Annotated in this window: 89 protein-coding genes, 1 tRNA gene and 1 riboswitch (1 of these 91 running past the window's edge); of the genes, 61 read left to right on the forward strand and 29 right to left on the reverse strand. The window is 71.6% G+C overall.

Annotation, left to right across the window (positions count from 1 at the left end; translation table 11 throughout):
- Positions 1-178 precede the first annotated feature (178 nt).
- Together C6N31_RS22850 and C6N31_RS22855 are read left to right on the forward strand one after the other, a co-directional pair.
- Positions 179-850 (forward strand): DegT/DnrJ/EryC1/StrS family aminotransferase, encoded by a 672-nt coding sequence (locus C6N31_RS22850; protein WP_138358952.1) that lies wholly within the window; start codon positions 179-181, stop codon positions 848-850.
- 76 nt (positions 851-926) lie between these two features.
- A tRNA-Thr gene (locus C6N31_RS22855) sits at positions 927-1002 on the forward strand.
- Positions 1003-1091: 89 nt separating this feature from the next.
- Here C6N31_RS22855 and C6N31_RS22860 read toward each other — a convergent pair.
- Positions 1092-3713, reverse strand: coding sequence for a SpoIIE family protein phosphatase (locus C6N31_RS22860; RefSeq protein ID WP_198358095.1), 2622 nt, complete (start codon positions 3711-3713; stop codon positions 1092-1094).
- Between the two features lie 293 nt (positions 3714-4006).
- On the opposite strand from C6N31_RS22860, the gene C6N31_RS22865 reads away from it, so the two are divergent.
- The 9 genes from C6N31_RS22865 (at position 4007) to C6N31_RS22905 (ending at position 18242) form a co-directional block, all read left to right on the forward strand.
- Positions 4007-9439: a HAMP domain-containing protein gene (locus C6N31_RS22865; protein WP_198358072.1), complete on the forward strand. Its 5433-nt coding sequence runs from the start codon at positions 4007-4009 to the stop codon at positions 9437-9439.
- Between the two features lie 225 nt (positions 9440-9664).
- Positions 9665-10345, forward strand: coding sequence for a response regulator (locus C6N31_RS22870; protein ID WP_138358936.1), 681 nt, complete (start codon positions 9665-9667; stop codon positions 10343-10345).
- 114 nt (positions 10346-10459) lie between these two features.
- Complete coding sequence (locus tag C6N31_RS22875) at positions 10460-13213, forward strand: FtsK/SpoIIIE family DNA translocase (RefSeq protein ID WP_138358938.1); 2754 nt, start codon at positions 10460-10462, stop codon at positions 13211-13213.
- A gap of 232 nt (positions 13214-13445) precedes the next feature.
- Positions 13446-14237 carry a helix-turn-helix domain-containing protein gene (locus C6N31_RS22880; protein ID WP_138358940.1) on the forward strand — a complete coding sequence of 264 codons (792 nt, stop codon included), beginning with the start codon at positions 13446-13448 and terminating at the stop codon, positions 14235-14237.
- A gap of 48 nt (positions 14238-14285) precedes the next feature.
- Positions 14286-15776, forward strand: coding sequence for a 30S ribosomal protein S12 methylthiotransferase RimO (rimO, locus tag C6N31_RS22885; protein ID WP_138358942.1), 1491 nt, complete (start codon positions 14286-14288; stop codon positions 15774-15776).
- Positions 15773-16570, forward strand: a complete 798-nt coding sequence (pgsA, locus tag C6N31_RS22890) for a CDP-diacylglycerol--glycerol-3-phosphate 3-phosphatidyltransferase (protein ID WP_138358944.1) — start codon at positions 15773-15775, stop codon at positions 16568-16570. The genes rimO and pgsA overlap by 4 nt, the downstream gene beginning before the upstream one ends.
- Entirely contained in the window at positions 16567-17127 is a 561-nt protein-coding gene (locus tag C6N31_RS22895; RefSeq protein WP_138358946.1) for a CinA family protein, read from the forward strand. The genes pgsA and C6N31_RS22895 overlap by 4 nt, the downstream gene beginning before the upstream one ends.
- Positions 17128-17221: 94 nt before the next feature.
- Complete coding sequence (locus C6N31_RS22900; protein ID WP_138358948.1) at positions 17222-17605, forward strand: helix-turn-helix domain-containing protein; 384 nt, start codon at positions 17222-17224, stop codon at positions 17603-17605.
- Positions 17606-17771: 166 nt separating this feature from the next.
- The gene (locus C6N31_RS22905; protein WP_138358950.1) at positions 17772-18242 is read left to right on the forward strand and encodes a Dps family protein; all 471 of its coding nucleotides are present in this window, start codon (positions 17772-17774) and stop codon (positions 18240-18242) included.
- 601 nt (positions 18243-18843) lie between these two features.
- On the opposite strand, the gene C6N31_RS22910 is transcribed toward C6N31_RS22905, so the two are convergent.
- Genes C6N31_RS22910 through C6N31_RS22920 form a run of 3 tightly spaced genes read right to left on the reverse strand, consistent with a single transcriptional unit; the run spans position 18844 to position 25197 of the window.
- Positions 18844-19641 carry an SDR family NAD(P)-dependent oxidoreductase gene (locus C6N31_RS22910; protein WP_138358587.1) on the reverse strand — a complete coding sequence of 266 codons (798 nt, stop codon included), beginning with the start codon at positions 19639-19641 and terminating at the stop codon, positions 18844-18846.
- A gap of 32 nt (positions 19642-19673) precedes the next feature.
- Positions 19674-20474 carry a DNA-formamidopyrimidine glycosylase family protein gene (locus tag C6N31_RS22915; protein ID WP_198358073.1) on the reverse strand — a complete coding sequence of 267 codons (801 nt, stop codon included), beginning with the start codon at positions 20472-20474 and terminating at the stop codon, positions 19674-19676.
- Between the two features lie 7 nt (positions 20475-20481).
- A complete protein-coding gene (locus C6N31_RS22920) occupies positions 20482-25197 on the reverse strand; it encodes an Lhr family ATP-dependent helicase (RefSeq protein WP_198358074.1) in 4716 nt (1571 codons plus the stop codon).
- A gap of 152 nt (positions 25198-25349) precedes the next feature.
- Here C6N31_RS22920 and C6N31_RS22925 point away from each other — a divergent pair, with 152 nt between their 5' ends.
- From C6N31_RS22925 to C6N31_RS22935, 3 genes are all read left to right on the forward strand, one after another.
- Positions 25350-26216 (forward strand): AraC family transcriptional regulator, encoded by an 867-nt coding sequence (locus C6N31_RS22925; protein ID WP_198358075.1) that lies wholly within the window; start codon positions 25350-25352, stop codon positions 26214-26216.
- A 97-nt stretch (positions 26217-26313) separates the two neighbouring features.
- On the forward strand, positions 26314-27066 hold the full coding sequence (locus tag C6N31_RS22930) for an AzlC family ABC transporter permease (protein ID WP_198358076.1): 753 nt from the start codon (positions 26314-26316) through the stop codon (positions 27064-27066).
- Positions 27063-27374 carry an AzlD domain-containing protein gene (locus tag C6N31_RS22935; RefSeq protein ID WP_138358577.1) on the forward strand — a complete coding sequence of 104 codons (312 nt, stop codon included), beginning with the start codon at positions 27063-27065 and terminating at the stop codon, positions 27372-27374. The genes C6N31_RS22930 and C6N31_RS22935 overlap by 4 nt, the downstream gene beginning before the upstream one ends.
- A 36-nt stretch (positions 27375-27410) precedes the next feature.
- On the opposite strand, the gene C6N31_RS22940 is transcribed toward C6N31_RS22935, so the two are convergent.
- From C6N31_RS22940 to C6N31_RS22950, 3 genes are all read right to left on the reverse strand, one after another.
- On the reverse strand, positions 27411-28325 hold the full coding sequence (locus C6N31_RS22940) for a hypothetical protein (RefSeq protein ID WP_198358077.1): 915 nt from the start codon (positions 28323-28325) through the stop codon (positions 27411-27413).
- Positions 28326-28451: 126 nt separating this feature from the next.
- Positions 28452-29831, reverse strand: a complete 1380-nt coding sequence (locus tag C6N31_RS22945; protein WP_198358078.1) for a chloride channel protein — start codon at positions 29829-29831, stop codon at positions 28452-28454.
- Entirely contained in the window at positions 29828-30391 is a 564-nt protein-coding gene (locus C6N31_RS22950) for a potassium channel family protein (RefSeq protein ID WP_138358571.1), read from the reverse strand. The genes C6N31_RS22945 and C6N31_RS22950 overlap by 4 nt, the downstream gene beginning before the upstream one ends.
- A gap of 138 nt (positions 30392-30529) precedes the next feature.
- Between C6N31_RS22950 and C6N31_RS22955 the strand changes: the two genes are divergently transcribed.
- The 4 genes from C6N31_RS22955 to recX all read left to right on the forward strand — a co-directional run bounded on the left by C6N31_RS22955 (position 30530) and on the right by recX (position 33832).
- Positions 30530-30724, forward strand: coding sequence for a DUF3046 domain-containing protein (locus C6N31_RS22955; RefSeq protein ID WP_138358569.1), 195 nt, complete (start codon positions 30530-30532; stop codon positions 30722-30724).
- Positions 30725-30838: 114 nt separating this feature from the next.
- Complete coding sequence (locus C6N31_RS22960; RefSeq protein WP_138358589.1) at positions 30839-31924, forward strand: AI-2E family transporter; 1086 nt, start codon at positions 30839-30841, stop codon at positions 31922-31924.
- 215 nt (positions 31925-32139) lie between these two features.
- Positions 32140-33258, forward strand: a complete 1119-nt coding sequence (gene recA, locus C6N31_RS22965; RefSeq protein WP_138358567.1) for a recombinase RecA — start codon at positions 32140-32142, stop codon at positions 33256-33258.
- 4 nt (positions 33259-33262) lie between these two features.
- Positions 33263-33832 (forward strand): recombination regulator RecX, encoded by a 570-nt coding sequence (gene recX, locus C6N31_RS22970; protein WP_138358565.1) that lies wholly within the window; start codon positions 33263-33265, stop codon positions 33830-33832.
- Positions 33833-33938: 106 nt separating this feature from the next.
- On the opposite strand, the gene C6N31_RS22975 is transcribed toward recX, so the two are convergent.
- The 5 genes from C6N31_RS22975 to C6N31_RS22995 all read right to left on the reverse strand — a co-directional run bounded on the left by C6N31_RS22975 (position 33939) and on the right by C6N31_RS22995 (position 39492).
- Entirely contained in the window at positions 33939-35624 is a 1686-nt protein-coding gene (locus tag C6N31_RS22975; RefSeq protein WP_198358079.1) for an FAD-dependent monooxygenase, read from the reverse strand.
- A gap of 310 nt (positions 35625-35934) precedes the next feature.
- Entirely contained in the window at positions 35935-36786 is an 852-nt protein-coding gene (locus C6N31_RS22980; RefSeq protein ID WP_138358561.1) for an amino acid ABC transporter permease, read from the reverse strand.
- On the reverse strand, positions 36783-37430 hold the full coding sequence (locus C6N31_RS22985) for an amino acid ABC transporter permease (protein WP_138358559.1): 648 nt from the start codon (positions 37428-37430) through the stop codon (positions 36783-36785). Before C6N31_RS22985 ends, C6N31_RS22980 begins: the two co-directional genes overlap by 4 nt.
- A gap of 207 nt (positions 37431-37637) precedes the next feature.
- Positions 37638-38561 carry a glutamate ABC transporter substrate-binding protein gene (locus tag C6N31_RS22990; RefSeq protein ID WP_138358557.1) on the reverse strand — a complete coding sequence of 308 codons (924 nt, stop codon included), beginning with the start codon at positions 38559-38561 and terminating at the stop codon, positions 37638-37640.
- Positions 38562-38715: 154 nt separating this feature from the next.
- A complete protein-coding gene (locus C6N31_RS22995; protein WP_138358555.1) occupies positions 38716-39492 on the reverse strand; it encodes an amino acid ABC transporter ATP-binding protein in 777 nt (258 codons plus the stop codon).
- A gap of 293 nt (positions 39493-39785) precedes the next feature.
- Between C6N31_RS22995 and C6N31_RS23000 the strand changes: the two genes are divergently transcribed.
- Positions 39786-40520: a response regulator transcription factor gene (locus C6N31_RS23000; protein WP_138358553.1), complete on the forward strand. Its 735-nt coding sequence runs from the start codon at positions 39786-39788 to the stop codon at positions 40518-40520.
- A gap of 17 nt (positions 40521-40537) precedes the next feature.
- A complete protein-coding gene (locus C6N31_RS23005; RefSeq protein WP_138358551.1) occupies positions 40538-41944 on the forward strand; it encodes a sensor histidine kinase in 1407 nt (468 codons plus the stop codon).
- A 92-nt stretch (positions 41945-42036) separates the two neighbouring features.
- On the opposite strand, the gene C6N31_RS23010 is transcribed toward C6N31_RS23005, so the two are convergent.
- Together C6N31_RS23010 and C6N31_RS23015 are read right to left on the reverse strand one after the other, a co-directional pair.
- Positions 42037-44043 (reverse strand): bifunctional serine/threonine-protein kinase/glutamate ABC transporter substrate-binding protein, encoded by a 2007-nt coding sequence (locus C6N31_RS23010; RefSeq protein ID WP_198358080.1) that lies wholly within the window; start codon positions 44041-44043, stop codon positions 42037-42039.
- A gap of 45 nt (positions 44044-44088) precedes the next feature.
- A complete protein-coding gene (locus C6N31_RS23015; protein ID WP_138358549.1) occupies positions 44089-45072 on the reverse strand; it encodes a TAXI family TRAP transporter solute-binding subunit in 984 nt (327 codons plus the stop codon).
- 151 nt (positions 45073-45223) lie between these two features.
- On the opposite strand from C6N31_RS23015, the gene miaB reads away from it, so the two are divergent.
- Entirely contained in the window at positions 45224-46711 is a 1488-nt protein-coding gene (gene miaB / locus C6N31_RS23020; protein ID WP_164293692.1) for a tRNA (N6-isopentenyl adenosine(37)-C2)-methylthiotransferase MiaB, read from the forward strand.
- 211 nt (positions 46712-46922) lie between these two features.
- Positions 46923-47645 carry a class III extradiol dioxygenase subunit B-like domain-containing protein gene (locus C6N31_RS23025; RefSeq protein WP_164293578.1) on the forward strand — a complete coding sequence of 241 codons (723 nt, stop codon included), beginning with the start codon at positions 46923-46925 and terminating at the stop codon, positions 47643-47645.
- A gap of 122 nt (positions 47646-47767) precedes the next feature.
- On the opposite strand, the gene C6N31_RS23030 is transcribed toward C6N31_RS23025, so the two are convergent.
- Positions 47768-47998, reverse strand: coding sequence for an antitoxin (locus C6N31_RS23030; protein ID WP_381585951.1), 231 nt, complete (start codon positions 47996-47998; stop codon positions 47768-47770).
- A 31-nt stretch (positions 47999-48029) separates the two neighbouring features.
- Positions 48030-48266 carry a hypothetical protein gene (locus C6N31_RS23035; protein ID WP_138357315.1) on the reverse strand — a complete coding sequence of 79 codons (237 nt, stop codon included), beginning with the start codon at positions 48264-48266 and terminating at the stop codon, positions 48030-48032.
- 195 nt (positions 48267-48461) lie between these two features.
- On the opposite strand from C6N31_RS23035, the gene miaA reads away from it, so the two are divergent.
- The 6 genes from miaA (at position 48462) to hflX (ending at position 56562) form a co-directional block, all read left to right on the forward strand.
- On the forward strand, positions 48462-49412 hold the full coding sequence (gene miaA, locus C6N31_RS23040) for a tRNA (adenosine(37)-N6)-dimethylallyltransferase MiaA (RefSeq protein ID WP_138357322.1): 951 nt from the start codon (positions 48462-48464) through the stop codon (positions 49410-49412).
- A 105-nt stretch (positions 49413-49517) separates the two neighbouring features.
- The gene (locus C6N31_RS23045; protein WP_138357321.1) at positions 49518-49976 is read left to right on the forward strand and encodes a hypothetical protein; all 459 of its coding nucleotides are present in this window, start codon (positions 49518-49520) and stop codon (positions 49974-49976) included.
- A 60-nt stretch (positions 49977-50036) separates the two neighbouring features.
- Complete coding sequence (gene dapF / locus C6N31_RS23050; RefSeq protein WP_138357314.1) at positions 50037-50945, forward strand: diaminopimelate epimerase; 909 nt, start codon at positions 50037-50039, stop codon at positions 50943-50945.
- 230 nt (positions 50946-51175) lie between these two features.
- Positions 51176-53353, forward strand: coding sequence for a RelA/SpoT family protein (locus C6N31_RS23055; protein ID WP_138357313.1), 2178 nt, complete (start codon positions 51176-51178; stop codon positions 53351-53353).
- 150 nt (positions 53354-53503) lie between these two features.
- Positions 53504-54976, forward strand: a complete 1473-nt coding sequence (locus tag C6N31_RS23060) for a M1 family metallopeptidase (protein WP_138357312.1) — start codon at positions 53504-53506, stop codon at positions 54974-54976.
- 80 nt (positions 54977-55056) lie between these two features.
- Positions 55057-56562 carry a GTPase HflX gene (hflX, locus tag C6N31_RS23065; RefSeq protein WP_138357311.1) on the forward strand — a complete coding sequence of 502 codons (1506 nt, stop codon included), beginning with the start codon at positions 55057-55059 and terminating at the stop codon, positions 56560-56562.
- Between the two features lie 86 nt (positions 56563-56648).
- Here hflX and C6N31_RS23070 read toward each other — a convergent pair whose 3' ends face one another.
- Positions 56649-57812 carry a trypsin-like serine peptidase gene (locus C6N31_RS23070; RefSeq protein WP_138357310.1) on the reverse strand — a complete coding sequence of 388 codons (1164 nt, stop codon included), beginning with the start codon at positions 57810-57812 and terminating at the stop codon, positions 56649-56651.
- Between the two features lie 163 nt (positions 57813-57975).
- On the opposite strand from C6N31_RS23070, the gene C6N31_RS23075 reads away from it, so the two are divergent.
- The 5 genes from C6N31_RS23075 to C6N31_RS23095 all read left to right on the forward strand — a co-directional run bounded on the left by C6N31_RS23075 (position 57976) and on the right by C6N31_RS23095 (position 64774).
- Positions 57976-59526, forward strand: a complete 1551-nt coding sequence (locus C6N31_RS23075) for a diaminobutyrate--2-oxoglutarate transaminase family protein (RefSeq protein ID WP_138357309.1) — start codon at positions 57976-57978, stop codon at positions 59524-59526.
- A 74-nt stretch (positions 59527-59600) separates the two neighbouring features.
- Entirely contained in the window at positions 59601-61520 is a 1920-nt protein-coding gene (locus C6N31_RS23080; protein ID WP_198358096.1) for an IucA/IucC family protein, read from the forward strand.
- Positions 61517-62242 (forward strand): GNAT family N-acetyltransferase, encoded by a 726-nt coding sequence (locus C6N31_RS23085; protein ID WP_138357308.1) that lies wholly within the window; start codon positions 61517-61519, stop codon positions 62240-62242. Before C6N31_RS23080 ends, C6N31_RS23085 begins: the two co-directional genes overlap by 4 nt.
- A 191-nt stretch (positions 62243-62433) precedes the next feature.
- Complete coding sequence (locus tag C6N31_RS23090) at positions 62434-64212, forward strand: IucA/IucC family protein (protein ID WP_198358097.1); 1779 nt, start codon at positions 62434-62436, stop codon at positions 64210-64212.
- 64 nt (positions 64213-64276) lie between these two features.
- Positions 64277-64774: an FHA domain-containing protein gene (locus tag C6N31_RS23095; protein ID WP_138357307.1), complete on the forward strand. Its 498-nt coding sequence runs from the start codon at positions 64277-64279 to the stop codon at positions 64772-64774.
- On the opposite strand, the gene C6N31_RS23100 is transcribed toward C6N31_RS23095, so the two are convergent.
- Positions 64752-66026, reverse strand: coding sequence for a serine/threonine-protein kinase (locus C6N31_RS23100; RefSeq protein ID WP_198358082.1), 1275 nt, complete (start codon positions 66024-66026; stop codon positions 64752-64754). The genes C6N31_RS23095 and C6N31_RS23100 overlap by 23 nt on opposite strands.
- Before the next feature lie 103 nt (positions 66027-66129).
- On the opposite strand from C6N31_RS23100, the gene C6N31_RS23105 reads away from it, so the two are divergent.
- The gene (locus C6N31_RS23105; protein ID WP_138357305.1) at positions 66130-68205 is read left to right on the forward strand and encodes an ATP-dependent DNA helicase; all 2076 of its coding nucleotides are present in this window, start codon (positions 66130-66132) and stop codon (positions 68203-68205) included.
- A 92-nt stretch (positions 68206-68297) separates the two neighbouring features.
- On the opposite strand, the gene lexA is transcribed toward C6N31_RS23105, so the two are convergent.
- Positions 68298-69068, reverse strand: a complete 771-nt coding sequence (gene lexA / locus C6N31_RS23110) for a transcriptional repressor LexA (protein WP_138357304.1) — start codon at positions 69066-69068, stop codon at positions 68298-68300.
- A 561-nt stretch (positions 69069-69629) separates the two neighbouring features.
- On the opposite strand from lexA, the gene nrdR reads away from it, so the two are divergent.
- From nrdR to C6N31_RS23130, 4 genes are all read left to right on the forward strand, one after another.
- Entirely contained in the window at positions 69630-70142 is a 513-nt protein-coding gene (gene nrdR, locus C6N31_RS23115) for a transcriptional regulator NrdR (RefSeq protein ID WP_138357303.1), read from the forward strand.
- A 133-nt stretch (positions 70143-70275) separates the two neighbouring features.
- A complete protein-coding gene (locus tag C6N31_RS23120) occupies positions 70276-73173 on the forward strand; it encodes a vitamin B12-dependent ribonucleotide reductase (protein WP_198358083.1) in 2898 nt (965 codons plus the stop codon).
- A gap of 206 nt (positions 73174-73379) precedes the next feature.
- Positions 73380-74162, forward strand: coding sequence for an MBL fold metallo-hydrolase (locus C6N31_RS23125; RefSeq protein WP_138357301.1), 783 nt, complete (start codon positions 73380-73382; stop codon positions 74160-74162).
- Positions 74159-75052: an arylamine N-acetyltransferase family protein gene (locus C6N31_RS23130; protein ID WP_138357300.1), complete on the forward strand. Its 894-nt coding sequence runs from the start codon at positions 74159-74161 to the stop codon at positions 75050-75052. The genes C6N31_RS23125 and C6N31_RS23130 overlap by 4 nt, the downstream gene beginning before the upstream one ends.
- Before the next feature lie 33 nt (positions 75053-75085).
- On the opposite strand, the gene C6N31_RS23135 is transcribed toward C6N31_RS23130, so the two are convergent.
- Positions 75086-75490 carry a VOC family protein gene (locus tag C6N31_RS23135; protein WP_138357299.1) on the reverse strand — a complete coding sequence of 135 codons (405 nt, stop codon included), beginning with the start codon at positions 75488-75490 and terminating at the stop codon, positions 75086-75088.
- Between the two features lie 86 nt (positions 75491-75576).
- On the opposite strand from C6N31_RS23135, the gene C6N31_RS23140 reads away from it, so the two are divergent.
- From C6N31_RS23140 to C6N31_RS23150, 3 genes are all read left to right on the forward strand, one after another.
- Positions 75577-76182 (forward strand): YdbC family protein, encoded by a 606-nt coding sequence (locus tag C6N31_RS23140; protein ID WP_138357298.1) that lies wholly within the window; start codon positions 75577-75579, stop codon positions 76180-76182.
- Between the two features lie 136 nt (positions 76183-76318).
- Positions 76319-76987, forward strand: a complete 669-nt coding sequence (locus C6N31_RS23145) for a histidine phosphatase family protein (RefSeq protein WP_138357297.1) — start codon at positions 76319-76321, stop codon at positions 76985-76987.
- A gap of 56 nt (positions 76988-77043) precedes the next feature.
- Positions 77044-77958 (forward strand): ADP-ribosylglycohydrolase family protein, encoded by a 915-nt coding sequence (locus C6N31_RS23150; RefSeq protein ID WP_164293594.1) that lies wholly within the window; start codon positions 77044-77046, stop codon positions 77956-77958.
- Between the two features lie 87 nt (positions 77959-78045).
- Here the strand turns inward: C6N31_RS23150 and C6N31_RS23155 are convergent, their stop codons facing one another.
- A complete protein-coding gene (locus C6N31_RS23155) occupies positions 78046-79593 on the reverse strand; it encodes an MFS transporter (protein WP_138357295.1) in 1548 nt (515 codons plus the stop codon).
- Positions 79594-79660: 67 nt separating this feature from the next.
- Here C6N31_RS23155 and C6N31_RS23160 point away from each other — a divergent pair, with 67 nt between their 5' ends.
- The 3 genes from C6N31_RS23160 to C6N31_RS23170 are packed head-to-tail and all read left to right on the forward strand — an operon-like array spanning position 79661 to position 81689.
- Entirely contained in the window at positions 79661-80272 is a 612-nt protein-coding gene (locus C6N31_RS23160) for a TetR/AcrR family transcriptional regulator (RefSeq protein ID WP_138357294.1), read from the forward strand.
- A 24-nt stretch (positions 80273-80296) separates the two neighbouring features.
- On the forward strand, positions 80297-80983 hold the full coding sequence (gene rnhB, locus C6N31_RS23165; RefSeq protein WP_138357293.1) for a ribonuclease HII: 687 nt from the start codon (positions 80297-80299) through the stop codon (positions 80981-80983).
- Between the two features lie 46 nt (positions 80984-81029).
- Positions 81030-81689, forward strand: coding sequence for a hypothetical protein (locus tag C6N31_RS23170; protein ID WP_138357292.1), 660 nt, complete (start codon positions 81030-81032; stop codon positions 81687-81689).
- Between the two features lie 116 nt (positions 81690-81805).
- Here the strand turns inward: C6N31_RS23170 and C6N31_RS23175 are convergent, their stop codons facing one another.
- Together C6N31_RS23175 and C6N31_RS23180 are read right to left on the reverse strand one after the other, a co-directional pair.
- Positions 81806-82396, reverse strand: coding sequence for a hypothetical protein (locus C6N31_RS23175; RefSeq protein ID WP_138357291.1), 591 nt, complete (start codon positions 82394-82396; stop codon positions 81806-81808).
- 197 nt (positions 82397-82593) lie between these two features.
- Positions 82594-84774 carry a RecQ family ATP-dependent DNA helicase gene (locus C6N31_RS23180; protein WP_198358084.1) on the reverse strand — a complete coding sequence of 727 codons (2181 nt, stop codon included), beginning with the start codon at positions 84772-84774 and terminating at the stop codon, positions 82594-82596.
- Positions 84775-84907: 133 nt separating this feature from the next.
- Between C6N31_RS23180 and C6N31_RS23185 the strand changes: the two genes are divergently transcribed.
- A complete protein-coding gene (locus C6N31_RS23185) occupies positions 84908-86137 on the forward strand; it encodes a DUF4192 domain-containing protein (protein WP_138357289.1) in 1230 nt (409 codons plus the stop codon).
- Here C6N31_RS23185 and C6N31_RS23190 read toward each other — a convergent pair.
- Entirely contained in the window at positions 86049-87359 is a 1311-nt protein-coding gene (locus C6N31_RS23190) for an alpha/beta fold hydrolase (RefSeq protein ID WP_198358085.1), read from the reverse strand. The genes C6N31_RS23185 and C6N31_RS23190 overlap by 89 nt on opposite strands.
- A 104-nt stretch (positions 87360-87463) precedes the next feature.
- Between C6N31_RS23190 and C6N31_RS23195 the strand changes: the two genes are divergently transcribed.
- The 6 genes from C6N31_RS23195 (at position 87464) to C6N31_RS23220 (ending at position 96029) form a co-directional block, all read left to right on the forward strand.
- Complete coding sequence (locus tag C6N31_RS23195) at positions 87464-89473, forward strand: glycogen debranching N-terminal domain-containing protein (RefSeq protein ID WP_381585968.1); 2010 nt, start codon at positions 87464-87466, stop codon at positions 89471-89473.
- Positions 89474-89699: 226 nt separating this feature from the next.
- Positions 89700-90434: an NUDIX hydrolase gene (locus C6N31_RS23200; RefSeq protein ID WP_138357287.1), complete on the forward strand. Its 735-nt coding sequence runs from the start codon at positions 89700-89702 to the stop codon at positions 90432-90434.
- A 22-nt stretch (positions 90435-90456) separates the two neighbouring features.
- Positions 90457-92220: an ATP-binding cassette domain-containing protein gene (locus C6N31_RS23205; RefSeq protein ID WP_198358086.1), complete on the forward strand. Its 1764-nt coding sequence runs from the start codon at positions 90457-90459 to the stop codon at positions 92218-92220.
- 111 nt (positions 92221-92331) lie between these two features.
- Entirely contained in the window at positions 92332-93282 is a 951-nt protein-coding gene (locus tag C6N31_RS23210) for a FadR/GntR family transcriptional regulator (protein WP_269283889.1), read from the forward strand.
- Between the two features lie 258 nt (positions 93283-93540).
- Positions 93541-95097 (forward strand): RNA polymerase sigma factor, encoded by a 1557-nt coding sequence (locus tag C6N31_RS23215; protein ID WP_138357476.1) that lies wholly within the window; start codon positions 93541-93543, stop codon positions 95095-95097.
- An 83-nt stretch (positions 95098-95180) separates the two neighbouring features.
- Positions 95181-96029 (forward strand): S1 family serine peptidase, encoded by an 849-nt coding sequence (locus C6N31_RS23220; RefSeq protein WP_198358087.1) that lies wholly within the window; start codon positions 95181-95183, stop codon positions 96027-96029.
- Positions 96030-96113: 84 nt separating this feature from the next.
- Here C6N31_RS23220 and C6N31_RS23225 read toward each other — a convergent pair whose 3' ends face one another.
- Positions 96114-96344: a DUF7455 domain-containing protein gene (locus C6N31_RS23225; RefSeq protein ID WP_138357478.1), complete on the reverse strand. Its 231-nt coding sequence runs from the start codon at positions 96342-96344 to the stop codon at positions 96114-96116.
- Positions 96345-96750: 406 nt separating this feature from the next.
- On the opposite strand from C6N31_RS23225, the gene C6N31_RS23230 reads away from it, so the two are divergent.
- The 3 genes from C6N31_RS23230 to C6N31_RS23240 all read left to right on the forward strand — a co-directional run bounded on the left by C6N31_RS23230 (position 96751) and on the right by C6N31_RS23240 (position 101166).
- Positions 96751-98874, forward strand: coding sequence for a DNA gyrase/topoisomerase IV subunit B (locus tag C6N31_RS23230; protein WP_164293658.1), 2124 nt, complete (start codon positions 96751-96753; stop codon positions 98872-98874).
- 196 nt (positions 98875-99070) lie between these two features.
- On the forward strand, positions 99071-99541 hold the full coding sequence (locus C6N31_RS23235) for a DUF485 domain-containing protein (protein WP_138357480.1): 471 nt from the start codon (positions 99071-99073) through the stop codon (positions 99539-99541).
- The gene (locus C6N31_RS23240) at positions 99541-101166 is read left to right on the forward strand and encodes a monocarboxylic acid transporter (RefSeq protein WP_138357481.1); all 1626 of its coding nucleotides are present in this window, start codon (positions 99541-99543) and stop codon (positions 101164-101166) included. The genes C6N31_RS23235 and C6N31_RS23240 overlap by 1 nt, the downstream gene beginning before the upstream one ends.
- Positions 101167-101195: 29 nt before the next feature.
- Here C6N31_RS23240 and C6N31_RS23245 read toward each other — a convergent pair whose 3' ends face one another.
- Entirely contained in the window at positions 101196-101888 is a 693-nt protein-coding gene (locus C6N31_RS23245) for a response regulator (protein WP_164293659.1), read from the reverse strand.
- Positions 101885-103567, reverse strand: coding sequence for a sensor histidine kinase (locus tag C6N31_RS23250; RefSeq protein ID WP_138357483.1), 1683 nt, complete (start codon positions 103565-103567; stop codon positions 101885-101887). The genes C6N31_RS23245 and C6N31_RS23250 overlap by 4 nt, the downstream gene beginning before the upstream one ends.
- A 247-nt stretch (positions 103568-103814) precedes the next feature.
- Between C6N31_RS23250 and C6N31_RS23255 the strand changes: the two genes are divergently transcribed.
- The 3 genes from C6N31_RS23255 to C6N31_RS23265 all read left to right on the forward strand — a co-directional run bounded on the left by C6N31_RS23255 (position 103815) and on the right by C6N31_RS23265 (position 106655).
- The gene (locus C6N31_RS23255) at positions 103815-104630 is read left to right on the forward strand and encodes an ABC transporter ATP-binding protein (protein WP_138357484.1); all 816 of its coding nucleotides are present in this window, start codon (positions 103815-103817) and stop codon (positions 104628-104630) included.
- Complete coding sequence (locus C6N31_RS23260; protein ID WP_164293661.1) at positions 104620-105504, forward strand: ABC transporter permease; 885 nt, start codon at positions 104620-104622, stop codon at positions 105502-105504. Before C6N31_RS23255 ends, C6N31_RS23260 begins: the two co-directional genes overlap by 11 nt.
- Positions 105505-105626: 122 nt before the next feature.
- The gene (locus tag C6N31_RS23265) at positions 105627-106655 is read left to right on the forward strand and encodes an ABC transporter substrate-binding protein (protein WP_198358088.1); all 1029 of its coding nucleotides are present in this window, start codon (positions 105627-105629) and stop codon (positions 106653-106655) included.
- A 33-nt stretch (positions 106656-106688) separates the two neighbouring features.
- Here C6N31_RS23265 and C6N31_RS23270 read toward each other — a convergent pair whose 3' ends face one another.
- Together C6N31_RS23270 and C6N31_RS23275 are read right to left on the reverse strand one after the other, a co-directional pair.
- Positions 106689-107600 (reverse strand): ferredoxin family protein, encoded by a 912-nt coding sequence (locus C6N31_RS23270; RefSeq protein ID WP_138357487.1) that lies wholly within the window; start codon positions 107598-107600, stop codon positions 106689-106691.
- A 260-nt stretch (positions 107601-107860) separates the two neighbouring features.
- Positions 107861-110311, reverse strand: coding sequence for a DNA gyrase/topoisomerase IV subunit A (locus C6N31_RS23275; RefSeq protein WP_198358089.1), 2451 nt, complete (start codon positions 110309-110311; stop codon positions 107861-107863).
- A gap of 193 nt (positions 110312-110504) precedes the next feature.
- On the opposite strand from C6N31_RS23275, the gene C6N31_RS23280 reads away from it, so the two are divergent.
- The 4 genes from C6N31_RS23280 to C6N31_RS23295 all read left to right on the forward strand — a co-directional run.
- Positions 110505-111863 (forward strand): M16 family metallopeptidase, encoded by a 1359-nt coding sequence (locus C6N31_RS23280; RefSeq protein WP_138357489.1) that lies wholly within the window; start codon positions 110505-110507, stop codon positions 111861-111863.
- Positions 111860-113251 carry a M16 family metallopeptidase gene (locus C6N31_RS23285; protein WP_138357490.1) on the forward strand — a complete coding sequence of 464 codons (1392 nt, stop codon included), beginning with the start codon at positions 111860-111862 and terminating at the stop codon, positions 113249-113251. The genes C6N31_RS23280 and C6N31_RS23285 overlap by 4 nt, the downstream gene beginning before the upstream one ends.
- 255 nt (positions 113252-113506) lie before the next feature.
- Positions 113507-113664, forward strand: a riboswitch (cyclic di-AMP (ydaO/yuaA leader).
- A gap of 15 nt (positions 113665-113679) precedes the next feature.
- On the forward strand, positions 113680-114522 hold the full coding sequence (locus C6N31_RS23290) for a M23 family metallopeptidase (protein ID WP_138357491.1): 843 nt from the start codon (positions 113680-113682) through the stop codon (positions 114520-114522).
- Positions 114523-114672: 150 nt separating this feature from the next.
- Positions 114673-115343, forward strand: partial view of a GntR family transcriptional regulator gene (locus C6N31_RS23295; protein ID WP_164293664.1) — the 5' portion only. 31 nt of this gene lie beyond the right edge of the window; the window shows 671 of its 702 coding nt (coding positions 1-671); its start codon is at positions 114673-114675; its stop codon lies off the right edge, out of view.

Below are 115343 nucleotides of genomic sequence, written 5' to 3' on the forward strand. Positions count from 1 at the left end.
GATGGTACTGCAGGGGGGACCCTGTGGGAGAGTAGGACGCCGCCGAACAATCATTCAGCCCCAACCCCCGAGCTTCGGCTCGGGGGTTGGGGCTTTTTTGTTGTCCGTCACCCCATGTTCATGTGCCGGCGGGAACCTTGGCACCTCGACATGTGGAGGTAGGGACGTGCGTCAGCTGATGATGGACAGACAGCCCCTGCAAGCTCTCGGTATCGGTGTGGGCGACGAGGTGATCGTGCCGTCCTTCGCGCCCGAGTCGTCCGCGGCGGCCGTGGTGATGGTGGGCGCGACACCGGTGTTCGCCGATATCGACCCGCGCACGTACTGCCTCGACCCCGCCTCCGTGGAGGCCGCACTGACCCCCAGGACGTCGGCCGTCATAGCGGTGCACCTCTTCGGCCACCCGGCCCCGATGCGGGAGCTGGGGGAACTGGCGGCGCGGCAGGGGATCGCGCTGGTCGAGGAGGAGGAGCCGGCGGGGGACGTGGGGGAGATCGCCCGCCGCCGCGCGCACGCCCGCTTCCTGGACTCGGCGCTGACCGGCGTCATCGTGCCGTACGTCGAGCCGGGCGCACACCACGTCTACCACCACTACACAGTGCGGATCCCGGGCAACGGCCGGCCCGACCGGGACGCCTTCGCCAGGGCGCTGTCGAGGCGCGGCGTACGGGCGACCGTGAGCGTCCCGACGCCCGTGCACCGGCTCGCGGCGCACCGGTCCCGTGAGGTGCTGCCGGAGACCGAGCGGGCCGCGGCGCAGGCGCTGTCGCTGCCGGTGCACTCGGGTCTCACCCAGCGGGAGTTGACGCATATCGCCGACGCCTGCAACGCCCTCGGTGGCCTGCTCTGATCCGGTCCGGCGGCGGTTCGGGGCGGGTTACCGAGCACGGCACTTCATGGGTTAAGATTTTCCATGTCGACACCGAGCCCCTATAGCTCAGTCGGTAGAGCGTCTCCATGGTAAGGAGAAGGTCTGCGGTTCGATTCCGCATGGGGGCCCCAGTACAGAAGGACCCCCCGCCTGACGGCGGGGGGTCTTTTCGTTGTCCGGGCCCCCGGCGCCCGGGGCACCGCGGGTTCCTGCCGTGCCGTCAGTTGTCGGGCAGGGCGGGGACGCGCATCGCGAGGATGGCCATGTCGTCGGAGGGCGCGTCGGAGGCGAAGCGTTCCACCGCGCGCTGGATACGGGCGGCGACGGCGCCGGCGGTGAGGCCGGTGCAGGTGGCGAGAACGTCGGCGAGGCCGTCGTCACCGAGCATGCGGGTGCCCTCGCGGCGTTCGGTCACGCCGTCGGTGACGCAGAGCATGACGTCGCCCGGGTCCAGGGTGATGGTCTGTTCGACGAGCTCCAGGTCCTCCAGGACGCCGAGGAGCGGCTGCGGGTCGGCGGCGGACTCCACGGTGCCGTCCGGACGCAGCCGCAGCGGCAGCGGGTGGCCGGCGCAGACGACCTTGAGGATGGCGCTTCCGTCGGGCTGCGGCCACAACTCCCCGTAGAGCAGGGTCAGGAAGCGGCTGCGGGCGCCCTCGTCCAGGATGGCGGCGTTGAGGCGCTCCAGGACGGCCGGCCCGCCGAAGCCCTCGCGGGCGAGGAGCCGGATCGCGTGCCGGGCCAGGCCGGTGACGGCCGCGGCCTCGGGGCCGGTGCCGCAGACGTCGCCGATGGCGAAGCCCCAGCAGCCGTCGCGGATCGGGAACAGGTCGTAGAAGTCGCCGCCGACCTCGTTGCCTTCGCCGGCCGCCCGGTAGATGACCTCGACCTCGACGCCGGGAATGGGCGGCAGGCCCGGCGGCAGCAGACTGCGCTGGAGAGCCTGGCTGATGGCCGTGCGCTCGCTGTACAGCCGGGCGTTGTCCAGGGCGAGGGCGGCGCGGCGGGAGAGGTCCTCGGCGAGTTCGAGGATCTCCTGGCGGAAGCGTTCGTCGGCGGGCTTGCCGAGGGTGAGCATGCCGATGACGCGGTTACGGGCGACGAGCGGCAGGACGACGGTCTCGCCGCCGACCGCGGCGGCGGTCGCCAGCGCGGTGCCGGGTCCGGTCGCCGGGCGGCCGGCCTCGCCGAGGCCGAGGCTGCGCAAGGAGGCGCGCAGTGCGGTGGAGTGGGCGGCGTCGGAGGGCGCGGTCCAGATGCGCGCGCCGGGCGTGGGCTCCGGCGCGGGCGGGTTGAGCTTCGACAGCAGGGCCTTGATGCCGTCGATCCGGTCCTCGTCCTCGTGCAGCACGAAGGCGAGTTCGGGTTCCGACTGTTCGGCGATGGTGTAAACGGCGCACCAACTGGCCAGGGTGGGCACGGTCATCTGGGCCATGAGGGCCAGCGTCTGGTCGCGTTCCAGGGTGCCCGCGAGCAGGTCGGAGGCCTCGACGAGGAAGGACAGCGAGCCGCGGCGCAGCCGTTCCAGCTCGGTGAGGCGGGCGCTCTCGACGGCCAGCGCGATGCGGTCCGCGGCGAACTGCAGCCGCAGCGCTTCCTCGTTGGAGTAGCGGCCCGGTGCCTCGGCGGCGACGCCCAGGGAGCCGGTGAGGCGGCCCTCGACCTTCAGCGGCACGGTGACGATGGAGCGCATGCCGGTGCCGGCGAGCAGTGGGACGGCGCCGGGGACGGCGTTGAGGTCCTCGTGGACGGCGGGCATCCTGGCGCTGCCGTAGCGGCCGGTGCCGGCCTCGACGGGGACGCGGGCGAAGCGCTGCCGGGCGGAGGGCAGGCCGGTGGAGGCGCGTACCTCCAGCTCCGTCTCGTCGTCGGTGGCGAGCAGCAGGTACGCGGCGTCGCCGTCGAGCATGTCGCGGGCGCGCTCCACGGTGCGCTGCAGCAGCCCGTCGAGGTCGTCGGGCGCCGGGGAGCCGATGAACACCTCGAAGGCGTCCGCGGCCTTTCCGCGGTCGCCGGACGCGGAGTCCGAGTTGACGGGGCCGCGCGCGGGGCTCTGCAGGACGGCCCGCTCGTCGGCGCGGACCAGCAGGCAGACGGTGGAGGGCTCACCGGTGGTGTCGCGGACCCGCAGATGGGAGCCGTACACGGGCTGTACGCGGCCGTCGGCGCCCCGTATCCCGTAGGTGCCCTCCCAGCGGGAGAGGAGCAGCGCCTCGGCGAGGCCGATGCCGGTGCCGGGGGTCTGCGGCCAGGCGGTGAGTTCGGTGAGGGGCTTCCCGATCATCCGGTCGGAGGTGTGGCCGAACAGATCCGTGGCGTCGTCGTTCCAGCGCGTGACGACGGCGTGCCGGTCGACCTGGATCACGGCCACCCGGACCCGCTCGTCGGTCAGCGGCAGGGCGGCGGTCGGCAGCGCGGGGCTCGCGGCGCGGGTGCCCGCGGAGCGCTCCGGCAGGTCGAGCTGGAACCAGACGTGCTTGGCGGCGGGGGTGTACTCGACGCCCCAGCGGCTGGCGAGGGCGGAGCACAGGACGAGGCCGCGGCCGCCCTCACTGTCCGGGTTGCGGATCTGGAGTCCGGCGTCCTGGAGGGGAACCTCACGCTCGGGGTACCGGTCGGCGACCTCCACCCGTACCGCTGTGTCGTAGCGCAGGCACTGTACGTCAGCGGAGGTGCCGGCGTGGACCACGGCATTGGTGACGAGTTCGCTGGTCAGAACGACAGCGTCATCGACGATGTCGGAGAAGCCCCAGCCCTGCAGAGTGTCGCGGACGAAGGCGCGCGCGATGGCGACCGATCGCCCCACCGGCTGGAAGGTGGCCGCTGCCCGCGCCGTGATCACAGAACTCCTTGTGCGCCCCAGGACGCTGTCGTCGGTCTCGCTCTCGATTCCCTGCGCCGTCACCGGCGGCCCCCGTGAGGTGTAGGCCCGGTCTGTGGCGGGCAACCGGATGCCAGGTTACTTACCTCTGCTGATGGCGTGTGCGCTGGTTCCGGGTGTTTCTGCCCCGATCGTGCGACAGGTCATATGCGAAGCTGCCGAACTGTTATGGCCATGCGCAGGCATGGTGAAACACTGGGCATGTCTAAGAGGCAGTTCACGAGCAGTTTGGTCGACCCTCCGGGAGGGACACGGTGGAGTCCAGCGCATCGACGCGCGGTGCAGTTTCGCGTGCAAAGAACGCGCGATCCCGCGCCAACGGGACCATCGAGGTGGATTCGGCTGCCTTGTACAGACTTCTGGCGGCGTTGGCGTCCATGAGGGACGGCAACTTCCGCAAGCGGTTGACGGTGTCGGGAGACGGGCTGATGGCGGAGATCTCCGCCGTCTTCAACGAGGTCGCCGACCGCAATCAGCATCTGACGGGTGAGCTGGCGCGGGTGCGCCGGGTGGTCGGCCGTGAGGGAAAGCTCACGGAGCGGCTGGAGACCGGTGCCTGCGAGGGCTCGTGGGCGGCGGCGATCGACGCGTCCAACGCGCTGGTCGACGATCTCGTCCGGCCGGTCTCCGAGGTGGGAAGGGTGCTGTCGGCGGTCGCGGAGGGCGATCTGGAACAGCGGATGGACCTGCGGTCGCAGGGCGCGGACGGTTCCGCGCATCCGCTGCGCGGTGAGTTCCTCAAGGTCGGCCGGACGGTCAACGGCCTGGTGGACCAGTTGTCCGCGTTCACCGACGAGGTGACCCGCGTCGCCAGCGAGGTCGGCACCGAGGGCAAGCTCGGCGGCCAGGCCAAGGTGCGCGGTATGTCCGGTTCGTGGAAGGACCTGACGGATTCCGTCAACACGATGGCGTCCCGGCTCACCGCCCAGGTACGTGACATCGCTCTCGTGACGACGGCGGTCGCCAAGGGTGATCTGTCCCGGAAGGTCACGGTTCACGTGGCCGGCGAGATGCTGGAACTGAAGAACACCGTCAACACGATGGTCGACCAGCTGTCGTCGTTCGCCTCCGAGGTGACGCGAGTCGCCCGTGAGGTCGGTACGGAGGGTGAGCTCGGCGGTCAGGCGCAGGTGCCGGACGTCGCCGGGGTGTGGAAGGACCTGACGGACTCCGTCAACCTCATGGCCGGGAACCTGACGGCCCAGGTGCGGGACATCGCGCAGGTGACGGCGGCGGTCGCCAACGGCGACCTGTCGCAGAAGATCACCATCGGGGCGCGCGGCGAGGTGGCGCAGCTCGCCGAGACGATCAACGCGATGACCGAGACGCTGCGGACGTTCGCCGACGAGGTGACCCGCGTGGCGGGCGAGGTCGGCGCCGAGGGGCTGCTGGGCGGTCAGGCGCAGGTGCCGGGGGCGGCGGGGACGTGGAAAGACCTCACGGACTCGGTGAACACCGCGTTCCGCAACCTCACCGCACAGGTGCGGGACATCGCGCAGGTGACGACGGCGGTGGCCAACGGCGACCTGTCGCAGAAGGTCACGGTGGACGTCTCCGGCGAGATGCTGGAGCTCAAGAACACCGTGAACACGATGGTGGACCAGCTGTCCTCCTTCGGCGCGGAAGTGACACGGGTGGCGCGTGAGGTCGGCGTCGAGGGCGAGCTGGGCGGTCAGGCGCAGGTGCCGGGCGCGGCGGGGACGTGGAAGGACCTCACCGACTCGGTGAACACCGCCTTCCGCAACCTGACGGGCCAGGTCCGCAACATCGCGCAGGTGACGACGGCGGTCGCCAACGGCGATCTGTCGCAGAAGGTCACGGTGGATGTCTCCGGCGAGATGCTGGAGCTCAAGAACACCGTGAACCGCATGGTCGACCAGCTGTCGTCCTTCGCGGCCCAGGTGACCCGGATGGCGCGGGACGTGGGCACGGAGGGCCGGCTCGGCGGCCAGGCGCGGGTGGACGGCGTCGCCGGCACCTGGAAGGACCTGACGGACTCCGTCAACTTCATGGCGGGCAACCTGACGTCCCAGGTGCGGCAGATCGCCCAGGTGACGACGGCGGTGGCGCGGGGTGACCTGTCGCAGAAGATCGACGTGGACGCCCGGGGCGAGATCCTCGAGCTGAAGAACACCATCAACACGATGGTCGACCAGCTGTCCTCGTTCGCCGACCAGGTGACCCGCGTCGCACGCGATGTGGGTACCGAGGGCCGGCTCGGCGGCCAGGCGCAGGTGCCCGGTGTCGCGGGTGTGTGGCGCGATCTGACCGATTCGGTGAACGGCATGGCGGGGAACCTGACCGCCCAGGTCCGCAACATCGCGCAGGTCGCGACGGCGGTGGCGCGCGGCGACCTGTCGCAGAAGATCGACGTGGACGCCCGGGGCGAGATCCTCGAGCTGAAGAACACCATCAACACGATGGTCGACCAGCTGTCCTCGTTCGCCGACCAGGTGACCCGGGTGGCCCGCGAGGTGGGTACCGAGGGGATCCTGGGCGGCCAGGCCGAGGTCAAGGGAGTGAGCGGCACGTGGAAGGACCTCACGCAGTCCGTCAACTTCATGGCCAACAACCTGACGAGCCAGGTCCGCAACATCGCCGAGGTCACGACGGCGGTCGCCAGCGGCGATCTGTCGAAGAAGATCACCGTCGACGCCAAGGGCGAGATCCTCGCCCTGGTCACCACCGTCAACACGATGGTGGACACGCTGTCGGCGTTCGGTGACGAGGTCACCCGCGTCGCCCGTGAGGTGGGTACCGAGGGCCAGTTGGGCGGGCAGGCCCGGGTGCGCGACGTGTCGGGCATCTGGAAGGACCTGACCGACAACGTCAACCTGATGGCCAACAACCTGACCAATCAGGTGCGTTCGATCGCCGCGGTCGCCACCGCGGTCGCCAACGGCGATCTCACCAAGAAGATCACCGTCGAGGCGCGCGGCGAGGTCGCCCAGCTTGCAGAAACGATCAACACGATGGTCGACACGCTGTCGGCGTTCGGTGACGAGGTCACCCGCGTCGCCCGCGAGGTCGGCACCGAGGGCATCCTCGGCGGCCAGGCCCGCGTTCCCGGCGTCGCCGGCACGTGGAAGGACCTCACCGAATCGGTGAACGGCATGGCGTCCAACCTCACCGGCCAGGTCCGCAACATCGCCATGGTGACCACCGCGGTCGCCCGCGGCGACCTGTCCAAGAAGATCGACGTGGACGCCCGCGGCGAGATCCTGGAGCTGAAGACGACCATCAACACGATGGTCGGCCAGCTGTCCGCCTTCGGTGACGAGGTCACCCGGGTGGCGCGCGAGGTGGGTACCGAGGGCCGGCTGGGCGGCCAGGCCCGGGTTCCGGACGTGTCCGGCATCTGGAAGGACCTCACCGAATCGGTGAACCTGATGGCCAACAACCTGACCAGCCAGGTCCGCAACATCGCGCAGGTGGCCACCGCGGTGACCCGCGGCGACCTCAATCTCCGGATCGACGTGGACGCGGCCGGCGAGATCCTGGAGCTCCAGGACTACATCAACACGATGATCGTGCGCCTCCGGGAGACCACGCTCGCCAACAAGGAGCAGGACTGGCTCAAGGGCAACCTGGCCCGTATCTCCGGTCTGATGCAGGGCCGCCGGGAGCTGGGCGACGTGGCCGCGCTGATCATGAGCGAGCTGACCCCGGTGGTCTCCGCGCAGCACGGCGCGTTCTTCCTCGCCGAGGAGATCGGTGACGGCAGCGAGATCGGCGCGGGGGAGGACGAGGACGCGTACGAGCTGCGGCTCGTCGGGTCGTACGGCTTCTCCAAGCGCTCGATGCCCACCACGTTCCTGCCCGGTGAGGCGCTGATCGGGCAGGCCGCGATCGAGAAGCGGTCGATCCTGGTGGAGAACGTGCCGCCGGGGTACCTGAAGATCGTGTCAGGGCTCGGTGAGGCGCCCCCGGCGCATGTCATCGTCCTTCCGGTGCTGTTCGAGGACCGGATCCTGGGTGTGATCGAACTGGCCGCGTTCCAGCCGTTCACCCAGATCCAGAAGGACTTCCTCAGCCAGATCACCGACATCATCGCGATCAGCGTGAACACGATCAGCGTCAACACCAAGACCGAGGGGCTGCTGGAGCAGTCCCAGGAGCTGACCGAGCAGCTCAAGGAGCGTTCGGGCGAGCTGGAGAACCGGCAGAAGGCGCTGCAGCTGTCCAACGCCGAGCTGGAGGAGAAGGCCGAGCTGCTGGCCCGGCAGAACCGCGACATCGAGGTGAAGAACACCGAGATCGAGGAGGCCCGGCAGGTCCTGGAGGAGCGCGCCGAGCAGCTCGCGGTCTCGATGCGCTACAAGTCCGAGTTCCTGGCCAACATGTCGCACGAGCTGCGCACCCCGCTCAACTCGCTGCTGATCCTGGCCAAGCTGCTCGCCGACAACGCCGACGGAAACCTGTCGTCCAAGCAGGTCGAGTTCTCCGAGACGATCCACGGCGCGGGCTCGGACCTGCTGCAGCTCATCAACGACATCCTCGACCTGTCGAAGGTCGAGGCGGGCAAGATGGACGTCAGTCCGACCCGTATCGCCCTGGTGCAGCTCGTCGACTACGTCGAGGCGACGTTCCGTCCGCTGACGGCGGAGAAGGGCCTGGACTTCTCGGTCCGGGTCTCGCCGGAGCTCCCGGTCACCCTGCACACGGACGAGCAGCGGCTGCTGCAGGTGCTGCGCAACCTGCTCTCCAACGCGGTGAAGTTCACCGACAGCGGCTCCGTCGAGCTGGTCATCCGGCCGGCGGGTCCCGAGGTCCCGCAGTCGATCCGCGAGCAGCTGCTGGAGTCCGGGGCGCTGCGCGACGCGGACCAGCCGCTGATCGCGTTCTCCGTCACCGACACCGGGATCGGGATCGCGGCGAGCAAGATGCGGGTGATCTTCGAGGCGTTCAAGCAGGCCGACGGCACCACCAGCCGCAAGTACGGCGGCACCGGCCTGGGCCTGTCGATCAGCCGGGAGATCGCCCGGCTGCTGGGCGGCGAGATCCACGCCGACAGCCAGCCCGGCCGCGGCTCGACCTTCACCCTGTACCTGCCGCTCAGCAGCAGTGAACTGCCGCCGCACGGCTACCCGCAGCTGCCCGGGGGCGAGGTGATCAGCGAGTCGGAGCACCACGCGCCCGCCCGCAACCGTCTCGCGGGCAGCAGCCTGTCCCGGCTGCGCCGCCGCTCGGCGCCGCCGCAGCTGCAGTCGCTCCCGGGACAGCCCACGGCGCTGCCCGCGGAGGAGTCCTGGGTGGACGGCACACACTCCGACGGGTACGCGCGCTTCGCGGGCGGGTTCAACGGCGAGAAGGTGCTCATCGTCGACGACGACATCCGCAATGTCTTCGCGCTGACCAGCGTGCTGGAACAGCACGGGCTGACGGTGCTCTACGCGGAGAACGGCCGCGAGGGGATCGAGGTCCTGGAGCAGCACGACGATGTCGCGATCGTCCTGATGGACATCATGATGCCGGAGATGGACGGTTATGCGACGACGACGGCGATCCGCAGGATGCCGCAGTTCGCCGGACTGCCGATCCTGGCGCTGACGGCGAAGGCGATGAAGGGTGACCGGGAGAAGAGCATCGAGTCCGGAGCGTCGGACTATGTCACCAAGCCGGTCGACACCGATCACCTGCTGGCACTCATGGAGCAGTGGATGAACGCCCGTGGAACACCCCGTTGAAAGGTGGACTGTTGACGGGGTGTGTCCCTTCAGGTGTGAGGGGGCGGGATTCAGGGAACCTTCTGGTCTCCGCTAGCGTTTCTGCTTCGTGCACAGTGACATGGCGGTGACAGGGTGTGGCGAACGGCAGGTGCGGCTACCATGACCGGCACAAGGACGGGCGGCGCAAGGGAGTCGTCCCCGGGGGCGGCCACCAGCGTGGTGTCGGGACGAGGAGGGCGGGCCATGGTGCAGAAGGCCAAGATCCTTCTTGTCGACGACCGGCCGGAGAATCTGCTGGCGCTGGAGGCGATCCTCTCGGCGCTCGATCAGACGCTGGTACGGGCGGCATCCGGGGAAGAGGCGCTGAAGGCGCTGCTCACGGACGATTTCGCGGTGATCCTGCTCGATGTGCAGATGCCGGGCATGGACGGGTTCGAGACCGCCGCCCACATCAAGCGGCGCGAGCGGACCCGTGACATCCCGATCATCTTCCTGACGGCGATCAACCACGGCCCGCACCACACCTTCCGCGGTTACGCGGCCGGTGCGGTCGACTACATCTCCAAACCCTTCGACCCGTGGGTGCTGCGCGCCAAGGTGTCGGTCTTCGTCGAGCTCTACATGAAGAACTGCCAGCTGCGGGAGCAGGCGGCGCTGCTGCGCCTCCAGCTCGAGCAGGGCGCTTCGGTGGGCGTCAACGGGGCGAAGGAGCCTGCCGGGCTGCTCGCCGAACTGTCCGCGCGGCTGGCCGCCGTCGAGGAGCAGGCCGAGGCGCTGTCGAAGCAGCTCGACGAGTCGGCGGACGCGGCCGCGGTGGCGACCGCCGCGCATCTGGAGCGCAAGCTCACCGGTCTGCGGCGGGCGTTGGACGCTCTGGAGCCCGGCACCGGCGACGGCGGCGTCAGGTATCCCCCACAGGACTGAGCGGAACCCCCGCCGTTGACGCTGCGTCACCCTTGGCCCACCCGAGGCGCGACACGGACGGGGGTATCCGACGCACGCGTGTCCAGCCGGGTCTTCGGAGGTAATCTCGGCACCATGGCCTCACGTACGCCCGGCGGCACTGCCAAGAAAGCTCCGGCGAAGCCTGCGGCCAAGAAGACCGCGGCGAAGAAGACCGCAGCGAAGAAACCACCTGCCAAGAAGGCGGCGGCCCCCCGTGCGGCGAAGGGGGGCGCTCCCAAGCCCGCTCCCAAAGCGGCCCCGTCGCCCACCGGTGGCGTGTACCGGATGACGCGTGCCCTGTGGCTCGGCGTCGCCCACGGCATCGGCGCGGTGTTCCGCGGCATAGGGCGCGGCGCACGCGGCCTCGACCCCGCGCACCGCAAGGACGGCATGGCGCTGCTGCTGCTCGGTCTGACGCTGGTCGTGGCCGCGGGCACCTGGTCCAATCTCCGTGGCCCGGTCGGCGATCTCGTGGAGATGCTCGTCACCGGCGCGTTCGGCCGGCTCGATCTGCTGGTGCCGATACTGATCGGCGTCGTCGCGGTCCGGCTGATGCGGCACCCGGAGCAGCCCGAGGCCAACGGGCGGATCGTCATCGGGCTGTCCACCCTGGTCCTCGGCGCCCTCGGCCTGGTCCACCTGGCCTGCGGTTCGCCGAGCCGGGACGCGGGAGCCGAGGCGCTGCGCGACGCGGGCGGCCTGATCGGCTGGGCGGCCGCGTCGCCGCTGCTCTACACCGTCGGCTCGGCGCTCGCCGTACCGCTGCTGCTGCTCATCACCGTCTTCGGGCTGCTGGTCGTGACGGCCACCCCGGTCAACGCGATTCCGCAGCGGCTGCGGCTGCTCGGCACCAAGCTCGGCCTGTACGAGGCCCCGGAGGACCTGGACGACCTGGACGCCGTTCCGATGGAGGAGCTGTTCGAGGACGATCAGGAGCAGGAGCACGACGTCCCGCGCCGCAGGTCCCCGCTGCGCTTCACCAAGCACGACCAGGGCATGGAGGAACTCGCGGCACTGGGGGAGTTCGGCGACGAGGCGGCCGACGAGCCCCGGCCGCGCCGCCGCCCGCGGCGCAGGCCCGAGCCCGGCGAGCAGGACTACGCGGCCGCCTCCGGCATGGACGCGGTGGACGTGGCGGCCGCCGCGGCCGCGGCGCTGGACGGCGCCGTGCTGCACGGCGTGCAGCCGTCACCGCTGCTCGCCGGTCTCAGCAACAGCGTCAAGACGGGTTCCGGCAGCGGATCGGGCGTGCCCGCGGCCCGCGCCGAGGACGAGCCGTCGACCGGCTCCGGCGTCCCGGACCTCACCAAGAAGACCCTCGACCCGGTGGACCCGCTCCCGCCGCGCGCCGAGCAGCTCCAGCTGTCCGGCGACATCACCTACTCGCTGCCCTCGCTGGACCTGCTGGAACGCGGCGGACCCGGCCGTACCCGCAGCGCGGCGAACGACGCGGTGGTCGCCTCGCTGCAGCAGGTCTTCACCGAGTTCAAGGTCGACGCCACGGTCACCGGCTTCACCCGCGGCCCGACGGTCACCCGCTACGAGATCGAGCTGGGCTCGGCGGTCAAGGTCGAGCGGATCACGGCGCTGGCCAAGAACATCGCGTACTCCGTCGCCAGCCCGGACGTCCGGATCATCAGCCCGATCCCCGGCAAGTCGGCGGTCGGCATCGAGATCCCGAACAGCGACCGCGAGATGGTCAACGTCGGCGACGTACTGCGGTCCGCCGCGGCGGCCGGCGAGGACCACCCGATGACGGTGGCGCTCGGCAAGGACGTCGAGGGCGGGTACGTCATGGCGAACCTCGCCAAGATGCCGCACATCCTGGTCGCCGGCGCGACCGGGTCGGGAAAGTCGTCCTGCATCAACGGCCTCATCACCTCGATCATGTGCCGCGCCACCCCGGACGAGGTCCGGATGGTGCTGGTGGACCCCAAGCGCGTCGAGCTGACCGCGTACGAGGGCATCCCGCACCTGATCACGCCGATCATCACCAACCCGAAGCGGGCCGCCGAGGCCCTGCAGTGGGTGGTCCGCGAGATGGACCTGCGCTACGACGACCTGGCGGCCTTCGGCTTCCGGCACATCGACGACTTCAACGCGGCGGTGCGGTCCGGCAAGACCCAGCCGCTGCCGGGCAGCGAGCGCGAGCTGTCGCCGTACCCGTACCTGCTGGTGATCGTGGACGAGCTGGCCGACCTGATGATGGTCGCGCCGCGCGATGTGGAGGACTCGATCGTCCGCATCACGCAGCTGGCCCGCGCCGCCGGGATCCACCTGGTGCTGGCCACCCAGCGGCCCAGCGTCGACGTCGTCACCGGTCTGATCAAGGCGAACGTGCCGTCGCGGCTGGCCTTCTCCACCTCCTCGCTCGCCGACAGCCGGGTCATCCTGGACCAGAACGGCGCCGAGAAGCTGATCGGCAGGGGCGACGGGCTCTTCCTCCCGATGGGCGCGAACAAGCCGACCCGTATGCAGGGCGCCTTCGTCACCGAGGAGGAGATCGCCAAGATCGTCGAGCACTGCAAGGCGCAGCTGACGCCGACGTACCGGACGGACGTGGCGGTCGGCACGGCGCCCAAGCGGGAGGTCGACGAGGAGATCGGCGACGATCTGGACCTGTTGTGCCAGGCGGCGGAGCTGGTCGTCTCCACCCAGTTCGGCTCGACCTCGATGCTGCAGCGAAAGCTGCGTGTGGGATTCGCCAAGGCGGGCAGGCTCATGGATCTGATGGAATCGCGCGGAATCGTCGGGCCGAGCGAAGGTTCGAAGGCGCGGGATGTCATGGTCAAAGCGGACGAACTGGATGGGGTTCTGGCCGTCATCCGCGGTGATGCTCACTCGTAAGAGCATGCGGGGCAACCGTTTCTCCTGTTCGTGCGTCAAGTTGATGCAGGAGGACGACATATGGCCGACTGTCAGGCTCGCTCGGGCTGTCAGGTCCATGCGCGCCGGATCCGTGAGAGACGGTCCGGCAATCCTGATGGCGGACAAAGACCGGCTGTCCGCTTGCCCCACTCTTTCGCTACCCCCCTAGACTGAATCTCCAGCAGGTGGCTGCAGCCTGAAAGGCTTCCTCGTGTCCCTCGGCAACCCGCCCTCCGACGACCGGCCCTCCGTCGGTCGTGCCCTTGCCCAGGCCCGCCTCGCCGCCGGACTGACCATTGACGAGGTCAGCTCCACGACGCGGGTGCGCGCCCCCATCGTGCTCGCCATCGAACAGGACGACTTCTCCCGTTGCGGTGGCGACGTCTATGCCCGCGGTCACATCCGCAACCTCGCCCGCGCCGTCGGGATCGACCCCGAGCCGCTGGTCCAGCAGTACGCGGACGAGCACGGTGGCGCCACCACCCAGGTCCCCGTCGCGCCGCTCTACGAGGCGGAGCGGATCCGCCCGGACCGCCGCCGTCCGAACTGGACCGCGGCGATGGTCGCGGCGATCGTCGCCGTCGTCGGGTTCGTGGGCTTCACCGCGTTCAACGGATCCGGCGGCAACACGCCGTCGGCCGCCGCGAAGCCCTCGGTGACCGCCACCACGGCCAAGCCCAGTCCCAAGCCGGCCGACCCCAAGCCCGAGCCGACGGACAGCGCGATCGCCGCCGCTCCGGTGGGCAAGGTGACCGTGAAGCTGACCGCGGACGTCGGCAAGAGCTGGATCCAGGTGACGGACAGCACCGGCAAGCCGCTCTTCGCCGACACCCTGGAGAAGGGCGACTCCAAGACCTTCACCGACGGCAAGAAGATCAAACTCGTGATCGGCGACGCGGGCGCGATCAAGCTCTTCGTCAACGGCAAGGACCTCGGTCCGGCGGGCACGGACGGCCAGGTCGTGCGGCTCACCTTCACCCCCGGAGACCCCCAGGCCGGGTGAACGAGGGTGAACGTAAGAGGGACGGCTGGGACAAAGTAGGCTGAGCCTATGCCCGAACCCCGTACCGTCGCCCTTGTCACGCTCGGCTGCGCCCGCAATGAGGTGGATTCCGAGGAGCTCGCCGGCCGTCTGGCGGCGGACGGCTGGCAGCTGGTGGATGACGCCGCGGACGCCGACGTCGCCGTGGTCAACACCTGCGGCTTCGTCGACGCCGCCAAGAAGGACTCCGTGGACGCCCTCCTGGAGGCCAATGACCTCAAGGGTCATGGCCGCACCCAGGCGGTCGTCGCGGTCGGCTGCATGGCCGAGCGGTACGGCAAGGAGCTCTCCGAGGCCCTGCCCGAGGCCGACGCGGTGCTCGGCTTCGACGACTACACGGACATCTCCGACCGCCTCCAGACCATCCTCTCCGGTGGCGTGCACGCCTCGCACACCCCGCGCGACCGCCGCAAGCTGCTGCCGATCAGCCCCGCCGAGCGGCAGGGCGCCACGGTGGCGCTGCCCGGCCACGCGCAGGAGGCCCCGGCCCCCGCGCCGGCCGACCTCCCCGAGGGCGTCGCCCCCGCCTCGGGGCCCCGCGCGCCGCTGCGCCGCCGCCTGGACAACAGCCCGGTCGCCTCGGTGAAGCTGGCCTCCGGCTGCGACCGCCGCTGCTCGTTCTGCGCCATCCCGTCCTTCCGTGGCTCGTTCATCTCCCGCCGCCCCTCCGATGTCCTCGGCGAGACGCGCTGGCTCGCCGACCAGGGCGTCAGCGAGGTCATGCTGGTCAGCGAGAACAACACCTCTTACGGCAAGGACCTCGGCGACATCCGGCTGCTGGAGACGCTGCTGCCGGAGCTGGCGGCCGTCCCGGGCATCGAGCGGATCCGGGTCAGCTACCTGCAGCCCGCCGAGATGCGCCCCGGCCTGATCGACGCCCTGACCTCGACCGACAAGGTCATGCCGTACTTCGACCTCTCGTTCCAGCACTCGGCGCCCGGCGTGCTGCGCGCGATGCGCCGCTTCGGCAGCACCGAGAGCTTCCTGGAACTGCTCGGCACCATCCGCGGCAAGGCCCCGGAGGCCGGCGTCCGCTCCAACTTCATCGTCGGCTTCCCCGGCGAGACCGAGGCGGACCTGGAGGAGCTGGAACGCTTCCTCAGCTCCGCGCGGCTCGACGCCATCGGGGTCTTCGGGTACTCGGACGAGGACGGCACCGAAGCGGCCGGCTACGGGGACAAGCTCGACGAGGACACCGTCGCCCGGCGGCTGGCGCGCGTGTCGCGTCTCGCCGAGGAGCTGACCGCGCAGCGCGCCCTGGAGCGGCTCGGCTCCACCGTGCGGGTGCTGGTCGAATCCATCGACGAGGAGACCGGCGAGGCGGTCGGCCGCGCCGACCACCAGGCGCCGGAAACGGACGGATCGACCACGCTGACCTCCTGCGAGGGGCTGAAGCCGGGCATGATGGTAACCGCGAAGGTGATCGACACCGAAGGTGTCGACCTCATCGCGGAACCCCTGACCGGGGGCGACTGTTCTGTGGAGGAGGTGGGCAGATGACCGGAGTCCCCGTGCCGGCCGCGGCCACCCCGGACCACATGGGCGATCCTGTGGTCGGCCAGGCCGGGCTCTGGAACATCGCCAACCTGCTCACGATGATGCGGCTGGTGCTGGTTCCCGGCTTCGTCATGCTGCTGATCCACGACGGCGGCCACGACCCCGCCTGGCGTTCGTTCGCCTGGGCGGCGTTCGCCATCGCGATGATCACCGACCTCTTCGACGGGGAACTGGCCCGGCGCTACGGGCTGGTCACCGACTTCGGCAAGATCGCCGACCCCATCGCCGACAAGGCGATCATGGGCGCCGCGCTCGTCGGGCTGTCCGCGCTGGGCGACCTGCCGTGGTGGGTGACCGGAGTGATCCTCTTCCGGGAGATCGGCATCACGCTGATGCGCTTCTGGGTGATCCGGCACGGAGTGATCCCGGCCAGCCGCGGCGGCAAGCTCAAGACGCTGACCCAGGGCATCGCGGTCGGCATGTACATCCTGGCTCTCACCGGGCCGCTGGCGACGCTGCGGGCCTGGGCGATGGCCGCGGCCGTCGTGCTGACCGTCCTCACCGGGCTCGACTACATCCGGCAGGCCGTCGTGCTGCGCCGGGCCGGCCTCGCCGCGCAGCGCGAGCGCGCGGCCGCCCAGGCCGAACCGCCGGCCGAACCCGGCCTGCGGGCCGCGTCTGATCTCCGGGCCACGTCTGATCTCCGGGCCACGGTGGACGCGGAACCGGAGCACGGACAGGATCCGGAGCGCGAACAGCGGACCTCCCCGCGGCGGCAGAGTCACCAGAACGGATGACAGCTGCCGAGGTGTTGCGACTGCTCGACGGCCGGGGGCTCACCCTGGCGGTCGCCGAGTCGCTGACCGGCGGTCTGCTGGCCGCGGAGCTGACGTCCGTCCCCGGAGCCTCCCGGACCTTCCGCGGCTCGGTGACGGCCTACGCGACGGAACTCAAGCACGTACTGCTCGGCGTGGACGCCGCACTGCTGGCCGATCGAGGAGCGGTCGACCCTCAGGTGGCCCTCGAGATGGCCGAGGGTGTGCGGAGCAGACTGGAAGCCGACTGGGGCGTGGCCACCACCGGTGTCGCGGGACCGGATCCGCAGGACGGGCAGCCGGTCGGCACGGTGTACGTGGCGGTGGCCGGTCCCGGAGGCTCGGCGGTCGACCCGCTGCGGCTGGAGGGCAGCCGCTCCGGGATCCGTGCCGCCAGCGTGACCGCCGCACTCGCTCTGCTGGAGCGGTCCCTCACAACAGGGGTGCCGTCCCGCGCGACAGGGGTGCCGTCCCTCACGACCGGGGTGCGGGCGAAGGATAGGGAAGAAGACGGGGGCAAGGGATGTTTGCAGCCCTGAGTGAACACGTCATCGCTCCCCGCACGGCCGGTGCCCGAGGCGGTACGGTGGGGCAAGAAGGATCCGGATTCGCGGTCCGAGGAGGGAGCCACCGATGATCCTGCTCCGTCGCCTGTTGGGTGACGTGCTGCGTCGGCAGCGCCAACGTCAGGGCCGCACTCTGCGTGAGGTCTCCTCTTCCGCCCGGGTGTCCCTGGGCTATCTGTCCGAAGTGGAGCGAGGGCAGAAGGAGGCATCCTCCGAGCTGCTCTCCGCGATCTGCGACGCGCTGGACGTCCCGATGTCCGAGGTGATGCGCGAGGTCAGCGATGATCTGTCGCTCGCGGAGCTGGCCCAGTCGGCGGCGTCCGAGACTCCTGCGGCGCCGATGCGACCACTGTTGGGTGCGGTGACCTCCGTCACATCCGTGACGACCGAGCGGGTCACCATCAAGGCGCCGAAGGCGCCCGCTGAGGCCGTTGACGTGGTCGCGGCCTGAGCCGCCCGTCACTCCAGAAGTTCTTGCACCGGGACCCCGGTCGGCACTGCCGACCGGGGTCCCGCTCTTTTGCCAGGCACAGCGGGACGAGGCAGGGTAGGCGATACGGAGTTAACAGGGCTTAACGGACTATTCGTCAGGCCCGTCGCCAGTAGGAGGATTCCGCATGAGTGTCGTCAAGAGCCCGCTGTCCGAGAAGCACCGCAAGATCGTCAGTGAGGCGCTGCAGGGCGCTCTGGTGGATCTCGTGGATCTGGCGCTGGTGTCCAAGCAGGTCCACTGGACCGTGGTGGGCCCGCGCTTCCGCTCGGTCCATCTGCAGCTCGACGAGGTCGTCGACACCGCCAGGCTGCACGCCGACACGGTGGCGGAGCGGGCCTCCGCGATCGGCGTCACGGCGGACGGGCGGGCCGACACGGTCTCGAAGACCAGCGGGATCGACACGGTCACCGACGGCTGGATCAAGGACACGCAGGCGGTGGGCATCCTCATCGCGGCACTCGACTCGGTGATCGAGCGGATGCGGGAGCGCATCGGGACGACGGGGGACGCCGACCCGGTCACGCAGGACATCATCATCGGGCTCACGGCGGACCTGGAGAAGTTCCACTGGATGTTCCAGGCGGAGAACGTGTAGCGGGAAGCGCCGGCGCTGCGCTCGGCGGGCGCCTGTGGCGCTCGGGGGCGGTCGGGTGCTTAGGGGGGTGGCGGCGCGGGCCGCTCGGGGCGCCCCAGGGGCCTCCTGCGCCCCGCGTGCCCCGGGCTGCGCGCCCCGCGCGCCTCGTACGCCCTGGTGCCCGTGGTCCTGAGCGGTCTACGATGGGCGGCTCGTCACGTTGCGTTGATGCATCGTCGCAGGCAGTGGCGATGCGCTGCTCCCATCGGGTGAACGTCCGGGCGGGGGCGGCGGCAGAGGGCTAGCGATCTTGGGAACCGGGCATCGCACCCTGGTACGGAGAGCCTCCCGGGGCTCTCCGCCGCAACCTCGGGGTTCCGAAGGAGGCGGCCATGCGCGTGCTCCAGCTCCAGGTCATCCGGAGTCTGTGGTCCCGCAGGGCGGTCCGCTGGACCGTCGCGCTGGGCCTGGGCGTCCTGTGGTGGTGGGCCGCGCTGCGGCTCGCCGTGCAGCCCGACCGGGCCGGGCCCTTCGAGAGTGCCGTGACAGCGGGCGGCTGGGGGCTGGGCCTGATACCGCTGCACGCCGTACCGCGCACCGCTGCCCGAACCCGGCGCGGCCGCTACCAGGGCATCGCCACTCCGCCGTTCGGCCGGAGGATCTGGCCGGTGGTGAAGGCCGAGGCGTCGGAGGCGAGGAAGAGCACGGACCCCGCCACGTCCTCGGGGGTGCCGACCCGCCCCAGCGGCGCCATCCGCACGAGCGACGCCTCGGCGCGCGCCTGGGCGGCCTCGTCGAAGGATCCGTCGGACCCCGTCCCGTAGTGGGAGGTCATCGGGGTGCGGATGAACCCCGGGGCGATGGCGTTGGCGCGGATGCCGAGCGGACCGAGTTCGGTCGCCAGGGTTCTGGTGAGCTGCACGACGGCGGCTTTGGAGACGCTGTAGCAGAGCAGTCCGCGGGCGCCGGTGTCGATCGCGCCGGAGGCCATCGTGATGATGCTGCCGGACCGCTGGGCGGTCATGGCGCGTGCCGCCTCCTGGGCGCTGTGCAGCACGCCCTTGAAGTTGACGCCGAGGACGCGGTCCAGATCGGCGTCGTCCGTCTCCAGGACGCTGCTGCTGTGCATGATCCCGGCGATGGCCGCCAGGACGTCCAGCCGCCCGTGGTCGCGGACCGTCTCGGCGACGGTCTCGGCGATCTGGGCCCGGTCGGTGACGTCCAGCTGCCGGGCGCGGGCGGCGCCGCCGGCCTTCTCGATCAGTTCCGCGGTCTCCCGCACGCCGGGGCCGTCGCGGTCCGCGCAGACGACGGTGGCGCCGGCCTCGGCCAGCAGAACGGCGGACGCGCGGCCGATCCCGCTCGCGGCGCCGGTGACCAGTGCGGTGCGTCCGGTGAGGTCGTACGCCTTCATGGGCATGACGCGACGGTACGACTGTATCTGACGGTCCGTCAATTATCGTGCGGGTGCGGACCTCGCTGGCAGCGCGGACACCAGTACGCGACGCGGGCCCGTTCCGGTGGTCCGTGCTGTCCGACGCGGACGGCGGTGCCGCAGCGCAGGCACGGCCGGTGCTCCCTGCCGTACACCCAGTGGGTGCGGCCGCGCCGCAGGTCCCCGGTGGTGATGTGGCCGGGGCGGGCCTTGTTCGCCTCCAGCAGTTTCTTGGCGAGCACCACCAGCTTCTCCGGCCCGGCCTCGCCGACCGGCGTCCAGGGGGTGATGCCGCGCAGGAAGCAGAGCTCCGACACGTAGACGTTGCCGACGCCCGCCAGATTGCGCTGGTCCAGGAGGGCCTCGCCGACCGGCCGGGCGGGCTCGGCGCGCAGCCGCGCCGCGGCCTCGGCCGGATCCCAGTCCGGGCCCAGCAGATCGGGTCCGAGATGGCCGACGACGCTGTCCTCCTCGGCGGTGGGCAGCAGTTCCAGCACCGGCAGCCGGTAGCCGACCGCCACCCGCGCGGGTGTCTCCAGCACGGCGCGGACCTGGTGGAGGGGGCCGCCGCGCCACCGGTCACCCGGCCCGTACAGATGCCAGGAGCCGTCCATACGCAGATGGGAGTGGAGCGTCAGACCGCCGTCGAAGCGCGTCATCAGATGCTTGCCGCGCGCGACCACCTCGGTGACGCGGCGGTCCGTGAGGTCAGTGGTGGCGAGCTGCGGCACGCGCAGGTCGGCGCGGACGAGGGACCGGCCCGCCAGGGCCTCGTCGAGCCGGCGTGCGGTCAGCCAGACCGTGTCTCCTTCGGGCACCTCCCCATCATCCCCGCAGTCGCAGACCGCGCGGAGTGGCGTGGAAGCCCGCGGTCTCCAGGGCGCGGCCCAGCGGTGAGGTGAGGGCCGACTCCCCGTTGGTGCGCTCCACGGTGAGCCGGCCGAGCGCGCCCTCCCGGACCGCCAGCGCCAGGGCGTCCGCGGCAGCGCGCAGCCGCTCCTCCTCGTCGGGCCAGGCGAGCAGCGTCTTCCCGCCGCGTTCCACGTACAGGGCCAGCTCACCGTCGACGAGGACCACCAGGGCGCCCGCCTTGCGGCCCGGCTTGTGGGTGACGCCGTCGGGCTGTGCCGGCCAGGGCAGGGCGGCGCCGTACGCGTTGGCGGGGTCGGCGGCGGCGAGGACGACGGCCCGCTGTCCGGTGCGGGCGCCTTCCTCGCGGTCGCGGGCGGTGTTGATGGCGCGGAGCCGGTCCACCGCGCCGTCCATCGCGAACTGCGCGGCACCGAGCCCTTCGACCACGTATCCCCGCCGGGTCTGGCCGGTCTCCTCGAAGGCCGACAGCACCCGGTAGGCGGCGGAGAAGCCGCCCTCGACGCCTTCGGATGCGACCGCCCCGCGCGTGACCACACCATGGCGGTCCAGCAGGGTGTGGACCAGGGCGTGGGCGCGCAGCGTCGGGTCGGACTCCGGGGGCGGGACGAGCGACCAGCGGCCCGCCGTCGTCGGGGGCCCGGTGCGGGACGCGGTCGCGCGCGGCGCCCGGCCGGTGAGGGAGCCGTAGCGACCACGGGGGACCGAACGCGGTGCGCGGTGCGCGGTGGATCCGGCGGTGCGCCCGGAACCGAGCAGGGCGCGCAGCGGTGCCAGGGTGTCGTTGGTGAGCCGGCCGGACCACGCCAGATCCCAGACGGCGTCCGCCAGCTCGGGGTCGGACGGGGCCTCGCCCGCGGCCCGCACCTGGTCGGCGATCTGCCGGAAGAACAGCCCGTAGCCGCCGGACAGCGCGCCGAGGACGGCCTGGTGCAGCGGGGAGAGTTCGAGCGGCTGGGGCTCCTTGAGCAGCAGCGGCGCGGTGTCGGCGAGATGGAGCGAGACCCAGCCGTCCTTGCCGGGCAGCGCCCCCGCACCGGACCACAGGACCTCGCCGGAGGCGGTCAGCTCGTCCAGCATCGCCGGGGTGTAGCCGGAGACCCGGGACGGCAGGACGAGCTTCTCCAGCGCGGAGGCCGGCACCTCGGCGCCCTGCAGTTGCTCGACGGCACGGACCAGCCCGTCGATACCGCGCAGGCTGTGGGTGCCGACGTGCTGCCACTGGGGGAGGAACGTGGCGAGGGTGGCGGGCGGCACCGGTTCGACCTCGTGCCGCAGCGCGGCCAGCGAGCGGCGCCGCAGCCGGCGCAGCACCGCCGCGTCGCACCATTCGTGGCCCGCGCCGCCCGGCCGGAACTCGCCCTGGACGACACGGCCGCCCGCGGCCAGCCGCTGCAGCAGACCGTCCACCACGGCCGTGCCGAGACCGAAGCGCCGTGCGGCCTCGACGGAGGTGAACGGGCCGTGGGTGCGGGCGAAGCGGGCGAGCAGATCGCCGAGCGGGTCCTTGACCGGCTCGGTGAAGGCTTCGGGGACTCCGACGGGCAGCGCCGTGCCCAGTGCGTCCCGCAGCCGCCCGGCGTCCTCGACCGCCGCCCAGTGCTCGCCGCCGGCGATCCGGACCCGGATCGCGCGGCGCGCCGACTCCAGCTGCGCCGCCCAGCCCGGCTCGGCACCGCGCGCCGCCAACTCGGCCTCGGTGAGCGGTCCGAGGAGCCGCAGCAGGTCGGCGACGCCTTCGGCGTCCTTGACCCGGCGGTCCTCCGTCAGCCATTGCAGCTCCTGCTCCAGCTCGGCCAGGACATCGCCGTCCAGCAGCTCGCGCAGCTCGGCCTGGCCCAGCAGCTCCGCCAGCAGCCGGGAGTCCAGCGACAGGGCGGCGGCGCGGCGCTCGGCGAGCGGCGAGTCACCCTCGTAGAGGAACTGTGCGACGTAGCCGAAGAGCAGCGAGCGGGCGAAGGGGGAGGGCTCGGGTGTCGTGACCTCCACCAACCGCACCCGGCGCGCCTCGATGTCGCCCATGAGCTCGACGAGCCCGGGCACGTCGAAGACGTCCTGCAGACACTCGCGGACCGCTTCGAGGACGATCGGGAAGGAGCCGAAGTCCGAGGCGACCTGGAGGAGCTGGGCGGCGCGCTGGCGCTGTTGCCACAGCGGAGTGCGCTTGCCGGGGGAGCGCCGGGGCAGCAGCAGGGCGCGGGCAGCGCACTCGCGGAAGCGGGAGGCGAACAGGGCGGAGCCGCCGACCTGGTCGGTGACCAGCTGCTCGACCTCGCCCTTGTCGAAGGCGACGTCCGCGGCGCCGACCGGCGACTGGTCGCTGTCGAACTCGGTGCCCGCCCGGACCGGGTCGGCGCCGGTGTAGTCGCTGCCGGTGCCGTTGCCCGTGTCGTTGTCGAGCAGGTCGAGGCCCATGAGGTCGGCGTCCGGCAGTCGCAGCACGATGCCGTCGTCGGCGTGCATCACCTGGGCGTCCAGCCCGTAGCGCTCCATGAGGCGGGCGCCCAGCGCCAGCGCCCAGGGTGCGTGCACCTGCGCGCCGAAGGGGGAGTGGACCACCACCCGCCAGTCGCCCAGCTCGTCGCGGAACCGCTCCACGACGATCGTCCGGTCGTCGGGGATGTGACCGCAGGCCTGCCGCTGCTCCGACAGATACGCCAGCACGTTGTCCGTCGCCCAGGTGTCGAGCCCGGCCGCGGCCAGTCGTTCGCGGGCCTCCTCGGGCCCCAGCCGCCCGACCTCCCGGACGAAGGCGCCCACCGCCCGGCCGAGCTCCAGCGGGCGGCCCAGCTGGTCGCCCTTCCAGAAGGGGAGCCGGCCCGGCACCCCGGGTGCGGGCGTGACGAGCACCCGGTCGCGGGTGATGTCCTCGATCCGCCAGGAGGTGGTGCCCAGCGTGAAGACATCGCCGACCCGCGACTCGTAGACCATCTCCTCGTCCAGCTCGCCGACCCGGCCGCCGCCCTTCTTCGGGTCGGAGCCGGCCAGGAAGACACCGAACAGCCCGCGGTCCGGGATGGTGCCGCCGGAGGTCACGGCCAGCCGCTGCGCTCCGGGGCGGCCGGCGACCGTGTTCGCCACCCGGTCCCAGACGATGCGCGGCCGCAGCTCGGCGAAGGCGTCGGAGGGGTAGCGGCCGCCCAGCATGTCGAGCACGGCCGTGTACGCGGAGTGCGGGAGCGCCGCGAAGGGCGCGGCCCGGCGCACCAGGGCGAGCAGCTCGTCCACGTCCCACGTGTCGAGCGCGGTCATGGCGACGATCTGCTGCGCCAGGACGTCCAGCGGATTCGCCGGCACGCGCAGGGACTCGATGGAGCCGGTCCGCATCCGCTCGGTGACGACGGCCGCCTGTACGAGGTCACCGCGGTACTTGGGGAAGACCACACCCGTCGACACGGCACCCACCTGGTGACCGGCCCGGCCGACGCGCTGCAGCCCGGAGGCGACGGACGGCGGCGACTCCACCTGGATGACGAGATCGACCGCGCCCATGTCGATGCCCAGTTCCAGGCTGGACGTCGCCACCACGGCGGGCAGCCGCCCTGCCTTGAGGTCCTCCTCGACGAGTGCGCGCTGCTCCTTGGACACCGACCCGTGGTGCGCGCGGGCCATCAGGGGTGGCGCGCCCTGCGCGGCACCCGACTGGGCCATGATCTCGGCGGGCAGCGAGGTGTCGGGCAGCGGTTCACCGGTTGCCCGCTCGTAGGCGATCTCGTTGAGGCGGTTGCACAGCCGCTCGGCCAGCCGACGGGAGTTGGCGAACACGATCGTCGAGCGGTGCGCCTGCACCAGATCGGCGATCCGCTCCTCCACATGCGGCCAGATCGACGCCCGCTGCTCCGCTCCCGCCGCGGGCCCGCTGTGATCCGCGACGGGGGAGCCGCCGAGCTCGCCCAGGTCCTCGACGGGCACGACCACCGACAGGTCGAACTTCTTCTGCGACGCCGGCTGGACGATCGTCACCTTGCGCTGCGGCGACAGATAGCGGGCGATCTCCTCGACCGGCCGGACCGTCGCGGACAGCCCGATCCGCCGGGCGGGCCGGTCGAGCAGCTCGTCCAGCCGCTCCAGCGACAGGGCCAGATGCGCCCCGCGCTTCGTGCCCGCGACGGCGTGCACCTCGTCGAGGATCACCGTCTCCACCCCGCGCAGCGCCTCGCGGGCGGCGGAGGTGAGCATCAGGAAGAGCGACTCGGGGGTGGTGATCAGGATGTCCGGCGGGCGGGTGACCAGGGTGCGGCGTTCGGCGGCGGGGGTGTCCCCGGAGCGGATCCCGACCCGGACCTCGGGCTCGGGCAGGCCGAGCCGGACGGACTCCTGGCGCAGGCCCGTGAGCGGGCTGCGCAGGTTGCGCTCCACGTCGACCGCGAGGGCCTTGAGCGGGGACACGTACAGCACCCGGCAGCGGCGCTGGGTCTCGGCGGGCGGCGGGACGCTCGCCAGCCGGTCCAGCGAGGCCAGGAACGCGGCCAGCGTCTTGCCGGAGCCGGTGGGCGCGACCACCAGGACGTCGGAACCCTCGCCGATCGCCCGCCAGGCACCGGCCTGGGCGGCGGTGGGCGCGTGAAAGGCTCCCGTGAACCACGCTCGGGTGGCCGGGGAGAACGCCTCCAGGGCGGCGGCCGGGTCCCCTTCCGGTTCCGGCTCGCCCTGACTGCTCCGTCGCGACATGTCCCCATCCTGCCCCGCCCCACTGACAACGGCCCCGGGACCCGCGTCGGGTCCTGCGCCGGTACCCGCTCAGGGACCCGGGCCGGGAGCCGCACCGGGACCCGCACCAGGGCCGTTCCGCGGGGTTCCAGGCCCGGACGCAGAATGGGTTCATGGCACGACGCGAACCGGCACCCGAGCAGGCACGGCACTGGCAGCATCCGCAGCTGCCGGGCGTGGACCTGCTGCGCGCCCGGTACGTCAGCCACACCTTCTCCCGGCACTCCCACGACGGATATGTGATCGCGGCGGTCACCAAGGGCGTCGAGGGCATCGGCATGCCCGGCGGCGACCTCCGCGCGGGCGCGGGCGGGGTCGTCCTCATCAATCCCGAGACGCCGCACTCCGCGTACGCGGGGACCGAGGACGGCTGGAGCTACCGCGTCCTCTACCCGAGCATCGACGTGGTGGCGGCCGTCGCCGCCGAGACGACCGGCCGGAACGGCACCCCGGCGTTCACCGACACCGTCCTCGACGACCCGGACTGCGCCCGGCAGATCGCGGACATCCACGCCGCCGCGGAACGCGACAACGCGCTCGCGGCCGACACCCTGCTGCGGGTCGCCGTCGCCGGGCTGCTGCGCCGCTACGGCGCGGACCCCGTCGCGCCGGGCGCGCTGCCGTCCGCCGGTGCGCTGGCCGCCGGGCGGGCCAGGGAACTGCTCGTCGAGCGGATCGCGTGCCCGCCGACGCTGGACCAACTGGCCGCGGAACTCGGCACCAAGCCGTTCGCGCTGCTGCGCGCGTTCAAGAGCGCCTACGGGCTGCCGCCGCACGCCTGGCTGACCGGCGAGCGGGTGCGGGCGGCCCGCCGGATGCTCGACACCGGGACCCCGCCCGCCGAAGCGGCACTCGCGGTGGGGTTTACCGACCAGCCTCATCTGAACCGGCACTTCACCCGCATCGTGGGTGTACCCCCGGGCGCCTACCGGCGCGAACGCGCAAGAACGTACAAGACAGGCGAGGACCTCGCTCCCTAACGTTCGTGGAGTGACACGAGCAGCACACATACACAGTTCTCAGGCGGAGCCGTCGGAGTCCTCGGATGCGACGGAGTCTTCGGACGCGTCCGAGGCGTTGGAGACGTTGCAGGCGCCGGAACCTGCGACGAGGCCGACGTCCGCCGTGGTCCGTGACGCGCTGGCCGTCGGTGTCGCCGTCGGCCTGTCCGGGTTCGCCTTCGGCGTGACCTCGGCCGGGGCCGGTCTGACCGTCGCGCAGACCTGCGCGCTCTCCTTGCTGGTCTTCAGCGGCGCCTCGCAGTTCGCCCTGGTCGGCGCGCTGGGCGCGGGCGGCAGCCCGTTCGCGGCGGCAGCCGGTGCGTTCTTCCTCGGCGCGCGCAACGCGTTCTACGGGCTGCGGCTGTCGCAGCTGCTGCGCCTTCCCCGGGCGGTGCGCCCGTTCGCCGCCCAGTGGGTGATCGACGAGACCTCCGCCGTCACCCTGGCGCAGCCCGACCGGCGCAGCGCGCGGGTCGGCTTCACCGTCACCGGCGTCACCATCTACCTGCTGTGGAACCTGACCACGCTCCTGGGCGCGCTCGGCGCCTCCGCGCTGGGCGACCCGGCCGGCTGGGGGCTGGACGCGGCAGGTCCCGCCGTCTTCCTCGCGCTGCTCGCGCCCATGTTGAAGGGCCGCCGAGAGCGCACAGTGGCCGGGCTCGCCGTCATCCTCGCCCTGGCCTGTGTGCCGCTGCTGCCCGCCGGAGTGCCGGTACTCGTCGCGGCACTCGCCGCACCGATCGTCCTGATCGCCGCACGCCGCGGGACGGCACGCGAGGACGCCGCCGATGCCACCACCACCGCACAGCGGACGGAGAAGGACCGATGACCACCTGGATCGCGATCGGTGTGACCGCCTTCGGCTGCTACGCGGTGAAGCTGCTCGGCCTCTCCGTGCCCGCCGGGATCCTGGAGCGGCCGCTGGTGAAGCGGCTCGCCGCCCTCGTCCCGCTCGCTCTGCTCGCCGCTCTCACCGCGCTGCAGACGTTCAGCACCAGCGAGCTGAAACTCGTCGTCGACGCCCGCGCGGCCGGGCTCGCCGCGGCGGCGGTGGCGCTGCTGCTGCGCGCACCGTTCCTGGTCGTGATCGGTGCGGCGGTCCTGGTGACCGCCGCCGTACGGGCCCTGACCGGCTGACCCGCTGACCGGCCGATCGAACCGCCCGACCACGTTTCAGATGATGGGGCGGCCGTAGGCGCGCAGTGTCCGCAGGGCCTCGATGGTGATGATCGGCCGCCACTCCAGCCGGGTGCCCGGCGCCCATGCGCGCCAGCGCATCGGCCAGCCGCCGTCCTCGCCCTGCTCCGCCGTCAGGAAGTCCAGCGACCGTTCCAGCTCCGCGTCGGTGAACCACTGCCGGGCCAGCGAATCCGGGCCGCGGGCGTAGTCGTACGCGAAGTGGTACTCGCCCGGCGCGTATCCGGCGGGCAGCGGATACCGGTCCGCGCGGTCCGGATCCAGCACCACCAGCTGCTGCTCGCGCACCAGCTTCCCCAGCCGGTGCGCCGCGTCCCGTGCCCGCGCCCGGTCGGGGACGGCGTCCAGGAACGCAACCGCCGCCTCGACCTCGTACGGATGCGTCGCGTCCAGTGCCTCGATCGCCGCCCAGCAGAAGTCCGTGGCCCGGAACAGCCACGCGTGCCACACCCCGTTGTCGTGCAGCGTTCCCACCACAGGACCCGTCGCCAGCAAGGAGCCCTTCGGGGCCTCGACGACCGGGATCCACGGTGCCGCCGGATAGCCCCGCAGCGACGGATGCACCGCGGGCAGCGCCCCCTCCGCCGTCGACACCTCCGTCAGATACCGGCACACCCGCTCGGCCCGCTGCCCCCCGCACCGCCCGATCCCGTCGAGCACGCGCAACGCGTGCGCCGTGGGCAACGGCTGGCTCACCGGCCCCCGCAGATCCGGCTCCAGGGCGTGCCCGAAGCCGCCGTCGTCGTTGCGGTAGGCGTTCAGCGCGGTCTCGACCGCCTCGGCCGCCGCGTCCGACCCGTCGAGGAAGTGGAAGGTGAACCTGCGCTGCTCGAGCACGCGCGCGGTCTGCCACACGAAGTGCTCTGCGCGCGCGAGGGGAGTTCCTGGCATGTCCGCACAGTAGGGCGCCTTCCCCGCAGTGCATACGCCTGGCACAAGGGAGCACCCGGCCGTGCGACCCCAAGCCCCCATGTGCGGGATCCTCCCGCCCCGAAGTTGACGATTCCGGCGGGCTCCTCAGGCCTTCGCGGGGTCGGGAGCCGATGCCGGGACCGGGGTCGGCGGTGCCGGCCCGGGCCAGGACGGCAGCAGCTCCGTGGTGACGAAGGCGACGACGGCCGCCAGGATCACGACCGGCATCATGGCCGAGCTGTCGAGCAGCAGGACCACGAGCACCACACTGCTGACCGGCAGCCGCAGGGCGCTGGCCGCCGAGGCCGCCATTCCCGCCGCCAGGGCCGAAATGAGCCCCAGGCCCGGAAGAGGCGCGCACAGGACGCCCGCGGCGGCCCCGAGGAAGAGCGCGGGGAAGATGGGGCCGCCTCGCAGGCTGCCGAGACAGAGCGCGTACGCGGTGCCCTTGAACAGCAGGACGGCGACGAGCGCCCCGATCCCCCAGGCGTGCGGGTCGCCGGCCATCGCGGTGAGCGTGCTCTGGCCCGACGAGGCGACCTCGTCGGGCGCGCGGTCGGTGATCAGCGCGTAGAGGGCGGCGCAGCCCGCCGCGCCCAGCGCGCACAGCACCGTCCGGGGGAACGTCCGTACCGGGACGAACGCCGCGGTCAGCCGGCCCGCGCCCAGCACCAGGTGCACGAAGGTGCCGATGGCCACGGCCATGAGCAGCGACCAGAGGACGTCCCCCGCGTCCAGCCGGGGAAAGGGGGTGGGCAGCTTCAGCGCCAGGCTGCCGGTCTGCAGCCCGGTCCACCGTCCGAAGCCGGTGAACACCAGCGCCCCCACCCCGCTGGACAGCAGGGCCGGCAGCATGACGGCGAACAGCTGTGGACCACCGACCCCCGCCACCTCGATGAGCAGCACGGCCGCGATCAGCGGGTTGCCGAAGATGGCCGCGATGGCCGCGGCGGCGCCGGCCGCGCCCAGAAGGGCCGTGCTCTGCGGGGTCGCCGCGCCCCGGGCGAGGTTTCTGAAGAGCAGCGCCAGGCCGCTGCCGAGCGCGATCAGCGGCGCCTCGGGTCCCAGGACCGCGCCGAACGGCAGACTCGCCATCGCGGCGAGCAGCACACCGGGCAGCGCGATGGGCGACGCGCCTCCGACGTGCAGTCCGGAGGCGGGGATGTGCCCGCCCCCGCCGGGCAGCCGCGTGGCGATCAGGCCGACACAGACACCGGCGATCGCGAGGAGGGGCAGCGGCCACCACCACGGCGGGGTGTCCCAGCCCCAGGCATGCGGGATATCGGCCCACAGCACGTGTTCCAGCTGGTGCATCCCGACGAGGAACCAGAACGCGGCAAGGGACACCGGGATGCCGATGAGGGCGCAGAGGACGAGCGACTTGAGGTAGCCCGGCGTCAGCAGGATGGCCCGCAACAGGTCCGGTTCCTCCGGCTGCGCCTCGCCGTCCGCGGCTGCCGCCGTCCGGGGTTTCGGTTCCGTCATGGGCCGTCCTCCGGGAGTTCCGACGGGGTGGGCGATGCCGTCCCCCGCCGCCGCAGCCCGATCCGGACCGCGCCGAAGAGAACTTTCGCGATCAGGCCCACCAGGATCAGATCGGCGATCATCTGCACCGTGGTCAGCACACGGCTGAGCTCCGTGACGGGCGAGATGTCCCCGAAGCCCACCGTCGCGAACACCGTGACGGTGAAATAGAGCGCGTCGGTCCGGTTCAGTGGCTCCGAGAACGATGCCGGCCGGTCCCTGGCGACCAGGAAGTACGTCGAGGAGAACAGCAGCAGGAACAGCGGCACGGCGGTGGCCAGCGCCTCGATGGCGCGCAGCCCGGGATACGCCGCATGAGTGACGGCGACCACCTGCCAGGCGATCAGGCAGCCGAAAGCGATCAGGCCCAGAGCGAGCAGAGTGGCAGTGGTCGCGTTGAGCGCGCGGTCCAGCGGCGCCAGGTAGTACAGCCAGGTGAGCAGTACGGCCGAGGCCGCAGAGCGGAGCAGACATCCCACCAGAACCCGCCGGCGCTGCCGCGTGATGGGGATGCCGCTCATCACCTCTCCTCACAATGGGCCTCGGCGGCCCTGCGGCCATTGCAACACCCACCCCAGCCCCCCGCACCTCGCGCTCCACCCCCCGCCCCCGTCCGCCCGCCCCCCTTCGCACCGCTCGTGGCGCGGGATACTGGGCGCATGAAGTTGACGGTGTTCTGGGAGCGGATGCGGGCGCAGTTCGGGGAGGGGTATGCGGATTCGTTTGCCCGGGATCATGTGATGGCGGAGCTCGGCGGGCGGACGGTGTGGGAGGCGCTGGACTCGGGGTGGGAGGCCAAGGACGTGTGGCGGGCGGTCTGTACGGCGATGGATGTGCCGGCCGGACGGCGCTGAGACCGCGGAGGGTTGGTCCCGGACTTTCCGCCCCGCGCGTTCAGACTGGGGTTCGTGTCAGGAACCGGCGAGAGCACCGTTCAGAAAGAGGAGCCACCGGCTCCGCGTGCGGGGATGCCGCGGTGGCTGCCGCGCGCGATGATGCTGGCGCTGGTGCTGGTGGGCTGCTTCCAACTGGCCGGCTGGGCGTTCCACCAGGTGACCGGGCTGCTGATCAACATCCTGATCGCGTTCTTCGGCGCGCTGGCCGTCGAGCCGGCGGTGGACTGGATGGCGGCGCGCGGGATGCGGCGCGGGGTGGCCACGGGGCTGGTCCTGCTGGGGGCGATCGTCGCGGTCGCGGTGTTCGTGGTGGCGCTCGGCTCGCTGCTCGTGGACCAGATCACGACGATCGCCGACAACTTCCCGCAGTACGTGAACGACGTCGTGGTGTGGCTCAACCAGAACTTCCACACGAAGCTGGACGTCGGGAAGCTGCAGGACAACGTGCTGCACTCCGACTGGCTGCGCAACTACCTGCAGAACAGCGCGGGCAATATGTGGGGGCTGTCGGCCACGGTCCTCGGGGGCGTCTTCCAGCTCTTCACCGTGGTGCTGTTCGCGTTCTACTTCGCGGCCGACGGACCTCGGCTGCGCCGGGCGCTGTGCTCGGTGCTGCCGCCGGCGCGGCAAGCGGAGGCGCTGCGGGCCTGGGAGATCGCGGTCGCCAAGACGGGCGGGTACATCTACTCGCGGGCGCTGATGGCGCTGGTGTCGGGCGTCGCGCACTACGTCCTGCTGCAGGTGCTGGGGGTGCCGTACGCCCCGGCGCTGGCGGTGTGGGTGGGGCTGGTGTCGCAGTTCGTGCCGACGGTCGGGACGTATCTCGCGGGCGCGCTGCCGATGCTGATCGCGTTCACCGAGGACCCGTGGGACGCGCTGTGGGTGCTGTGCTTCGTCGTGGTCTACCAGCAGTTCGAGAACTACGTGCTGCAGCCGCGGATCACGGCGAAGACCGTGGACATCCACCCGGCCGTCGCCTTCGGGTCGGTCGTCGCCGGTACCGCGCTGCTGGGGGCGGTCGGCGCGCTGGTCGCGATCCCGGTGACCGCGACGCTGCAGGGGTTCTTCGGGGCGTACGTGAAGCGGTACGAGGTGACGGACCCGAGGGCGCACGGGCCGCGGCGGCGGCCCTGGCTGCGGAGAAGGCATCGGACGTGAGACATCCGCCCGGGGAGAGAAGACATCGCACCATCGCCCCTGAGGCCCCGCGTGTCGCTTGACACGAAAATCGAACATCCATTCTCATGGGTGGTCCGGGCCGGTTATCCGCGGAGGTTTTCCACAGCTCGGAGCGACGGCCGGGCGCATTGTCAGTGGCAGGGACTAGCGTCATGGACGTGAAGCGATCGACTCAAACATCCCGGGTGGAGCCCATGGCAGGTAACGACCGCGAGAAGGCGCTGGACGCCGCGCTCGCACAGATTGAACGGCAGTTCGGCAAGGGCGCGGTCATGCGCCTCGGCGACAAGCCGAACGACCCCATTGATGTCATCCCCACCGGGTCGACCGCACTGGACGTGGCACTCGGCGTCGGCGGTATCCCGCGTGGCCGTGTGGTGGAGGTGTACGGGCCGGAGTCCTCCGGCAAGACCACCCTCACGCTGCACGCGGTGGCCAACGCGCAGAAGGCCGGCGGCACGGTGGCGTTCGTCGACGCCGAGCACGCGCTGGACCCCGAGTACGCCAAGGCGCTCGGTGTCGACACGGACAACCTGCTGCTCTCCCAGCCGGACACCGGCGAGCAGGCGCTGGAGATCGTGGACATGCTGGTCCGCTCCGGCGCGATCGACCTCATCGTGATCGACTCCGTGGCCGCCCTCGTGCCGCGGGCCGAGATCGAGGGCGAGATGGGTGACTCGCACGTGGGTCTGCAGGCCCGGCTGATGAGCCAGGCGCTGCGCAAGATCACCGGTGCGCTGCACCAGTCCAACACCACGGCGATCTTCATCAACCAGCTCCGCGAGAAGATCGGTGTGATGTTCGGCTCGCCGGAGACCACCACCGGTGGCCGCGCGCTGAAGTTCTACGCCTCCGTACGACTCGACATCCGCCGTATCGAGACGCTCAAGGACGGTACGGACGCGGTCGGCAACAGGACCCGCGTCAAGGTCGTCAAGAACAAGGTCGCACCGCCCTTCAAGCAGGCGGAGTTCGACATCCTCTACGGCCACGGCATCAGCAAGGAGGGTGGCCTGATCGACATGGGTGTCGAGCACGGCTTCGTCCGCAAGGCCGGTGCCTGGTACACGTACGAGGGCGACCAGCTCGGCCAGGGCAAGGAGAACGCCCGTAACTTCCTCAAGGACAACCCGGACCTCGCCGACGAGATCGAGAAGAAGATCAAGGACAAGCTCGGCATCGGTGTCCGGACCGTAGCCCCCGGCGTGGAGCCGGGCGCGGACGCGGCGGGTCCGGCGGCCGATCCCGCCAAGGCCGAGGTTCCGGCGCCCAAGACGGTGAAGGCGACCAAGGCCACCGCGGCCAAGGCCTGAGGCCGTGGCGAGTCGGTACCCCGATCGCGGCGGCTCTTCCGAGTCGAGGGCCTCGAAAGAGCCGCCGCTCAGCCCGGAGGAGCAGGCGCGGGCGTTGTGCCTGCGCCTGCTCACCGGGAATCCCCGCACGCGTAAACAGCTCGCCGACGCGATGCGCAAGCGGGAGATCCCGGACGACGTGGCGGAGCAGCTGCTGGAGCGGTTCCAGGAAGCCGGCCTGATCGACGACCAGGCGTTCGCCAACGCCTGGGTGGAGTCCCGGCACCGCGGGCGGGGCCTCGCCCGCCGGGCGCTGGCGAGGGAGCTCCAGACCCGCGGGGTGGACGCGGAGCTGGTCACCGAGGCGGTGGGCCAGCTCGACTCCGACCAGGAGGAGGAGCGGGCCCGCGAGCTGGTGGACCGCAAGTTGCGGACCACCCGCGGGCTGGAACGTGACAAGCGGCTGCGCCGCCTCGCCGGAATGCTCGCCCGCAAGGGTTACCCGGAGGGCCTCGCCCTCCGGGTGGTCCGCAGGGCCCTGGAGCAGGAGGGCGAGGACGAGCCGGATGTCCTGGAGTACCTCCCGCTGGGATGACCTCCCGCTGGAATGACGTCCCGCTGGAACACCTGCCGCTCACGCCCACTCCTGCCCGTTCCCGGCCGCTCATCGCCCGGGAACGGACTGCCGCTGGGGCGGCGGATCAGGGCGTCCGGCCGCTGACCGGTTCGTCCTGCGGTGCGGTCCGGTGCGGGGGGCCGCCGCGGGCCAGGTCCGCGTAGGAGTACAGCTCGGCCGGGCGGCAGCCGACCATCGCCGTCACCAGATGGCCGTCCGGGCGGATCAGCAGCACGCTGTGCGCCGTCGCACCGGGATAGCTCTCGGTCACCAGCAGCTCGGCGCGCATCGGCAGCGCGGCGACCGCCGACGCGAGCCGTGGCATCAGACCGGCCGTCAGCCAGTGCCGGCTGTCCCACACACCGGTGCCCGGGGCGATCAGCATCACCAGCAGGTTCTGGCCCAGCCGGTCCCGCAGCCGGCCGACCGTGCCGTCCAGCGCCGTCACCGGCACATCGACGACCAGCCCGCCCGGGGGAGTGGCGCAGGTGGCGACCAGCGGTGATCCGGCGGTCTTGCCGCCGCCGCTGCCGCCCCCGCCCGGCCGCGGCGCGGGCAGGGCGAGCGGCGACCGGCCGTAGACCGGCGGGGACGCGGCGGATCCCCGGCCGAGGTGGCTGTCGGTCAGCAGCTCGGCGTGCCCGCGGGCGGATCCGGAGAGCAGCGAATGGCGGACCGTGTTCCAGGTCCCGCCGGCGCGTACCAGCGGCAGCGCCTGGTCGGTGGCGCGCAGCCGGGCCCCGACCGCCTCGCGCCGCTCGGCCTGATAGCTGTCGAGCAGGGTGTCGGACGCGCCCTCGTGCCAGGCGAGCGCGAGCTTCCAGGAGAGGTTCTCGGCGTCCCGCAGGCCCTCCTCCACGCCCTGGGCGCCCAGGGCGCCCATCAGGTGGGCGGCGTCGCCGGCGAGGAACGTCCGGCCCACCCGCCAGCGGCGGGCGAGCCGCTGGTGCACCGGGTACTCGGCGGAGCCGACCAGTTCGTACGGTACGACGCTGCCGCACCACGTGGTCAGGATGGAGCGGATCCGGGTCACCAGTTCGTCGGGGGTCAGCAGTTCGCCCCGGGCGGGCAGCAGCCAGTCGAAGCGCCACAGGCCGTCCGGCAGCGGACGGGCCGTCACCTCCTGGCCGGTGCCGGCGCCGGGCGGATCACGGTGCAGCAGGGCCACACCGGGTTCCGGGAGGTCGACGCGCAGCGCGGCGACGGCGTGCCGGTCGACGGCGGTCTTCCCGGGGAAGCGCACCGCGAGCAGCTTGCGGACCGTCGAACGCGGCCCGTCGCAGCCCACCAGATAACTGCCCCGCCACCAGGTGCGGTCGGCGCCCCGGGTGTGCACGGTGACGCCGGTGGCGTCCTCGTCGACCGCGTCGACGCGGGAGCCGGTCACGATCCGCACGAGGCCGTGGCCGTGCAGGGTCTGCCGCAGGCCCCTTTCCAGCCGGTGCTGGGAGATGTGCACCGGGGACGGCTGGGCGGGCTCGTCGTCCGACGCGGGGCCGAAGTCGACGCGCAGCACCTCCTGCCGCCGGCGCAGGGTGCGCCATCCGGTCCAGGTGGTGCCGTCCGCGTACACCTGCGGATAGCCGAGCCGTTCCAGCAGGGCGGCGGTATCCGCACCCAGGACGGTGGTGCGTGGATGGCGCAGGTCGTCACGGGCGTCGGCCGGCCCCTCGGCTTCGTCGAGGACGATGGTCGGGACACCGCGTTTGGCCAGAGCGAGCGCGAGGGCGAGGCCCACAGGGCCCGCCCCCGCGACGATCACCGGGTCCACAGGGCGGTCCCCGGAAGATGTGCAGTCACGATACGTATGCAATCCACTGCGGGTGCGTGCGTCAAGTGACGGCGGAACGTCGGCGCGGTGCGAACCGACACACCGTCACTCCGCGAGCCGACGTACCGTCACTTCCGTCACCGGCCAGGCACCGATCAGGCACCGGTCAGGCACCGGTCAGGCACCGGTCAGGCACCGGTCAGGCACCGGTCAGGCACCGATCAGGAACCCATCCGTCACCGACGCACCGTCAATTCCAGCGCGGACGACGGCACATCCGCACCGACGCCGCATCGCCGTCACCCCGCCGTCACTCCGCCGTGGCGACCAGGGCCTCCGCCTCCGGCGTGGCCGGCGGCGCGCCCTTCGGGCTGCGGCGGGCGCGCTTCTCGACCCAGGTGGCGACGGCGGACAGGAGCATGCACATCGCGATGTAGATCGTGCCGATGACGAGCAGCACCTGGAAGTAGGGGTAGTTCCCGAGGGTCGGCGTGTTGCCCGCCAGGATCCGGCCGACGTACAGCAGTTCGGTGTAGGCGATCAGGTAGCCGAGCGAGGTGTCCTTCAGGGTCACCACGAGCTGGCTGATGATGCTGGGCAGCATGGCCCGAACGGCCTGCGGGACCAGAATGGTCAGCATGACCTGGGTCTTGCGCATGCCCAGCGCGTAGGCGGCCTCGCTCTGGCCCTTGGGCACGGAGTTGATGCCGGCCCGGAAGATCTCCGCCTGGACCGAGCCGTTGTAGAGCGTCAGACCGATGACCAGGGCCCAGAAGGGCTCGAAGACGGTCGCCCACAGCAGATAGATCATGATGATCAGCGGCAGTGCGCGGAAGAACTCCACGGCCGCCGAGGCGGCGATCCGCACCGGCTTGTGGTCCGAGAGCCGTCCGGCGGCGAACACGGTGGCCAGCAGCAGCGAGAAGACCGCCGCGAGGGCGAACGCCTTGAGGGTGGCGACCACGCCGTCCGTGATCTGCTGCTGGACCCCGGCGTACTGGAACAGGTCCCACATGTAGGACTTGAACTCGCCCTTGGAGTTGAGCCGCATGGCGAAGAAGACCAGCAGCCCGGCGAGCGCCAGGCTGCCGACGACCGTGTAGATCCGGTTGCGCAGCCGGGTCCTGGGGCCCGGGGCGTCGTACAGAACACTCGCCGTCATCGGGCCACCGCCAGCCGGTTCTCGAGCAACCGGAACAGGCCGCTGATCGCAAACGTGATGATCAGGTACGCGAGGGCGATCCAGATGAAGATCACGGTGAGGTTGAGCCCCTGGTCGCTCAGGAGCTTCTGGGTGGAGAACAGCTCGGTGACGCTGAAGGCGCCGGCGATCGCCGAGTTCTTGGTCAGCGCGATCATGAGGCTGCCGACCGGCGCGATGACCGTACGGGCCGCCTGCGGAAGGATGATCAGCCGCAGGATCTGGGTGAACGTCATCCCGATGCTGCGCGCGGCCTCGGCCTGGCCGAGCGGGACGGTGTTGACGCCGGAGCGCACCGCCTCGCAGACGAACGCCGAGGTGTAGAAGCCGAGCGCGAGCACCGCCAGCTGGTACGAGCTGAGGCCGGTCGTGAGGACCTCGGGCACGATGAAGGTGGCGACGAGGAACAGCAGGGTCAGCGGGGTGTTGCGCAGCAGCGTCACCCACAGCGTGCCGAAGGCCCGCAGCGGAGGCACCGGCGAGACCCGGAACGCGGCTATCAGCACCCCGAGCAGCAGGGCGAGCACCGCGCTGGCGCCGGTGAGCGACAGCGTGCCGAAGAACCCCTGGCGGAACAGGGCGAAGTTGTCGACCAGCACGTTCATCGTGGCTCACCTCGCCGGTTCGCTGGGGTCTGGCGGAAAGGCCAGGAAGGCATCGTCGGTCCAGGGCGTGCGGGGGGTACGACGGGTCGCGCCCCGGAGGGAAGCAGCATCGAGGTTGGCCTCACGAGGGCGTTGCGGCCCGCCGGCCGGCCGGCGGGCCGTCGCGGGAACGACGGTGCCGCGGCGGCCGGCCTGCGGGTCGGCTGATCAGTAGCGGTCGAGGGCCGGCGGCGCGGTGTACGGGGCGCCGGACAGGCCCAGCGTCGCGTCGTAGGCCTTCTTGTAGTCGCCGTTGTCCTGGTGCGCCTTCAGCGCGTCGCTGATCGCGTCACGCAGCGCCTTGTCGTCGTGCGCGAGGCCGACGCCGTACGGCTCCTGGGAGAACTGCTTGCCGACCACCCGGAACTTGCCGGGGGCCTGCGCCGCGTAGCCCTTGAGGATCGCGTCGTCGGTGGTGACCGCGTCGACCTGGCCGGTCTGGAGCTGCTGCACGCAGTCCGAGTACTTGCCGAGGGCGTTGACGACGGCTCCGTACTTCGGGTCCTTGATGCGCTCCAGCGGCGTGGAGCCGGTGATGCTGCAGACCTTCTTGCCCTTGAGGCTGTCCGGGCCGGTGATGTCGGTGTTGCTCTTGGCCACGAGCAGGTCCTGGCCGGCGATGTAGTACGGGCCGGCGAAGGAGATGTCCTTCTTGCGGGCGTCGTTGATCGTGAAGGTGCCGACGTAGTAGTCCGCGTCGCCCTTCTTGATCGCCGGCACGCGCAGGCTGGAGTCGAAGGTCTTCCACTCGATCTTGTCGGGACCGAAGCCGAGGTCCGCGGCGACCATCTTGGCGATCTCGATGTCGAAGCCGTTGCGGTCGTTGGAGCCGGGCGGCTGGAAACCGAGGAACGGCTGGTCGGACTTGACGCCGATGACCAGCTTGCCGCGCTGCTGAGCCTTCTTCAGTACGGCGGAGTCGAGCGTGACGCCCGTCTTCGGCGTGTACGTCGGCAGCTTCGGGGCGTCGGCGCCGGTGGTGGGCTTGGCGCCGGGCGCGGTCGGCGTGCCCTCCTTGCCGCCACAGGCGGTCGCGGAGGCGGTCAGCGCCAGGACGACGAGTCCGGCGGCGGCGGATTTACGGATATTCATGGGGACATCCCTTGCGTCGTCAGTCGTCAGTCGTCGGTCGTCAGTCATCGGTCATCAGTGCGTCGTCGTACGTCAGCCGTCGTACGTCAGCCGTCGGTCGGCCGTGGTGCGGGGCCGGCCGCGCGCAGGGGCGCCCGCCGGCCGTCAGGCAACGTCAGTGGTGAAGGATCTTCGAGAGGAAGTCCTTGGCGCGGTCGCTGCGCGGATTGCTGAAGAACTGCTCCGGCGTCGCTTCCTCGACGATCCGTCCGTCGGCCATGAAGACGACCCGGTTGGCGGCGGAGCGGGCGAAGCCCATCTCGTGCGTGACGACGATCATCGTCATGCCGTCCCGGGCGAGCTGCTGCATGACTTCCAGCACCTCGTTGATCATCTCCGGGTCGAGTGCGGAGGTGGGCTCGTCGAAGAGCATGACCTTGGGGTCCATCGCCAGCGCGCGGGCGATCGCGACCCGCTGCTGCTGTCCGCCGGAGAGCTGCGCGGGGTACTTGTCCGCCTGGACCCCCACGCCGACCCGGTCGAGCAGCTGCCGGGACCGGTCCTCGGCCGCCTTCTTGTCGGTCTTGCGGACCTTGACCTGCCCGAGCATCACGTTCTGCAGAACGGTCTTGTGCGCGAAGAGATTGAAGGACTGGAAGACCATGCCCACATCGGCACGCAGCCGGGCCAGTTCCCGCCCTTCCTGGGGAAGCGGCTTCCCGTCCACCGTGATGGAGCCCGAATCGATCGTCTCCAGCCGGTTGATGGTGCGGCACAGCGTGGACTTGCCGGACCCCGAAGGACCGATGACGACCACGACCTCACCGCGGGTGATCGTCAGGTCGATGTCCTGGAGCACGTGCAGCGCGCCGAAGTGCTTGTTCACGCCTCCCAGTACGACCAGGTCATCGGTCGCCGGCGCGGCGTCCTTGGTCACTGAGACTTCGGTCATCGGCCTGTGCTCCATCTTCGTCGGTCTGGCAGACCTTAGTGATGCATGATGACGAGCGTCATTACATCTGAGCTGAACTTGAGCATCACGATTCGGATACTCTCCGCCACGAGTGATGTGCCCTGTGTTGTCGTGCGTACCGGCTGGATAACAGTCCGCGGCAGGTACCGATGCCCCCTTGACGCGCCCCTCGCCGGTCGGTCTGTATTCCGGGTAGGTACCGGACGCCGGCCGACGGCGGGTGTCCGACCTGTGGCCGAACGATTGCCGATGTGGGAAAGGAGGGTGAACCGATGAGATTGCTGTTGGTGGAGGACGACGACCGGGTCGCCGCCGCACTGTCGGCCGTGCTCGCGAAGCACGGCTTCGACGTCACCCATGCCCGCAGCGGCGAGGAGGCGCTGCGCGCGCTGCTGCCCGCCCAGGGCCCGTCCTACGGGTGTGTGCTGCTCGACCTCGGCCTGCCCGACCAGGACGGTTTCGAGGTGTGCAGCCGGATCCGCCGGCGCACCTCCACCCCCGTGATCATGGTCACCGCCCGCGCCGATGTGCGGTCCCGGATCCATGGCCTGAACCTCGGCGCGGACGACTACGTCGTCAAGCCGTACGACACCGGTGAGCTGCTCGCCCGGATCCACGCGGTCGGCCGCCGGCCCCCGCTGCGGCCCGGTACGGAGTCCGCCGCCCCCGCGCCCGCCGACGGATCCGCTGCCGGTGAGCGGCCGCCGGCCGGCAGTCTGCAACTCGGCCCCGTCGACATCGAACTGCCCACCCGCCGCGTTATGGTGAGCGGCGAGCCGATCGCGCTCACCCGCAAGGAGTTCGACCTGCTGGCCCTGCTCGCCCAGCGGCCCGGGGTGGTCTTCCGCCGCGAGCAGATCATCAGCGAGGTCTGGCGCACCAGCTGGGAGGGGACGGGGCGCACCCTGGAGGTGCACGTCGCCTCGCTGCGTTCCAAGCTGCGGATGCCGTCCATGATCGAAACGGTGCGCGGGGTCGGTTACCGGCTCGTCGTTCCCGCCGCCTGAGATCCAGGACCCCGCCGTTGAGCTCGCGTCTTCTCCCCCTGCTGCTCGCGTTGATGGCGGGCGTCCTGCTGGCCCTGGGCTTTCCGCTGGCCGCGAGCATGGCCGCCGCGCAGCAGCAGCGCGTCGTCGTCGACCGCATCGACGACACCGCGCGCTTCGCGTCGCTCGCCCAGTTCGTCACCTCGCGCACCCCGCAGTCCGCGAGCGACGTCGGGGACGACGAGCGGCTGCACGCGCTGCGCTCCGAACTCAGCCGGTACGAGGAGCTGTACGGCATCCGCGTCGGTGTCTTCTACCGCGACGGCACCGCGATGGGTGTGGCGCCCGCGGACTGGAGACTCCCCGAAGCGGGGGAGGCGTACGGCGCCTACAGCGCGGCACTGGCCGGCCGCCGCAGCCATGACCCGGAGCAGGTCTGGCCGTGGCAGCGCCGCACGCTGGCCGTCGCCTCACCGATCATCCGCGACGGGGACGTCGTCGCCGTCGTCCTCACCGAATCGCCCACCGGGGCGCTGCGTTCGCGCATCCTGCACGGCTGGCTGCTGCTCGGCGCCGGTGAGCTGGCCGCGATGGCCATCGCCGTACTGTTCGCGTTCCGGCTCACCGGCTGGGTGCTGCGACCGGTCGCGATCCTCGACCGCGTCACACACGACATCGCCACCGGGCGGATGAAGTCCCGGGTCGCGGCGGCCGGCGGGCCGCCCGAACTGCGGCGGCTGTCCCGGTCGTTCAACGAGATGGCCGACAACGTCGAGCAGGTGCTCGAACAGCAGCGGGCCTTCGTCGCCGACGCCTCCCACCAGCTGCGCAATCCGCTGGCCGCGCTCATGCTGCGGATCGAGCTGCTCGGCTTCGAACTCCCCGAGGGCAACGCGGAGGTGGCCTCCGTCCAGGACGAGGGCAGACGGCTCGCCCAGGTCCTGGACGATCTGCTCGGCCTGGCGCTGGCGGAGCACGCGGACGCGGACCTCGCCCTCACCGACATCGCCGCACTCGTCGGCGAGCGCCTCGGCGCGTGGCGGCCGGTCGGGGCGCGGGAGGGCGTCGCCCTGGAGTACGCGGGCAAGACCGCGGTCACCGGCTGGTCCGATCCGGTCGCGCTGTCCAGCGCGCTGGACGCCGTCATCGACAACGCGCTGAAGTTCACACCGCGCGGCGGGCGGGTCCAGGTGCTGGTCGCGGGGGAGGGCGACGAGGTCGCCGTCACCGTCTCCGACGGCGGACCCGGTCTGACGGAGGAGGAGCTCGCCCGGATCGGCGACCGCTTCTGGCGCAGCCCCCGCCACCAGAACATCGACGGCTCCGGACTCGGTCTGTCCATCGCCCGCGTCCTGCTGAACCAGAGCGGCGGCCGGCTCTCCTTCGCGGCGAACGAGCCCACCGGCCTCGCCGTGACCCTCACGGTGCCGCGCTCGGCGCCGTAGAGCCCGGAGAGCCCGTAGGAGCCCTAGAGCCCAGAGCCGCAGGGCAAGCACGTAGCGGCCCCTCCAAGGGCCCGGAGAGGCGATCCCGGCCCTCAGCCGCACTCCGTCTGGTCGGGCGGCAGCTGGTCCGCCAGCTCCTTCGGGGCCAGCGGCTTCAGATAGGTGTTGTACGAGGACTTCCAGCGGCCCGAGGAGATCTCGTCCCTTATGGCGCCGCACACCGCGGCGCGCAGCGCCGGCTCGCCCCGGTGCAGGCCCACGCCGTACTGCTCGCTGCCGAACGGGGCGCCGAGCAGCCGCAGTTCCGTGGGGTGCTGGGCCCGGTAGCCGGCCAGGATGACATCGTCGGTGGAGACCGCGTCCACCGTGCCGGCCAGCAGGTCGGCGACGCACAACCCGTACGAAGCGCGCGGTTCCAGCACTATCCGCGGATACTCCGTGCGCAGCCGCGCCTCCGGCGTGGAGCCCTGCACGGTGCAGACCTTGTGACCGTCCAGGTCGGCGACGCCGTTCACGCCGGTCGACCGGGCCGGTACCAGGAAGTCCTGTCCTGCCACGTAGTACGGGCCGGCGAAGTCCACCGACTCCTTGCGCCCCTGGGTGATCGAGTAGCTGGCCACTATCAGGTCGACCTGCCCGGTGCTGAGCCGGTATTCGCGGCTCTGGGTGTTGACCACCTCGAACCGCACCGTGTCGAAGCCCAGATGTTTCGCGACCGCCCGCGCGATGTCGATGTCGAACCCGCGGAAGCCGCCGGCGGACTGTGCCGAACGCTCGCTGAGCCCCGGCTGGTCGCCCTTCACCCCGACCAGCAGGAAGCCGCGTTCCCGGGCCGCCCGCAGGGTCGCGGAGCTGTCGAGGGACGGGCCGGCGGCCGCGGTGAGCCGGTCCACGGTGAACCAGCCGGCGGTCACGAGCACGACCAGCGCCACTGCGGCGGCCGCCCACGCGCGGGGACCGCGGAGGCGGGCGGCGAGGCGGCGGGGCGGGACGGGTGCCCCCGGGTCCGCCGAACCGGACGGATCAGAAGGATGAGAAGGATCAGCTGAACCGGATGAAGCAGCTGAACCGGATGAAGCAGCCGAACCGGCTGCAGCGGTCGGAACGGGCGGGTCCGTCACGTCCGGCGGTTCCAGCGGGCCCGTGTCGGCACCGGTGCTCGTGACGCTGCCGCCCGCGGTCCACGGGGACTCCGTGACCGGCGGGTGGCCGTCCTCCGGGTAGAACGCCGTCGGATACTGCGGGGTCTCCTGCGCCACATGCTGCAGCAACTGCTCGGCCCGCTGCGCCGTCAGCCGCTCCAGCGGCTCCTTCACCAGCAGGCCCTCGATCAGCGGCCGCAGCGGGCCGCAGTACTCCATCGGCGGCGGCTCGTCCTCACGCACCGCCTCCAGGACCTCGTACGGGGTCGGCCCGCGGAAGGGCGCGCGTCCCTCGACCGTCTCGTACAGCGTCACCCCGAGCGACCACAGGTCGGCGGCGGGCGTCGCCTCGCGCGGTGACCGGCCGTGCGGGGTGCACAGCTCGGGTGCCAGGTACCGCGGGGTGCCGACGAGTTCGTGCAGCCGGGTCACCTGGGCCGCGCCCTCGAAGGTCGCGATGCCGAAGTCCATCAGCACCGCGCGCCCGTCCCGGCGGAACAGGATGTTGTGCGGCTTCACGTCCCGGTGCAGCACGCCTGCCGCGTGCACCGCGCGCAGCCCGCGCAGCACCTCCAGGCCGATCCTGGCCGTCTGCAGCGCGGCCAGCCGGCCGCGTTCCTGCAACTGGTCCGCGAGCGACCGCGGATTGACCTGCTCCATCACGATCCAGACCTGGCCGTCGGCCTCGATCACGTCGTGCACCGCCACCACGTGCTCATGCCCGATCCGGGCGATGGCCCGCGCCTCCCGGCGTGCCCGCTCCACCCACTGGGCCTGGGTGTCGGGGTCCACCGCGCCCCGGAACAGCAGTTCCTTCACGGCGACCTGGCACCCCAGCCGGTTGTCGTACGCCTCCCACACCACGCCCATACCGCCACGGCCCAGCGGGCGCTGCAGCTCGTACCGGCCGTCGACAAGAGTGTGGGGCCCGCCGTCTGGTGTACCCCCGTTTCGCATGCGTAGAGATTAGGGCCTATCCCCGGCAGTCGCGCGAGGGGCACCCTAGGGCTTTACCGACCGGTAGTAGCGGCTGGCGCCTTCGTGCAGTGGAAGGGGGTTGGTGAAGACGGCGGTGCGCAGGTCGACCAGCTGGGCGGCGTGGACCTTGTTGCCGATCTCGTCGCGGCTGTCGATGACCGCGCGGGTGAGCCGTTCGACGAGTCCGGTGTCCGCCCGGTCGGTGGTCACGAGCAGGTTGGCGACGGCGATGGTCGTGACGGCCGTGCCGTGCTGCATCGTCGGATAGGCGTCGGCGGGCATCACCGCCTGCCGGTAGTAGCCCATCGTGTCGCCCTTGGCGTGCAGCTTGTCCACGAGGTCGCCGAGCTGGACGAGCTTGACGTTGCTGGACGCCGCCAGATTCGTCACGGTGTTCGTCGGCAGGCCGCCGGACCAGAAGAACGCGTCGAGCTTGCCCGCCTTGAGCAGGCCGGGTGCCGTGTCGATGCCGACCGGCACCGCGGTGAGGTCCTTGGCCATGTCGAGCCCGGCGGCGTCCAGCAGCCGGCGGGCTATGAGGTGCACACCGGAGGCCGCCTGGCCCACCCCGACGCGCTTGCCGCGCAGATCGCGGGCGGAGCTGATCGGCGAGTCCCTGGGGACTATGAGCTGCATGTAGTCGTCGTACAGCCGCGCGCAGGCGCGCAGCCGGTCCTTGCCCGGGCCCTGGTAGTCCGCGACCGCGTCGGCGGCGGCGATCGTGAAGTCGGCCTGCCCCGAGGCGACGCGTTTCACGTTGTCGACCGAGCCCTGCGACTGGACGAGGTTCACCGCCACCCCTGGCAGCTGGTCCCGCAGATCGGTCTTGAGCATCTTCCCGTAGGTCTCGTACACCCCGGCGGCCACGCCGGTGGAGAACGAGACCGGTTCGTGCGGATACGACGGACCGCGGGACGGCAGCAGCCACCACAGGAGCAGCGCGAGTGCGGCGGCGGCCGCGAGGACCGACTGCAGCGCGCGGCGTCTGCCGATGTGGGGGACGTTCATGGTCCGGATCCTGCCAGGCGGGCGCCGCCGTGGGTAGGGCCGGCCCCGGGGGCCTGCCGCACGAGCGGGGCGGGAGGGGCCGAGGGGGCCGGGCCGCCCGCGGCTCTCCGTACCCCCGCGCCCCCCGTACCCTGGTTGGGTGAGCGGTGAGGTGGCTGGTTTGAGGACATACGAGGTCCGCACCTACGGGTGCCAGATGAACGTGCACGATTCGGAACGGCTGTCCGGCCTCCTGGAGGGCGCGGGCTATGTCCGCGCGCCCAAGGGAGCGGACGGGGCGGACGTCGTCGTCTTCAACACCTGCGCGGTGCGGGAGAACGCCGACAACCGGCTCTACGGCAACCTCGGCCAGCTCGCCCCGCAGAAGGCGGCCCGGCCGGGTATGCAGATCGCGGTCGGCGGCTGTCTCGCGCAGAAGGACCGCGACACCATCGTGAAGCGGGCCCCCTGGGTCGACGTGGTCTTCGGCACCCACAACATCGGCCGGCTGCCGGTGCTGCTGGAGCGGGCCAGGATCGCCGAAGAGGCGCAGGTCGAGATCGCCGAGTCGCTGGAGGCGTTCCCCTCCACGCTGCCGTCCCGCCGCGAGTCCGCCTACGCCGCGTGGGTCTCGGTCTCGGTGGGCTGCAACAACACCTGCACCTTCTGCATCGTGCCCGCGCTGCGCGGCAAGGAGGAGGACCGGCGGCCCGGCGACATCCTCGCCGAGGTGGAGGCGCTGGTCGCCGAGGGCGTCGTCGAGATCACCCTGCTCGGGCAGAACGTGAACGCGTACGGCTCGGGCATGGGCGACCGCGAGGCGTTCTCCAAGCTGCTGCGGGCGACCGGGCAGATCGAGGGGCTGGAGCGGGTGCGCTTCACCTCCCCGCACCCGCGGGACTTCACCGACGACGTGATCGCCGCCATGGCCGAGACGCCGAACGTGATGCACCAGCTGCACATGCCGCTGCAGTCCGGCTCCGACACCGTCCTCAAGGCGATGCGCCGCTCGTACCGGCAGGACCGTTACCTCGGCATCATCGAGAAGGTGCGCGCGGCCATGCCGGACGCCGCCATCTCCACCGACATCATCGTGGGCTTCCCGGGCGAGACCGAGGCGGACTTCGAGCAGACGATGCACGTGGTGCGCGAGGCGCGCTTCGCGCAGGCCTTCACCTTCCAGTACTCCAAGCGCCCCGGGACCCCGGCCGCCGACATGGACGGGCAGATCCCCAAGGAGGTCGTCCAGGAGCGCTACATGCGGCTGTCGGCGCTCCAGGAGGAGATCTCCTGGCAGGAGAACAAGACGCAGATCGGCCGCACGCTGGAGGTCCTGGTCGCCGAGGGCGAGGGCCGCAAGGACAAGGCGACGCACCGGCTGTCCGGCCGGGCCCCCGACAGCCGTCTGGTGCACTTCGAGAAGCCGGCGGGCACCGACCCGCGCCCCGGTGACATGGCCACGGTGGAGATCACCTACGCCGCCCCGCACCACCTGCTCGCCGAGCGCCCCGCGCTCTCCGTGCGGCGCACCCGGGCCGGCGACGCGTGGGAGCAGCGCAACGCCGCGCCCAAGGCGCCGGCCGGAGTGATGCTCGGGCTGCCGACGATCGGCGCTCCGGCGCCGTCGCCCGCGGTGGAGAGCGGCTGCGGGCTCGGCTGACGACAGCGTCCGATCACGGTTCCGCCGGACCGGTGCCGACGGTCCGGCGGTGCGGCCGCGCCAGCTCACGCCGTGGCTGGTCAGTTTCCGAGGCCGGCCGTCGTCCTCGAGGGTGAAGGCCCACAGGTCGGTGGCGGGGATTTCGGCGACAGGGGTCGGAACGGTGTGCACGGTCCTGGGGAACGGTGATCAGCCCCATTAGGCTGCGTTCATGCTCGTAGCCGCCGCAGTCTGCCCGTCCGCCCCGCTGCTCGTACCCGAGGTCGCGGCCGGTGCCGCGTTCGAACTGGACGCGCTGCGCGCAGCGTGCGCCGACGCGGTCGGGGTGCTCGCGGCGTCCCGGCCGGACCGGCTGGTGGTGATCGGCCCGGCCGGGCAGCCCGACCGGGGGCGGCACCACGAGGGCGCGCGGGGCTCGTTCCGGGAGTTCGGCGTGGACCTGGACGTACGCCTCGGCACCGCACCCGGGATTCCGTCCGAGGACGTCGGCGCCGACCGCGCGCTGCCGCCCTCGCTGGCCGTCGCCGCCTGGCTGCTGCGCGGCTGGGCCGCCGCTCCGCTGGAGGGCCTGGGCGTGGGCGAGCCGCTCGAACAGGACCGCTGCGCCGCCACCGGCGCCATGATCGCGTCAACGGCGGACCGGGTCGCGCTGCTGGTGATGGGCGACGGCAGCGCCTGCCGCACCCTCAAGGCTCCCGGGTATCTGGACGAGCGCGCGGCACCCTTCGACGCCTCGGTCGCCGCCGCGCTGGCCGCCGCCGACACCGAGGCGCTGGCCGCACTGGACGCGGAACTGGCGGAGACGCTCCAGGCCGCGGGACGCGCCCCCTGGCAGGTCCTCGCGGGCGCCGCGCAGGGCGCGGGCCTGGCCGGACAACTGCTCTACGAGGACGCCCCGTACGGTGTCGGCTACTTCGTCGCCACGTGGACGTAGCCCCCGCTCGGCCGTAGCCGCCGACTGGTGCGGACCGGGACGGCGGAAGACCGCGGGGCCGAAGCACCCGCGGCCTTCCCGCGCTGGGGTCCGGGGGTACCTCCCAGCGGTGGCTGGGGGCGTCAGGCCGGAGTGTCCGGCCCGCTTCCCTCCTTGCCGCTCTTCAGGTGGTCCAAGGCGCCCTTCGCCTTGTGCACACCCGTGTCGATCTTGTCCGTGTACTTGCCGTGGGTCCTGGAATCCACCGTCCGGGCGGCCTTCTCGAGCCCCGACTCGATCTTTCCCCCGTGCTGCTGCGCGAGGTCGCCCGCCTTGTTCCTGGCGAGTCCGAGTTTGTCCTTGATCGTGTCCATCAGGCCCATCCGGCACCTTCCCTCGGGGCGGCTACGCGCGGGCGCCCTCACCGGCCTCGCTGTCGGCGGCGTCCGCTGTGGACTGCTGCTTCGGGATGCCGACGGGCTCCGCCGCGCCCGCGGGCTCCGCGTCCCCGGCCGGCTCCGCCGCCTCGGCGGGCTCAGCGACCGCCTCGACGCCCTCCGGCTCCGCCGTCAGAGTGACGGCTTCCGCCGCTTCGGTTGACGGGTCGGCCGACTGACGCCGAAACCATCCGAAAACTCCCATTTCTACTCCAGACCATACTCGTGAGGTCGAAAATCCGCGTTGCCCGGGGCGCCTCGTTGCACCGCTCGGGTCCGGCCGGTCCGGAGAACCCGGAATCCGGCCTGCGGAATCTCTCCAGAGGCAACGAGTCCGGCAGCGCTGCGTCACGTCCCTCGATCGTGAGGGGGCCCGGAGGTTTGGGAGACTGGACACGTGCTGCACACTCCCGGGGAGCGACCCCCCGTACTTCCGAGTAAAGATCTTGTCATCGCCGTCGTCGGCCCCACCGCGGCCGGCAAGTCCGATCTGGGCGTAGCCCTGGCCCAGGCCCTGAACGGTGAGGTCGTCAACGCCGACTCCATGCAGCTCTACCGGGGCATGGACATCGGCACCGCCAAGCTCACCACCGACGAGCGCCACGGCGTGCCGCACCACCTGCTGGACATCTGGGACGTCACCGAGGCCGCGAGCGTCGCCGAGTACCAGCGGCTCGCCCGCGCCGAGATCGACCGGCTGCACGCGGCCGGGCGGACCCCCGTACTGGTCGGCGGCTCCGGGCTGTACGTGCGCGGCGCCATCGACGCGCTGGAGTTCCCCGGCACCGACGCCGCCGTCCGGGCCAGGCTGGAGGCGGAGCTCGCCGAGCAGGGCTCCGCGGCGCTGCACGCCCGGCTGGCCGCGGTCGACCCCGAGGCGGGCCGGGCGATCCTGCCCAGCAACGGCCGGCGGATCGTCCGGGCGCTGGAGGTGGTGGAGATCACCGGCCGGCCGTTCACGGCCAATCTGCCGGGCCCCGACTCCATCTACGGCACCGTCCAGATCGGCGTCGACGTGCCGCGGCCCGAGCTCGACGAGCGCATCGCGCTGCGCGTCGACCGGATGTGGGACGCCGGACTGGTGGACGAGGTAAGGGAGCTGGCCGCGGTGGGGCTGCGGGACGGCCGCACCGCCTCACGGGCGCTGGGCTACCAGCAGGTACTCGCCTCGCTCGTGGGGGAGTGCACCGACGACGAGGCGCGCGCCGAGACCGTCAGGGCCACCAAGCGCTTCGCCCGGCGCCAGGACTCGTGGTTCCGCCGCGATCAGCGGGTTCACTGGCTCTCCGCCCGGGGCCCGGAACTCACCGATCAGGCGCTGACGTTGGTCGAAGCTGCGGTTACAGCCTGATCACGTGATGGCATCGGGACGCCTCAGCGTGAGGAGACGGCCACGCGGCCGTGCCATCATCGAGCAACGAGTTACGGCGTCGGAGAAGGGGGAGGGCGCGTGGCGATGGAAGCCGGTCCCCGAGACTCCTCACCCGACCGTCATGCCGAGACCGAGGCACAGCTCGGGACGGACGAACTGCTCGAACCCGGGTCGCTGATCGACCCGGAGGCGATGATCGAGCCGGAACTCGTTCCGGTGGAGCTGCGGCCGCAGCGGCGGCTGCGGATCTGGCAGCTCGCCCCGATCGTCGCCCTCGGTGTCGGTGGCTCCCTGATGTTCGCCTTCCCGCTCGCCTTCGAGTTCGGTGACGGCGGCGCGGTCGTGGCCATGCTCGGCCTGCTGCTCAGCTGCTGCTCCGCGGGCTGGGGCATCATGGCCGCCCGCCGGGTCGGCTACACCTGGCCCGGACTGCCCGCCCGTGGCTCCGGCCGCCGTGCGGACTGGCGCTTCATCGTCGCCTACACCCTGATCAGCGGCCTGCTGGCGGTCCTCGCCATCTGGCGCGTGGCCCGCCTGCGCTGAGCCGCCCGCCGAGCGCCCCGCACCGGAGCGTGCCGGGCCGGTGGCCTTACGCTTGTCCTTGTGACCACCACGCAGCCCACCACGCACCAGGGCCTGTCCTTCCTCAAGGGCCACGGCACCGAGAACGATTTCGTCATCGTCCCCGACGCGGACGGCCGCATCGAGCTGTCCGCGGCGGCCGTCGCGCGGCTGTGCGACCGCCGGGCGGGCATCGGTGGCGACGGGCTGCTGCGGGTCGTGCGCTCGGAGGCCCATCCGGAGGCCGCCGGCATGGCCGGCGAGGCCGAGTGGTTCATGGACTACCGCAACAGCGACGGCAGCATCGCCGAGATGTGCGGCAACGGCGTCCGGGTCTTCGCCCGGTATCTGCAGCGCGCCGGGCTGACCGGGCCCGGTGACCTGGCCGTGGCCACCCGCGCGGGCGTCCGCCGGGTGCACATCGCCAAGACGGACGCGGACGGCACCCTGGGCGGGATCACCGTCGGCATGGGCGCGGCCGCCCTGCCCGCGGGCGAGGTGACCGTCACCGTGGACGGCCGCAGCTGGCTGGCGAGCAACGTCAACATGGGCAATCCGCACGCCGTCGCCTTCGTCGGCAGCCTGGACGACGCGGGAAACCTGTACACCGCGCCCACCGTCACGCCCGCCGCCGCGTACCCGACCGGCGTGAACGTGGAATTCGTCGTCGACCGCGGTGAGCGGCATGTGGCGATGCGCGTCCACGAGCGGGGCTCCGGCGAGACCCGCTCCTGCGGCACCGGCGCCTGCGCCGTCATGGTCGCCGCCGCCCGCCGCGACGGCGCGGACCCGGCCATCACCGGACGCCCCGTCACCTACACCGTGGACGTCCCCGGCGGCCGTCTGGTGATCACCGAGCGCGCCGACGGCGAGATCGAGATGACCGGCCCCGCCGTCATCGTCGCCGAGGGGACCATCGACCGGGAGTGGCTGGACGCACCGTCAGCCTGACGGACCGCCACCGCCCGAAACCCTGCCGGGAATCGGACTCCTGAGCCCCCTTTCCGAACTGGCCTCCCGTACTGACTTCCCGCACTTGTTCCCTCGAACGGGTGATGGCGATCACTCTGGACGAGAGCGCGGCTGCCGCACGTGGTGGGCTCGGTAGCATCAAGCACCGGCGCGGCCCCCATTCTCCGTGGAGAGCGCCCGCCGCCGGTTGACGCTGCCGGAGGTGCCCGATGAGCGCGGACAACGCAGTGGATGCCGCCCCCGCCCCCGACGATGAGGGCCGCAGGCGCGGACTTCGCCGCATCGACCTGCGCAGACTCGGCCGGGCGGCACTGCTCGGCCCCGGCGGCCGGGAGTGGGGCCTGCCCGCCGGCGGCAGGGGCCAGCGCGTGCCGGACGCCATCGAGCACCTTGCCAAAGTCCACCGGCTGCGCCACCCGGGGGTCGGCGCGGCCGGCATCGAGACGCTGCGCCGCGCATATCTGCTCGCCGAGTCCTCGCACCGCGGCCAGATGCGCAAGAGCGGCGAGCCGTACATCACGCATCCGCTCGCCGTGACGCTGATCCTCGCCGAACTCGGCGCCGAGACAACGACCCTGACGGCCTCTCTGCTGCACGACACCGTCGAGGACACGGAAGTGACACTCGATCAGGTGCGGGAGGAGTTCGGCGAGGAGGTCTGCTATCTCGTCGATGGCGTCACCAAGCTCGAACGGGTCGACTACGGTGCCGCGGCCGAGCCCGAGACCTTCCGCAAGATGCTGGTCGCCACCGGAAGCGACGTACGCGTCATGTCGATCAAACTTGCCGACCGGCTGCACAACATGCGCACCCTCGGGGTGATGCGCCCCGACAAGCAGGCGCGGATCGCGAAGGTCACCCGGGACGTGCTCATCCCGCTCGCCGAACGGCTGGGTGTTCAGGCCCTCAAGAGCGAACTGGAGGACCTGGTCTTCGCCATCCTCCACCCCGAGGAGTACGCCAGGACCCGCGCGATGATCCGCGCCAACTCCGTCCGCCCGGACCCGCTGGCGGCCGTCGCCGACGCCGTGCGGGCCGTGCTGCGCGAGGCCGGGATCGCCGCCGAGGTCGCCATCCGGCCGCGGCACACCGTCTCCGTCCACCGGGTGCTGCTCAAGCGCGGCGCGGACGAGCTCGGCGGCTGCGAGTTCGGCCGGATCCTGGTGCTCGTCGCGGAGGACGCCGACTGCTACGCCGTCCTCGGTGAGCTGCACACCTGCTTCATCCCAGTGATCGCGGAGTTCAAGGACTTCATCGCGGCGCCCAAGTTCAACCTGTACCAGTCGCTGCACACCGCCGTCGCCGACGAAGAGGGCCGGATCGCCGAAGTCCTGGTCCGCACACGGCAGATGCACCGGGTCGCCGAGGCCGGTGTCATCGCGCTGGGCAATCCGCACACCGTCGACGAGCCCCCGCAGGCCGCCGATGGCGAACGCGTCGACCCCACCCAGCCGGGCTGGCTGTCGCGCCTGCTGGAGTGGCAGCGCGACGCCCCCGACCCCGACACCTTCTGGACCGCGCTGCGCGCCGACCTCGCCCAGGACCGCGAGGTCACCGTCTTCTCCGCGCACGGCGGGGACACCACCGGCACCATCCGGCTACCCGCAGGGGCCAGTTGTGTGGACGCCGCCTACGCGCTGCACGGCGAGGCCGGCCATGCCTGCGTCGGCGCCCGCGTCAACGGCCGTCTCGCACCGCTGCGCAGCAAGCTGCGGGACGGCGACATCGTGCAGATCCTGCTGGACGAGACCGGCGCCTCCGGCCCGTCCGCCGACTGGCTGGAGCACGTCCGTACACCGGCGGCCCGGATCGCCGTCACCCGCTGGCTGGAACTCCATCCGGTGCCGCCCGCCGACGAGGAGCCCGCCGCCCGCGCGGAACGCCCCGCGTACAGCGCGGACACCGCGGCCGAGGACGAACCGGTCGCCGTCACCGACCTGGCGGGCGCGGCCGTCCGGCTGGCGCGCTGTTGTACGCCGGTACCGCCCGACGAGGTCACCGGGTTCGTCATCCGCGGCGGCACGGTCGCCGTGCACCGCGAGGAGTGCCCGACCGCGGTTCGGATGATCGGCGCGGGACGGGAGCCGGTTCCCGTCCGGTGGCGGGGCGGCCGCCCCGCCGGGGCCGGATTCCGCGCCACCCTGCTGGCCGAGGCGCTCGGCCGGCCGCGGCTGCTCGCGGATCTCACCGAGGCCATCGCGGGCCAGGGCGTGGGCATCGTCTCCGCCTCCGTGGAACCCCCGCAGGAACACCGGGTGCGGCACACGTACACCGTCGAGCTGCCCGACGCGGAAGCCCTGCCGAGCCTGATGCGCGCCATGCGATCGGTGCCGGGCGTCTACGACGTCTACCGGGCCCAGCGGGCGATGGCCGCCGCGCGTCGGTAACGGGCGCGACGCGCTCTGATCCGGTCCGATCCGCTCCATGCCGGTCGGGTCCGGTCGGGTTCGGACAACCGGCCGGGCGGACCAGGGCCGATCGGGTGTGCTGCTGCGCGTCGCGCGTCCCCGGCCGCCGCCCCCTGATAGCGGTAGCGCATGATCCCCATCACGCCGCGCAGCGGCGCCGTGCTGGCGGCGTTCGCCGCCGTACTGACCCTGACCGCGGCGGACCTGCCCGGCGATCCCGCCGTATCGACGTCGGGTCTCGGCGACCGGCTCTATCCCGACCTCGGCAATCCCGGCTACGACGTGGCCGCGTACGACCTCTCCTTCGACTATCACGGCCAGGACCGGCCGCTGGACGCCGTCACCCGCATCAAGGCCCGCGCGACGGCGCCACTGACCGGGTTCCATCTGGACTTCGCCGCCGGCACGGTCTCATCGGTGCAGGTCAACGGGCATCCGGCGGTCTACACCCGGGAGCGCGAGGAACTCGTCGTCACCCCCGAGGAGCCGGTACCGGACGGCGGCGAGCTGCTGATCGCCGTCACGCACACCAGCGATCCGCGCGCCGCGAACACCGGCTGGGTGCGGACCGCCGACGGACTGGCGATGGCCAACCAGGCCGATGCCGCCCACAGCGTCTTCCCGTGCAACGACCATCCCTCGGACAAGGCCGCCTTCACCTTCCACGTCACGGCCCCCAAGGACCTCACCGTCATCACCAACGGCGTCCCGGACGCCGTCCCCGAGGCCGCGCCCGCGTCCGCTCTCACCTGGACGTACCGTCCCGCGAGCCCGATGGCCACCGAGCTCGCGCAGGTCTCCATCGGCCGCTCCGCCGTACTGCACCGCGCCGGTCCGCACGGGCTGGTGCTGCGCGACGTCGTCGGAGCCGCCGACCGCGACCGGCTGGAGGCCCGGCTCGCGATGACCCCCGGGCAGATCTCCTGGATGGAGGAGCAGGTCGGCCCCTACCCGTTCGAGACGTACGGGATCCTCAGCGCCGACACCACCACCGGCTTCGAGCTGGAGACCCAGACCCTCTCGCTCTTCGAGCGCCGCGTCCTGCTCGCCCCCGAGGCGCTGGCAGCCCCGCTGATGGTGCACGAGCTCGCCCACCAGTGGTTCGGCGACAGCGTCACCCCCGCGGCCTGGTCGGACCTCTGGCTCAACGAGGGCCACGCCACCTGGTACCAGTGGCTGTACAACGCGCAGAAGTACGGCGTCGGCCTCGACCAGCAGGTCCGCGCCGCCTACGAGGGCGACAACCGGGTACGGGCGGCGGACGGCCCGCCCGCCGAACCGAAGGTGCCCGAACCGGGCAAGCTCGGCATCTTCCGGAACAACGTCTACGACGGCGGGGCGCTCGCCCTGTACGCCCTGCGCCAGGAGATCGGCGCCCCCGCCTTCCAGCGCCTTGAGCGCGCCTGGGTGGCCCGTCACCAGGACGGGAACGCCTCGACGGCCGACTTCACCGCTCTCGCCTCCGAGGTCGCTGAGCGGGACCTCAGCGGCTTCCTGCACGCCTGGCTGTACGGGACCGTCACCCCGCCGATGCCCGGTCACGGCGACTGGGTCGCCGGCGCGGCCAGGGCCCGTGCGGCGACGGCGGCGAAACCCGCGTGACCCCCGGCGGCGGGCGTGCGACCATCGTTATGACGGACAACACGCCCGTCCCCATCCCAGCCGCTCGACCAAAGGATCCAATGACCTCCTCTTCCTCCTCTTCAAACGACCGCCAGCGCCTCCCCGAGAGCCTTCGCGCAGACGCCCTGATGGAAGAGGACGTCGCCTGGAGCCACGAGATCGACGAAGAGCGGGACGGTGCTCAGCTCGAACGCTCCGACCGTGCCTCGCTGCGCCGCGTCGTGGGTCTGTCCACCGAGCTGGAGGACGTCACCGAGGTCGAGTACCGGCAGCTCCGTCTGGAGCGCGTCGTACTCGTCGGTGTCTGGACCTCCGGAACCGTGCACGACGCGGAGAACTCCCTCGCGGAGCTCGCCGCCCTCGCGGAGACCGCGGGCGCCCTGGTGCTCGACGGCGTGATCCAGCGCCGTGACAAGCCGGACCCGGCCACGTACATCGGCTCGGGCAAGGCGCGCGAGCTGCGGGACATCGTGCAGGAGACAGGCGCCGACACGGTCGTCTGCGACGGTGAACTCAGCCCCGGACAGCTCATCCAGCTCGAAGACGTCGTCAAGGTCAAGGTGGTCGACCGCACCGCCCTGATCCTCGACATCTTCGCCCAGCACGCCAAGTCCCGTGAGGGCAAGGCCCAGGTCTCGCTCGCACAGATGCAGTACATGCTGCCGCGCCTGCGCGGCTGGGGTGCCTCGCTCTCCCGCCAGATGGGCGGTGGCGGCTCCAGCGGCGGCGGGGCCGGCGGTGGTGGGGGTATGGCCACCCGCGGTCCCGGTGAGACCAAGATCGAGACCGACCGGCGCCGTATCCGCGAGAAGATGGCGAAGATGCGCCGGGAGATCGCGGAGATGAAGACCGGCCGTGACCTCAAGCGGCAGGAACGCAAGCGCAACAAGGTGCCCTCCGTCGCGATCGCCGGCTACACCAACGCGGGCAAGTCCTCGCTGCTCAACCGGCTCACCGGCGCGGGCGTGCTGGTGGAGAACACCCTGTTCGCCACCCTCGACCCGACCGTGCGCCGGGCGGAGACCCCCGGCGGCCGGCTGTACACGCTGACCGACACCGTCGGGTTCGTCCGGCACCTGCCGCACCACCTGGTCGAGGCGTTCCGCTCCACCATGGAGGAGGTCGCGGAAGCCGACCTCATCCTGCACGTGGTGGACGGCTCGCACCCGGTCCCGGAGGAGCAGCTCGCCGCCGTGCGGGACGTCTTCCGCGAGGTCGAGGCGCTCAAGGTGCGCGAGATCGTCGTCATCAACAAGGCGGACCTGGCCGACCCGCTCGTCCTGCAGCGCATGCTGCGGAACGAGAAGCACGCCATCGCGGTGTCCGCCCGCACCGGCCAGGGCATCGACGAGCTGCTCGCGCTGCTCGACGAGGAGCTGCCGCGGCCCGAGGTCGAGGTCGACGTCCTCGTGCCGTACAGCCAGGGCGCGCTCATCGCCCGGGCGCACGCCGACGGCGAGGTGCTCTCCGAGGAGCACACCGGCGAGGGCACGCTGCTCAAGGCACGGGTGCACGAGGACCTGGCCGCCGAGTTCGCGTCCTTCGCGCTCGTCGCCAAGCACTGACCCGTCCGCCGGAGCACCGACGGAAGGGCCCGTCCCCGATGGGGGCGGGCCCTTCCGTGTGACCTGCTACCGGCTGGACGCCGGTGTTACTTGAACTGCTTGCTCACCTTGTCGTACACGGCCTTCGCCTCGGCGCCCAGGTGCGGGCCCGCCAGCCAGGTAGCCGTGACCGGGCCGATCGAGGTGTTGCTGACCAGCGACACCTGATTGTTCGCCGGGTTCTTGGCGTACCAGCCGCCGCCGGACGAACCGCCGGTCATCGTGCAGCCGAGCCGGTACTCGGTCGGCTGATCGGCGAAGAGCGACAGCCGGCCGGCCTTGCCCGTGCAGTTGAACAGCCGCTGGCCGTCGAAGGGCGGCGCGGCCGGGTAGCCCCAGGCGCCGATGTTGCCCATCTTCGTCACGGACGGAGCGTTGAACCACACCGGAAGGGCGGAACCGACCTTCTCCTCCAGCGACTTGGTGCCGCTCGCCTTGTCCGGAGTCACGTGCAGCACCGCGAAGTCGTACGGGGAGCCCTTGCCCCCGGTCTCCGCGCCGTTCGCGATCCACTGGTCGGAGGTGGCCGCGCCGTCGGCCCAGAACACGCCGAGCGGGGCGAGCTCGTCGCGCTTGGCGCCCTTCAGCTGCGCCTCGGTCCTGCCCGCGTCGTTGTACGACGGGACGAAGATGACGTTGCGGTACCAGCCGCCCGCGCCACCCGCGTGCACACAGTGGCCCGCGGTCCACACCAGGTTGGACTTGCCCGGGTGCGCCGGGTCCTGCACCACGGTGCCGGAGCAGACCATCGAGCCCTTGGGGCCGTCGAAGAAGATCTTCCCGTCGCCGGGGCCGTTCTCGTGGTACGGCGCGTCAACGGCCTTGGCCTTGTTGACCGCGGGCACCGCGTCCGTCTTGCCCTTGTCCGCCGCGACGTCGTCGGGCACCTTCTTGTCGTTCTGCTCCGCGCCCTTCATCCGGTCGTTGTCCCACAGACCGTCGATGACCGGGTTGATGAAGTCGGAGGCCTTGCGCAGCCACTGGTCCTTGTCCCAGTTCTTCCAGGCTCCGTCCTTGTACGCCTTCTTCCACTTCTCGAGGTCCCCGAGGCTGGTGGGCAGGGCGGAGGGGAGCTTCGGGCCGTCCGCGCTCGTGACCGGGGCGCTCGGCTTGGGATCCGCCTTGTCGTCGGACGGCCCGCAGGCGGTGGCCGAGACCGCGAGCAGGGCCGCGACCGCGGCGGCGGCCAGTGGCCGGCTTATGGATGGCATGGGTGGTGTCCCCCTGGTCGTCTAACGGCAGTTCACCCCGGCGAAGGGGCGGTCCCCCACTATGCCGGGTGCTGTGAGGGACGGTTCGCGCCGGGTCCGCGGTTCCGCCCCGAAAGATCTCCCGGCCGACCGTGATCGGACCAGGGGCGCGTCGTTAGTGCGGATGGGGGACGTCGACCGGAGGAGTGAGCACGTGGCCGCCATCCAGAGCGGGCCGGACCAACTGGCCGCGTCGGCAGACGACTTCGTCGCGGGAGAGGGGATCCTGCGGCGGCAGTCGCTGCGTGAGTCCGCGGCCCGCACCTACGCCCGCTCGCTGCCCGTCGTCCCGGTCAGAGCCCGCGGGATGACGGTCGAGGGCGCCGACGGCCGCCGCTATCTGGACTGCCTGTCCGGCGCGGGGACGCTGGCGCTCGGGCACAACCACCCGGTCGTCCTGGAGGCGATCCGCGCGGTCCTGGACTCCGGGGCCCCGCTGCACGTCCTCGATCTGGCCACGCCGGTGAAGGACGCCTTCACCACCGCCCTGTTCGAGACGCTGCCGCCGGAACTGGCCGCCCACGGGCGGGTGCAGTTCTGCGGACCGGCCGGTACGGACGCGGTCGAGGCGGCCATCAAGCTCGTCCGCAACGCCACCGGCCACGCCGGACTGCTGGCCTTCACCGGCGCCTACCACGGGATGACCGCGGCCGCGCTGGCCGCGACCGGGGACACCGCGGCGCGCGCCACGGTCGGCGAGGCCGACGCGCGGGTGACGCGGCTCCCGTACCCGTACGAGTACCGCTGCCCGTTCGGCACCGGCGGCGACCGCGGGGCGGAGCTGTCCGCCCGGTGGACCGCCAGCCTGCTGGACGACCCCAAGGGCGGCGTCCAGCCGCCCGCCGGGATGCTGCTCGAAGTGGTGCAGGGCGAGGGCGGGGTGATCCCCGCGCCCGAGGCGTGGCTGCGCCGGATGCGGGAGATCACCGCCCGGCGCGGCATCCCGTTGATCGTCGACGAGGTACAGACGGGCGTCGGACGCACCGGGACCTTCTGGGCCGTCGAGCAGAGCGGGATCGTGCCGGACGTGATGGTGCTCTCGAAGGCGATCGGCGGCAGCCTCCCGCTCGCCGTCATCGTCTACCGGGAGGAGCTGGACACCTGGCGGCCCGGCGCCCACGCGGGCACCTTCCGGGGCAACCAGCTCGCCATGGCGGCGGGCGCCGTCACCCTGAAGTACGTCCGTGAGCACGGCCTGGACGTGCGGGCCGGCACCCTCGGCAGCCGGATGTCGGCCCGGCTGCGCGGACTGGCCGCGCACCACCCGTGCATCGGCGATGTGCGGGGCCGCGGTCTGATGATCGGCCTCGAACTCGTCGACACCGAGGCAGAACCCGACGATTACGGGTCGCTGCCCGCCGCGCCCCGGCTCGCCGCCGCCGTGCAGCAGGAGGCGCTGCGGCGCGGTCTCATCATCGAACTCGGCGGCCGGCACAGCAGTGTCGTCCGGCTGCTCCCGCCGCTCACCATCACCGACGAGCAGGCCGAGGCGGTGCTCGACCGGCTCGCGGACTCGATCGCGGCGGCCGAGCGGGCGGTTTCCGGGGCTCCCGGGGCTCCCGGAGCTCCTGGGACTTCTGGGGGTTCCGGGACTGCGGGAACTCCCGGCGCTCGCGTCGGTCCTGGATTCTCCGGTGCGTCCGCGGGCGCCGGAGCGGTGGAGGAGCGCGCATGACGAGCCCACAGGCGACGGCCGAGTACCCCCAGACCTCCGGGCCGACGGGCCCCACCGACACACGGAGTACCGGCATGAGCGTATGCCCCGGCACGAACGCCGACCCTGCCGCCGACAGCACGCCGGCCCAGGCCGGCGCGGCCCAGCAGGACAGGCCGACCCTCCACGGCGGGCCGGCTCACCAGACCGGCACGGCCGTTCAGGACAGCACGGCCCTCGTACCGCCGCAGTCGCGGCGGGCGGCCCTGCCGCTGCCGGGCGAGCCCGATCCCCTCGAAGCGTCCGACGCCTACGCGGCGGCCGACGCGGCGTCGATCGAGAGCCTGCTGCGCTGCTGGGTGCGCGAGACCGCGCTCCCCGAGCCGCGGGACGGCGTGCTGCGTGTACCGCTCCCCGCCAGCGGCACCGGCTTCGACGTCCGGGTCCGGCACTGGTCAGCGACCGGGCACCACCGGTTCGGCACCGTACGGCTCGCCCTCGCCGACCAGGTGCCGCTGACCGCCGTCTGCCTGGCGGCGCTGCTGGCGCGCGAGGCCGGCACGGATCCGGCCGAGGGCGGCGACCTGATCGGCCGGGTCGCCGACTCCGCCCGCCGTACCGCCCTGTTCCTCACCGACCGGCGGGAGCGGCCCGCGGCGCCCGCCGCCACGGATCCGTTCCTCGAAGCCGAGCAGTCGCTCCTCCTCGGCCACCCGCTGCACCCCACGCCCAAGGGCAGGGAGGGGCTCTCCGAGGCGGAGTCCCGCGCCTACTCGCCGGAACTGCGCGGCTCCTTCCCGCTGCACTGGTTCGCCGTCGACCGCTCCCTGATCGCCACCGACTCGGCCTGGACCGAACGCGGCCGCGCCATTCCCGCCGAACAGCTCCTCACCGACCTCGCAGGCCCCGGCCTCGAACTCCCCGACGGCGCCGCCGCCCTGCCCCTGCACCCATGGCAGGCCCGCGAGGTCCAGCACCGGCCCGAGGTGCGGGAACTCTTCGAGACGGGTCAGCTGCGTGACCTCGGCCCGCTCGGCGATCCCTGGCACCCCACCTCCTCCGTGCGGACCGTGTACCGGTCCGGCGCCCCCGCGATGCTGAAGCTCTCGCTGGCGCTGCGCATCACCAACTCCCGCCGCGAGAACCTCCGCAAGGAACTCCGGCGCGGCACCGAGGTCCACCGGCTGCTGCGCAGCGGACTCGCCGAGCAGTGGCGCGCCGCGCACCCCGGCTTCGACATCGTCCGCGACCCCGCGTGGCTCGCGGTGAACGCGCCGGGCGGAGAGCCGCTCCAGGGCCTGGACGTGGTGCTGCGGCACAACCCGTTCGGCCCCGGCGACCAGGCCCACTGCCTGGCGGGCCTCACCTCGCCGCGCCCCTGGCCGGGACAGGCCACGCCCGCCCTGCGCTCCCGCCTGGCCGACCTCACCGGCCGCCTCGCGGCCCGGACCGGACGCCCGGCCGCGGCCGTCGCCACCGAGTGGTTCCTGCGCTATCTGGACGCCGTCGTCCGTCCCGTCCTCTGGCTGGACGGAGAGGCGGGGATCGCCCTGGAGGCCCACCAGCAGAACACCCTCGTCCTGCTGGACGCCGACGGCTGGCCGTTCGGCGGCCGCTACCGGGACAACCAGGGCTACTACTTCCGGGAGTCCCACCGGGCCGCCCTGGAGCGCAGGCTGCCCGGGATCGGCGCGGAGAGCGACACCTTCGTCGCGGACGCCATCGCCGACGAGCGCTTCGCCTACTACCTCGGCATCAACAACGTCCTCGGCCTGATCGGCGCGTTCGGCTGCCAGGGGCTGGCCGACGAACGCCTGCTCCTCGCCGCCTTCCGCCGGTTCCTCGGCCTGGCGGCGGCCACCGGCCGCTCCCGTCTGCCGGAACAGCTGCTCGGGGCCGCGACACTGCGCTGCAAAGCCAATCTGCTGACCCGGCTGCACGGTATGGATGAACTCGTCGGCCCGGTCGACACCCAGTCCGTCTACGTGACGATCCGCAATCCGCTGGCCGCCTGAGCGGTCCGACCGCAGGAGAGGAGGGAGCCGTGCTGCCGCCCGCCGACTCCAACACCGAGGACACCCTGGACCTGACACTGTCCGACGAGGTCCTCGCCCTCTTCAACGCGCCGGATCCGGCGCGGTCCGCCGGGGCTCCGGGCGCGGACGGCGGTCTGCTCGGCGGGGTCGCGGACTGGGGGCCGACGGCCACCCGGGCGGGCACCTTCCAGCTCGTTCCCGCGACCGTCGAACGCGATCTGCCGATGATCTCCGGCTGGATGAACGACCCGGCCGTCGCCGAGTTCTGGGAGCTCTCCGGAGAACCGCGGATCACCGAGCGGCATCTGCGCGGCCAGCTCGACGGCGACGGCCGCAGCGTCCCCTGCCTCGGCGTCCTGGACGGCACCCCCATGAGCTACTGGGAGATCTACCGGGCCGATCTCGACTCCGTCGCCCGCTACTACCCCTCCCGACCCCATGACACCGGGGTGCATCTGCTGATCGGTGGTGTCGACGACCGGGCCTGCGGCCTGGGAACCACCCTGCTGCGAGCCGTCGCCGACCTCGTGCTCGACCACCGGCCGGCCTGCGCGCGCGTCATCGCGGAACCCGACCTGCGCAACACCCCCTCCGTCGCCGCCTTCCTCGCCGGGGGCTTCCGGTTCTCCGCCGAGGTGGAGCTGCCCGGCAAACGGGCGGCTCTGATGATCCGCGACCGTGCCGTGAGACATCTCCTCTGACCGCCTGACCGCCTGACCGCCCGACCGCACCCTGACCGCCTGACCGCACCCTGACCTTTCTGATCTCCCGGGCCCCTTCGGGACCTCCGCCGACCCCTGTCCGCCGCCGCGCTGTCCCCCGCAGAGGAGCACCGACCTTGACCATCCCGCCACCGCTCCGAGGCACCGGCTGGCAGCTCGCCGCCCGCCGCATGCTGGCCAAGATGCTCGCCGAGTACGCGTACGAAGCCGTCATCACCCCGGAGCCGGATCCCGACGCCGACGCCGACGCCGCCCTCGACACCGGAACCGGAACCGGAACCGGCACCGGCACCGGGTCCCGTTCCGGGACCGGCTGGTCGCCCTACCGGCTGGTGCTGCGCGACGACGTCGTCTACCGGTTCCGCGCCCGCCGCGGTGCCTATGGCAGCTGGTCCGTGGACGCCGGCTCCATCACGCCCACCGGCGACCCGCTGCACTTCCTCGCCCATGGACACGACACCGTGCTGGACCTGCCGGGCGACACCACGGGGCATCTGATCCGCGAACTCCTGGCGACGCTGGCCGCCGATGTCCGGCTCGACGCCTCCGCCGTCACCGCCGCCGAGCTCGCCGCACTGGACTACGCCGACCTCGAAGGCCACCAGACCGGCCACCCCTGGCTCGTCGCCAACAAGGGCCGGCTCGGCTTCTCCGCCGCCGACTCCGCCTTATGGGCTCCTGAGGCCCGCCGGCACCACCGCCTTCCCTGGATCGCCGTCCACCGCGACCTCGCCCAGTACCGGGGCGTCGCCGCCCTGGACACCCCCGACCGGCTCTACGCCGAAGAACTCCCCCCGGACGTACGCGCCGGCTTCGCCCGCACCATCACCGACCAGGGGCGCGACCCCGCCGACTACCTCCTGCTGCCCGTCCACCCCTGGCAGTGGGAGGAGACGATCGCACCCCTCTTCGCCGCTCATCTCGCCGACGGTTCCATCCTGCCCCTCGCCACTGACAACGACCTGCGGCTGCCCCAGCAGTCGATCAGGACCTTCCTCAACACCAGCCGCCCGGACCGCCGCACGGTCAAGCTGCCGCTGTCGGTCCTCAACACCCTCGTGTGGCGCGGGCTGCCCACCGAGCGCACCCTCGCCGCCCCCGCGGTCACCGCCTGGGTGCACGGTCTGCGGGACGCCGACCCCTTCCTGCGCGACGAGACCCGGGTGATCCTGCTCGGCGAGGTCGCCTCGATCACCGTCGAACACCCGCTGTACGACCGGATCCCGGGCGTGCCCTACCAGTACCGCGAACTCCTCGGCTGTATCTGGCGCGAGCCGCTCACCGGCCGGCTCGGCCCCGGCGAGCGGGCCCGTACGCTCGCGGCGCTGCTGCACACCGACCCGGAAGGGCGCGCCTTCACCGCCGAGCTCGTCGAACGCTCCGGGCTGGCGCCGCGCGTCTGGCTGCGCCATCTGTTCGCGGCCCTGCTGCCCCCGCTGCTGCACTTCCTGTACCAGTACGGGACGGTCTTCTCCCCGCACGGCGAGAACGCCATCGTCGTCTTCGACGAGCACGACATTCCCGTGCGGCTCGCCGTCAAGGACTTCGTCGACGACATGAACGTCTCCGCGGAGCCGCTGCCGGAACACGGGTCGATGCCCGCGGACGTCCGCGCGGTGCTGCTCACCGAACCCCCGGCCTTCCTGACCCAGTTCATCCACTCCGGGCTCTTCATCGGGGTGTTCCGGTACCTCGCGCCGCTGTGCGAGGACCAGTTGGGCGTCCCGGAAGGCGATTTCTGGGGGCTGGTCCGCGAGACGATCCTGCGGCACCAGGACCGCTTCCCCGAGCTGAAGGAGCGCTTCGCGACCTTCGACCTGCTCACCCCCCGGATCGACCGGCTGTGCCTCAACCGCAACCGGCTGCACCTCGACGGCTACCGGGACCGTCCCGACCGCCCGCACGCCGCCGTCCACGGCACCGTCCGCAACCCCCTGAGCGGCCCCTGACGCGGCTGTGTCCCGGCTGGCGATACCGTGACGGGATACCACGGGAGACAGAAGCGGGGGCGCCATGCGCGACGGCGGTGAGGGCCGTGACGGCGAGGACCACGGCACCGGCAGGCCGTGCCCGGAGTGCGGCCTCGCCGGCGCGGTCGCGGGCCAACTCGTCTGCCGGGGCTGCTACGTACCCTTCGCGCTGATGACGGCGCCCACGAAGGCCGCACCGCTGACGCTGCCGGGCATCACCCGCCGCGACGCGCCCGGCCGTGCGCTGCGGCTCGTCTTCCCCGACGGTGCGGCGGTCGTCGAGCCGGGCGGCCGGATCCGGCTCGGCCGGGATCCGCAGCAGTGCCCGGCCGTCCGCTTCCTCGGCGGCCGCGACAACCTGTCGCGGGTCCACGCCAGCGTCGGCGTCGACCCCGACGGCTCCGCCTGGATCACCGACGAGGGCTCGACCAACGGCACCTTCGTGCGCGGCACCCGGATCACCGCAGGAGAGCGGGTGGCGCTGCGCCCGGGCGACGCGCTGCGGCTCGCCGCCGATGTCACCGCCCGCGTGGAGTCCTGACCGCCGCGTAGGACGTCACACAGCGCGCCAGCGCATGGTCGGGGCCCAGCGCCGCCGCCGTACGCGCCGACAGATCCGTCAGCCGGCGGACGACCGTCGCCGCGCCGTTCAGCCCCTCCAGGACCCGTGCCCGGCCGAACAGTGCGGCGAACGCGGCCGGCTCGCCCTCCCCGCCCGACCTGCTGAGCTGCTGGTACAGATTCCAGTAGCAGCGGTCGGCGTCGCCGAACCGGCCGGCGGCGAGCAGCCGCTCGGCCTCCTCCAGCCGCGACCAGGCGGTGTCCTGCGGTCCGCGGTCCAGCACGGTCGGCGTCCGGGGCATCTCGGGCTTCGGGGCCGGTTTCGGAGCCGGCTTCGGTTCCGGGGCCGGCTTCGGTTCCGGGGCCGGCGCGGGCCGGCCCGCCGCGCGCAGCCGCTCCGCGGCCTCCGCGGCGCCCGCCGGCCGGTCCGCCGGGTTCTTGGCGAGCAGCGCGTGCACCAACTCGGCGAGCGCGGCGGGAACCCCGGGGCGGCGGGCGGCCAGCTGCTCCGGCACCTCGTGCACATGCTGGTACGCGTAGCCGACGGTGTTGCCCGCCTCGAACGGCGGAGACGCCGCCAGCAGTGCGTAGAGGACGCACCCCAGTGAGTACAGGTCGGAGCGGCCGGTCACCTCGTGCCCCAGCGCCTGCTCGGGGGAGAAGTACTGCGGCGACCCCAGGATGGACATCGGCTCCGTGTACCGGGTGACGTTCGCGTCCCGCTCCGCCACCAGCCCGAAATCGCAGATCTTGACGATGCCCCTGGGCAGCAGCATCAGGTTCTCCGGCTTGATGTCCCGGTGGACCAGTCCCTGGCCGTGCGCGTGCTCCAGCCCCGCGCAGATCTGGATGCCGTACTCCACCACGTCGGCGACCGGCAGGGCGCCCTGCTCCAGCAAGACCTGCCGCAGGTTCTTGCCACGCAGCAGTTCCATCACGATGTACGGCGCCCCGGAGTGCTCGCCCGCGTCATGGACGGCGGCCACGTTCGGGTGGCTCAGCCGGGCCGCGGCGGTGGCCTCCCGGCGGAACCTGCCCTGCCGCGCCGACCGCTCGCCGTCCGCCCACTCGGGGCGGAGCGTCAGTACCTTGACCGCCACCTGCCGGCCGAGCGCCTGGTCGCACGCCGAGTACACCTGCCCGAAGCCGCCGCCACCCAGCGCGACCTCCAGCCGGTACCGGCCGCTGAGCACCGTTCCGACGCCGATTTCTCCGGCCAACTCGAACGACATGCGCCAGAAGTTAGCACCGGACGCCGGATTGCGTACGGCGAACGATCACCGCGTCCCGGGGCAGGACCGTGTTGTCAGTGCGCCCCCTTAGGCTGGTTTCCCTATGACGAAGCCCGCCCTCACCGAACTCCTCCACGCAGCCGTCACCGCGGTCGGCGGCGTGGAGCGCCCCGGCCAGGTCACGATGGCCCAGGCCGTCGAGACCGCCGTGGACGACAGCGCCCATCTGCTCGTCCAGGCCGGCACCGGCACCGGAAAGTCCCTCGGCTATCTGGTGCCCGCCCTCGCCCACGGCGAGCGGGTGGTGGTCGCGACCGCCACCCTCGCCCTGCAGCGGCAGCTGGTCGAGCGTGACCTGCCGCGTACCGTCCAGGCGCTGAAGCCGCTGCTGCGCCGCGAGCCGCAGTTCGCCATGCTCAAGGGCCGGTCGAACTATCTCTGTCTGCACCGCCTGCACGAAGGGGTGCCGCAGGAAGAGGAGGACGGTCTCTTCGACGTCTTCGAAGCCGCGGCGCCCACCAGCAAGCTCGGCAAGGACCTGCTCCGGCTGCGCGACTGGGCGGACGAGACCGAGACCGGCGACCGGGACGGCCTCACGCCGGGCGTCTCCGACAAGGCCTGGTCGCAGATCTCCGTCACCTCGCGCGAATGCCTCGGCGCCACGAAGTGCGCCTACGGCGCGGAGTGCTTCGCCGAGGCGGCCCGCGAGCGCGCCAAGCTCGCGGACGTGGTGGTCACCAACCACGCCCTGCTCGCCATCGACGCCATCGAGGGCGCGCCGGTCCTGCCCAGCCACGAGGTCCTGATCGTGGACGAGGCCCATGAGCTGGTCTCCCGTGTCACCGGTGTCGCGACCGGTGAGATCAGCCCCGGTAGCGTCAACCGCGCCGTCCGGCGGGCCGCCAAGCTCGTCAACGAGAAGGCCGCCGACGCGCTGCTCAGCGCCTCCGAGGGCTTCGAGCGGCTGATGGAACTGTCACTGCCCGGCCGCCTGGAGGAGATCCCGGAGGACCTCGGCTACGCACTGGCGGCGCTGCGCGACGCCTGCCGCCAGGTGATCACCGCGATCGGCGAGACCCGCGACAAGTCCGTCCAGGACGAGAACGCGGTGCGCAAGCAGGCGCTCGCCTCGGTCGAGCACGTCCATGAGGTCGCCGAGCGCATCGTGCAGGGCTCCGAGTACGACGTGGTCTGGTGCGAGAGCCACGACCGGTTCGGCGCCTCACTGCGGGTCGCTCCGCTCAGCGTCTCCGGCCTGCTGCGCGAGAAGCTCTTCACGGAACGTTCCGTGGTGCTCACCTCCGCCACCCTCAAGCTCGGCGGCGACTTCAACGGGGTCGCGGCCTCGCTCGGCCTGGCCCCGGAGGGCGTCGAGGGCGAGGACGTGCCGCCGTGGAAGGGCATCGACGTCGGCTCGCCGTTCGACTACCCCAAGCAGGGGATTCTCTACGTCGCCAAACACCTTGCCCAGCCGGGCCGCGACAGCCGCCGCGAGGACATGCTGGATGAACTCGCCGAGCTGATCCAGGCCGCGGGCGGTCGCACGCTGGGGCTGTTCTCCTCGATGCGGGGCGCCCAGGCGGCGGCGGAGGACCTGAGGGGCCGGCTCGACCATCCCATCCTGCTGCAGGGCGAGGAGACGCTCGGGGAGCTGATCCGCACCTTCTCCGAGGACGCGGCCACCTGTCTGTTCGGCACGCTCTCGCTCTGGCAGGGCGTGGACGTGCCGGGGGTGAACTGCCAGCTGGTGGTGATGGACCGGATCCCGTTCCCCCGCCCGGACGACCCGCTGATGAGCGCGCGGCAGAAGGCTGTCGAGGAGCGCGGCGGGAACGGCTTCATGTCGGTGGCCGCCACGCACGCGGCGCTGCTGATGGCGCAGGGCGCCGGCCGGCTGATCCGGGCCTCGGGCGACCGGGGCGTCGTCGCCGTCCTGGACCCCCGGCTCGCGACCGCGCGGTACGGCAGCTTCCTGCGGGCCGGCATGCCGGACCTCTGGTACACCACCGACCGCAACCAGGTGCGCCGCTCGCTGGCGGCCATCGACGCGACGGCGAGTGCGATCGCCGAGACCGCGGAAGAGGTGGCTGAGGAAGCCGAGGCCGAGGAGACGGTGACGGAGGAAGCGGCCGAGGTGGCGGCGGTCGACGCGGCGGAGGAAGTACCCGCCACCGGCTGAGCCCTGAACGTCGGACGTCGCCCTGGCGATGCGGACATGGCAGGGCCCCGGAACCGGCGCAGAGGTTCCGGGGCCCGGTCGTAAGGGGTCGTTCAGACCCGGCGCAGTACCGCCACCACCTTGCCGAGGATCGTCGCCTCGTCACCGGGGATGGGCTGGTAAGCGGCATTGTGCGGGAGCAGCCAGACATGGCCGTCCTCGCGCTTGAAGCGCTTGACGGTCGCCTCGCCGTCGAGCATGGCGGCGACGATGTCGCCGTTCTCGGCGACGGGCTGACGGCGGACGGTGACCCAGTCCCCGTCGACGATGGCGGCCTCGATCATCGAGTCGCCGACCACCTTGAGGACGAACAGCTCGCCGTCACCCACCAGCTGGCGGGGAAGCGGGAAGACGTCCTCGACCGATTCCTCGGCGAGGATCGGACCGCCGGCGGCGATCCGGCCGACGAGCGGCACGTACGACGCGGAGGGCTTGCCGGTGGTGTCCGTCGGCTGCGAGTGCGTGGCGTCGGAGCCGCGGACCTCGTAGGCGCGCGGGCGGTGCGGGTCGCGGCGCAGGAATCCCTTGCGCTCCAGCGCCATCAGCTGGTGGGCGACCGAGGAGGTGCTGGACAGACCGACGGCCTGGCCGATCTCGCGCATGGACGGCGGGTAGCCACGGCGCTGGACCGAATCGCGGATCACTTCGATGACCCGGCGCTGACGGTCGGTGAGGCCGGAGCTGTCCGCGCGGATCCCGGGCGGCCGGCCGGGGAGCGAGCGGGTGGGCTTGGGCGTTTCGTCGTTCATCGCATCCATCGGGCTGAGCCGATCCTGGGAGCGGTCCTGGGCGGTCAATGCTGCGGTGTCTGCGGTGGTGGTCACGGCGGCCCCTCTCGAGATGTTCTCCCTGTGACAGACGCTTCGCAGACTGCCCGGCGGCAAGGTCTCCACGTCCTACGACCGCACCAAGTGCGTGCGGTCGGCCCGCTCAGCTGTCGCGGACAGTTAGTACAACGGTAGTGGGTTTCGAAAGGTTGCGCCAAACACACGTTCGAGTGAAATTTTGTAAATCACCTGACGTGATCAAGGTATCGGGTGTACTGACCGAACAGTCATTCGATTCCTGATGGGAGCCGGGATCGCCGGCGGGCCGCGCCCCCAGTGTCGCACCGCCGACCTCCCACCACGCCGAGGCGCGACGTCGCGTAAGCTCCGACGCGCCGCGCCGCCGCGACACGCGGAATGTCGCGCTTGGGGCTCTGGCACCAGATCTAGTGGTTAAGTAAGTGCCAGCCACCCACCAGTAGTGGTCCCAGTGGGTCAACCCCTCAGTGGATCGCCTATGCTTGGGGCTGTTCCCAGGGGTTGAGGCCAGACCCCGGGAGCGTCATCGTCGTGCGCTCAGCCGCCGGTACGGGCTGAATGAAGGAGGGGATAGGGAACATGCACTGCCCCTTCTGCAGACACCCCGACAGCCGTGTGGTCGACAGCCGCACCACGGACGACGGCACCTCGATCCGCCGCCGCCGTCAATGCCCCGACTGCGGCCGCCGCTTCACCACGGTGGAGACGGCGTCCCTGATGGTGATCAAGCGCAGCGGCGTCACGGAACCTTTCAGCAGGAACAAGGTCATCGCAGGCGTCCGCAAGGCGTGCCAGGGCCGCCCCGTCACCGAGGACGCGCTCGCCCAGCTCGGGCAGCGCGTCGAGGAGGCGGTCAGGGCGACCGGCAGCGCCGAGCTCTCGACCCACGACGTCGGTCTGGCCATACTCGGCCCCCTGCAGGATCTCGACCTGGTCGCGTACCTGCGCTTCGCCTCGGTCTACCGGGCCTTCGACTCGCTCGAGGACTTCGAGGCCGCCATCGTCGAGCTGCGCGAGCAGCTCCCACCCACGAACCTTCGCGGGCTCGACGAGGACCTCGGGGTCCCCGCGCCCGCCCCCGCCGCTGACTGACCGAGCGACGGCCGATCAGCGGCAGTACCCACAGATTTGCCGAGGCGCGCTGCGCCGAGGCGTAGGACAACGAACCGTGCGGCGGGATGATCCGCGCACTTCTAGGCGTTTTGCCTGTATTGGGAGGCGGCACATGACTGAGACGACGAACGGCGCGGCACGAGGATCCCGGACCAAGGGATCCAAGGGTGGCAAGGGCCTGCGGATCGAACGTATCCACACCACCCCGGGCGTGCACCCGTACGACGAGGTGGTGTGGCAGCACCGCGACGTCGTGATGACCAACTGGCGCGACGGCTCGATCAACTTCGAGCAGCGGGGCGTCGAGTTCCCCGACTCCTGGTCGGTGAACGCGGTCAACATCGTCACCAGCAAGTACTTCCGCGGCGCGGTCGGCAGCCCGACCCGCGAGTCGAGCCTGAAGCAGCTCATCGACCGTGTGGTGAAGTCCTACCGCAAGGGCGGCGAGGACAACGGGTACTTCGCCTCCCCGGCCGACGCCGAGATCTTCGACCACGAGCTGACCTACGCCCTGCTGCACCAGGTGTTCAGCTTCAACTCGCCGGTCTGGTTCAACGTCGGTACCGCCCAGCCGCAGCAGGTCTCCGCCTGCTTCATCCTCTCCGTCGACGACTCGATGGACTCGATCCTGGACTGGTACAAGGAAGAGGGGATGATCTTCAAGGGCGGCTCCGGCGCCGGCCTGAACCTCTCCCGCATCCGCTCCTCCAAGGAGCTGCTCTCCTCCGGCGGCAACGCTTCCGGCCCGGTCTCCTTCATGCGCGGCGCCGACGCGTCCGCCGGCACCATCAAGTCGGGCGGCGCCACCCGCCGCGCCGCCAAGATGGTCGTCCTGGACGTCGACCACCCGGACGTCGAGGCCTTCATCGAGACCAAGGTGAAGGAGGAGGAGAAGATCCGCGCCCTGCGCGACGCGGGCTTCGACATGGACCTGGGCGGCGACGACATCACGTCCGTCCAGTACCAGAACGCCAACAACAGCGTCCGCGTGAACGACGAGTTCATGAAGGCCGTCGAGTCCGGCTCGAAGTTCGGCCTGCGCGCCCGGATGACCGGCGAGATCATCGAAGAGGTCGACGCCAAGTCCCTTTTCACCAAGATGGCCGAAGCCGCCTGGGCCTGCGCCGACCCCGGCATCCAGTACGACGACACCATCAACCACTGGCACACCTCGCCGGAGACGGGCCGCATCACCGCCTCCAACCCGTGCAGCGAGTACATGCACCTGGACAACTCGTCCTGCAACCTCGCGTCGCTGAACCTCATGAAGTTCCTGCGTGACGACGACAAGGGCAACCAGTCGTTCGACTCGGACCGCTTCGCGAAGGTCGTCGAGCTGGTCATCACCGCGATGGACATCTCCATCTGCTTCGCCGACTTCCCCACCGAGAAGATCGGCGAGACCACCCGCGCCTTCCGCCAGCTCGGCATCGGCTACGCCAACCTCGGCGCCCTGCTGATGGCCACCGGCCACGCGTACGACAGCGCCGGCGGCCGCGCGCTCGCCGGCGCCATCACCTCGCTGATGACCGGCACCTCGTACAAGCGCTCCGCCGAGCTCGCCGCGGTCGTCGGCCCGTACGACGGCTACGCCCGCAACGCGGACGCCCACAAGCGCGTCATGAAGCAGCACTCGGACGCCAACGCGGTGGCCAAGCGCACCGACGACCTGGACGTCCCGGTCTGGGCCGCGGCCACCGAGGCCTGGCAGGACGTGCTCCGCCTCGGCGAGAAGAACGGCTTCCGCAACGCGCAGGCCTCCGTGCTCGCGCCGACCGGCACCATCGGCCTGATGATGGACTGCGACACCACGGGCGTCGAGCCCGACCTGGCGCTCGTCAAGTTCAAGAAGCTCGTCGGCGGCGGCTCCATGCAGATCGTCAACGGCACGGTCCCGCAGGCGCTGCGCCGCCTCGGCTACCAGCCGGAGCAGGTCGACGCGATCGTGGCCCACATCGCCGAGCACGGCAACGTGGTCGACGCCCCGGCGCTGAAGACCGAGCACTACTCGGTCTTCGACTGCGCCATGGGCGAGCGGTCGATCTCGGCCATGGGCCACGTGCGCATGATGGCGGCGGCCCAGCCGTTCCTATCCGGCGCGATCAGCAAGACGGTCAACGTGCCCGAGACGGCCACCGTCGAGCAGATCGAAGAGGTCTACTACGAGGGCTGGAAGCTCGGCCTGAAGGCGCTCGCGATCTACCGCGACAACTGCAAGGTCGGCCAGCCGCTCTCCGCGAAGAAGAAGGAGCCGGCCGCCGAGGCCGTCGTCCCGGCCGAGGTCCAGAAGGTCGTCGAGTACCGCCCGGTCCGCAAGCGCCTCCCGAAGGGCCGTCCGGGGATCACCACCTCGTTCACCGTCGGCGGCGCCGAGGGCTACATGACCGCCAACTCCTACCCGGACGACGGTCTCGGTGAGGTCTTCCTCAAGATGTCCAAGCAGGGTTCGACCCTCGCGGGCATGATGGACGCCTTCTCCATCGCGGTGTCGGTGGGCATGCAGTACGGCGTGCCGCTGGAGACCTACGTCTCGAAGTTCACCAACATGCGCTTCGAGCCGGCCGGTCTGACCGACGACCCGGACGTGCGGATGGCGCAGTCGATCGTCGACTACATCTTCCGCCGCCTGGCGCTGGACTTCCTGCCCTTCGAGACCCGCTCCGCGCTCGGCATCCACTCGGCCGGCGAGCGTCAGCGCCACCTGGACACCGGTTCCTACGAGCCGGGCGACGACGATGTGGACGTCGAGGGCCTGGCCCAGTCCGCACCGCGCCAGGTCGAGGCTCCCGCCCCGAAGGCCGCGGCACCGAAGCCGGTCGCCGTCGCCAAGCCGGAGAACCCGGCCGCCGTGCCGGCCCCGAAGCAGGCGCACAACTCCACGGAGCTGCTGGAGATCCAGCTCGGCCTGAACGCCGACGCCCCGCTCTGCTTCTCCTGCGGCACGAAGATGCGCCGTGCGGGCAGCTGCTACCTGTGCGAGGGCTGCGGCTCGACCAGCGGCTGCAGCTGATCGTGCGCGCGCCGCGGGAGTGAACCGCGGTTGAGGGAGTGAGAGGTCCGGTGCCGACGGGAGTCGGCACCGGACCTTTTTCCGTGCCGGGAATAGGTGTGATCTTGAAGGACTTGTGATCGGTGACGACACGGGGGCGGTGTCGCGGGCGGGGTGCCCGTACGGTGTGCTGCCGCCGTTTCCGCTGATGACAGGGGGTAGTTGCGATGACCGAGCTGGATATCCATTACGTGGGCGGGCCGACCGCGGTGATCGTGATCGGGGGTCTGCGGCTGCTCACCGACCCGACGTTCGACGCGCCGGGGGAGTACCCGATGGGCAACCGGGCGCTGGTGAAGACCACCGGCCCCGCGGTCGATGCGGACGCGGTCGGGGCCGTCGACGCCGTACTGCTCTCGCACGACCAGCACCCGGACAACCTCGACACCTCGGGGCGGGCGTATCTGGCGAGTGCGCCGCTGACGTTGTCCACCGGTTCGGCGCTGGGGCGGATCGGCGGAAACGTCACCGCACTGCCGAACTGGGAGCACACCGAGCTGACCCGCCCGGACGGGGGAACGCTGCGTATCACCGGGGTGCCGGCGCAGCACGGGCCGGACGGCAGTGAGCCCGTCGTCGGCGAGGTCACCGGATTCGTTCTCTCGGGCGAGGGCCTCCCGACGGTCTATGTGAGCGGGGACAACGCGTCGCTGCAGGTCGTACGGGAGATCGCTGAGCGGTTCGGACCGTTCGACGTCGCGGTGCTGTTCGCCGGCGCCGCGCAGACCCCGCTGCTTCCGGGCGCCGATCTGACGCTCGGCAGCGTCCACGCCGCCGAGGCGGCGGAGATCCTCGGCGCGCGGCAGGTCGTACCGCTGCACTTCGAGCACTGGGGGCACTTCACACAGAACGGCGACACCCTGGTGGACGCCTTCGAGCGGGCGGGGATCAGCGACCGCCTGCATCTGCTGAAGCCCGGTGAGCGCTTCGAGTCCGGGACCGCGCGATGACGGCGACCCCGGCGGGGCCGGTGGCGGAGCGGGAGACAGCGGCCGGATCCGTCGCGGAGTCCGTCTGGAGCGGTGACCGGCTCGACCTGGACGCCTATCTGGCGCGGACCGGGTACACGGGCGGCCTCGAGCGGACGGCGGAGACCCTGCGGGGACTCCACCGCGCGCACACCGCCGCGATCCCGTTCGAGAACCTGGAGGTCGCGCTGGAGCGCGAGGTCCGCCTCGACCTGGACAGTGTGCAGCGCAAACTCGTCACGGAGCGCCGTGGCGGCTACTGCTACGAACAGAACTCCCTCTTCGCGGCCGTGCTCGAACGCCTGGGCTTCGTCTTCACGGCCCACGGCGCCCGGGTCCGCACCGCCGGCCCGACGCTGCGGCCCATCACGCACGTCCTGCTGCGGGTCGTCGTGGACGGCGCGGAATGGATCTCGGACACCGGCTTCGGCGGTCCGGGAACCCTGGAGCCGGTCGAGCTGCGGGTCGGCACCCCGGCGTGGCAGGGCGGCTGGGCCTTCGAGGTCGCCGAGGAAGCGGGCGGCGTGCGCGTGCTGCGCTCGCTCGGCGCGCGGGGCTGGTCGGACCTGTACGCGTTCGCGCCCAGCCCGCTGTACCCGGTGGATCTCGTCGTCCTGAACCACTACACGTCGACGCACCCGCTGTCCCGGTTCACCGGCCAGGCAGTGGTGCAGCGGGTGACGCCGCAGGCGCGGTACTCCCTGGTGCGGGACGAGCTGACGGTGACGCGCGCGGGTGCCGCGGACGGCGCGGAGGAGCGGCGGAAGGTGCCGGCCGGGGAGCTGCCCGAGGTGCTGGAGAGCACCTTCGGCCTCGTCCTCGCCGCGGCCGACACCGAACGGCTGGGCCGTCTGCACGATCCGGCCCGGTAGGGAGGTGCGGTCGGTCGTGGGACGGGGTCCGGCTCAGTAGGACTGCAACTCGACGAGGGTTCCGTCCGGCGTGCGCAGGTGCGCCGTACGGAGGCCGGGTCCCCAGGCCGGCCGGTCCTGGGGACCCGTGACGACCTTGGCGCCGTGCGCGGTGAGGAGCGGGGCGGCGTCGTCCACGCTGTCCACCCGGAAGACGAGCATCGAGGTGTCCTGCCCGGCGGGCCGGGCCGGCAGGGCCTGGGTGCCGACCACCGCCGCGACGGCGGCACGGGAGAACAGGACGAGGACGCCCTCGCCGTTCAGGTCCCAGTTGGCGTATCCGGCTTCGGGGATGACCTTCACGGGCTCGATGCCCAGGAGGTCGCGGAGCGCCGCGGTCCAGAATTCGGCGGCGGTGGCGAAGTCCTCCACGAGGAGGCGGGGATGAAGTGCGTCCATTGATCGATCATATTCGCCACCCCGGCAGGGGAATTGAGCGGGTGAGCGGGCGCGGGAGGGGCCCTCGTCGGACTTAGGATGGCGCGGTGCTGGTGAAGTGGATTCGCTGTGGGGTCGTGGACCGGGCGGGGTTCGAACGGGGGCAGCGGAAGTGGGCGGGGCTGCGGGGGCAGCCAGGATTCCGGGGGCAGGGCGGCGGCTGGAGCCGCGCGCAGCCGGGTGTGGCGCATCTGTTCGCGTTCTGGGACAGCAGGGCGGCCTACGACGCCTTCATGACGGGCGGGCACGACCAGCTCGCCGGATCGCAGGCCGACTCGTACGAGAACCTCGGGGTGCTGCTCTTCGAGCACCTGCTGGACGTGCGGGTGGGCTTCGAGGCGCGCTTCGCCGACGCCGATCTGCTGCGTGTCGCGCATTCGAAGGTGCGGCCCGGACGCGGCGAGCACTTCGCCGAGATGCAGAAGAAGGTGTGGAACCCGGCGATGGCCGGGTCGCCAGGACTGCTGCGCGGGGCCTTCGCCGAGGGGCCGGACAGCGACTTCCTGGTGCTGTCCCTGTGGATCTCGGCGAACGAGCGCGGCAAGTACCGCCCCGCCGCGATGACGAGGCTGGCGGAGCGCACCGAGCTGGAGACCGATGTGGTCTCGGTAGCGGGCGACGTCGTGGACATCGTGCAGGCGTGGACGGTGTGACGGGGTCGCGGGCGGCCGGGAGCGTCGAGGCCATGAGGGACCGGGTCACCATGGGGAGCCGGGTCACGGGGAGCCGGGCGGCCGCAGAGGCCGTACCGGCGCGCCCGGGATCCGTCGCGGGAATAGGCTGATCACCATGGGCCGACCTCGCCACATCGTGCTGATCCGGCACGGAGAGTCTCAGGGCAATGCGGACGACACCATCTACGAGAGGGTGCCGGACCACGCTCTTGAGCTCACCGCGACCGGCCGTCGGCAGGCCGCGGACGCGGGGGAGAACCTGCGGGCGCTGTTCGGCGACGAGCCGGTCCAGGCGTTCGTGTCGCCCTACCGCCGCACCTGGCAGACCTTCCGCGGGCTGGACCTCGACCCGTCGCTGACCCACGCGATGGAGGAGCCCCGGCTCCGGGAGCAGGACTGGGGTAACTGGCAGGACGTCGACGACGTGCAGCGCCAGCGCAAGGCCCGGGACGCCTACGGGCACTTCTTCTACCGCTTCGCGCAGGGCGAGTCCGGTGCCGATGTGTACGACCGGGTGGGTGCGTTCCTGGAGACCCTCTACCGGGCCTTCGACAAGCCGGACTTCCCGCCGAACGTCCTGCTGGTCACGCATGGACTGACCATGCGGCTGTTCTGCATGCGGTGGTTCCACTGGACGGTCGAGGAGTTCGAGTCGCTGTCCAACCCGGGCAACGCCGAGAGCCGCGTCCTGCTCATCGGACCCTCGGGCCGCTACACCCTCGACCGCCCCTTCGCGCGGTGGCGGCTTCCCGACCCCATGGTGGACGAAGGATTCCGCAGGTGAGTTTGCGCACAGGGTGATTGACCGGGATCAGGCACGATGTCAGAGTTTCCGACGCGATGACCGCTCACCCAGTTGACTCCGAAAACATCTCCCGCGCCCTGGCAAGTCTGCGCGGGCTCGCCGTCGGCGACGCCCTCGGCTCCCAGTTCTTCGTCCCTTCCAACTACCAGGCCCTCCAGAACGGCGGGCTGCCGCCCGGCGTCTGGCAGTGGACCGACGACACCGAGATGGCCTGCTCCGTGCTGGCCGTGCTGGCCGCCCACGGCCGCATCGACCAGGACGCCCTGGCGATGTCCTTCGCGGAGCACCATGACTTCGACCGCGGCTACGGCCCGGCCGTGAACCGCATGCTGCGCCTGATCCGGCAGGAGGGCGCCGACTGGCGTGAGCTGGCCGCGGGCCTGTTCAACGGCCAGGGCTCGTGGGGCAACGGCGCCGCCATGCGGGTCGCCCCGCTGGGCGCCTGGTACGCGGGCGACGCCGAGCAGGCGACACACCAGGCCGAGATCTCGGCGTACACCACCCACCAGCACCGTGAGGCCGTGGTCGGCGCGATGGCCGTCGCGGCCATGGCGGCGCTGGTCGCCGACCCGGACGGCCCGAAGGACCCCTCGGCGCTGCTCGGCGCCGTGCTGGACCTGGTGCCGACCAGCGCGGTGAAGGCCGGCATACGGCGGGCGCGCGACATGCTCGACTACGCGGACGTGGCCACGGTGGCAGCGGTGCTCGGCTGTGGCCGGCGCACCAGCGCGCACGACACCGTGCCGTTCGCGCTGTGGTCGGCGGCCCGGCACCTGGACGACTATCAGCAGGCGTTCTGGACGACGGCCAAGGCGGGCGGTGACGTCGACACCACCTGCGCGATCGTCGGCGGGATCATCGCCGCACGGCCGACCGGGCAGCCGCCGGCCGAGTGGCTGGAGCGCACCGAGCCGCTGCCGCTGTGGGTGGCGGCGCCCGCGGAGGCCTGAGCCCGGACGTACCCGGGCCGGTCCCCTCCCTGGCCATCTCCGCTCCGCCGCTCGGCCCCGTTCACCGGGCCGGGCGGCGGAGCGGTGTCAGGCCGCCGGCGCGGCGGATTTCCCGCTGAGCGCTTCCAGGTCGCTCTTGCGCACCCGCACCACGAACAGCGCGGTGAGTACCGCCAGCACGACGAAGCCGACGCCCGCCATGAAGGCCGTGGATATCCCCTGGGAGAGCACGTCGTGCCCCCAGGGGGCGGGCAGCTCATGGGTCCGCGCGAACTCGTCCCGCTGCTGCGGGGTGGCCTTGGCGAGGAAGTCCGGCAGCTGGTCGCCGAACTCGTTCCTGCTCGCCGTGCCGAAGACCGTGACCAGGATCGACAGCCCGAGCGAGCCACCCACCTGCTGGGTGGCGTTGAGGAGCCCGGACGCGGCGCCCGCCTCGTGCTGGGCCACCCCGGAGACGGCCGTCAGGGTCAGCGTCACGAAGTTCAGCCCCATGCCGAAGCCGAAGAGCACCATGGGACCGAGCACCCCGCCGGGATAGCCGCTGCCCGGATCGAGCCGGGTGAGCCAGGCCATGCCGGCGCCGGTCAGCAGGGTGCCGGTGACGAGGAACGGTTTCGGGCCGAGCACGGGCAGCAGCCGCGTCGAGAGGCCCGCGCCGGTCACGATCGCGACGGTGATCGGGAGGAACGCGAGCCCGGAGTCGATCGGGCTGTACCCGAGGACGTTCTGTACGAACAGGACGATGAAGAAGAACATGCCGAACATCGCCGCGGCCAGGCTCAGCATGATCACATAGGTGCCGGAACGGTTGCGGTCGGCGAACATCCGCAGCGGCGTGATCGGATCGGCGGCCCGCCGCTCGACCACCACGAACAGGGCGAGCAGCACGACGGCCGCCCCGAAGGCGGCGAGCGTCACGGAATCCTTCCAGCCGGAGTCCGCGGCCCGGATGAAGCCGTACACGAGCGACGCCATACCGCCCGTGGAGGTGATGGCGCCGAGAATGTCGAAGCGCCCGGTCCGCCGGTCGGACTCGTTGATGAACAGCGGTGCGAGGAAGGCGATCAGCAGGCCGATGGGCACATTGACGAAGAGCACCCAGCGCCAGTCGAGCCATTGGGTGAGCATGCCGCCGGCGAGCAGGCCGATGGCGCCGCCGCCCGCGGAGACGGCGGCGAACACGCCGAACGCCCGGTTGCGTTCCGGGCCTTCGGGAAACGTGCTGGTGATCAGGGCCAGTGAGGTGGGTGAGGCGATGGCGCCGCCGACGCCCTGCAGCGAGCGGGCCGCGAGCAGCTGCCAGGGTTCCTGGGCGAAGCCGCCGAGCAGCGACGCGAGCGAGAACAGCAGGATGCCGAAGATGAACACCCGTCGCCGGCCGAGGATGTCGCCCGCCCGGCCGCCGAGCAGCAACAGGCCGCCGAAGGTGAGGGTGTAGGCGTTGAGCACCCAGGACAGATCTGTGGTGGAGAAGGACAGTGCGTCCTTGATGTGGGGAAGTGCGATGTTCACAATCGTGGCATCGAGGACCACCATGAGCTGACAGGCGGCGATGACTGCGAGAGCGATACCGGGTCGTCCCTCGCGCCGGGCGGTGCCGGGCGGACGTGACTCGCGTACTTGAGAGGTCGTCACAGATGATCCCCCATCAGTGATTTAGTGAACGACACCGTTCACTATATGCTTCAACGGAGGTTTGTCGATGGGTACTTCGCCGCGGATCCGGTCGGGGGCACCGGTTCTGCCGCGCCGCCGGGGGTCGGTCCTCGAACGCGCGATCCTCGACGCGGCTCTGGAACAGCTGGGTGCCGTCGGCTGGGGCGGGATGACCATGGAGGGCGTCGCGGCGCGCGCCCGGACGGGCAAGGCGGCGCTCTACCGCCGCTGGCCGTCCAAGGAGGCGCTGGTCGCCGACGCGCTGCGGCTCGGGCTGCCGCAGATCGGCGCCCCGCCGGACCTGGGCACCCTCCGGGAGGATCTGCTGTGCCTCGTCATGCGGATGCGCGAGGCGATGTACTCACAGGGCGGCATCGCGCTGCGGGCCGTTCTGGACGAGTGCGACCACGCCGCCGCCCAGCCCTTCGTCGACCTGATCATCCAGGGCGTGATCGAACCGGGGAAGGAACTCATCCTGGACGTGGTGCGGCGCGGGATCACCCGCGGCACCGTGCGCGCCGACGCCACCGCGGCCATCGTCGCCGACGTGGCGCCCGCCCTGATGATGTACCGCGCCAAGATCGGCGACCACCGGATCGGGGAGCAGGACATGGCCGATCTGGTCGATCATGTGATGCTCCCGCTGCTCCGCCCCTGACAGGGGAGTACCCTGGTCCCCGCCATGCCGTATGAACCTCCCACCCACAGCGTCGAACGCTCCCTGCGCGCCACCCTCGGGGCGAAGATCGTCGCAGGCGTCGACGAAGTGGGACGCGGCGCCTGGGCCGGGCCCGTCACCGTCTGCGCGGCCGTCACCGGCCTGCGCCGGGCGCCCGAAGGACTCACCGACTCGAAACTGATCCCCGCCCAGCGCCGCGCCTCGATGGCCGCGCTGCTGGCCGACTGGGTGACGTCCTACGCCCTCGGTCACGCGAGCGTCGAGGAGGTCGACACCCTCGGCATGACCGCCTCGCTGCGGCTGGCCGCCGTCCGCGCGCTCGAAGGACTGCCGGAGCGCCCGGACGCGGTGATCCTGGACGGCAAGCACGACTACCTCGGCGGGCCCTGGCGGGTGCGCACCGTCATCAAGGGCGATCAGTCCTGCGTCGCGGTGGCCGCGGCCTCGGTGATCGCCAAGGTGCACCGCGACGCCGCGATGGCCGAACTGGGCGCGGAACACGAGCCGTTCCGCTTCGCCGACAACGCCGGCTACCCCTCGCCCGTACACCGTGCGGCCCTGGAGGAACTCGGCCCCACACCGCACCACCGGCTGTCCTGGTCGTACCTCGACGCGCTGCCGCGCTGGCGGCACCTGAAGAAGGTCCGGGCTCCCGCCGACCCTGGGGAGCAGCTCGGTTTCGATTTTTGACGACCCACCGCTGCGCAACCGCGGCGTATTTGATAGACATCAGCCCATGCCTCTCATCCCCGAGGAGCCTCAGATTCACGAGAGTGTCCCGGGTCCCCGCTCAGCTCCGGCCGCAGGCCGCAGCGCGTCGACCCCCCGTCCTGTCCCCGGTCCCCGTCCTACACCCCGCCCCGGGCCGCCGCGCCCCGGTTACGCGGCCAACGCCGGGCCCGGCCGGCCCGGTCCGGCCCGTGGGCCCGCCCCGACCGCCTCCGCCACCGTGACGGCCGCCGCGCCGTCGGTGCCGCGTTCGCCCGGCGGAACCGGGGGCGTTACCGCTACAGCGCAGATCCAGCTCATCCCGGCCCCGGCCGACGGCGCGATCGACGCCGCCGACGAGGCGGTCGACCTGCTGTTGGACACCGGCCGCGCGCCGGGCGAGATCCTGGTGCTCACCACGGGCGAGCACCACCCGTGGGCCGCCCACGAGTTGTCCTTCGGCGAGACGTCCTACTGGTCGCAGCACGACGCGGGTGACGACGTCTTCTACGCCGGCATCACGGCCGAACGTGCCGCGGGCCGTCAGGTCGTGGTCGTCGCGGTCAACGGCGGAACCGTCGAGGCCACCGCGCTGGGACTGCCCACCGCGCTGGCCCGTGCGGGCACCCTGCTGATCGTGTGCGGCGACCCCGGGCTGATCAACGGGGCGGTCGCCGCGAAGGCCTGACCGACGCGGTCCTGCCGGTGAGGGCCTTGTCCGTGAGGGTGCTGTCGGTGAGGGGTTGGTCGGTGCGGGCCCGGCTGATGAACGCTCGGCCGTCGAGGGCCTGGCCGAAGGCCTGGTCAACGAGCAGCTGTGCGGCGCAGCGCTTCCGGCGCCCCGTGCGGGCGCAGGGCCGCTGTGCCGCCCGGCTGTTCGGCGAAGGGCTGGGAACTCGGGGTGCGGCCACCGCGGTTCTCGCCCAGGACCTGCCAGCCGTCCCGGGTGAGCGTGACGTAGGCGCCGCAGCGCAGCCCGTGCAGCATGCACGCGTCGCGCAGGCCCCACATCCAGGCGCCGTCCTTCTCGGTCCAGCCGGGGGTGCCGTCGCGGCACAGCAGCAGCACCGCGGTCCGTACCGGTGCGCGCCGCCGCAGATCGTGCGGGAGCACCCGGCGCAGATGCGCGAGGATCGCGTTACGGTGCTCCCAGCCGTCGACGACCCCGGTACTGCCGGTGAACGAGGCACTCGCCGTCAGCCGGCCCTCCGGTTCGAACACCGCGACCACGGCGGTGACCGGAGTGGGGAGGTGCCGGGACTGCAGATCCTTGACGACCTCACGCGGATTGGCGAGCAACGGGATTCCCGCGGCCGTCCACTCGGCTGGTTCCAGGCTGCGGGAGAGTCGGGAGGAGGCACGCGTAGTGGTCTCCGGAGCGAAACCGATGGTCACGTTCCTCCCTTCGGTGGACGCACCCGTCGACCGGGCGCGGGCGCACGCCGGTCAGGGGGCTCGATGAGCCGGTCGGGGATCCAGCGCCAATTCTTCCCCGCATGGCTGCGAGCGGCAACGGGCACTCGAAGCTTCTGACCGGTTATGGACGCCTGCGTCTGATAGATCCTACTCATCGTCTCAATCGTCGATACCCATCACCCCTGCGCGGCCAGGACCAGCGGGAACACCGCGGTCGCGCCCGCCTTGCGCAGCAGCCGGGCCGCGACGGCCAGCGTCCAGCCCGTGTCGGCCAGATCATCCACGAGCAGCACAGGACCGGGGGTCGCGGCCAGTTTCGCGGCCAGTTCCGCCGGGACGGTGAACGCGCCGTGCAGCGCCCGCAGCCGCTGCGCGCTGTTGCTGCGCGGTACCCGGCCGGGTCCGTCGTCCATCGTGTACGCGATCTGGCCGAGAAGCGGCATCCGTCCGATCTCGGCGATGCGCGCGCCCAGGGTTCCGATGAGCTGCGGACGGGTGTGGGACGCGACGGTGACGACGCCGACGGGCCGCTGCGGGGCGTCCGCCTCACCGCTCGCCCACCCTCCATGGCCCTTGGCCCAGTCCGCCAGCACCCGCACCACGGCGTCCGCCGCGTCACTGGGTACCGCCTGGTCGGGTGCGCCGTCGGCCAGCAGCGGGCGCAGCCGGTTGCCCCAGCCGATGTCCGAGAGCCGGCCGAGCGCCCGCCCGGACGCCGCCTGCTCACCGGCCGGGATCCGGCCCTTGAGGTCGAGCCCGATCGCCTGCAGCCCGGTCGGCCACATCTTGCGCGGTTCCACCTCGATGCCGGGACGGCCGAGCGCCGCCCGCGCCGCGTCCAGCGCCGCGCCGGAGACCTCGATGCCGAACCGGGCACCCGCGCAGTTGTCGCAACGGCCGCACGGCGCGGCCTCCTCGTCGTCCAGCTGGAGCCGCAGGAACTCCATCCGGCAAGCGGTGGTCGACGCGTAGTCGCGCATCGCCTGCTGCTCGGCCTCACGCTGCCGCGCGACCCACGCGTACCGCTCGGTGTCGTACGCCCACGGCTGCCCGGTGGAGGTCCAGCCGCCGCGCACCCGGTGCACCGCCCCGTCCACGTCCAGGACCTTGAGCATGATCTCCAGCCGGGACCGGCGCAGATCCACCCGCGCCTCCAGCGCCGGGACCGACACCGGGCGTCCCGCGTCGGCCAGCACTTCCAGGGTGCGGCGCACCTGCTCCTCGGTGGGGAACGCGAGGGACGCGAAGTAGCGCCAGATCGCCTCGTCCTCACGCCCCGGCAGCAGCAGCACCTCCGCGTGGTCCACCCCGCGCCCGGCGCGGCCCACCTGCTGGTAGTAGGCGATGGGGGACGACGGCGATCCGACGTGCACGACGAATCCGAGGTCCGGCTTGTCGAAGCCCATGCCGAGCGCGGACGTCGCGACCAGCGCCTTGACCCGGTTGGCCAGCAGATCCGCCTCGGCGGCCATGCGGTCGGCGTTCTCCGTCTTGCCCGAGTACGAGGCCACCGGGTACCCGCGCTGCCGCAGGAACGCGGTGATCTCGTCGGCGGCGGCGACCGTGAGGGTGTAGATGATGCCGGAGCCCGGCAGGGTGTCGAGATGATCGGCGAGCCAGGCCAGCCGGTGGGCCGCGTCCGGCAGCCGCAGCACCCCGAGCGACAGGCTCTCGCGCTCCAGCGGGCCGCGGAGCACGAGCGCGCCCTCCTCGCCCGTCCCGGCCGTGCCGGTGCCGAGCTGGTCGGCGACGTCCGCGGTCACCCGGGCGTTGGCGGTGGCGGTGGTGGCCAGCACCGGGACCCCCGGCGGCAGGTCCGCGAGCATGGTGCGGAGCCGCCGGTAGTCGGGGCGGAAGTCATGGCCCCAGTCGGAGATGCAGTGCGCCTCGTCGACGACCAGCAGCCCGGTCGTCGCCGCGAGCTTGGGCAGCACCTGGTCGCGGAGATCGGGGTTGTTCAGCCGCTCGGGGCTGACCAGCAGCACATCCACCTCGCCCGCCGCGACCTCGGCCTCGATGGTGTCCCACTCCTCGGTGTTCGCCGAGTTGATCGTCCGGGCCCGGATTCCTGCCCGTTCCGCGGCCTCGACCTGGTTGCGCATCAGCGCGAGCAGCGGCGAGACGATCACGGTGGGGCCGCCGCCGCGCTGGCGTAGCAACGCGGTGGCCACGAAGTACACCGCGGACTTCCCCCAGCCGGTGCGCTGCACGACCAGCGTCCGGCGGCCGTGCGCCACCAGCGACTCGACCGCCAGCCACTGGTCCTCGCGCAGCCGGGCGGTGCCGGTGGAGTCACCGACGAGGCGGCTCAGAACGGTGTCGGCCGCGGTACGAAGCGCGGTGGGGGAGTCAGTCATGCCCCCCATGCAACCTGATGCCACCGACAACACGCGAACCGCGCACCGAACCTGTGGACAACTCGGCCCCAAAGTTATCCACAGGTTTTTGGGGGGTCTGGCGGAGATCACCGGCCTGCGGGACTGTCGGGCCATGACACAGCACATCGAATCGCCCCGGTCCGAGAACGATCCCAAGGTCACCCTGCGCAGCCCGGCCGACCTGGCCGACGCCCTGCCGTACCTGATGGGATTTCACCCCAGCGACTCCATCGTCATGGTCGCCCTGCACGGCGACCACGGCCGCTTCGGCGGCCGGCTGCGCCTGGGCATTCCCGAGGATTCCGCGGAATGGCCCGAGGTCGCCTCGCAGCTCGCGGACTGTCTGGTACGAGGCAGTGAGCAGCGCGGCGACCGGGCCGCCTCGATCGTCCTGTTCCTGTGCCAGGACCCGTCCGCGACCGAGCGGCCGGCCCAGGTCATGGAGCGCCTGCGGCCGCTGGCACAGCGGCTGCGCACGGCCTGCGGCGCCCTGGACGTGCCGGTCGTCGAGGCACTGTGCGTCTCGGCGGGCCGCTGGTGGTCCTACTGCTGCCCCGGCACCGACTGCTGTCCTGCCGACGGCTTCACCATCGCGACCTCGGGCGACTCCGTGATGGCCGCGGCCGCCGCGTACGCCGGCATCAACGTGCGCGGCTCGCTGCGCGAGATGGAGGCCCGGCTCGTCCCGCCGGCCACCGAGCGGACCTCCGGGCAGGCCCGGGCGCTCGACATGGCCTGCGCCGAACTCGTCCCGCGGATCCTGGACGTGGGCGACTGCGAGGCGGTGCGGCACCGGACGCTGACCCTGGTCGGCGCGGCGCTCGAACGCTTCCGCGCCACCCCGGCGGACGGGGACACGCAGCGCAGCGACCAGCGTGACGACGCGCTGCTCGGCGACGACGAGGCCGCCGAGATCATCCTCGGCCTCCAGGACCGCGCCGCGCGGGACCGGGCGGCGGAGTGGATGGAGCCGCCGCACACCGACCCCGCGCTGCGCCTGTGGCGGGCCCTCGCCCGGCGGTGCGTCGGACCGTACGAGGACCATGCCGCCGCCCCGCTGACCCTGGCCGGCTGGGTCGCCTGGGCGTCCGGGGACGAACCGGAAGCGCGCGTCGCGCTCGGCCGCGCGCTCGACCTCGATCCCGGCTACACCTTCGCCCGGCTGCTCCATCACTCGGTGAACGAGGGGCTCGACCCCGAGCCGCTGCGCCAGTGCCTGCGCCAGGAGCGGCGGCAGCGGGTGATCGACGCGTCTAAAGCTCGCCGCGGACCAGTCGGATCAGCCGGTCGAGGACCCGGCCGCCGCTCACCCGGAGACCGTCGTGCTCGTACTCGTCGGTGACCCAGGTGCGCAGACCGCGCACCGCGCGCGCGGTGGCCAGCGAATCGGCGGTCTCGACGTACATGTCGTCGTGGTAGACCGCCGCCGCCACCGGTACCTCGTTCCGGGCCAGTTGAGCCAGGTCGTACAGGTCCGGCCAGCCCTCGCGCAGCGCCAGCCGGTTCGCCGCGTCGCGGAGCGGGACGAGTGCTGGGTCGCCGGTGAACATCCAGGGGTAGATCATCTCGCCGGTGAACAGCACCGGGCCCTCGCCCGCCAGCGCCTTGTCCACATCGAACTGGGGGAACTCCAGATGCGCGGCCTGCGCTGCCCAGCCGGTGCCCGCGGCGGACACTGAGCGCTGTCCGTAGATCGACTCGTGGAGCACGGCGTACAGCGGATTGGCCGCGAACGACAGATGACCCTGCGCCTCGGTCAGGAAGCCGTCCGAGAGCACCGGGCCGTCGGTGCCGGGCAGGAAGGCGTCCTCCAACAGATAGTGCAGGGTGTGCGAGCCGGTACCCGTGCCGAGCATCAGACCCAGCGACTGGAACGCCTCCGCGGTGAACCGGCCGCCGTCCGGCAGCGTCACGTCGTGGTCGCGCAGATGACGGGCGACGGAGCGCGCGGTCTCCACGTCCCCGGGATAGCGGTCGTAGTGCTCGGTGTTCTTGCGCTCCACCCGGGGGAACGCCGAGCGGTAGACGTCGCGGGCGCTGCTGCGCAGCCCCGGCAGGCCGCCGGTGACGAACACCTCCCGCAGACCGTCGGGGGCCAGCGACAGATAGGTCAGCGCGCAGAAGCCGCCGAAGCTCTGCCCCAGCAGGCTCCACCGCCCCTCGGCGCCGAGCAGTTCACGGCGGATCAGTTCGCAGTCCCGCACGATGGAGTCGGCCCGGAAGTGCGAGAGATACTCCGCCTGCGCGGTGCCGTCGCCGCGCGCGGGCAGCGTCTGCCGGTTGGCGGGGGTGGACCGGCCGGTGCCGCGCTGGTCGAGCAGCAGGACCCGGTAGTCGTCCAGGGCCCGGGTCAGCCAGCCGTCCCGGCCGAGCGGGCGCGGGGAGCGTCCGCCGGGACCGCCCTGCAGGAACAGCAGCCACGGCAGCGGCTCGCCCTCCCGGCCCGCGGCCACGACTTCACGGGCGTACACCTGGATCCGCTCCCCGGTGGGGGCCGCGTGGTCGAGCGGTACGTCGAAAGCGTGGTCGGTCACAACGGTGCCGGGCTGGCGGTACACGGCCATGGCGTCTCTTTCCGGTGGTGCGGGCGGATACCGGGGATGCGCTCCCTGTCCAGGAACGGTAGACGGGCCGTGACCCGGGTGCCCACCCGGCCGTTCACCGGGATGTGAACCCGCCGCCGACCGCCCCGACCGTTCCCGCTCCCACCGCCCTGACCAGGCCCGCTTCCGGCCCGCAGCCCGTGCACACCTCGGTGATCTGTGTCGCCGCCCCTTCGCTCGTCGTCTCCGCCGAGGACGGACAGCTGAGAGGGCAGGGGCTCGACGGTTTCTATCAGGAGGGCCGGCGGGTGCTGGCGCGCTGCGAGGTGCGGCTCGCGGGAGCCGAGCCGATCCCCGTGCTGGGCACGCTGCTCAGCGCGGACCGGGCCCGGTTCGTGGCGGTGGTCAGGACTCCGGGTGACACCGGTCCCGATCCGGCGGTCACGGTGGAACGGCTGCGGGACGCCGACGGCACCGAGCGCATCACGGTGCTCAACACCGGGCCGGCCGTGCTCCGGCTGCCGCTCGAAGTGGCGCTGGGCACCGACCTCGCCGAACTCGGAGCGGCCGCCGCGGGGCGGGCGGGGCCCGATCTGCCGGCCAGCGTCTGTGACGCGGGGCTGCGCTGGTCGCATGCCGGTATCGGCGTCAGGGTCACCGCGCGGCCGGCCCCCGCCGGGGTGCTGGCTTCGGCCGGTGTGCTGCGCTGGGAGCTGGCGGTGCCGCCCGGCGCCGGGCGGACCATCGAGCTGCGGGTGTCCCGGGAATCCGCGGCACACGGGTCCGCCGTCTCCGCGCCCGTACGGGGTGACCGGGCGCCCGTGCCCTGGTCCGCTGCGGAGCTGTCCGGCGACGACGCCAGGGGCGAGGAGCTGCTGCGGGGCAGCCTGGACGGTCTGCGGGCGCTGCTGCTGCGCGACCCCGCGCGGCTCGCCGACGTCCATGTGGCGGCGGGCGCCCCCTGGCGGATGGGGCTGGCGCCCGCCGACGCGCTGTGGGCGGCCAGGATGCTGCTGCCGCTCGGCACCCGGCTGGCCGCCGGCACCCTGCGCACCCTCGCGCGGCTCCAGGATCAGGACAGCGGCCGGATCCCGGGTGCGCTGCGGCACGCGGGACCGCATCTGCCGCCCACCTGCTCCGGGGTCGAGGCCACGCTGCTGTTCGTCACCGTCCTGGCGGAAGCCCGGCGCTGGGGGATGCCGCAGCGGGAGGCCGAGCTGCTGCTGCCCGCGGCCGAGCGCTGTCTCGGCTGGCTGCGCACGGTCGCGGAGGCGGCGGGCTATGTGCCGGATCCCGCCCCCGGCGGCCCGTTCCGCTGCGAGGTGCAGGCCCACGCCCACCGGGCCGCGCTGCACGGCGCCGACCTCCTCGACGCCCACGGCCGCCCCGGAGCCGCCGCGTGGCGCGAGTACGCGGCCGAGCTGCGCGGGCGGTTCCAGGAGGACTTCTGGGTCGACGACCTCGGCGGCGGCCGGCCCGCCGCGGCGCTCACCCCTGGCGGCAGGCAGGTGATCCATCTCGGCTCGGCCGCGGTCCACCTGCTCGACACCGGACTGCTCGGGGGCGGCACGCTCGCCGAGGGGCTGCTCGGCAAGGCGCGGACCGGGCAATTGGCGCGGCGGCTCGGAGCCCCGGACCTCGACTCCGGATGGGGTCTGCGGACGCTCTCGGCCAGGGCGCCCGGCCACAGTCCGTTCGGCCACCGGGGTGGTGCGGTGCGGGTCCATGAGAGCGCCCTCGCCGTATCGGGGCTGGCCGCCGCCGGATACGAGAAGGAGGCCGGCGCCCTCCTGCGCGGGGTCCTGGACGCGGCCCGGACCTTCGGACGGCAGCTGCCCGAGATGTACGCGGGCGAACAGCGCGCCGCCGACCGGACACCGCTGCCGCACCCCACCGCCTGCCGCCCGTCCGCCGTCGCCGCCGCGGGCGCCGTCCATCTGCTGACCTCGCTCGCGGGGGTACGCCCCGACGCTCCGGGAGGCGTCGTCGCGGTGCGCCCGATGAGTACCGCCCCGCTGGGCGCGGTGCGCTTCTCGGGGCTGCGGGTGGACGAGCAGCCGTTCGCGGTGCGGGTCAGCAGGCTCGGCATGGCGATGGTCGAGGAGGCCGCCCCCGCCCTCCAGCTCGGCGCGTGAGCGGCGACGCGGCCCGCAGGCGACGCGGCCCGCAGGCGACGCGGCCCGCAGGCGACCCGGTGCGCCCGTCGGCGTGTCGTCCACGGGCAGCACCCCGGCACCCACGCACCTCCGGCACCCCTGTGGCCTGTGGGGCGGGCCGTGGCGGGGGAGGCAGGGTGAAACAAGGGCGGGCGCAGGGGGCCATCCTGCTGTTTATCGTCAGGCAGACGACTATGATCGCGCCATGTCGCCCTACGACCCGTCGGCCTTTCCACCCTTCGCCGTCACCGTCGACCTGGTCGTGCTCACGGTGCGGCACCACGCCCTGTGCGCGCTCGCCGTCCGCCGGGGCGAGCCGCCCTACCAAGGGCGCTGGGCGCTGCCCGGCGGGTTCGTCAGAGCGGACGAGGACCTGTCCCAGGCCGCGGCACGCGAACTCGCCGAGGAGACCGGCCTGCGCGCCCAGAGCGGCGCTCATCTCGAACAGCTGGCCACGTACGGCGACCCGCACCGCGACCCCCGGATGCGGGTCGTCAGCGTCGCCCATCTCGTCCTGGCGCCCGATCTGCCCGCGCCCCGCGCGGGCGGCGACGCGCGCAGCGCCCGCTGGGCCCCGGTCGGCTCGCTGCTGGAGCAGGACGGCTTCGACACGGCGGGCGAGGCCGCTCCGCTGGCCTTCGACCACGCGCGGATCCTGGCCGACGGGGTCGAGCGTGCCAGGTCGAAGATCGAGTACTCCTCCCTGGCAACCGCCTTCTGCCCGCCCGAGTTCACCGTCGGTGAGCTGCGGCGGGTGTACGAGGCGGTGTGGGGGGTGGCCCTCGATCCCCGCAACTTCCACCGCAAGGTGACGGGCACCGTCGGATTCCTCGTACCGACCGGCGGTACGACGACCCGTCAGGGCGGCCGCCCCGCCCAGCTGTTCCAGGCCGGAGGGGCTGCTCTGCTCAATCCGCCCATGTTGCGACCAGAGGTCTGATTTAGGGCGTTATGGTGCAAGGGTGATCCAGGCCATCGGATTGACCAGCATGCCCCGCCGTAACGGTCCGCCCGCGGTCGACGACCTCACCTTCGAGGTCCGCCCCGGGCAGGTCACCGGCCTGCTCGGCGCGCCGGGCGCGGGGAAATCGACCACGCTGCGCCTGATGCTCGAACTCGAGGCGGGCCGCGGCGTCACCCTCTTCAACGGCACCCCCCTGCACGGAGTCCGGCACCCGAGCCGCGAGGTCGGCATCCTCCTCGGCGATGTGCCGGGGCACCCCGGCCGCACCGCGCGGAACCATCTCCGTATGCTCACCGCCGCCCTCGGCGTGCCGGCGGAGCGGGCCGACGAAGTCCTCGACGTCGTCGGCCTCACCGGCCTCGCGGACCAGCGGCTGAGCACCTACTCGCTCGGCATGGACCGGCGGCTCGGCCTCGGCGCGGCGCTCCTCGCCGAACCGCGGACCCTCTTCCTGGACGAACCGTCGTTCGGCCTGACACCCCGTGAAGCCGCCTGGGTGCATGCGCTGCTGCGGGCCTACGCGGCCGACGGCGGAGCCGTCCTGGTCACCGGGCGCGATGCCAAGGCGATGGCCAGGACGTCCGACCGGGTCGTCACGATCGACGGCGGCCGCCTGGTGGCGGACCAGTCCGCCGAGGAGTTCACCCGCACCCGGCTGCGCCCGCATGTGGCCGTCCACTCCCCGCACGCCCAGCGGCTCGCCGGGGTACTGACCGACGGCGGCGCCGAGATCGCCGCGGCGACCGGCAGCCGCCTGGTGATCTACGGCACCACCTCCGCGCACATCGGGGAGATCGCCTACCGGAACGGAATCCTGCTCCACCGGCTGGCCGACGAGGTCGCCGACCTCGGCCCGGTCGCCCCGCTGAGCCGCGCCGACGGCCGCGAGCCCGCCGCGGCCTCCCCGGCGGACCCGGCCGCGCCGCCCCCGGGGGAACCCGCCGAGCCCGCCACCCCCGCCCGGATCCCCGCTCGGCCCAGAGCGGCCGTCGCGCCGGCCACCCCCGCTCAGCCGCTCCGGTACGAACTGCGCCGGCTCGGCGGAATCCGCACCCCGTGGTGGATCGCCGCGCTGTCCCTGCTCGCCTCGGTGGCCGGTGCCCTGGTCCTCTCGCGCACCGGGGAGGCCTCGGCGCTGTCGATGATGTCCGGCTGGGTGCGTCAACTTCCGCTGCCCCCCGCCGCGATGGGCGCCGGTCTGCTGGGCGCGCTCGCCTACGGGCAGGAGTTCCGCTTTCCGGCACTGGCTCCCGCCCAGGTACCGGTGCCCCGGCGGCTGCGGCTGCTCGTCGCCAAAATGCTGGTGAGCGGTGCGGCCGCACTGCTGATCGCGGCCGCGGCCGCGGTGCTCGACACCGTCGTGCTCCGCGTGATCCTCGGTCCCGGCGCGGTTCCGCTGCCCACCGACCGGCCCACGCAGGCGGCCGGCTGGGCCGCGCTGGCCGTCGGCTGCGCCTGGGCCGGGCTGCTGGCCGCCGGACTCTTCCGCACCACCGCGCTGGGTGTGACGGCGGTGCTGGCGGTACCGCTCGTCGTGGCACCCGCGGTGGGACTGGCGGTCCGCAGCCGCGCGGGAAGCCATCTGATCGACGCGGCAGGGGCGCTGCTCAGCGTCGTCGGCGGCTGGCCCGGAGGCGTCGGCAGTACCGCGGCCGGCGTCAGCGGGAGGGCCGTCCAACCGGTCGGCTGTGCCTTCGTGTTGTCGCTCACCGTGCTGCTCTGCGCCCACCTCGCAACGGTGTTGCGGGGTCGCCGACGTTGACGCCGCCCAACTCGCGGTCGGATAAACGGAACTGTCTCTCTGGCCTGTCATGCAGGGCGTTTCGTTCCGATAAAGCGTCAATTATCAGGTGATGAGTGCTCACCCTTTCGTGTGCTTTTCAGCAAAGCCCTCAAGGCCCGCCGTGGCATCGCCGACAAAGGATGCGTGAGTACCCTTGCGCACACCCTGATGACCACGGCTCGTTCCGCCGACTCCAGCATCGTCGGCCCGGCCGAGCTCGACCGCTACTCGTATGCCGACGCCTCAGGTGTCGACCGCCCCGGCCTTCCCTCCTGGGACGGCGCCGACTCGGACATGGGCCGCGTCGGCCGCCGGGCCGGCGGCAGTCGTGGCCGCGGGCTGCACGGCCAACTCGTCCAGCAGCTCGGACAGATGATCGTCTCCGGCGACCTGGGCGCCGACCGGCCGCTCGTCCCGGAGGAGATCGGCCAGCGTTTCGAGGTCTCCCGCACCGTGGTGCGCGAGTCCCTGCGCGTCCTCGAGGCCAAGGGCCTCGTCAGCGCCAGGCCCAACGTCGGCACCCGGGTCCGCCCGGTCGCCGACTGGAATCTGCTGGACCCCGACATCATCGAATGGCGGGCCTTCGGCCCGCAGCGTGACGACCAGCGCCGCGAACTGTTCGAGCTGCGCTGGACCATCGAGCCGCTCGCCGCACGGCTCGCCGCCGGACACGGCCGCGAGGACGTCCAGCAGCGCCTCGCCGACATGGTGGAGATCATGGGGCACGCCGCCGCCCAGGGCGACTCCCTGACGTTCTCCCGGGCGGACGCGGAGTTCCACTCCCTGCTCCTGCAGGTGGCCGGGAACCGGATGCTCGAGCACCTGGCCGGCATCGTCTCCTCCGCCCTGCACGTGTCGGGCGGCCCGGTCACCGGCTGCGAGCGGCCCGGAGAGCCCGCCGTGACCCTGCACCGGCGGATCGTCGACGCGCTCGCCTCGGGCGACGGGGTCGGCGCCGAGGCCACGATGCGCCAGCTCCTCGCCGTGCACACCGAGGTCGCCGCCACCGATCACGTCGTCCCGGCTCCGCGCGAGCACTGACCGTACGGCCGAACCGCAGCCGGCCCCGGACCCACGGTCCGGGGCCGGCGGCAGCCGATGCGCGAAGAATATCCTGTTATCCGACCGTTACCGTTGGTATGGGGTGTGACTCGGGCCACGTGGGCCGGGCGTAACGCTTGGCGAGGCAGCGCGATGACTTAAGAGGTGATGGCCGCACAAGGAATAGCAGCGACAGTTCTGACGCTGTGTTCCTGAGCGGTTCCACCGAGTCGTTCCCATCGTTCCGAGAGGTTGTTCGTGTCGGCCAGCACATCCCGTACGCTCCCGCCGGAGATCGCCGAGTCCGAGTCTCTGATGGCGCTCATCGAGCGGGGTAAGGCTCAGGGGCAGATCGCCGGCGATGACGTGCGTCGGGCCTTCGAAGCGGACCAGATTCCGGCAACCCAGTGGAAGAACGTTCTGCGCAGCCTCAACCAGGTCCTCGATGAGGAAGGTGTGACGCTGATGGTCAGTGCCGCTGAGGAGCCCAAGCGCACTCGGAAGAGCGTCGCAGCCAAGAGCCCGGCGAAGCGCACCGCCACCAAGACGGTCGTCACCAAGGCCACCGTCGCCAAGAAGACCGTCGCCGCCAAGGCCGCCACCGCTCCCGCGGGGGCTGTGGAGGCCGAGACGGTGGATTCGGTCGACGAATCCGACGCACCCGCCGCGAAGCCGGCGGCCAAGAAGACGGCGGTCAAGAAGGCCGCCGCCAAGAAGACGGCGGCCAAGAAGACCGCCGCCAAGAAGACCTCGGGCGACGACGAGGCCGCCGACGGTGAAGAAGCCGACGAGACGACCACGCCCGGCAAGGGTGACGAGGAGTCGGACAAGCCCGAGTCCGAGAGCTTCGTGCTCTCCGACGACGACGAGGACGACGCTCCCGCCCAGCAGGTCGCGGTGGCCGGGGCCACCGCCGACCCGGTCAAGGACTACCTGAAGCAGATCGGCAAGGTTCCGCTGCTCAACGCGGAGCAGGAGGTCGAGCTCGCCAAGCGCATCGAGGCCGGCCTGTTCGCGGAGGACAAGCTGGCGGCGGCTGACAAGCTCGCTCCCAAGCTCAAGCGCGAGCTGGAGATCATCGCCGAGGACGGCCGCTGGGCCAAGAACCACCTGCTGGAGGCCAACCTCCGCCTCGTGGTCTCGTTGGCCAAGCGTTACACCGGCCGCGGCATGCTCTTCCTGGACCTGATCCAGGAGGGCAACCTGGGCCTGATCCGTGCGGTCGAGAAGTTCGACTACACGAAGGGTTTCAAGTTCTCCACGTACGCCACGTGGTGGATCCGCCAGGCGATCACCCGCGCGATGGCCGACCAGGCCCGCACCATCCGTATCCCGGTGCACATGGTCGAGGTCATCAACAAGCTCGCCCGTGTGCAGCGCCAGATGCTCCAGGACCTGGGCCGCGAGCCCACCCCGGAGGAGCTGGCCAAGGAACTCGACATGACCCCCGAAAAGGTCATCGAGGTCCAGAAGTACGGCCGTGAGCCGATCTCCCTCCACACCCCGCTGGGTGAGGACGGCGACAGCGAGTTCGGAGACCTCATCGAGGACTCCGAGGCGGTCGTGCCGGCCGACGCGGTCAGCTTCACGCTCCTGCAGGAGCAGCTGCACTCGGTGCTCGACACCCTGTCCGAGCGGGAGGCGGGCGTGGTCTCCATGCGCTTCGGCCTCACGGACGGACAGCCGAAGACGCTCGACGAGATCGGCAAGGTCTACGGGGTCACGCGCGAGCGGATCCGCCAGATCGAGTCGAAGACGATGTCGAAGCTTCGGCACCCGTCGCGCTCGCAGGTGCTGCGGGACTATCTGGACTGATCCTTCCGAATCCAGCGGATGCGGCCTCCGGTCCTATGGATCACTCTGGGTTTCCAGAGGGATCCACAGGGTCAGGAGGCCGTATGCGTTCCACGTTCCGGATGCTGCTCAGCGGATCGGCGGTGGCGCTGGCCACGTTGATCGTGCCGCTCGGGGTCGCCGGCGCCGGGCCGAAGGCCGAGGCGGTGGTCATAGGCGGCGACCAGGTCGTCGCCGGGCAGCAGCCCTGGGTGGTGGCGCTGGCCAGCCGTGACCGTTTCGGACCGACGAGATCCGGCCAGTTCTGCGGCGGGGCGGTGGTCTCCGCCTCGACCGTGATCACCGCGGCGCACTGCTTCGGCCGCGATGTGCTCGGCGGGGACTGGCGGAACGCCCGGGATCTGCGCGTCATAGCCGGCCGGCTCGACCTCAGGGGCGTGAACGGCCAGGAAATACGGCTGCGACAGGTCCGGATCAACCCGGGATACGACCCGGTGACCCATGCCGGCGATGTGGCGGTCATCACACTTGAGAAGCCGCTGCCCGCAGGTTCGGCCATCGCGATGGCGGGGGCGGGCGACCCGCAGGACTACCTGGCGGGCTCGAAGGCCCTCGTGTCCGGCTGGGGGGACACCACAGGCGCCGGGGCGTACTCACCGGTCCTGCGGTCCGCGGAGGTGGTGCTGCTCGACGACGCGGTCTGTCAGCGCGCCTACCCGGGCAACGCGGACGGCACCTACCTCAGCAGGACCATGCTGTGCGCCGGGGAGCCGCAGGGCGGCAAGGACGCCTGCCAGGGCGACAGCGGCGGGCCGCTGGTCGTCGGCGGCAAGCTGGTCGGCCTGGTCTCCTGGGGCACCGGATGCGCCGAGGCCGGGCATCCCGGGGTCTACGCCCGGATCTCCGCGGTCCGCGCACTGGTCACGAGCGCCATGGGCACCCGGCACCGTTGACGGGCCCGGAAGAGCCGACGGGCGGCCCGGCCCCTGGTGGGGTCCGGCCGCCCGTCGGTCCGAGCTCGTCGCAGGTGCGATGTGTCAGTGCTCGTCCTCGACCGTTTGCGCCGGGGTGTCGGTGAGTCGGCCGGTTTCGTCCTGTATTTCCGCAGCGATCTTCTTGAGTTCGGGCTCGAACTTGCGCCCGTGGTGCGCGCAGAAGAGCAGTTCGCCGCCACTGATGAGGACGACGCGCAGGTATGCCTGGGCGCCGCAACGGTCGCAGCGGTCCGCCGCCGTCAGCGGGCTCGCGGGGGTCAGAACTGTAGTCACGTCGCCTCTTCTCTAGCTCGACGAGCTGTCGTACCAGGGTCAACATCCAACCAGGCCGAAAACGTTCCCGCTCGTGGCTTTTCCTCGAAATCTGACTTCGAAGTGACTGGATGCTACCTGTTGGTAGCTGATTGGCCTCTGATGCGTTAGTTGTCGCTTTTGGGGCGCTTGTCCGGTTGTGTCCACCGACTGGGTTGCCGGTTGTTGGTGAGGACGTGCCCGGAGCCTAAATGGTTCATGCCTCAATGGGAACGTGACATGGGTATCACTCAAATGAGGTATCGAACGTACGATCGATACGGGGCTACTCTGGGGCCCGGATACCGGGTCGCGGCACAACCGGCGTACCAGGTCTCGGTACCCTCTCACCGACACAGCCGAAGAACTTTATCGAGGAGCTGCCCGCGTGACCGCCGAAACATCCGTGCCGTCCTCCGCGCTGCTGACGGGCGCAGATCGCGACGGTTCCAACTACACCGCGCGGCATCTTCTTGTCCTCGAGGGGCTGGAGGCGGTCCGCAAGCGCCCCGGCATGTACATCGGGTCGACCGACAGCCGTGGCCTCATGCACTGCGTGTGGGAGATCATCGACAACTCCGTCGACGAGGCCCTCGGCGGTCACTGCGACCGCATCGAGGTCTTCCTGCACAGCGACTCCTCGGTCGAGGTCCGTGACAACGGCCGCGGCATCCCGGTCGACGTGGAGCCCAAGACCGGGCTGTCGGGCGTCGAGGTCGTGATGACCAAGCTGCACGCCGGCGGCAAGTTCGGCGGTGGCTCCTACGCGGCCTCCGGCGGCCTGCACGGTGTCGGCGCCTCGGTCGTCAACGCGCTGTCCGCCCGCCTCGACGTCGAGGTCGACCGGAGCGGTCACACGCACGCCATCAGCTTCCGGCGCGGTGTCCCCGGCTCCTTCTCCGGAGCGGGTCCCGACTCCTCCTTCGACGCGGCGAGTGGCCTGAACAAGTCGAAGAAGGTCCCCAGGGCCAGGACCGGCACCCGCGTCCGGTACTGGGCGGACCGCCAGATCTTCCTCAAGGACGCCAAGATCTCGCTGGAGAACCTCCACCAGCGCGCCCGCCAGACGGCCTTCCTGGTGCCGGGGCTGACCATCGTCGTCCGCGACGAGCGCGACCTGGAAGGTGACGGCAAGGCCGTCGAGGACGTCTTCCACTACGACGGCGGCATCAGCGAGTTCTGCGAGTACCTCTCCCAGGACAAGCCGATCTGCGACGTCCTGCGGCTGACCGGCAGCGGCAGCTTCAAGGAGACCGTCCCGGTCCTGGACGACCGCGGCCACATGACGGCGACCGAGGTCACCCGTGAGCTGGGCGTCGACATCGCGATGCGCTGGGGCACGGGGTACGACACCGTGTCGCGGTCGTTCGTGAACATCATCGCCACCCCCAAGGGCGGCACGCACGTCACGGGCTTCGAGCGGGCCATCACCAAGACCGTCAACGAGGTGCTGCGCTCCGCGAAGCTGCTGCGCGTCGCCGAGGACGACGTCGTCAAGGACGACGCCATGGAGGGTCTGACGGCGGTCGTCACCGTACGGCTGGCCGAGCCGCAGTTCGAGGGCCAGACCAAGGAGGTGCTCGGCACCTCGGCCGCCAACCGGATCGTGGCCAACGTCGTGGCCAAGGAGCTCAAGGAGTTCCTGACCTCCGCCAAGCGCGACACGAAGCTCCAGGCGCGGGCGGTGCTGGAGAAGACCGTCGCCGCCGCGCGCACCCGCATCGCGGCCCGCCAGCACAAGGACGCGCAGCGCCGGAAGACGGCGCTGGAGACCTCCTCGCTGCCGGCGAAGCTGGCGGACTGCCGCAGCGACGACGTGGACCGCACCGAGCTGTTCATCGTCGAGGGCGACTCGGCACTCGGCACGGCCAAGGTGGCCCGGAACTCGGAGTTCCAGGCGCTGCTGCCGATCCGCGGCAAGATTCTGAATGTCCAGAAGTCGTCGGTGTCGGACATGCTGAAGAACGCCGAGTGCGGCGCGATCATCCAGGTGATAGGAGCCGGGTCGGGCCGGACCTTCGACATCGACCAGGCGCGCTACGGCAAGGTGATCTTCCTCGCGGACGCCGACGTCGACGGCGCGCACATCCGGTGCCTGCTGCTCACGCTGTTCCAGCGCTACATGCGTCCGATGGTCGAGCAGGGCAGGGTCTTCTCCGCCGTGCCGCCGCTGCACCGCGTCGAGCTCGTCCAGCCCAAGAAGGGGCAGGACAAGTACATCTACACCTACTCGGACAGCGAGCTGCGGCAGACGCTGCTCGACCTGCAGCGCCGGAACGTCCGCTACAAGGACGGCATCCAGCGCTACAAGGGGCTGGGTGAGATGGACGCCAACCAGCTCGCGGAGACCACGATGGACCCGCGCCACCGCACCCTGCGCCGGATCAACATCAGCGACCTCGAGGCCGCGGAGCAGGCGTTCGACCTGCTCATGGGCAACGAGGTCGCACCGCGCAAGGAGTTCATCACCAACTCGGCGGCGACGCTCGACCGGTCCCGCATCGACGCCTAGCCGCACCCGCAGGCCGACCGGTGCTCCCCCACCCCCCAGGGTGGGGGAGCACCGCTGCTTTCACAGGTCGTCGGATATGCCTACCGGCACGGCATCACCTGATGGGGTGAACGTTTCAGCTTGATGGCACCGGATCTTCCCACTCTGTCCATGCTTGGGCGCACGGCCAATTGGCTTGTGAAGCGAGGAGAGTTCGGTGGACAAGCACGACGGGGGCGACCCGGGCGCGCTGCGGGTGGACGACCCCTGGTACGACGCCCTGGCCGCCGGTCTCTGGGTTCCGGACCCGACGACGCCGGCACCGTCACCCGTGCCGGCGCCGTCTGCGGCGCCCGTCGCGGGGGCGGAGCAGGACCGGGCCGCGGTCTACCTGGAGGTGCAGCAGAGCGCCGCGTTCCAGGAAGTGCGCGGCCAGTACCGCCGGTTCGCCTTTCCGGCGGTCGCGGCCTTCCTCGCCTGGTATCTGCTCTACGTGGTGGCGGCCACGGTGGCGCCGGGTCTGATGAGCCGCCCGGTGGCCGGTGAGCTCAATGTGGCGATGGTGGCGGGACTGGCGCAGTTCGCCACGACGTTCCTGCTGACCTGGGCCTACTCACGGCATGCGCGGCTGCGCAGGGACCGGGCGGCGCTCGACCTGCGCTGGGACACCCAGGAGCGGATGCGCTGATGGTCCGGTACCTGGCAGATCCGGCGAACGAGCACCAGGGGCTCGCTCTCGTCCTGTTCACGATCTTCGTGTCCGTCACCCTGGCCATCACCGCCTGGGCGGGCCGGCGACGCAGCTCGTCGGTCGAGTTCTTCGCCGGGGGCCGGCTCTTCTCCCCCATGGAGAACGGTTTCGCCATCGCGGGCGACTACATGTCGGCGGCGTCGTTCCTCGGCATCTCCGGTCTCATCGCGCTCTTCGGCTACGACGGCCTGCTGTACTCGGTCGGCTTCCTGGTCGCCTGGCTCGTCGTCCTCATGCTCGTCGCGGAACTCGTCCGCAACTGCGGCCGCTACACCCTCGCCGATGTGCTCTCCGCCCGGATGCGGCAGCGGCCCGTCCGGATCGCGGCCGGCACCTCCTCGGTCATCGTCTCGGTGCTCTACCTGGTCGCGCAGATGGTCGGTGCGAGCAGCCTGGTGGCGCTGCTGCTCGGCGGGCAGGGCGGCGCGTCCCGGACCTGGACGGTGATCGGGGTCGGCGGCCTGATGGTCGTCTACGTCTCGTTCGGCGGCATGCGCGCGACGACGTGGATCCAGATCGTCAAGACCGTGCTGCTGATGGGCGGCACCATCACGCTCGTCGTGCTGGTGCTGATCCGCTTCCACGGCGATCTGAACGGCCTGCTGCGTTCCGCGGCGGCCGGCAGCGGACACGGCAGCGCCTTCCTGGCGCCCGGCCTCAAGTACGGCGGGAGCTGGACCTCGAAGCTGGACTTCATCAGCCTCGGGATCGCCCTGGTGCTCGGCACGGCCGGGCTGCCGCACATCCTGTCGCGCTTCTACACGGTGCCCACCGCCCGTTCCGCCCGCCGGTCGGTGGTCTGGGCGATCGGGCTGATCGGCTCCTTCTACCTGATGACGATCGTCCTCGGCTTCGGCGCCGCGGCGGTCGTGGGCTCGGACGCCGTACGCACCTCCAACGCGGCCGGCAACACCGCCGTACCGCTGCTGGCCCAGGATCTGGGCGGGGGAGCCGGTTCCACAGGTGGAACGGTTCTGTTCGCCGTCGTCGGCGCGGTGGCCTTCGCGACGATCCTGGCGGTGGTCGCCGGGATCACCCTGGCCTCGTCCGCCTCGGTAGCGCATGACCTGTACGCCACGCTGCGCCGCAGCGGGAAGCACGCGGGCCCCGCGTCCGGGAACGACGAGGTGCGGGTGGCGCGCTTCGCCGCGGTCGGGATCGGCGCGGTGGCGATCGCGCTGAGCCTGTTCGCGCAGGGGCAGAACATCGCGTTCCTCGTGGGCCTCGCCTTCGCGGTGGCCGCCTCGGCGAACCTGCCCGCGCTGCTGTTCTCCCTGTTCTGGCCCCGTTTCACCACCCGGGGAACGGTCTGCGCGATCTACGGCGGGCTGATCCCCGCACTGCTCCTCGTCGTGCTGTCGCCCGTCGTCTCCGGACGGCCCGACGCCCTCTTCCCCGGTGTGGACTTCCATCTCTTCCCGCTGGAGAACCCGGGACTGGTCTCCATCCCGCTGGGCTTCCTGGCGGGCTGGCTGGGCACCGTGCTCTTCCCGGAACCCGGGGACGGGGCCAAGTTCGCGGAGACGGAGGTCCGTTCCCTCACCGGCGCCGGAGCGGTGTGACGCGGCGGCGGAACGGCCCGTGCACCGGGTCAGTCCGCCGCCGCCCAGGCGTAGCGGTGCTCGGGGCGGCCGGTGTCGCCGTACTTGAGGGTCAGGCCGATCCGCCCGGCCTGCTCCAGGTACTTCAGATAGCGCTGCGCCGTGGAGCGGCTCAACCCGGCCAGCTCGGCGACCTCATGGGCGGACAGCGGATGCCCGGCCTCGCGCAGCACCCGCCGTATCAGTTCCGCGGTCGGCGCCGAGTGGCCCTTGGGCAGTTCGGCCGAGGCCGCTCCCGCCGTCCGCAGCGCACCGAAGATCCGGTCGACCTGCTCCTGGCCGGCCTCGCCGCCCCCGCCGACCCCGTCCAGGGTGCGGCGCAGCGCCGCGTACCCGTCGAGCTTGGCCCGCAGCCCGGCGAACGTGAACGGCTTGACCAGGTACTGCAGCGCGCCGTACCGCATCGCGGCCTGGACGGTCGCGACATCGCGGGCGGCGGTCACCATGATCACGTCGGCGTGGTGGCCGAGCTGCCGCAGCCGGCGGATCAGCGTCAGGCCCGTCTCGTCCGGCAGATAGTGGTCGAGCAGGATCAGGTCGATCCGGGTGCGCTCCAGGGTCGCCAGCGCGTGGGCGGCGGTATGGGCGCGGCCGGCCACCCGGAAGCCGGGGACCTTCGCCACGTAGGCCGCGTTGATCTCGGCGACGCGGAAGTCGTCGTCCACGACCAGTACCTCGATCATCGTGTCTCCCTTGCGCCGGTGAGCTCCGTGAGCGCGGCGAGCTGATCGCGTTCGGTGGGGTGGCCGGTCAGGCGGCCGCTGACGTCCTCCGCGACGAGAGCCTCCGGCAGCACCACGGTGAAGACCGCGCCGCCGCCCGCACGGGCGGTGACCCGGGCGATGCCGCCGTACCGCTCGGCGAGCCGCCTGACCAGCGCCAGGCCCAGCCCCCGGCCGCGGTGCGCGGGCCGCTCCTTCGTGGACCAGCCTTCGGTGAAGATGAGGTCGCGGGCCTCGGGCGGCACCCCGGGGCCGGTGTCGGAGACCCGCAGGACAGCGGTGGTGTCCTCCTCGGTCCGCAGCTCGATCTCCACGAAGGAGTCGGCGGTGCGGTGCGCGGACGCCGCATCCAGGGCGTTGTCGATGAGGTTGCCCAGCACGGTCACCAGATCGCGTGGATCGACCACCCGGTCGGGCAGCCCGGTCGCGGCGGAGATCCGCAGGGCGACCCCGCGTTCGGCGGCGATGGCCGCCTTGCCGACCAGCAGGGCGGATAGCAGCGGGTCCCGCACCTGCTCGGCGATCTGCTCCGCGGACGACCGGTGGGTGTCGGCGACCTCCACGACGAATTCCACCGCCTCGTCGTGCAGGCCCAGTTCCAGCAGGCCCAGCAGGGTGTGCAGCCGGTTGGCGTGTTCGTGGTCCTGGGCGCGCAGCGCGTCCAGCAGCCCGTGGGTGCTGTCCAGCTCCCGGCCGAGCAGCTCCAGTTCCGTACGGTCGCGCAGGGTGGCGACCGCGCCGCCGTCACCGGTCGGCATCCGGTTGGTGACCAGCACCCGGCCGCCGCTCACCGTCAGCAGGTCGGTGCCCTCGACCCGGCCGGTCAGGACGTCCGTGGTGCGGCCCGGCGGCAGGACGTCGTCCAGGACGTGTCCGGTGGCGTCGGGGCCGAGCCCGAGCAGCCGCCCGGCCTCGTCGTTGACCAGCCGGATCCTGCCCTGCCGGTCGAGCGCCACGACGCCCTCCCGGATGCCGTGCAGCATCGCCTCGCGCTCGTCGAGCAGCGAGGAGATGTCGGCGAACGCGAGCCCGTGGGTGCGGCGCTGCAGCCTTCGGGAGCCGCCGATCGCGGCCAGCACACCCACCGCGAGCGCGGCGGCCGCGTACAGCAGCAGCCCAGGGACCGCGCCCAGCAGCCGGTCGCGGACGCTGTCGTAGGCGATGCCGACGGAGACCGCGCCGACGATCCGGCCGCTGCTGTCGCGCAGCGGCACCTTCCCCCGGGCGCTGCGGCCCAGGGTGCCGTTGTCGATCTGCATGACCTCCTGACCGGCCAGCGCCTCGCCGGGATCGGTGGAGACATGCTCACCGATCCGGTCCTCCGTCGTGTGCGACCAGCGCGTTCCGTTGAGGTCCATCACGACGACGTACTCGGCCCGGGTGGCGTGGCGGATGCGCTCGGCCTCGGCCTGGACCGGCCCGTCGGGGGTGGGCTCCGAGGTGAGCAGCGAATCCGCGATCTGCGGTTCGGCCGCGGCGGTCTGCGCGATGGACAGGGCGCGACGCATCGCCTGGTCGTCGAGCTGGTGGCTCAGCGGCGCCAGGAAGAGCCCGGTGGCCAGCACGGTGACACCCGTGGTGATCGCGACCTGGGTCAGCAGAACCTGTGCGGAGACGCGACGCGGCCACCGGATGCGCATGCGGTCTCCTTCTGCTGTGGTGATGTGCGGTGATAACGGATGATTCACAACGGTTCGCTGCCACGGCGTGCCGCCGTGTCCCGGCTGTGAACGCAACGTAAACGCCATAGAGGCGGATGCCCACCCTCCGTTTCGCTTTCGTTGTGCGGGAGCGAGCAAAACGAGCAGAACAGCGGTTGTGAGCAGAAGGCGCCCTGTGCTCACAAGGCTGCCGCCACGACCCGGGCCGCGCCTAGCGTCCCGCCCCATGAGCAGTCAAACGAGTCCCGCCATCGAGTTGCGGGGAGCGAGCAAGGCGTTCCGGACCCCGTCCGGGGCGCTGCACACCGCCGTACGTGATCTGGACCTGACCGTGGAGCGCGGCGAGTTCGTCGCGATCGTCGGACCGACCGGATGCGGCAAGTCCACGACGCTGACCCTGGTCAGCGGCCTGGAGGAGCCGACCGAGGGCGAGGTGCTGGTGGCCGGCGAGCCGGTCCGCGGCATCGGCGACAAGGTCGGGTTCGTCTTCCAGCAGGACGCCGTCTTCCCCTGGCGCACCGTGCTGTCCAACGTGATGGCCGGTCCGCGCTTCCGCGGCACACCCAAGGCCGAGGCGAAGGAACGGGCCCGCGAATGGCTGGCCCGGGTGGGCCTGACGTCCTTCGAGGACCGCTATCCGCACCAGCTGTCGGGCGGCCAGCGCAAGCGCGTCGCGCTCGCCGCGACCTTCGTCAACGATCCCGAGATCCTGCTGATGGACGAGCCCTTCTCGGCGCTCGATGTGCAGACCCGGGCGCTGATGTCGGACGAACTGCTGGACCTGTGGGCCGGCACCGGCTCCTCCGTCGTGTTCGTCACGCACGACCTGGAGGAGTCCATCGCCCTCGCCGACAAGGTCGTGGTCATGACGGCGGGACCCGCGACCGTCAAGGAGGTCTTCACGATCGACCTGCCACGGCCGCGCAAGGTCGAGGAGGTCCGGATGGAACCGCGGTTCCTGGAGATCTACCGGGAGATCTGGTCCTCGCTGGGCGAAGAGGTCCGCATCACCCGCGAGAGGGGAGCCGGCAATGCAGCCTGAAACCGCCGTCGCCGACACCGTCACCACCAAGGACCGGCCCGCCAAGGCGTCCACCGAGCGCACCCAGGCCAGGGCGCGGGCCGCCCGCAACCGCCGGGTCCTGGTCTACGGGACCCGTCTGCTGCTGCTCGTCGCCGTGATCGGCCTGTGGGAGTGGTTCGCCCGCGCCGGGATCATCGATCCGTTCAACTTCTCGATGCCGTCGAAGATCTGGGACCAGATCCGTGAGTGGGCGCTGCACGGCACCGCGCAGGGCTCCTTGTGGGAGCAGATCTGGTACACGCTCTACGAGGCGCTCTTCGGCTGGATCATCGGCGTCATCGCCGGTGTGCTGCTGGGCATCGCGCTCGGCCGGGTCCGCTTCCTGGCGGACGTCCTCGGCCCGTACATCAAGGTCCTCAACGCGCTGCCGCGCATCGTGCTGGCGCCGATCTTCCTCATCTGGTTCGGCCTCGGCCCGGCCTCGAAGGTCGCCTCCGCGGTCGTCCTGGTCTTCTTCCCGGTCTTCTTCAACGCCTTCCAGGGGGCGAGGGAGGTGGACCGCAACCTGGTCTCCAACGCCCGGATCCTCGGCGCGAGCAACCGCCGGGTGACGCTGCAGGTGGTCATCCCGTCCGCCACGTCATGGATCTTCACCAGCCTGCACGTCTCGTTCGGTTTCGCGCTGATCGGCGCCATCGTCGGCGAGTACATCGGCGCGACCAAGGGCCTCGGCCTGCTGGTCTCCGCCTCGCAGGGCACCTTCAACGCGGCCGGGGTGTACGCGGCCATGGTGATCCTCGCCGTGGTGGCACTGCTGGCCGAAGGGCTGCTGACGTTCGGCGAGAAACGGCTGTTCCGCTGGAAGCCGGCGGAGCCAGGCACCGAACGCTGACATCCGATCGACCGGGATCCGGACGCGGGGACCCCGCGGACGTGAGCCCGGTCCCGCGAGACCCGAACACCCGGATCCCCGTACCCCCTCCACTTTCTCCACCCCCTCACAAGGACGTGAACATGCGCAGCATGGCCAGAATCTCCGCGGCCGCGGTCGCCGGAGCGCTCGCCCTCACCACCCTCACCGCCTGCGGCGGCGACTCCTCGGCGGCGGGCGACAACGGCAAGGTCAAGATCATGGTGGGCGGCCTGGACAAGGTCATCTACCTGCCCGCGATGCTCACCCAGCAGCTCGGCTTCTTCAAGGCCGAGGGCCTCGACGTCCAGCTGCTCACCGAGCCGGCCGGCGTGCAGGCCACCACCTCGCTGGTCTCCGGCGATGTGCAGGGCGTCGTCGGGTTCTACGACCACACCCTCGACCTGCAGGTCAAGGGCAAGATCATCGAGTCCGTGGTTCAGCTGGCGCAGGCCCCCGGCGAGGTCGAGGTGGTCTCCACCAAGGCGGCCGGCGACATCTCCTCGGCCAAGGACTTCAAGGGCAAGAAGCTCGGCGTGACGGGCCTCGGATCCTCCACCGACTTCCTCACCAAGTACCTCGCCGTCAAGAACGGCGTCGACGTCAGCGACTTCACACCCGTCGCCGTCGGCGCGGGCCAGACGTTCATCGCCGCCCTGCAGCAGGGCTCGATCCAGGGCGGTATGACGACCGACCCGACCGTCGCGCAGATCCTCGACAAGGGCATCGGCAAGGTGATGTACGACATGCGCACTCCTGAGGGCTCGAAGGCGGCGCTCGGCGGCCTCTACCCGTCGTCCAGCCTCTACATGAGCACCGACTGGGTGAACAGCCACAAGGCGACGGTGCAGAAGATGGCCAACGCCTTCGTCAAGACGCTCGGCTGGATGTCCACGCACACCCCGGAGGAGATCGCCGCGAAGATGCCGGCCGACTACGCGCAGGGCGGCAAGGAGCTGTACGCCCAGGCGATCAAGGCCACGCTGCCGATGTTCACCAAGGACGGCGTCATGCCGGCCGACGGGCCGCAGACCGTCGAGAAGGTCCTCAAGGCCTTCAACCCGACCCTGCAGCACGCCACGGTGGACCTGGAGAAGACCTACACCTCGGAGTTCGTGAAGAAGGCCGGCTGATCCGCACCCCGTCCGGCCCCCGCGCCGCCGCTGTCAGCGGCCCCCGGCCACCGCCCTGATCCCCGTGACATCCATCCGGGCGGGCGAGCCGAGGGCCGCTCCGCAGCTCTCCGGGCGCGGCGGCAGCGCCGCGGACCCGGTGACGCCGACGTCCCAGGCCCGGCCGTCGGCGTGCGTCACCCGCACCGTCCAGGACGGCGCCGAGCCGTCCGTGCGCGTCACCACGAGCGCTCCCGCCCGGACCTCGCCGGTCAGGGAACGCACCGCGAGGTCGGCGGCCTGGCCCGGCCGGTCCCAGGCGGAGGCGCCCCGGCAGCCGTCGAGCGTGATCCGGTGGTCGCGGGCCGCCTTGAGCACTCCGTGCGCCAGGTCCGCGTCGACCCGCCCGTAGGCGTAGCCGGACGGCAGGACGAGCATGGTGGGGGCGAACCGGTGGCCGCCGATATGGGTGATCTCCCAGACGTCGCTGACGCCCTCGGCCGCCAGCCGCGCGGCGAGCGGGCGGCCGTACAGGGCGCAGCAGCGGTCACGTTTGCCGTTGGTGCAGACGAGCGCGACCGGCTCGTGGTGCGGCTCGCCGAATTCCTGATGCGCCCCGGCGCCCAGCGCCGGGAAATCCAGCTCCAGCAGGGCGGCGGGATCGTCGATCACGTCCTGCCGGACCCAGGACCGCCCGGGAACCACATGGGCGACGAGCACGTGGTGCCGGGACGGGACGTGGCAGTCCGCGTGGCGTCCCGGACGCCGGATCAGCGCGACCCTGACGCCGGTGCCGTCCGCGGCCTTCTCCAGGGCCCGGCCCACCACCGGATCCAGATGGCTCGCGGTGAAGGCCTTCGCGCCCCAGGGACCGGGCTGTTCGAGCAGGAGCCATGTTCTGGCGGTGGCGGCGGTGGCGGCGAGCGGTTCGGCCAGCTCCGCCGAAGCGTTCGTGCACGTACTCACACAGGGCAGCCTAACCGGAGCGCGACAGGGCGCGGCACCGATGGTGCCGCGCCCTGTTCGCTCGCTCCCGGGTGAACCCGGTGCCTAGGGCGTGTTGCGAGAGTCCCGCCGGGCCCACGACGCCTGGCACGCGCCCTCGCTGCGTTGTCGGGCTCGTCCAAGTACTCCAGTACGAGGACGACCCTCCGCCTTGCGAGCGCACGCACCAGACGCCGTGGGCCACGCCCTCCGGGCGAACAGCGCTCCTTTCGACACACGCCCTAGACCGGTCCGGCCACCACCGTGATCGGCTTGGCCAGCGCCACCCCTGAACCGTCCCTGCGGGGGTCCTTCGGGGGAAGGTCGGCGGGCAGGCCCGTCGCCGTCGCGGCGCGGGCCGGGACCGCGCCCGCCCAGGCGAGCACCAGACCGTCCTCACCGCGCAGGAAGCGCTGGCAGCGCACCCCGCCGGTTGCGCGGCCCTTGCGCGGATACTGCTCGAACGGGGTGAGCTTGGCGGTGCCCTGGACCGAACCGTCGAGCGTTCCCTCGGCACGGGCCACGGTGAACACCACCGCGTCCACGGCCGGGTCGACGGCCGTGAAGGAGATCGCCTTCGCCCCGTCGGTCAGCTTGATGCCGGTCATGCCGCCCGCCGGGCGCCCCTGGGGGCGCACCTGCGAGGCCGGGTACCGCAGCAGCTGGGCGTCGTCGGTGATGAAGACCAGGTCCTCCTCGCCGGTGCGCAGCTCCACGGCGCCCACGACCCGGTCGCCGTCCTTGAGGCCGATGACCTCGAGATCGTCCTTGTTCGCGGGATAGTCCGGGACCACCCGCTTGACGATGCCCTGTTCGGTGCCGAGCGCGAGACCGGGGGAGGACTCGTCGAGCGTCGTCAGGCAGAGCACCCGCTCGCCGGTCTCCAGGGACAGGAACTCCGAGACGGGCGCGCCGCCCGCCAGGTTCGGCGCCCCCGCCGTGTCCGGCATCATCGGCAGGTCGATCACCGTGAGCCGCAGCAGCCGGCCGGCGGAGGTGACCGCGCCGACGTCGGCGCGCGCGGTGGTCGGCACCGCGGAGACGATCACATCGTGCTTGGCCCGCTTGCCCTCGCCGTCGTCGAACTCCTCGCCGTTGGCGGTCCGCGCCAGCAGCCCCGTCGAGGACAGCAGCACCCGGCACGGGTCGTCGGCGACCTCCAGCGGGACGGCCGAGACCGGCGCGCCCGCCGACTCCAGGAGGACGGTGCGGCGGTCGGTGCCGTACTGCTTGGCCACCGCCGCGAGCTCGTTGGAGACCAGCTTGCGCAGCTCGGCGTCCGAATCCAGGATCACCGTGAGCGCCTCGATCTCGGCGTTGAGCCGGTCGCGCTCGGACTCCAGCTCGATGCGGTCGAACCGCGTGAGCCGGCGCAGCGGGGTGTCCAGGATGTACTGGGTCTGGATCTCGGACAGCGAGAAGTGGGCGATCAGCCGTTCCTTGGCCTGCGCCGAATTGTCACTCGACCGGATGATCGAGATGACCTCGTCGATGTCGATGAGGGCGACGAGCAGGCCGTCGACCAGGTGCAGCCGGTCCCGGCGCTTGGTGCGGCGGAACTCGCTGCGCCGCCTGACCACCTCGAAGCGGTGGTCGACATAGACCTCCAGCAGCTCCTTGAGGCCCAGCGTGAGCGGCTGCCCGTCGACCAGCGCCACGTTGTTGATGCCGAAGGACTCCTCCATCGGCGTCAGCTTGTAGAGCTGCTCCAGCACGGCCTCGGGGTGGAAGCCGTTCTTGACCTCGATCACCAGGCGCAGGCCGTGCGACCGGTCGGTGAGGTCCTTCACATCGGCGATGCCCTGGAGCTTCTTCGCGCCGACCAGGTCCTTGATCTTCGCGATGACCTTCTCCGGGCCGACCGTGAACGGCAGCTCGGTGACGACCAGGCCCCTGCGGCGCGGCGAGGTGTCCTCGACGGCCACGGTGGCACGGATCTTGAACGTGCCACGGCCGGTCTCGTACGCGTCCCGCACCCCGGCCAGGCCGACGATCCGGCCGCCGGTGGGCAGGTCGGGACCCGGCACGAAGCGCATCAGGGTCTCGAGGTCCGCGCCCGGATGCTTGATCAGGTGCCGGGCGGCGGCGATGACCTCGCCGAGGTTGTGCGGCGGCATGTTCGTCGCCATGCCGACCGCGATCCCCGACGAGCCGTTGACCAGCAGGTTCGGGTAGGCGGCCGGGAGCGTGACCGGCTCCATCTCCTGACCGTCGTAGTTGGGCGAGAAGTCGACGGTGTCCTCGTCGATGGACTCCACCATCAGCGTGGCGGCCCCGGCCATCTTCGACTCGGTGTAACGCATCGCGGCGGGCGGGTCGTCGTTGCCCAGGGAGCCGAAGTTCCCGTGCCCGTCGACCAGCGGCAGCCGCATGGAGAACGGCTGCGCCATCCGCACCAGGGCGTCGTAGATGGAGGCGTCGCCGTGCGGATGCAGCTTGCCCATCACCTCGCCGACGACGCGGGCGCACTTCACGTAACCGCGGTCGGGGCGCAGCCCCATCTCGTTCATCTGGTAGACGATGCGCCGGTGCACGGGCTTGAGCCCGTCGCGGGCATCGGGCAGGGCGCGCGAGTAGATGACCGAGTAGGCGTACTCGAGGAAGGAGCCCTGCATCTCATCGACGACGTCGATGTCGAGGATGCGCTCCTCGAAGTCGTCGGGAGGAGGGGTCTTCGTGGTGCGGCGGGCCATCGCGGCTGCTGCTCCTTTTCCTGGACCTGAGCGGGACTGACGCGGACCATTGTGGACCGGCTCACTGACAGTGGTGACCACCGCCCGGCACAAGCGTGCCGTTAGCGGGAACTTCGCGTGGTGTCGGCACGCTTGCCTAGAGTGTCAGCACTCGACCAAGACAAGTGCACGCGACCGGAAGGACAGCTTGCCCATGGGTCTCACGGCCACGTCGGACGGCACACAGCCGCAGGACTCCGACGGCCTGACAGCAACCGAACACCGCTTGGCGAACGGCCTGCGTGTGGTGCTCTCCCAGGACCACCTCACCCCGGTCGCCTCGGTGTGCCTCTGGTACGACGTCGGTTCCCGTCATGAGGTGAAAGGCCGGACCGGACTGGCCCACCTGTTCGAGCACTTGATGTTCCAGGGCTCGTCCAGTGTGAAGGGCAACGGTCACTTCGAGCTGGTCCAGGGCGCCGGCGGTTCGCTCAACGGCACCACCAGCTTCGAACGCACCAACTACTTCGAGACGATGCCGGCCCACCAGGTGGAGCTGGCGCTGTGGCTCGAGGCCGACCGGATGGGCAGCCTGCTCACCGCGCTCGACGAGGAGAGCCTGGAGAACCAGCGCGACGTCGTCAAGAACGAGCGCCGCCAGCGGTACGACAACGTGCCGTACGGCACGGCCTTCGAGCGGCTGACCGCGCTGGCCTACCCCGACGGCCACCCGTACCACCACACCCCGATCGGCTCGATGGCCGATCTGGACGCGGCCTCCCTGGAGGACGCGCGGGCGTTCTTCCGCACGTACTACGCGCCCAACAACGCGGTGCTGGCCGTGGTCGGCGACATCGACCCCGAGCAGACGCTGGCCTGGGTCGAGAAGTACTTCGGCACCATCCCCGGCCACGACGGCAAGCCCGCCCCCCGCGACGGATCACTGCCCGACGTGATGGGCGGACAGCTCCGCGAGATCGTCGAGGAGGACGTGCCCTCGCGCGCCCTGATGGCCGCGTACCGGCTGCCGCACGACGGCACCCGGGAGTCCGACGCCGCCGACCTGGCGCTGACCGTGCTCGGCGGCGGTGAGTCGTCCCGGCTGCACAACCGGCTGGTGCGGCACGACCGCAGCGCCGTGGCGGCCGGGTTCGGCCTGCTGCGGCTGGCCGGCGCGCCGTCGCTCGGCTGGCTGGACATCAAGGCGTCCAGCGGCGTCGAACTGGCCGACATCGAGGCCGCGGTCGACGAGGAGCTGGCCCGTTTCGCCGCCGAGGGGCCCACCCCGCAGGAGATGGAACGGGCCCAGGCCCAGCTGGAGCGCGAGTGGCTGGACCGGCTCGCGACGGTCGCCGGCCGCGCCGACGAGCTGTGCCGTTTCGCGGTGCTCTACGGCGACCCGCAGCTGGCGCTCAGCGCCGTCCAGCGGGTGTTGGAGATCACTGCCGAGGAAGTGCAGGCCGTCGCCGCGGCCCGGCTGCGCCCCGACAACCGAGCCGTCCTGGTCTACGAGCCCACCGGCTCGCCCGACGAGGCGGCCGACGAGACCGAGCAGGAAGGCGCGGACCAGTGACCGACGTCGCCGCGACCATGACGTTCCACCCCCAGCCGCAGCCGGGCGCCCCCAAGCCGTGGGCCTTCCCGGCCCCCGACCGGTCGACGCTCGGCAACGGGCTGACCGTGCTCACCAGCCACCGTCCCGGCCAGAAGGTCGTCGCGGTGGAGGTGCTGCTCTCGGCGCCGCTGGACGCCGAACCCGAGGGCCTGGACGGGGTGGCCACGATCATGGCCCGCGCGTTCTCCGAGGGCACCGACAAGCTCACCGCGGAGGAGTTCGCCGCCGAGTTGGAGCGCTGCGGCGCCACGCTCGACGCGCACGCCGACCACCCGGGCGTGCGGGTCTCGCTGGAGGTCCCGGCCTCCCGGCTGGACAAGGCCCTCGGGCTGCTCGCGGACGCCCTGCGCGCCCCCGCGTTCCCCGACAGCGAGGTCGAGCGGCTGGTCAACAACCGGCTCGACGAGATCCCGCACGAGCTGGCCAACCCGGCCCGCCGCGCCTCCATGGCGCTCTCCGCGGAGCTGTTCCCCGCCGATCTGCGCTGCTCCCGCCCGCGCCAGGGCACCGAGCAGACGGTGGCGAGGATCGACGCCGCGGCCGTCAGGGCGTTCTACGAGGCGTACGTGCGTCCCGCCACCACCACGGCCGTCGTCGTCGGTGATCTGACCGGTATCGACCTGGTCGCGCTGCTGGACGAGACGCTCGGCGAGTGGACCGGCTCGACCGCGGAGCCCCGCCCGCTGCCGCAGATCACCGCCGACGACACCGCGCGCGTGGTGATCGTGGACCGGCCGGGCGCGGTGCAGACCCAGCTGCTGATCGGCCGTACCGGCTCCGACCGCCATGACCCGGTCTGGGCGGCCCAGGTGCTCGGCACGTACTGCCTGGGCGGCACCCTGACCTCCCGGCTGGACCGGGTGCTGCGCGAGGAGAAGGGCTACACGTACGGCGTGCGGGCCTTCGGCCAGGTGCTCCTGTCCACACAGGAGGGGACGGGCGCCTCGCTGCTCGCCATCAGCGGCTCGGTGGCCACCGAGGTCACCGGACCCGCGCTCGCCGACGCCTGGCAGGTCATCCGCACCCTGGCGGCCGAGGGGCTCACCGACGACGAGCGCGATGTCGCCGTGCAGAACCTCGTCGGGGTGGCTCCGCTGCGCTACGAGACGGCGGCGGCCGTCGCCGGCACGCTCGCGGACCAGGTCGAGCAGTTCCTGCCGGACGACTTCCAGGCCCAGATGTACGCGCGGCTGGCGCGGACCGGCACCGTGGAGGCGACCGCCGCGGTGGTCAGCGCCTTCCCGCTGGAACGCATGGTCGTCGTCCTCGTGGGCGACGCCTCGGCGATCGAGGGACCCGTCACGGAGCTGGGACTCGGCCCGGTGAAGGTCATCGCGGCCGGCTGACCGGCCTCCGGCGGCGGCCGTCCCCTACCGGGGACGGGTGGACGGCCCTCCTCGCGGGCGCCGTCCCGATGCGCGGCGGAACCCTGGCGCACCCCTTGGGGCGCCGGGGTTCCGGGCGTTTTGGATCTCTATCGGCCCGCAAACCTCCCTTGTGGCGAACGCAACAAATCACCTGATCTGTTTGCCGTAACCGACGCGGTCCGATTAGCGTCCTGCTCTGCTGTCCGTCACCATCCGCCGCGACCAGCGGCAACCGGGCAGTGATCGCCGAGTCCCCGTCAGCGCGAGCCTGGGGAGCCGGGGACCCACGTCCCTGGGGTGAATCGGGCCGTCCTCACCACACGAGGCAGCCCGTAGGAGACCTTCCTGCTCCGAACCCGTCAGCTAACCCGGTAGGCGAGAAGGAAGGAAAGGATCTCGCCGTACCCATGGCGTTCACTGTTCTGCCCGCGCCCAGCGGGAAGCACCGCCGTCCCCGTCGTGCCGCACTCCGCACCGGGACCACCCTGGCCGGCGTAGCCGTTCTGACCGCAGCCGGCACCTTCGGCGCCACCGCGGCCACCGCGCTCTCCACCCCGGAACGCGCCGTCGTTCCCAACACCATCGAGGACACGTCGTTCGCTCGCGCCCTCGACGCCTCGGAGGGCCTCACCAACTCCCTCGCCGCCCAGGCCGCCGCCCAGCACAAGGCGGCCGACGAGACGAAGCGCAAGGCCGCCGAGGCCAAGCGGAAGGCCGATGAGGCCAAGCGCGTGGCCCAGGCCGCCGAGGCCGCCAAGAAGAAGGCCGCCGCCGAGGCGAAGATCAAGGCAGAGCGCGCCGCCGAGGCCCGCGCCGCCCGTGCCGCGGAGGAGCGGAGGAAGCTCAACTCCTTCGTGCTGCCCGTCAACAGCGGCATCGGCACCGGCTACAAGGTCCCCGGCTCCATGTGGTCCTCCGGCTACCACACCGGCGTCGACTTCACCGCGTCCACCGGCACCCCGGTCCACGCCGTGGGCGCCGGCACCGTCGTCACCGCGGGCTTCGACTCGGCCTACGGCAACAACGTCGTGATCCGGCACAGCGACGGCATCTACACGCTGTGCGCCCACATGTCCTCGCTCAGCGTGTCGGTCGGCGAGACCGTCACCACCGGCCAGCAGATCGGCCTGTCCGGCGCGACCGGCAACGTCACCGGACCGCACGTGCACTTCGAGGCCCGCACCACGGCCGACTACGGCTCGGACATCGACCCCGTGGCGTACCTCCGCTCGCACGGCGTCTCCATCTGATCCACCCGAGACCAGCACCCCCGTCCCCCTCGAAGGCCCCGGCTCCCCGTCGGGGCCTTCGTGCTGTCCAAAAATAATCCATGAATTCTGGACTGCGGTCGGAATCCTGGTTGTGCTGGAATAGAGTCGCCGAAGAATACGGGGAAAAGAATGGAGACCGGCGATGCGGAATCGGATGTGAACGGGACGGACGGCGCGGGGCGTCGTATCTCCGCACAGGTCGTGTGCACCGCGATCCGTGACGACATCGTCGGCGGTTTCTATCCGCCGGGCAGCCGGCTGACCGAGGAGCTGCTGGCGAGGCGGTACGGCGTCTCCAGGGTCCCGGTGCGTGAGGCGCTGCGCACCCTGGAGTCGGAGGGGTTCGTCCGTACCCGCCGGCACGCGGGCGCCTCCGTCGCGGAGCCGACGGAGCAGGAGGCGGCCGACCTGCTGGAGATCCGCGGCCTCCTGGAGCCGCTGGGGGCCGCCAGGGCCGCACAGCGGCGCACGGACGCCCACCTCAAGGTGTTGCGCGGGCTGGTGCGGCTGGGCCAGGAACGTTCCCAGCAGGGCCAGCTGTCGGATCTGCCGTCCCTGAGCGGCTGGTTCCACGAGACGCTCGCCCAGGCCTCCGGGAGCCCCACCCTGGCCGCGCTGCTCACCCAGCTGCGGCACAAGATCGCCTGGGTGTACGGGGAGGGTGACCCCGGCCGGGCGGTGGAGTCCTGGGAGGAGCACGGCGCGATAGTCGACGCCGTGGCCCGCGGCGACGCGGAACGGGCCCGGAAGATCTCGGCCGGGCATGTGGAGCGCGCGGTCGCGGTGAGGACTCCGAAACA

The organism is Streptomyces fildesensis (assembly GCF_016107395.1).
In the GTDB taxonomy this organism is placed as follows: domain Bacteria; phylum Actinomycetota; class Actinomycetes; order Streptomycetales; family Streptomycetaceae; genus Actinacidiphila; species Actinacidiphila fildesensis.

Excerpts from the sequence above, each read along its gene's own strand:
- C6N31_RS22850 (WP_138358952.1), top strand. The coding sequence starts at position 179 with ATGATGGACAGACAGCCCCTGCAAGCTCTCGGTATCGGTGTGGGCGAC.
- C6N31_RS22870 (WP_138358936.1), top strand. The coding sequence starts at position 9,665 with ATGGTGCAGAAGGCCAAGATCCTTCTTGTCGACGACCGGCCGGAGAAT.
- C6N31_RS22875 (WP_138358938.1), top strand. The coding sequence starts at position 10,460 with ATGGCCTCACGTACGCCCGGCGGCACTGCCAAGAAAGCTCCGGCGAAG.
- rimO (WP_138358942.1), top strand. The coding sequence starts at position 14,286 with ATGCCCGAACCCCGTACCGTCGCCCTTGTCACGCTCGGCTGCGCCCGC.
- pgsA (WP_138358944.1), top strand. The coding sequence starts at position 15,773 with ATGACCGGAGTCCCCGTGCCGGCCGCGGCCACCCCGGACCACATGGGC.
- C6N31_RS22895 (WP_138358946.1), top strand. The coding sequence starts at position 16,567 with ATGACAGCTGCCGAGGTGTTGCGACTGCTCGACGGCCGGGGGCTCACC.
- C6N31_RS22900 (WP_138358948.1), top strand. The coding sequence starts at position 17,222 with ATGATCCTGCTCCGTCGCCTGTTGGGTGACGTGCTGCGTCGGCAGCGC.
- C6N31_RS22905 (WP_138358950.1), top strand. The coding sequence starts at position 17,772 with ATGAGTGTCGTCAAGAGCCCGCTGTCCGAGAAGCACCGCAAGATCGTC.
- C6N31_RS22910 (WP_138358587.1), bottom strand. The coding sequence starts at position 19,641 with ATGCCCATGAAGGCGTACGACCTCACCGGACGCACCGCACTGGTCACC.
- C6N31_RS22920 (WP_198358074.1), bottom strand. The coding sequence starts at position 25,197 with ATGTCGCGACGGAGCAGTCAGGGCGAGCCGGAACCGGAAGGGGACCCG.
- C6N31_RS22925 (WP_198358075.1), top strand. The coding sequence starts at position 25,350 with ATGGCACGACGCGAACCGGCACCCGAGCAGGCACGGCACTGGCAGCAT.
- C6N31_RS22935 (WP_138358577.1), top strand. The coding sequence starts at position 27,063 with ATGACCACCTGGATCGCGATCGGTGTGACCGCCTTCGGCTGCTACGCG.
- C6N31_RS22940 (WP_198358077.1), bottom strand. The coding sequence starts at position 28,325 with ATGCCAGGAACTCCCCTCGCGCGCGCAGAGCACTTCGTGTGGCAGACC.
- C6N31_RS22945 (WP_198358078.1), bottom strand. The coding sequence starts at position 29,831 with ATGACGGAACCGAAACCCCGGACGGCGGCAGCCGCGGACGGCGAGGCG.
- C6N31_RS22950 (WP_138358571.1), bottom strand. The coding sequence starts at position 30,391 with ATGAGCGGCATCCCCATCACGCGGCAGCGCCGGCGGGTTCTGGTGGGA.
- C6N31_RS22955 (WP_138358569.1), top strand. The coding sequence starts at position 30,530 with ATGAAGTTGACGGTGTTCTGGGAGCGGATGCGGGCGCAGTTCGGGGAG.
- C6N31_RS22960 (WP_138358589.1), top strand. The coding sequence starts at position 30,839 with ATGCCGCGGTGGCTGCCGCGCGCGATGATGCTGGCGCTGGTGCTGGTG.
- recA (WP_138358567.1), top strand. The coding sequence starts at position 32,140 with ATGGCAGGTAACGACCGCGAGAAGGCGCTGGACGCCGCGCTCGCACAG.
- C6N31_RS22980 (WP_138358561.1), bottom strand. The coding sequence starts at position 36,786 with ATGACGGCGAGTGTTCTGTACGACGCCCCGGGCCCCAGGACCCGGCTG.
- C6N31_RS22985 (WP_138358559.1), bottom strand. The coding sequence starts at position 37,430 with ATGAACGTGCTGGTCGACAACTTCGCCCTGTTCCGCCAGGGGTTCTTC.
- C6N31_RS22990 (WP_138358557.1), bottom strand. The coding sequence starts at position 38,561 with ATGAATATCCGTAAATCCGCCGCCGCCGGACTCGTCGTCCTGGCGCTG.
- C6N31_RS22995 (WP_138358555.1), bottom strand. The coding sequence starts at position 39,492 with ATGACCGAAGTCTCAGTGACCAAGGACGCCGCGCCGGCGACCGATGAC.
- C6N31_RS23000 (WP_138358553.1), top strand. The coding sequence starts at position 39,786 with ATGAGATTGCTGTTGGTGGAGGACGACGACCGGGTCGCCGCCGCACTG.
- C6N31_RS23010 (WP_198358080.1), bottom strand. The coding sequence starts at position 44,043 with ATGCGAAACGGGGGTACACCAGACGGCGGGCCCCACACTCTTGTCGAC.
- C6N31_RS23015 (WP_138358549.1), bottom strand. The coding sequence starts at position 45,072 with ATGAACGTCCCCCACATCGGCAGACGCCGCGCGCTGCAGTCGGTCCTC.
- C6N31_RS23025 (WP_164293578.1), top strand. The coding sequence starts at position 46,923 with ATGCTCGTAGCCGCCGCAGTCTGCCCGTCCGCCCCGCTGCTCGTACCC.
- C6N31_RS23030 (WP_381585951.1), bottom strand. The coding sequence starts at position 47,998 with ATGGACACGATCAAGGACAAACTCGGACTCGCCAGGAACAAGGCGGGC.
- C6N31_RS23035 (WP_138357315.1), bottom strand. The coding sequence starts at position 48,266 with ATGGGAGTTTTCGGATGGTTTCGGCGTCAGTCGGCCGACCCGTCAACC.
- C6N31_RS23045 (WP_138357321.1), top strand. The coding sequence starts at position 49,518 with ATGGAAGCCGGTCCCCGAGACTCCTCACCCGACCGTCATGCCGAGACC.
- C6N31_RS23055 (WP_138357313.1), top strand. The coding sequence starts at position 51,176 with ATGAGCGCGGACAACGCAGTGGATGCCGCCCCCGCCCCCGACGATGAG.
- C6N31_RS23060 (WP_138357312.1), top strand. The coding sequence starts at position 53,504 with ATGATCCCCATCACGCCGCGCAGCGGCGCCGTGCTGGCGGCGTTCGCC.
- hflX (WP_138357311.1), top strand. The coding sequence starts at position 55,057 with ATGACCTCCTCTTCCTCCTCTTCAAACGACCGCCAGCGCCTCCCCGAG.
- C6N31_RS23070 (WP_138357310.1), bottom strand. The coding sequence starts at position 57,812 with ATGCCATCCATAAGCCGGCCACTGGCCGCCGCCGCGGTCGCGGCCCTG.
- C6N31_RS23075 (WP_138357309.1), top strand. The coding sequence starts at position 57,976 with ATGGGGGACGTCGACCGGAGGAGTGAGCACGTGGCCGCCATCCAGAGC.
- C6N31_RS23080 (WP_198358096.1), top strand. The coding sequence starts at position 59,601 with ATGAGCGTATGCCCCGGCACGAACGCCGACCCTGCCGCCGACAGCACG.
- C6N31_RS23090 (WP_198358097.1), top strand. The coding sequence starts at position 62,434 with ATGCTGGCCAAGATGCTCGCCGAGTACGCGTACGAAGCCGTCATCACC.
- C6N31_RS23095 (WP_138357307.1), top strand. The coding sequence starts at position 64,277 with ATGCGCGACGGCGGTGAGGGCCGTGACGGCGAGGACCACGGCACCGGC.
- C6N31_RS23100 (WP_198358082.1), bottom strand. The coding sequence starts at position 66,026 with ATGTCGTTCGAGTTGGCCGGAGAAATCGGCGTCGGAACGGTGCTCAGC.
- C6N31_RS23105 (WP_138357305.1), top strand. The coding sequence starts at position 66,130 with ATGACGAAGCCCGCCCTCACCGAACTCCTCCACGCAGCCGTCACCGCG.
- nrdR (WP_138357303.1), top strand. The coding sequence starts at position 69,630 with ATGCACTGCCCCTTCTGCAGACACCCCGACAGCCGTGTGGTCGACAGC.
- C6N31_RS23120 (WP_198358083.1), top strand. The coding sequence starts at position 70,276 with ATGACTGAGACGACGAACGGCGCGGCACGAGGATCCCGGACCAAGGGA.
- C6N31_RS23125 (WP_138357301.1), top strand. The coding sequence starts at position 73,380 with ATGACCGAGCTGGATATCCATTACGTGGGCGGGCCGACCGCGGTGATC.
- C6N31_RS23130 (WP_138357300.1), top strand. The coding sequence starts at position 74,159 with ATGACGGCGACCCCGGCGGGGCCGGTGGCGGAGCGGGAGACAGCGGCC.
- C6N31_RS23135 (WP_138357299.1), bottom strand. The coding sequence starts at position 75,490 with ATGGACGCACTTCATCCCCGCCTCCTCGTGGAGGACTTCGCCACCGCC.
- C6N31_RS23145 (WP_138357297.1), top strand. The coding sequence starts at position 76,319 with ATGGGCCGACCTCGCCACATCGTGCTGATCCGGCACGGAGAGTCTCAG.
- C6N31_RS23150 (WP_164293594.1), top strand. The coding sequence starts at position 77,044 with ATGACCGCTCACCCAGTTGACTCCGAAAACATCTCCCGCGCCCTGGCA.
- C6N31_RS23160 (WP_138357294.1), top strand. The coding sequence starts at position 79,661 with ATGGGTACTTCGCCGCGGATCCGGTCGGGGGCACCGGTTCTGCCGCGC.
- rnhB (WP_138357293.1), top strand. The coding sequence starts at position 80,297 with ATGCCGTATGAACCTCCCACCCACAGCGTCGAACGCTCCCTGCGCGCC.
- C6N31_RS23170 (WP_138357292.1), top strand. The coding sequence starts at position 81,030 with ATGCCTCTCATCCCCGAGGAGCCTCAGATTCACGAGAGTGTCCCGGGT.
- C6N31_RS23180 (WP_198358084.1), bottom strand. The coding sequence starts at position 84,774 with ATGACTGACTCCCCCACCGCGCTTCGTACCGCGGCCGACACCGTTCTG.
- C6N31_RS23185 (WP_138357289.1), top strand. The coding sequence starts at position 84,908 with ATGACACAGCACATCGAATCGCCCCGGTCCGAGAACGATCCCAAGGTC.
- C6N31_RS23190 (WP_198358085.1), bottom strand. The coding sequence starts at position 87,359 with ATGGCCGTGTACCGCCAGCCCGGCACCGTTGTGACCGACCACGCTTTC.
- C6N31_RS23200 (WP_138357287.1), top strand. The coding sequence starts at position 89,700 with ATGTCGCCCTACGACCCGTCGGCCTTTCCACCCTTCGCCGTCACCGTC.
- C6N31_RS23220 (WP_198358087.1), top strand. The coding sequence starts at position 95,181 with ATGCGTTCCACGTTCCGGATGCTGCTCAGCGGATCGGCGGTGGCGCTG.
- C6N31_RS23240 (WP_138357481.1), top strand. The coding sequence starts at position 99,541 with ATGGTCCGGTACCTGGCAGATCCGGCGAACGAGCACCAGGGGCTCGCT.
- C6N31_RS23245 (WP_164293659.1), bottom strand. The coding sequence starts at position 101,888 with ATGATCGAGGTACTGGTCGTGGACGACGACTTCCGCGTCGCCGAGATC.
- C6N31_RS23250 (WP_138357483.1), bottom strand. The coding sequence starts at position 103,567 with ATGCGCATCCGGTGGCCGCGTCGCGTCTCCGCACAGGTTCTGCTGACC.
- C6N31_RS23255 (WP_138357484.1), top strand. The coding sequence starts at position 103,815 with ATGAGCAGTCAAACGAGTCCCGCCATCGAGTTGCGGGGAGCGAGCAAG.
- C6N31_RS23260 (WP_164293661.1), top strand. The coding sequence starts at position 104,620 with ATGCAGCCTGAAACCGCCGTCGCCGACACCGTCACCACCAAGGACCGG.
- C6N31_RS23265 (WP_198358088.1), top strand. The coding sequence starts at position 105,627 with ATGCGCAGCATGGCCAGAATCTCCGCGGCCGCGGTCGCCGGAGCGCTC.
- C6N31_RS23275 (WP_198358089.1), bottom strand. The coding sequence starts at position 110,311 with ATGGCCCGCCGCACCACGAAGACCCCTCCTCCCGACGACTTCGAGGAG.
- C6N31_RS23280 (WP_138357489.1), top strand. The coding sequence starts at position 110,505 with ATGGGTCTCACGGCCACGTCGGACGGCACACAGCCGCAGGACTCCGAC.
- C6N31_RS23290 (WP_138357491.1), top strand. The coding sequence starts at position 113,680 with ATGGCGTTCACTGTTCTGCCCGCGCCCAGCGGGAAGCACCGCCGTCCC.